The organism is Herbiconiux gentiana, from assembly GCF_024978135.1.
Classification (GTDB): domain Bacteria; phylum Actinomycetota; class Actinomycetes; order Actinomycetales; family Microbacteriaceae; genus Herbiconiux; species Herbiconiux gentiana.
The window spans coordinates 168,712-282,015 of the sequence record NZ_JANTEZ010000004.1 but is presented as its reverse complement, the minus strand read 5'-3'; the positions used below and the strand labels follow the sequence as shown (position 1 = coordinate 282,015).

The following is a 113,304-nucleotide window of genomic DNA, read 5'->3' as shown; positions in this document are numbered from 1 at the left end:
TGCAGCACCATCTCCTCCAGCTCTGGCTCGGCGACCGCCGTGACCTCTGCGTGGTGGGCGACGCGAGTCAGACGATCTACTCGTTCGCGGGGGCGAGCGCGGAGTTCCTGCTCGACTTCCCGCGCCGGCACGACAGCGCCACGGTGGTGACGCTCGAGCAGAACTATCGGTCGACCCCGCCGATCGTGGCTTCGGCGAACCGCCTCATGCGCGGCCGCCCCGGCGCGCTCACCCTGCACTCCGCCGCGAGAGATATCGAAAGTGACGGGAAGCCGACTCCCGAACCGGAAGCGCCCGACCCCACCGTCACCGCCTACCGCCACGACCTCGACGAGGCCGCCGGCGTCGCCGCGGAGATCGCCCGCCTGATCGAGACCGGCACCGCCCCGCAGGACATCGCGGTGCTCTACCGCATCAATGCCCAGTCGGCCCCGCTCGAGCAGGCCCTCACGGCGGCCGGGGTCAGCTACCAGCTGCGCGGCGCCACCCGCTTCTTCGACCAGCCCGACGTGAAGCGGGCGGTGATGGAGCTGCGCGCCGCCTCGGTGTCGATCTCGGAGGAGCCGCTCTTCAAGTCGGTCAGCGACGTGCTGCGCTCCCGCGGCTGGACGCAGGTGCCGCCCGAGGGCGTCGGCGCCGTGCGCGACCGCTGGGAGTCGCTGAACGCCCTGATGGGCCTCGCCGAGAGCATGCCCGCCGGCACGACCTTCCGGCAGTTCACCGACGAGCTGAAGGAGCGCCAGTCGTCGCAGCACGAACCCACCGTGCGCGCCGTCACGCTCGCCACCTTGCACTCCGCCAAGGGCCTGGAGTGGCCCGCGGTGTTCATCGTCGGCGTCGCCGAGGGGCTGCTGCCGATCGCCTACGCCTCGGGACTCGAGGGCGTCGACGAGGAACGGCGGCTGCTCTACGTCGGCATCACCCGGGCCCGGGAACGGCTGCGGCTGTCGTGGGCGGCGGCCGGCATCCGCCGGGGGGCGCCGAGGGCGGCGTCGCGCTTCCTGGCAGAGACCGGCATGCGCAGCGTGGATGCGGACTGATCGTCTCGACTGTGGCGCCCTGAGGGCCGAGCAACGAGGTGGGCTGCACCCGGAGAGCCCGGCCCAGCCATGGACTAGGTGAGCCCCGCGCGGTGAGGGTGCGGTGCTCGAGCAGTGCCGAGACCGCCAGCCCGGCGGCGATCGACGCGCCCACCGCGTCGGCCGTCGGCGCCTGACGGCTCGCGAGCTGCGAGGCGAGCGCCGGCCAGCAGGGGTCGGCCTCGGCGCGGGCGAACTCGATGTAGGCGGCGCACGCCGAAATGCCGCCGACCACCAGCGGACCGATGCGCACCGAGCGGTCGCCGAACTCGACGAGCAGATGCGGCACGTCGTCGCGCAGCCACGCGGAGGCCCGCCGTGGTGCCGTGGCGTAGTGCGAGACCACCACCCCCAGTGCGGTCGGAGCCCCCGGGCCGGCAGCGACGGCCCCGCACCGCGCCAGCACCGCCTCGAGCGCCGGCACCGGAGCACCGTGCCCCAGCACCTGCACGGCCACCCCGTCGAGCGACCCGGCACCGGGGGGCGGCGACGGTCGTTCGAGCGCCGGGGTCACCGACGCCAGCAGCGCGTCGACCACCGGGGGTGCGAGGCCCTTCGACGCCGCCAGCGCGCCGAGTACCGGTCGCGACACGCCCTTCTGCAGCAACCCGAGCACGAAGTGCTGCCGCTCGTCGAGACCGCGCAGCCTCAGGAGCGGCTGCTCGACACCGAACTGGAGCTCGTCGGGGGTGCGCCAGACGAGCGGGTGGGAGGGGGAGAGACGCAGTGCCATGCGGGCATCCTGTCGCCCCCGAGCCCCGCCGAGGCGGTTATCAACAGCCCGGTCGACGAAGCCGCCCGGCAACCGGTGAGGTGGAGGAGAAGTCTTAGACCACCGGAGGCTGCTCGTCCCCGCGCGGCGAATCCCCGCGAGGCGAATCCCCCCGCGACTCCTCCTCGCGCAGCAGATCCGCCAGCGCCTGGTCCATCTCGTCGGGCTCCGGCTCCCCGGCCTGCAGTCGCGCGATCAGCGCCGCCGGGTCGTCGAGGTCGGCCGTGGTGGGCACCAGGTCGGGGTGCGACCAGAGGGCGTCGCGCTGCTCCTGGCCCACCGCATCCGTCACCTGCTGCCACATGGCCGCCGCCTCGCGGAGGCGACGGGGCCGCAGCTCGAGGCCGATCAGGGCGCCGAACGCCGACTCGGCGGGGCCACCGGAGGCTCGGCGGCGACGCACCGTCTCGGCCACCGAGTTCCAGCGCGGCAGGCGCACCGAGGCCTGGGCGGTGACCGTGTCGACCCAGCCCTCGATCAGGGCGAGGGTCGTCTCGAGACGCGCCAGCGCGTGCTGCTGCTGCTCGGTCTTCGGCGGGATGAGCGCTCCGCTCGCCATCGCCTGCTTGAGCTCCTCGGGGTTCGAGGGGTCGAAGCTGCCGGCGAGCTCCTCGAGGCGCTCGGTGTCGATCGAGATGCCCTTCGCGAACTCGGTGATCGAGGAGATGACGTGCAGCCGCAGCCAGCGCGCGTGCCGGAAGAGGCGGGCGTGGGCGAGCTCGCGGATGGCGAGGTAGAGCTGCACCTCCTCGTCGGGGATGTCGAGGCCCTCGCCGAACTCTGCGATGTTCTGCGGCACCAGTGCGGCCTGGCCCTCCTCGAGGAGCGGGATGCCCACGTCGCCGCCCGAGACGACCTCCTTCGAGAGCTGGCCGACGATCTGGCCGAGCTGCATCGCGAACAGCGTGCCGCCGAGGTTGCGCATCAGCTGGCTGGCGCCCGCGATCATGCCCGCCATCTCTTCGGGCGCCTGGTTCTGCAGCACATCGGTGAGGGCGTCGGCGATCGACTCGGCGACGGGCTCGGCCAGCTCCGTCCAGACCGGAACGGTCGTGGTCGCCCACTCCTGGCGGGTCATCAGGCGGGGGGCGACCGCGGAGTCGGACAGGCCCGTGACCTCGTCGAGCCAGAGGGTGGCGATGTGCAGCGCCTGGTCGAGCTGCGTCTTCGTCTGGTCGGTGACGGCGAGGCTGCCCGCGGCGGAGATCTCCTGCGCCTGCTTGGTCGCGACGCTCCAGTCGACCCCGTCGCCCGACGCCTGCATGGCGTTCTGCAGCTGCGCCATGAGCTGCGACACGGCGGCCGGGTCGGACGGCAGACCGGCCGCGCTGGCCAGCTTCGACGGGTCGATGTCGGAGTTGCCCGAGAGGAACTGCCGAAGCATGTCGCGGAACTCGTCTTCCGGCTGGTCGCGGTTCTCGTCGCTCACGGTGTCCTCCATGCGGGCTGTCAGATAGTGCTCCTACGCTAACCGGTGGCCCACCGCCCAGGCTGGGTTTTCCCATAAGCTTGAGCGCTGCTGCGTGCGCCCGTGGCGAACAGCCACCGAGTGCCGACAGCGAGAGGATGCCGTGAGTCTGTTCGAACCCGACGACGCGCGGCCGCGCCCGTCGCGCCGCGTGCGCACCGGCTGGACCGTGCTGCTGATCGCCCTCGTGCTGGGCCTCGTGATGAGCTTCCTCCCGGCCCCGTACGTGATCGAGCAGCCGGGCCCCGTCTTCGACACGCTCGGCAGCCAGGAACAGGACGGCGAGGACGTGCCGCTGATCTCCATCGAGGGCGCCGACACCTACCCCACGGCCGGAACGCTCGACATGCTCACCGTCTCGGTGCGCGGCACCCCCGAGCAGCGGCCGTCCTGGGCCGAGATCATCTCGGCCTGGTTCGACAGCTCGCGGGCCGTGCTCCCGATCGAGGCCGTCTACCCGCCCACCGTCACCACCGAGCAGCGCGACGAGCAGAACGCGGCCCAGATGGTCGACAGCCAGAAGGAGGCCGTCGCGGCCGCCCTGTCGAACCTCGACATCTCCTACACTACCGAGGTCACGGTGGCCGGCCTCGACCCCGACGGCCCCGCCGCCGGGCAGCTCGACGCGGGCGACGCGATCGTGGCGGTCAACGGCGAGGCGGTCTCCGACGTCGACGCGCTGCGGGCCGCGCTCGCCGCGAACGGCACCTCGACGCCCGCGCAGCTCACCGTGAAGCCCTCCGACGGCGGCGCCGAGAAGACCGTCGCCATCACCCCCGTCATCTCCGAGCAGACGGATGCCCCGGCCCTCGGCATCAGCGCCGGCTACGACTTCGAGTTCCCCTTCACCGTCGACATCCAGCTGAACGACGTCGGCGGTCCTAGTGCGGGCATGATGTTCGCGCTCGGCATCATCGACAAGCTCACCCCCGGGGAGCTGAACGGCGGCAAGGACGTCGCCGGCACCGGCACGATCGACCAGGCCGGCGAGGTCGGGGCGATCGGCGGCATCCGCCAGAAGATGGTGGGGGCGAAGGATGCGGGCGCCCGGTACTTCCTGGCCCCCTCCTCGAACTGCGACGAGGTGGTCGGGCACGTACCCGACGGTCTGCAGGTGTTCGCGGTCACGACCCTCGACGACTCGCTCGCCGCACTGAAGGCCATCTCGACCGGCGGCGACACCTCTGCCCTGCCGACCTGCAGCTGACCCGCGCCCGCGCGCCCGGGGCGCCGTCGCATCGGGCATACCCTCAGCCAGCCCTGCCTAGGATTCCATTGTCTAGAATCGATGGACACCGCACAGCGAGCCAGAGGCATACGTGACTTCCCAAACAGCAGAGAAGCCCGCACGACGTTCGAGAGTCACTCTCGCGATCGCCATAGCGATCGTGGTCGTGCTCGCCATACTCTTCTTCGTCTTCTCCACCCTCTACACCGAGATCCTCTGGTACGACCAGCTGGGCTACCTGAGCGTGCTCACGACGCAGTGGCTCGCCGGCGGTGTGATGTTCCTGGTGGGCTTCGTGGCCATGGCCGTGCCGGTGTGGGCCTCGATCGAGATCGCCTTCCGCTGGCGCCCCGTCTACGCCAAGCTCAACTCCCAGCTCGACCGCTACCAGCAGGTCATCGAGCCGCTGCGCCGCCTCGCCACCTTCGGCGTGCCGGCCGTGCTCGGCCTCTTCGCCGGCGTCGCCACCGCGTCGCGCTGGCAGCTGACACTGCAGTACCTGAACCGCACGGCGTTCGGTCAGACCGACCCGCAGTTCGGCCTCGACATCTCCTTCTACATCTACGACCTCCCGTTCTGGCGCGGGGCCGTGGGCTTCGCCTCGGCCGTCGTCATCGTCGCCGGCCTCGCCGCCATCGCGACGAGCTACCTCTACGGGGCCATCCGCTTCTCGCAGCGGGAGGTGCGCATCTCGAAGATCGCGCGCATCCAGATGGCCGTCACCGCCACCGTCTACCTGCTGCTGCAGGCCGTCAGCATCTGGCTCGACCAGTTCGCGACCCTCGCCGACAGCTCGGGGCTGATCACCGGCGCGTCGTACGCCGACGTCAACGCGACCATCCCGGGTCTGCAGATCCTCGCCGGCATCGCCGTGCTCGTCGCCGTGCTGTTCATCGTGGCCGCGGTGATCGGCCGCTGGCGCCTGCCGATCATCGGCACCGCGCTGCTCATCGTGAGCGCCCTCATCCTCGGCTCGCTCGCACCGTGGGTGGTGCAGCGCTTCCAGGTCGACCCGAGCGAGCGAACGCTGGAGCAGGAGTTCATCCAGCGCAACATCGACATGACGCGAGACGCCTACGGGGTCGCCGACGTCGAGGAGACGCCCTACGAGGCGACCACCACCGCCGAGCCGGGGGCGCTCCGCAACGACGCGGCGACGACCGCGAACATCCGCATCCTCGACCCCGCCCTCGTCACCAAGTCGTTCCAGCAGCTGCAGCAGTTCCGGCAGTACTACCAGTTCCCCGACCACCTCGACGTCGACCGCTACGACATCGACGGCGAGGTCCAGGATGCGGTGGTCACCGTGCGCGACATCGACATCGACGCCCTGGGTTCCTCGGCCACCTGGTACAACCAGACGGTCGTCTACACCCACGGCTACGGCGTGGTGGCGGCCTACGGCAACCAGCGCTCCGGAGACGGCCAGCCGGTGTTCATCGAGTCGGGCATCCCCTCGGTGGGCCAGCTCGGCGACTTCGAGCCGCGCATCTACTTCGGCGAGAACTCGCCCGCCTACTCGATCGTCGGCGGGCCGGAGGGCTCCGACCAGATCGAGCTCGACTACCCGTCGGGCGAAGACGGCGCCTCGCAGACGTACACGACCTTCGAGGGCGACGGCGGGCCGAAGCTCGACAACATCTTCAAGCGCCTGGTCTACGCGCTGAAGTTCCAGTCCGAGCAGATCTTCCTTTCCGACGCCGTGAACGACGACTCGCAGATCCTCTACGACCGCGACCCGGCCGAGCGAGTCTCGAAGGTGGCGCCGTACCTCACGATCGACTCCGACCCCTACCCGTCGGTCGTCGACGGCAAGGTCGTCTGGGTGGTCGACGGCTACACGACGTCGGCGAACTACCCGTACTCGCGGGTGCAGTCGCTCAGCTCGTCGATCGCCGACACCTACACGCCGACGCCCGCCTACCCGGTCGACGACATCAACTACATCCGCAACTCGGTGAAGGCCACGGTCGACGCCTATGACGGCTCGGTCACGCTCTACGCGTGGGACGAGAACGACCCGCTGCTGCAGACCTGGCAGAAGATCTACCCGTCGACGGTGAAGCCGATCAGCGAGATGAGCGGCGAGCTGATGAGCCACGTGCGCTACCCGGCCGACCTGTTCAAGGTGCAGCGCTCCATCCTCGGGCAGTACCACGTGACGGATGCGGGTTCCTTCTACTCGCAGGAGGACGCCTGGACCACGCCGAACGATCCGACCTCGTCCTCGACCAGCCCCACGCTGCAGCCGCCGTACTACCTGACGCTGCAGATGCCGACGCAGGACGATCCGTCGTACTCGCTCTACTCGACGTTCATCCCGGCGACCCAGCAGTCGGCCGAGAGCTCCCGGAACGTGCTCACCGGCTATCTCGCGGTCGACGCGAACGCCGGCAGCACCGACGGGCAGAAGTCGGGCGACTACGGCAAGCTCAGGCTCCTGACGCTGCCGAAGGACGACACGATCCCCGGCCCGGGTCAGGTGCAGAACAGCTTCTCCTCCGATCCGGCGGTGAGCTCGGCGCTGAACCTGCTGCGCCAGGGCGAGAGCCAGGTGATCAGCGGAAACCTGCTGACGCTGCCGGTGGGTGGCGGTCTGCTCTACGTGCAGCCGGTCTACGTGCAGTCGCGCGGTGAGACGAGCTTCCCGCTGCTGCAGAAGGTGCTGGTCTCGTTCGGCAACAAGATCGCCTTCGAGAACACCCTCGACGGAGCGCTCGACTCGCTGTTCGGCGGCGATTCGGGGGCGAACGCGGGTGACGAGAACGTGATCCCCACCGACGACACGGGTGGCGGCGGCACGTCCACCATCCCGACCGACGGCACCGACCCCGGCACGGGCACCACCGACCCCGGCACGGGCACCACCGACCCGAGCACGGCGACCCCGGCACCGACCCTCACCGGCGACGCCGCCCTCACCCAGGCCCTCGCCGACGCGCAGCAGGCCCTGGCCGACCGCGACGCCGCCCTCAAGGCTGCCGACTGGACCGCCTACGGCGAGGCCGACGCCCGTCTGAAGGAGGCGGTGGACCGCGCCATCGCTGCATCCCAGTAGCCGTGGCGAACACCACTCCGATCGTGTGCTAGAGTTTCTTCTTGTGCCGCGGGGTGGAGCAGTTCGGTAGCTCGCTGGGCTCATAACCCAGAGGTCGCAGGTTCAAATCCTGTCCCCGCAACAAGACGAAGAGGCCCGGTCATCCGACCGGGCCTCTTCTGCGTAGTGGCTGGGCGTCGAGCGGCGATGGAATGAAGCACCCGGCGACGCGCTTGCACCCTGTGAACGACAGACGGATCCCGAGCACCCCGAGGCACCTGTGACGATCGACGTGAGCACCCCGACCACCGACAGCACTGCGACCACCGACAGCACCGACGCGGCTGCGACCAGCGCGACCACCCCCGGCCTGAGCGACGCGGAGGTCGACCTGCTGCGCGCCGACTTCCCCATCCTGGGCCGCTCCGTGAACGGGCATCCGCTGGTCTACCTCGACTCGGGTGCCACCTCGCAGAAGCCCCGCTCGGTGATCGACGCCGAGCGCCGCTACTACGAGGAGTCGAACGCCGCCGTGCACCGGGGGGCCCACACCCTCGCAGGCGAGGCCACCGAGCTGTTCGAGGAGGCGCGGGCGACCGTCGCGCGCTTCGTGAACGTCGCCGACGACGAGATCGTCTGGACGTCGAACGCCACCGAGGGCATCAACCTCATCGCCTACGGCATCTCGAACGCATCGCTCGGGCGCGGGGGAGCCGAGGCGGCCCGCTTCCGCATCGGCCCGGGTGACGAGATCGTCACCACCGAGCTGGAGCACCACGCGAACCTCGTGCCCTGGCAGGAGCTCGCCTTCCGCACCGGAGCGACCCTGAAGGTCATCGGCGTCGACGACGACGGCGCGCTGCGACTCGACGAGGCCGCCGCCCTGATCGGCCCGCAGACGAAGCTCGTGGCCTTCAGCCACGTCTCGAACGTGCTGGGTGGGGTGAACCCGGTCGCCGAGCTCGTGGCCCTCGCCAAACAGGCCGGCGCTCTGACCGTGCTCGACGCCTGCCAGTCGGCGCCGCACCTGCCGCTCGACCTCGCGGCCCTCGACGTCGACTTCGCCGTGTTCTCCGGGCACAAGATGCTCGCTCCGACGGGAGTGGGCGTGCTCTACGGCCGCTCCGAGCTGCTGAACGCGCTGCCGCCGTTCCTCACGGGCGGGTCGATGATCACCACGGTCGGCCTCACCGAGTCGTCGTTCCTGCCGGCTCCGATGCGCTTCGAGGCGGGCACGCAGCGCGTCTCGCAGGTCATCGCGCTCGCGCGGGCCGTCGAGTACCTGCGCGGGGTGGGGATGCACCGCATCGCCGCCCACGAGGCCGAGCTCGGCCGCCGTCTCGCCGAGGGGCTCCGCGCCGTTCCCGGCGTGCGGGTGCTGGGGCCGGGCGCCGGCGCCGAACGGGTGGGGCTCGCGAGCTTCGTGGTCGAGGGCATCCACTCGCACGACGTCGGGCAGTTCCTCGACGACCGGGGCATCGCCGTGCGGGTGGGGCACCACTGCGCACAGCCGATCCACCGGCGCTTCGGCGTCACCGCCACCACCCGGGCGAGCAGCTACCTCTACACCACCACCGGCGACGTCGACGCGGCGGTCGCGGCCGTCGCCGACTCGCGCGACTTCTTCCGGGTCGCCTGATGGCGTCGCGCGAGCTCGAGGGGCTCTACCAGCAGGTCATCCTCGACCACTCCAAAGAGAAGCACGGCTATGGCCTCCGCGAGGGCGCCTCGGGCTCCTCGCACCAGATCAACCCGACCTGCGGCGACGAGGTGACGCTCAACGTGCACCGCGGTGCCGACGGCGCGGTCGACTCGCTCAGCTGGGAGGGGCAGGGCTGCTCCATCTCCACCGCCTCGGCCTCGCTGCTGAGCGACCTCGTGCACGAGCTGCCGGCCGACGAGCTCACCCGGCGCATCGACGCCTTCCGGGAGCTGATGCAGTCCAAGGGCGCCGTCGAGGGCGACGAGGAGCTGCTCGGCGACGCCGTCGCCCTCGGCGGGGTCTCGCGCTACGTGACTCGCATCAAGTGCGCGATGCTGCCGTGGGTGGCGCTCGAGCACGCGCTCGTGCAGGGCTGAGCGACAGCGACCGCGACGGCCCCTGCAACCGCGCCCGGGCAGGGCTGAGCGAGCGGATGCCCGGGCGACCCTAGGATCGCAGCATGACCGTCGAGCCCGCCGAACGCCGCCGCCTCGCCGAGGCCGACACCGCGGGCTGGCGCGACTGGGGCCCCTACCTCGCCGAGCGCGCCTGGGGCACCGTACGCGAGGACTACAGCGCCGACGGCGACGCCTGGCGCTCCTTCCCGCACGACCACGCCCGCTCCCGCGTGTACCGCTGGAACGAGGACGGCATGGCCGGCTTCTCCGACGCCCAGCAGAGCTGGTGCCTCGCCCTGGCGCTCTGGAACGGCACCGACCCGATCCTGAAGGAGCGGATGTTCGGCCTCTCCGGCCCCGAAGGCAACCACGGCGAGGACGCCAAGGAGTACTGGTGGTACCTCGACGGCACCCCCACGCACTCCTTCCAGCGCTGGCGCTACCACTACCCCCAGCGGGCCTTCCCCTACGGGGAGCTGGTCGAGCGGAACGCCGCCCGCTCGAAGGACGAGGACGAGTTCGAGCTCGCCGACACCGGGGTCTTCGACGACGACCGCTTCTGGGTGGTCACGGTCGACTACGCCAAGGCCGGCGCGCACGATCTCGTGCTGAGCGTGACGGTCGAGAACGCGGGGCCCGAGGAGTCGCGCATCGACCTGCTGCCGACCCTGTGGTTCCGCAACACCTGGGGGTGGGAGGCCGAGCGGCCCGCCGAGCTGCCCGTGCTGAGGGCGACGGGGCCGGGGGAGATCCGCGGCGAGCGGCCCGGGCATCCGCCCCTCACCCTGCGCATCGACGACGACCGGGCCGAGGCGCTGTTCTGCGACAACGAGACCGACGCCGAGCTGCTCTTCGGCGAACCGGGCCGCTCGGCCTACCCGAAGAACGGCATCGGCGAGCACGTCGTCTCCGGCCGCGCCACGGTGAACCCCGCCGGTGTGGGCACGAAGAGCGCCTTCCGGGTGACCCTCGACGTGCCGGCCGGCGGGTCGCGCACCGTGCGGCTGCGGCTCACCGAGGGGGCGGATGCTCCCGCCGTCGGCGTGGGCGACGCCGACGCCGTGCTCGCCGCCCGGCGCGCTGAGGCCGACGAGTTCTACGAGGGCGTCCTCCCGGCCGGCGCGAGCACCCAGGAGGCGGCCATCGCCCGGCAGGCCTTCGCGGGGCTGACCTGGTCGAAGCAGTTCTACCACTTCGACGTGCGCCGCTGGCTGAGCGGCGACCCGAGTTCGCCGCCGCCCCCGGCGGAGCGGTCGCGCATCCGGAACGCCGACTGGCGGCACCTCTCGAGCCGTGACGTGCTGCTCATGCCCGACCCCTGGGAGTACCCGTGGTTCGCCGCCTGGGACCTGGCCTTCCATTGCGTGACGTACGCCCATCTCGACCCCGAGTTCGCCAAGGCGCAGCTCGTGCTGCTCGTGCGCGAGTGGTACATGCACCCGAACGGCCAGCTGCCCGCCTACGAATGGGACTTCGGCGACGTGAACCCGCCCATCCAGGCCTGGGCCGCGCTGCGAGTGTTCGAGATCGACGGGCACCGCGACCACCGCTTCCTCGGGCGGGTGTTCCACAAGCTGCTGATGAACTTCACCTGGTGGACGAACAACAAGGACCACGGCGACAACAACCTGTTCGAGGGCGGTTTCCTCGGGCTCGACAACATCGCGCCGCTCGACCGCTCCACGCTGCCGCCCGAGGTCGGCACCCTCGAGCAGGCCGACGCGACCGCCTGGATGGCCACCTACGCGCTGCAGCTGCTCGACATGGCGCTGCTGCTCACCGCCCACGACCCCGCCTACGAGGACGTGGCGACGAAGTTCTTCGAGCACTTCCTGGTGATCGCCGCGTCGGCGAACGACGCCGGGCTGTGGAGCGAGCAGGACGCCTTCTACTACGACCTCCTGCACCTGGCCGACGGGCGGGACGTGCCCCTCGCGGTGCGCTCGCTGGTCGGACTGGTTCCCGTGACGGCGGCGCTGGTGTTCGAGCGGCACCGCATGGGCGACCTCGACGAGTTCGTCGAACGGGGTGTCGCCTTCCTCACCCGGAACCCGGGCTTCACGCCGTTCGTGCACGTGCGCGAGCACACCGACGGGGTGCGGAGCCTGCTCGCCCTGGTCTCGCCCGAACGGCTCGAGCGCATCCTGGGCGGTGTGCTCGACGACGAGCGGATGCTCTCACCGCACGGCATCCGGAGCATCTCCGCCGAGCACCGCACGCACCCCTTCGCGGTCGAGGTGGCCGGGGCCCAGGCGGTCGTGGACTACGAGCCGGGGGAGTCCACGTCGGGACTGTTCGGCGGCAACTCGAACTGGCGCGGGCCGGTGTGGTTCCCGTTGAACGTGCTGATCATCGAGTCGCTGCGGAGCTACGACACCAGTCTCGGTGAACCGCACCTCGTGGAGTACCCGGCCGGGTCGGGGGAGCACGCCACCTTCGGCGAGATCGCCGACGACCTCTCGCGCCGGCTCGTCTCGCTGTTCGAGGCCGCCGACGGGCATCCGCGCCCCTCGGACGCGCGCTACCCCCTGCTCTCGCAGCCGCGCTGGCGCGACAACATCGCGTTCTACGAGTACTTCCACGGCGACACGGGCCAGGGGCTCGGCGCCTCGCACCAGACCGGCTGGACGGCGCTCGTGGCACACCTCATCGTGACGCGGCGGCGGCCCCGGCCGTCGGCCTGACGGCGCGGCCGGCCGGCAGCGTCAGCAGCAGGATGCCCGCGGCGAGCACCGCCAGCCCGACGGCCGCCACGGGGGCGAGCACCTCGCCGAGCAGCAGGGTGCCGAGCAGCGCCGCGGTGAGCGGCTCGGCGAGGGTCAGCGTCGCCACCGTCGCGGCGGGCAGGCGCGCGAGCCCCCAGCCGAAGAGCACGTAGGCCACGGCGGTGGTGACGACCCCGAGCCAGAGTGCCGCCGCGAGCCCGGCGGGCGTGAGCAGCCAGCTCCAGTCCGTTGCGAGCAGCAGCGGCAGGCTGGCGGCCGCGGCCACGCCGAACACGGCGCCCATCGTGCCGCTCGCCGTCATGCCGCGGTCGAGCAGCGCCTTGCTCGCGAGGGTGTAGACGGCGTACGAGACACCGGCGCCGAGCGAGGCGGCGAGGCCGGGCAGTGAGATGACGGATGCTCCGCCCTCCGCCCCGGGTGCTCCGCCCTGCGCTCCGGGCGCCAGGACGCCGCTGATCAGCACCACCCCGGCCAGCGCGACGAGGGTGGCGAGGCCCCAGCGCAGGCCGGGGGCGCGGCGGGTGAGCGGCCAGGCGAGCAGTCCGGTGACGACGGGGGCCGAGCCGAGGGCCACCACGGTGCCGACGGCGACCCCGTTGCCGCTCGTGCCGGCGAAGAAGGCGGGCTGGTAGGCCAGGACGCCGGCGGCGCCGATGAGCACGAGGGCCCAGCGGGGGAGGGCGTGCCGCGGGGTGGGGTGCCGGGGGGTGGGGTGCTGCGGGGTGGGGTGCTGGGCGACGGTCGTCTGCCGGGCAGCTCGGGTGCTGCCGCGCATCCGGGAGCCTGCGGCGATCAGTGCCAGCAGGGCGCCCCCGACGAGGATGCGTGCCGCACCGATCGAGAGCGGATCGGCACCCGTGGGGGCGAACGCCTGGGCCGTGCCGGTGGTGCCGAAGCAGACGGCGGCCAGCAGGACGGCCAGGGCGGGGAGCATGCCCCAGTTTGGCACGTCAGTCGACGGCCGAGATGCCGATCAGCACGACGAACACGAGGGCCAGCACGGCGATGATGCCGAAGAACACGGCCAGCACGATCAGTCGCCGTCGGAGGTCGCGCATGAGCAGCCGCGCCTCGACCATGACGAGGTACGACAGCACGATCAGCACGACCCCCAGCAGCGCGACCCCGCTCGAGTCGACCTGCTGCAGGGCGAGCAGCAGCACCACCGAGATGGCCGCCATGATGCCACCGACCACGAGCCAGACGGTGCCGGTCGAGGTCGTGAGGGAGGGCTGATTGCCCATCTTCGTCGGATCGTCGCTCATGGCCGGCTTCCTCTGGATGTTTCCATCAGGTTACCCCTTGCTCGATGCCCCCTCCACGGGGGTAGCCTTCCGGAAACACTTCACGCCACTCAAGGGGAGAACCACGTGATCAGACGTCGACGGAGACTCGCAGCGATCGGGATCGGAACGGGGGTGATGGTCGCGGGGGTCGCCGGCTTCGGAGCCTCGGCCGCGTACGCCGTCGACCCGTCGGATCTCGAGGAGCGGGTCACGGTGGAGGCCGTGATGGGCCACCTCCAGGCCCTGCAGGACATCGCGGACGCCAACGACGGCACCCGCGCCATCGGCACCGAGGGCTATGAGCTGAGCGGCCAGTACGTCGAGAGCGTGCTGCGCGCGGCCGGCTACGACCCGGTGCGGCAGGACTTCCAGGCGTCGACGCAGTCGGTGCAGGCCTTCTCGATCGACCTGCTGGGCACCTCGAGCACCTACGACCCCGCGACGGGCGAGCTCGACCCGGCCACACCCGAGCGCGTGGTGATGGAGTTCACGCCCAGCACGCCGGCCGGCGGCATCGTCGACGCCGAGCTGGTGGCGCCCGCCACGCCGCTCGGCTGCGACGCCGCTGCCTGGGACGGGGTCGACGCCACGGGCAAGGTCGCCGTCGTCAGCCGGGGCGAGTGCGCCTTCTCGCAGAAGTCGCTCGCCGCCGGCGCCGCCGGCGCGGTCGCGATCCTCGTCTACAACAACGAGGCCGGTGCGCTGAACGGCACCTACGGCGACCCGGTCGACGGTCTCGTCCCGGGTGTCGGGCTGACCCCCGAGGAGGGCGCCGACGCGCTCGCCGCCATCGCCGAGGGGCCGGCGCTCGTCGACCTCACCATCGAGCAGACGACCAGCACCGTCGACACCTTCAACATCGTCGCCGAGACGCCGAACGCCGACGACCACGAGAACGTCGTGATGCTCGGTGCGCACCTCGACTCGGTGCCCGCGGGCCCCGGCATCAACGACAACGGCAGCGGCTCGGCCTCGATCCTCGAGACCGCCGTGCAGCTCGCCGACTCGGGCCAGCTCGACCACGCCGTGCGCTTCGGCTGGTGGGGCGCCGAGGAGGTCGGCCTGATCGGCTCGACCGAGTACGTCTACAGCCTGTCGGAGGAGGAGCTCGGGAAGATCGCGACCTACCTCAACTTCGACATGGTCGGTTCCCCGAACTACATCATCGGTGTCTACGACGCCGACGGCTCGGACACCGAGGTCGACCCGACGGTCAACATCCCCGAGGGCTCGATCGCGACCGAGAAGGCGCTGACCGACTACTTCGACGGCATCGGGCAGGCGCACCAGGGCACGAACTTCGACGGCCGCAGCGACTACCAGGCGTTCATCGACAACGGGGTGCCGGCCTCCGGCCTGTTCACCGGCGCCGAGGACATCAAGACCGCGGGGGAGGCCGAGCTGTTCGGCGGCACCGCCGGTGAGGCGTACGACCCGAACTACCACGGTGCGGGCGACGACATCGCGAACATCAGCACGGAGGCGCTCGGCATCAACCTCGGGGCGATCGCCTCGGTGACGGCGTCGCTGTCGGACGACCTGTCGGCCATCCGGCCCGGGGTCGACCCGACGCCCACGCCGACGCCGACGGCGACGCCTGCGCCGACCGGTTCGCCCGCTCCTCCGACCGCCGCTCCGGCGCCGGGATCGGGCGGGGACGGGTCGCTCGCCGCGACCGGTGCCGACGTGTCCGGGGCGCTCGCCGTCATCCCGTTCGCCGTGCTGGCGCTCGGTGCCGGCATCGTGCTCGTGGTGGTGCGGATGCGCCGCCAGGCGGTCTCCCGACCGGGGGCGACGAACGACCAGGAGTAGGTGGAAAGTACTCAGGTAGGGCGGTGGCTCCACGTCCCTAGCGTGGGGGGATGGCAACTCGCATCCTCCCCCGCGTGGGCTTCGCACTCGCGGCCACCGCCCTCCTCACCGCCGGTCTCACCTCCACGGCCCCGGTCCCGCCGGCCTCCGCCGCACCGGGTGCCGCCGCCACCGTCAACGTCATGGCGCCGCTGTTCGTCGAGGACTGGGCGAGCGACGGCCCCGACTGGCGGGCCTTCACCGCCTCACTCGCGGTGGCCGACGCCCAGGGGGTCGACGCGCTGGCGGTCGACGTCTGGTGGGGGAAGGCCGAGCCCACGCGGGGCGGCTTCGACTGGGCGTACTACGACAAGCTGTTCGCGGCGGCCACCTCGGCCGGGCTCGACCTGGTGCCGATGATGTCGTTCCACCAGTGCGGCGGCAACGTCGACGACGCGTGCACCACCATCCCCATCCCGTCGTGGGTGTGGGAGCCCGACCGCATCTGCGGCATCTACGGCCCGTGCACCGCGGCGCCCATCGACGCCTATTACCGCAGCGAGTACGGCAACGAGAACCGCGAGGCGGTGGCGCCGTGGGGCGTCGGCGTCGACCGGGCCCTCGACGACATGCGCGACTTCATGAACGCGTTCGAAGACCACTACAGCAGCGGCACCACCGACTACCGGGGGCGCATCCAGGAGATCACGATCGGCACCGGCCCGGCCGGCGAGCTGCGCTACCCCTCCTACGCCCATCACGACGACACGGCCCCCGGCCGCCCGGCGGCCTACCCGAACCGCGGCACCTTCCAGAGCTACACCGACTCGGCCGTGCGCGACTTCGCCGACTGGGCGGTCGCGAAGTACGGGTCGGTGGCGGCGGTCGGCACGGCCTGGAAGATCCCGGGCCTCAGCTACGCCGCGATCACCCCGCCCACCGACCACGACCGCTTCATCACCTCGGGCTCGTACGCCTCCATCCAGTACGGGCGCGACTTCACCCGCTGGTACAGCGAGAGCCTGCTCTCGCACGGGCACGACGTGATGGTGCAGGCCATCCGCGCCTTCGACGGGCCGTTCGCGGCGGTGCCGCTCGGCCTCAAGGTGCCCGGGGTGCACTGGCAGACCATGGCCACGAGCCCGATGCGGCGCGTGCCCGAGATCGCGGCGGGGCTCGTGCACACCGATCAGGCGTTCAACGACGCCTCGACCGGGCACGGCTACGACGGCCTGATGGGGCTCGTGCACGACCTCGAGACCACGGGCGACGGCGTCTCCACGCCCACGCACCCGATCACCCTGCACTTCACGGCGCTCGAGATGCCCGACGGCCGGGAATGGGACGGCTCCGACCACGCCTACTCCGACGCGGCCTCGCTCGTGTCCTGGGTCGGCACGGCCGCCCAGAAGGCGCACGTCACACTGAAGGGCGAGAACGCCCTGGCGTCGAACCTCGGCAGCGCGGGGTCGCCCAGCACGGTCGGCTGGTCGCACATCCGCGACGCCTTCGGCGGGTCACCATCGCTGTACCGCGGGCTCACGGTGCTGCGCATCTCCGACGTGTCGAGGGCCGGTGCGCCGGGGCGGAGCGAGTTCGAGCGGTTCCTCCGCGACTTCCACTAGAGGTAGGGCCGGGTGATCAGCTCGAGATAGTGGCCTGAGGGGTCGAGAAGATTGACGCCTCGTCCGCCGTGCTCGTGGTTGATCTCTCCCGGCTTCGATCGCTGGGGGTCTGCCCAGTGATCGAAGCCGCGATCGGTGATCGTGGCGTAGGAGCGGTCGAAGTGGGCGTCGTCGAGGAGATACGCGTAGTGCTGCGATGGGAATTCCATCGGTGGGGCTGCGAATTGCGGCAGTACCCCCGTTCCTGGAGCGGCCGACAGGGGCCTGACTGGTCATCATCCCCGTCAGGCTCGCGTCGCCGCGAGTTGATCGCCCAACAGATACCCGAAGGCGCTCGGCGACGCGCCCTAGGAGCCGGGGGTGCGGCCCGTGTCGTCGAGCAGGATCAGACCGTCGCGGATGGCCTGGTTGCGCAGCGCCACCTTCGAGCCGACGTCGATGCCGGCCAGCCGGTACTTCGCCCGCAGGCGCTTGAGGTGCGACTTGGCGGTCTGCTCGGTGATCTGCAGCACGGTGGCGATGCGTTTGGCCGACTCGCCCGAACCGTACAGGGCCATCACCCGGCGCTCCTGGGCGCTCAGCTTCGTCAGCGCCGGTGCGGCGTCGAGCTGCAGCCCGACGAGCGGCGAGACGAAACGGCTGCCGGCGAGGGCCAGGCGGATGGCGACGACGATCGTCTCCGCACCCTCGCTCTTCACGATGTAGCCGTGGGCGCCGGCGGCCAGGGCCTCCCGCACCACGGCGGGCTCGGAGTAGGTGCTCATCATCACGGTCTTCACCCCGGCCGTGTCGAGAGCGCGCAGCTTGATCGAGACCGGCAGATCGTCCTTCAGGTCGAGGTCGAGGAGCACGACGTCGACGGGGAACTCGGGGTGGGCGAGCAGCTCGGGCCATGTGGTGACCGCGGCGACGCAGACGATGTCGTCGCCGACGCTCTTGATCCACTCGGTCAGGGCGGTGAGGAGCATCCGGTGGTCGTCGACGATCGCGATGCGCACTACGTCCCGGGCCATGCCGTCAAGCCTGTCATGCCCCGAGTGCCCGACCGTCCCCCCTTCCGGGGCAATCGCCGACGGGACCGATCCGTCGCGCTATCGTCGACAGATGGCGATCGACAGCCCGGCCCAGGAGGCGCCCTCGGTGCCGGGGGCGCCGGGTTCGAGCGAGCACCTGCGACTTGGTGTGCTCTGCGCCCGACGGTTCGGGGTCATCGGCACGGTGTGCGCCGCCGTGAACCTGGCGGTGCCCGAGTACGCGCGGCTCGGCGCCTTCGTGCCGACGCTCGTCGGCATGCTCCTGATGACCGCCGGCTTCCTCGCGCTCCGCCCCCGGAACGTGCGGGTGGTCGCCCTGCTGACCTACGGCGCCGCGCTGGGCACCCTCGCGACCTTCCTGCTGCCGGGGGCCGCGGTCGACGACAGCCCGAGCCTCGCCACGGTCACGGCCCTGGCGTCGATGGCAGTGCCCTCCGTCTTCGTCGCGGTGGCCGAACTACGGTCGCTTCGCGCCATCGTGGCGGTGACGGTGCTGCCCGTGAGCGTGCTCGGCTGGGTGGTGACCGCCGAAACGGGTCGGGCTCCGTTCGTCGTGCTGGCGATCGCCGGAGGCTGGACCGCCCTGATCGGAGCGGGCCTCTGGCTCGCCCGCAGCGCCCGCCAGGCCGAGACGGGGCAGGAGCGCCTGCTCGAGAGCTACGCCGCCGAGCGCCGCTCCACCGAGGCCGAGGCCGAGCTGCGCTACGGGGCGCGGATGATGCACGACACCGTGCTGGCGACGCTCACCCTTATCGCGCACTCCGGGCAGGGCGTGCCGCCCGAGACCCTGCGCGATCAGGCGGCGAACGACAGCGCGCTGCTGCGACAGCTGCGCACCACGGGCACCCTCGTGCCGCAGCGCGGTCCGGAAGCGGATGCTTCGGGCGGGGATGGCGGGCCGAACGCCCTCGAGTCGGCAGATTCGTCCGCCGATGACGCCGAACCGAGCGACCCCTGGACAGCCGTGCGCGACTGGTGTCGGCTGAAGGGCCTCGACGTCACCTGGCACGGCGAGGACTCCGGGTCTGGGCGGTCGGTCACCCGTGCCGCGCTCGCCGCCGCCGTCACGGACTGCCTGGAGGCGGTGCAGCACCACTCGGGGGTGCGCTCCGCCGACGTGACGGTGAGCGGCGGCGACTCCGTGCTGCGTGCCGTCGTCACCGACACCGGGCACGGCTTCGCGACGGCAGCCCCACCGACCCCGCCCTCGCCCGCCCAGGCGGCCATCGAGGCGGTGCAGACCCGGCTCAGGTCGGTCGGCGGGTCGCTGCGCGTCTTCTCCTCTCCGGGGCGCGGCACGACGGTGCTGATCGAGGTGCCCCGGTGACCCCGGCGCGCACCACGGTGTCGCCGTCGCCGTCGACCACGGGGCGGGCCGGCTCACTGGCGCAACTCGTGGCCGCGATGCGCGGGGGGCCGGAGGCCCGGGGCAGGCTGCGGGCGCGCATCCGTCGTGACCGTAACCTCAGCGCCGGGTATCTCGGCCTCGGCTTCACGGTGTTCGCGGTGCTGCTGCTGATTCGCGGCCTGGCGTCGCTCGCCTGGTCGTGGGGCGACGTGTCGTCCGACTCGGGATCGGGGGCGGGGGCCGGGGCCGAGGGGTCGTGGCGGTGGTTGTCGCTGGTGGCGTGGGGGCTCCTGGTCGTCACGTTCGTCGCGGCGTTCCTCGCGGCGCGGTTGCGGGGAGGCATTCTGCCGGCGCGGCTGTCGCTCCTCGTCACCGCCTCGGGGTTCGTCGCCATGCTGCTCGACCTCGGTGCGTTCGCCCTCGACGGGGCGGTGCGGATGTACCCGACCGCGACCATCGGCTTCGGCGCCTGCATCTTCGCCTGCCTGCCCCGGCAGCCGCTGCGTTGGAGCGTGCTCGGCACCGCCCTGCTCGCCGGGGTCGGCACGGTCTCGGTTGTGGTGGGGGTCGTGGGCGACCCACGCACTCTCTCCACCAGTGTCACCGGGTTGCTGCTCGGGCTCGCGCCTCTGCTGGCCGGGGTGTCGATGATCCAGGCGGCTGATCGCTACCTCGGTCGGACGATCGACCGGGCGGTCACCGGCAGTCTCGTCACGGCCCCCGCCATCGGTCACGGGGTGCTCGCGGCATCGGAGCTGCGGCGGCTCGACGGGGATGCCGAACGACTGCTCGCCGGGGTCGCCGCCCTGGCTCCCGGGCAGCTGATCGACGGCGAGACGGCCGCCTCCGCCGCCCAGCTCGGCGACGGGCTGCGTCTCGCCCTGCTGGCCGACCACGAGCAGACCTGGCTGCAGCTCGCCGTGTCGGAGTCGGAGCACCTCGGCGACGTCGTGCGTATCGTTGACCCGTCGCTGCTCGCCGCGCGGCTCACCACCGAGCAGCGCCGGCTGGTGCTCGCGCTGGTGTGGTTGCTGGTCGCGGATGCGCCGCCCTCCGCTCCCGCCCTGGATCTGACCCTCGTGCCGTCGCGGCCGGGGGCCGGGGCGCCTCCGGCCATCGCGTTCGCGCTCGCGGGTACGCACCGTCGGCCGATCGACCCGGCCGTCTGGCCGCTGTTCACCCGTCTCGGCCAGCACACGATCGACCTCGGCACGGGACGGGCGCTGGTGGTCGTCGAGCTGGGCTGACGTCTGGCCGGAGAACGGGTTCAGAAGCGGGTGAGCCCGCTGCCGATGATGACGGTGCCGAGCACGAGGAGCACCACGGTGGTCACGGTCGAGCTGTTCCGGGCGATCCAGTCGCGGAGCTCGCGCAGCGGCCCGAGCATCCGGGCCGGGTCGACCAGCGCGAACAGGATCGGCACCGCCAGGGTCGAGATGCCGAGCGCGACGAAGACGGCGATCGCCACGACCTGGTCGCCGAGCGGAGCCGAGCCGGCGGTGATCGCCACGCCGGCCGCGATGGTGAGCAGGAGGTTCTTCGGCCGCAGCATCAGCACCACACCGACGCCGAGCGAGGGCACGGGGCCGAGCGAGGTCAAGCGGGTCATCCACGCGGGGGGAGCGGCCGGGTCGGCCAGATCGGCCGGATTGGCCAAACCGGCCGGGTCGGTCAGAGCATCCACCTGCCGACCCTCGCTCGAGCTGAGCCGCGCTCGCACCCGGGCCCGCGCCCTGGCGAAGCGCACGACGGCCAGCACGAGCAGCGCCGCCCCGATCGCGAGCTCGATCGTCGCGATCACCGGGTTCGGCTCGGCCGGCGGCACGGGGGGCAGCAGCGAGGCGATCGCGGTGAACAGGGCGGTCAGCCCGGCGAGCCCGACGATCGCCCCGATCAGATAGGCGAGAGCCGACCAGCGGCTGCGCGGCGACAGCAGGATCAGCACCATCACCACGATCGGCACCGAGCTGAGCGCCACCCCGAGCGCGAGCGGGAGGAGGTGCCCGATGATCGCCGCCATGCGGTCAGTCTAGGGTCGCCCCGCTCGCCCGGGGCCCCGGCCTGCGTATCCTGTCGGGATGGGTGGCCCGCTGACCGACCGCGCTCTGCGAGCCGTGCTCGTCGCACGCTTCGTGCGGGCGCGCTGGGGCTACCGCTTCGCCAGCCGGCGCCGGTTCGAGGCCTGGCAGCGGCGACGGATGCGCGGATTCCTCCGTCACGCCCGGCGCGCCCCGCACTGGGCCGGCCTCGCGGCCCGCGACTTCCCCGTGACGGACAAGGCCGCCCTGCTCGAGCACTTCGACAGCATGAACACCCGCGGCGTGCGACTGACCGAGGCGCTCGCCGCGGCCCAGGCGGCCGAGCGGTCGCGCGATTTCACGCCGACGGTGGCGGGCGACCTCACCGTCGGGCTGTCCAGCGGCACCTCGGGGCGACGGGGTGTCTTCCTCGTCAGTCCTCGAGAACGGATGCTCTGGGCCGGGACGGTGCTCGCCCGGGTTCTCGATCGGGCCGCCGTGGCGCAGCTGCTGCAGCCGTGGCGGCCGCCGGTCACGATCGCGTTCTTCCTGCGGGCGGGCGGCCGGCTCTACGAATCCGTCGCGAGCTCGCGGGTGCGGTTCGAGTACTACGACCTCACCGAGCCGTTCGACGGGCTCGTGCGGCGGCTCGCCGCGGCCGGGCGGGTGACGGTGCTGGTGGGTCCCGCATCCGTTCTCGACGCGCTCGCCCGGGCCGCCGGGCCCGCCGGGGTCGAGGCGCCGCGGATCGAGGCGCCGCGGATCGTGGCGCCGCGGATCGTGGTGTCGGTGGCCGAGGTGCTCGACCCCGACACCACCGACCGCATCGAGCGGGCGTGGGGCGTGCGGCCGCGTCAGGTCTACCAGGCGACCGAGGGGCTGCTCGCGCTGCCGTGCAACGCGGGGGCGCTGCACCTCGCCGAAGAGACCGTGCGCGTCGACCGCGAGTGGCTGGACGCGGAGCGCACCCGGTTCGTGCCCGTGGTCAGCGACCTCGAGCGGCGCACGCAGATCATCGCGCGGTACCGGCTCGACGACGTGCTGCGGGTCGACCCGGCGGCTCCGGAGCGGTGTGCGTGCGGGCGAGTCACCGCCGTGCTGGCGGGTGTCGACGGCCGGGCCGATGCGGTGCTGCGGCTGCCGGCGCGGGACGGGTCTCGGCTCGTGGACGTGTTCCCCGACGTGGTGCGGCGGGCGTTCGCCCTCGAGTCGGCGGCCTTCGCCGACTGGCGGGTGGTGCAGCGGGGGACGACGCTGCACGTCTCCCTCGACCTGCCGGCCGGGCCGGTGGGTCACGCCGGACTCGACCTGCCGGTCGGGCCGGTTGGTCACCCCGGCGGCGGTTCGCCCGGCGGCGCCGGCCCCGACGTGGGCGCGGCGGCGTGGCAGGGGGTCGACCGCGCGCTCGCGCGGGTGCTCGAGTCGGCCGGATGCTCGGCGAGCGTCGTGCACGACCCGTGGACGCCGCGCGACCCCACCGCGAAGCTCCGCCGCATCGTGCGGGAGTCGCCGTGAGCGGCGGCGCCCCCGAAGGCAGGGGGCCGGTGCGGGTGCTCGTGACCGGGGCGTCGGGGTTCGTGGGCGGGGCGTTGCTGGCGCGGTTGGGGGGCGATGCGGGGTTCGAGGCGATCGGGGTGGGGCGGCGGCCGTCGGGCGGGGTGGCCGGGTACCGGGTGCTCGACCTCGCCGATGCCGGAGCAGCGCCCGCTCTCGACGCGCTGCCGGCGCCCGACGTGATCGTGCACGCCGCCGCGCGCAGCTCGCCGTGGGGCTCGCGCGCCGAGTTCGAGCGCGAGAACGTCGACCTCACCCGCACGGTGCTCGCGTACGCCGCGCGGCTGCCGGTGCCGCCGCGGGTGGTGTTGGTCTCGAGCGCCTCGGTGCTGACGCGCGCCGCCGATCAGCTCGACGTGCCCTCGGATGCAGCCGCGCATCCGCCGTTCGTCAGCCGCTACGCCGCCACGAAGGCCGCCGCCGAACGCCTCGTGCACGACTACCGCGGCGAGTGGGTCGTGCTGCGGCCGCGCGCGGTGTTCGGACCGGGCGACGGCACGCTGCTGCCGCGGGTGCTCGGTGCCGCGGCGGCGGGGCGCCTGCCCGAGTTCGCGGCTCCGGAGCCCGTGCGGTCGGACCTCGTGCACATCGACACCCTCGTCGAGTACCTCGTGCGCGCGGCGACCCGGCCGGCCGCGGTGGGTCGCACGCTCGTCGTCACCGGGGGAGAGGCGGTCGAGCTGCAGGCGGTGGTGCGCCGGATGATCGCCGCCGCAGGGCTGCCCGCACCTAGACGCCGGGTCTCGCGTCGGGTGGCGCTCGCCGTGGCCGGCGCCGTCGAACTCGCCTGGCGGGTCACGAGGCGGGGCTGGGAGCCGCCGATCACGCGGTACTCGGTGTCGGTGTACGCCTTCTCGACCACCTTCGACGACTCGGCGACGCGCGCGGTGCTGGGGGAGCCGATCGTGTCCACGGCCGAGGGCCTCGAGCGGCTGATCGCCGACCTGGCCGCCGACGCGGCCTCCGGGTCGCGTTCGCAGGCCGCCGCGACGCCAGAGCTGCCGCCGCCACCCCCAACGCCCGAACCGCCCGTACGGCCCCCACCGCCGCCCGCCGACCGGGCCTCGAGACCACCGAGCGCGCCCCGCGTCGTACCGGGGGCCGAGCGGCGGTGGGAGGAACGGGTGCAGCGCACCGCGCATCCGCTCGCCTACCCGCTGCTGGCGCGCATCAGGCGTGCCACGCTGCGGGTGCCGCGGGTCGGCGTGATCGTGTCGGACGCAGCGCTGCTGCGCGCGGTGCTCCTCGACACCGAGAGCTTCACGAAGACGGGGCCGGGGTCGTCGGCCGAGCTCTGGACGCCCGTGCTCGGCCCGTCGGTGCTGCTCAACATGGAGGGCGCCGATCACGCCGCCCTGCGCCGCCGGCTGGCGCCCCTCTTCGCGCCGGGCTTCGTGGGCGCTCTGACCGAGGACACCATCGGCGACGGCGCCGACCGGCTGACCGCCCGACTCGTCGCCGGGGAAGCGGTCGACCTCGTGGCCGAGGTGCGGGAGTACGCGGGGCAGGTGATCAGCCGGCTCATGGGCCTGGACCGCGGGGTGATGGGGGAGGAGCTGTTCGCCCGGGTGTCCGCGGTCACCGGGTTCGTCTCGCTGGCCCGGCCGCGCTTCACGCCCGCGCAGGTCGGCGAGGCCCGCGAGGTGCTCGACGAGCTGACCCGGCACGCCCGCCGCGCCTACCGCGAGGCCCCGGCCCCGGCCGCCGCCGCGGGGTCCCGACCCGGTTGCGCACCCGACGCCGAAGCCGGCGTCGCACCAGCGGCCGCGACCCACGCCGGCGCCGAGGCCGCCACCGGCGCGGGGGCCGGTGCCGCACACGCCACCGCCGCCGCGGGCGCCCGACCTGGTGCCGCACAAGGCGCCGTCCACGAGACCCTCCCCGGCCGGATGCGCGGCCTCGGCCTCTCGGAGGAGGAGGCCATGGGCGCGGTCGGCGCCTTCGTGCTCACCGGCACCGAGACGCTCGTCTCCTACCTCCCGCGGCTCGTCGCGATCCTCGCCGACACCGGCTGGCTCGACGTGCTCGCCCACGACCGGCGCCTGCTCGACGCCGCGATCGGCGAGGGCCTGCGCGTCACGACCCCCTCGCCCGTGATGCTCCGCAGCGTCGCGCGGGCGGCCCGGGTGGGGGAGCGGGACGTGCATCCGGGCGACCGCCTCGTGCTGGCCACCTTTCTCGCGAACCGCGGCGCCGGACGCTTCGACCCGGTCGCCAACCCGGCCGCGTCGCTCAAGCAGCTCTGGTTCGGGGCCGGAGCGCACTTCTGCCTCGGCGCCCCACTCGCGATGACCCAGATCCAGCGCACAATCGGAGCCGTGCTCGACGCCCACGCCGAGGCGCCCCTGACGATCACCGGCCGTCGGGCGCAGCGCGGGGCGCTCATCCCGGCCTATCGCTCGCTGACCCTGGAGCGCGCCCGGCGGTAGCATCGAGGCATGCGCAGAGCCCCGCTCCCCGGCCCCGCCCGCCCCGTCGAGGGGGCAGGCGCATGACCGTGCCCGGCTTCGGTGTGGCCGTCGCGCAGTTCGCCCCCGGCGACGACACCGACGCCAACCTGGCCGCCGTCGACCGGCTCACCCGCCTCGCGGTCGGCCGCGGCGCCTCGCTGGTCGTCTTCCCCGAATACTCCTCGTTCTTCGTCGACCCCCTCGGCGAGCGGATGCTCGAGCACGCCCAGCCCGTCGACGGACCCTTCGTGGCGGCCCTCGCCGACCTCGCCCGCGAGCTCGACGTGCACGTCGTGGCCGGCCTCGTCGCGACCTCGGAGCAGCCGGGACGTTTCGCCAACCGCCTCGTGGCGCTCGACCCGGTCGAGGGACTCGTGGCGACCTACAGCAAGCTGCACCTCTACGACGCCTTCGGGGCCACCGAGAGCGACTGGGTGGAGCTCGGGGCGATCGCCGAGCCCGAGACCTTCTCGATCCAGGGTGTGACGATCGGGCTGCAGACCTGCTATGACATCCGGTTCCCGGAGGTGACGCGCCGGCTCGTCGACGCCGGGGCCGATCTCGTGGCGGTGCCGGCCGAGTGGGTGCGCGGGCCGCTGAAGGAGCACCACTGGCGCTCGCTCGTCACGGCGCGGGCGCTCGAGAACACGATCTACGTCGCGGCCGCTGACCAGACGCCGCCGATCGGGGTGGGCGCGAGCCTCGTCGTCGACCCGATGGGGGTGACGATCGCCTCGCTCGGCGAGCGGGAGGACGTGGCGGTGGCATGGGTCGATCCGGCCCGCATCGACGAGGTGCGGCGGGTGAACCCGGCGCTCGCGCTGCGCCGCTTCGACGTGGTGCCGCGGGCTTAGTAGCGCCGCGCGCCTAGCGGCCGAGCCGGGCGAGCTGCGCCGCGGCGCGCTCGAGCACCTCGGTCTTCTTGCAGAACGCGAACCGCACGAGAGACGCGTACTCGCCCGCGAGCTCCTCGTGGCAGAACGCGCTGATCGGCACCCCCACGACCCCGGCGAGTGACGGCAGCTCGCGGCAGAGCACCCGCGCGTCGGCGTAGCCGAGCGGAGCGGCGTCGGCGACGACGAAGTACGTGCCGCGCGGCGACGAGACGTCGAACCCGGCCTTGACCAGCCCCTGCGACAGCAGGTCGCGCTTCGCCCGCAGGGTCGAGGCGATCCCGTCGAAGAATGAGTCGGGGAGGCCGAGCCCCACGGCGACGGCGGGCTGGAACGGCGCACCGTTGACGAAGGTGAGGAACTGCTTGACCGCGAGGATCGCCGTGACGATCTCGCGCGGGGCGACGATCCAGCCGATCTTCCACCCGGTGACGCTGAAGGTCTTGCCGGCCGACGAGATGGTGACCGTGCGCTCGCGGGCGCCGGGCAGCGACGCGACCGGGATGTGCGGGGCGTCGAACACGAGGTGCTCGTAGACCTCGTCGGTGACGATGACGGCGTCGTGCTCGTGGGCCAACTCGACGATCAGCTCGAGGGTCTCGAGGGGCAGCACCGTGCCGGTGGGGTTGTGCGGGTTGTTGATCAGGATGACCTTGGTGCGGTCGGTGACCGCCGCCCGCAGCTCGTCGTGATCGGGCAGGAAGTCGTGGCCGCGCAGCGGCACGGTGACGTGACGGCCTCGCGCCAGGGCGATCAGTCCGCCGTAGGCGTCGTAGAACGGCTCGAGCGTCACGACCTCGTCGCCGTCGTCGACCAGCGCCAGGACGGTCGCGGCCAGGGCCTCCGTGGCTCCCGCGGTGACGAGCACCTCGGCGGGGTCGACGCTCAGGCCGTAGAAGCGCTCCTGGTGGGCGGCGACGGCCTCGCGCAGCACCGGCATGCCGGGGCCCGGCGGGTACTGGTTGACCCCCTCGGAGATCGCGCGGCGGGCCGCGTCGAGCACCTCGTCCGGGCCGGCCTCGTCGGGGAAGCCCTGACCGAGGTTGATCGCGCCGGTCGAGGCCGCGAGGGCGCTCATCTCGGCGAAGATGGTCGAGGCGATCCGGCCGTCGGGGGCCAGCAGTCCGGCGCCGCGGGCGGTGCGCTGCCAGGATCCGGAGAGGGTCATCCTTAGAACCTACCGTCACGCGGGTGCCGTCCCGGCCCGGGAGGGGGAGGCTCGAGTACCGGCCGGGAGTCGTTCCTAGGGTCGTCATAAGCACACGGCAGTCCGCATACAGCCTGGTCATAGAGAACGCCCAGTTTGGGTGGGGATGCTGGCCTGAGCTTGGAAGGAGCACCCCACATGTCAGAGAGCACCGAGAACCCCGAGGGCATTCCGGCCGACGTCGAGCAGCCGAAGCACGACGCTCCGGTCTCGGAGACGGCAGCCGACCACCGCGACGACACCACCGCCGTCGTTCCTCCCATCGTCCCGGCCCCGGCGCCGACCGCGGCTGCGGACACGGCCCGGCCCGAGGCCCCGGCACAGTCGCCCGCCGCCACGCAGGCCACCACCCCGCTTCCGCCGTACCAGGCGCCGCAGCCGTACACCCAGGCCGCCCCGGCCGCCCCGGCAGCCCCCGCCGCGGCCGCCCCCGCCGCTCAGGCAACCCCCGGGGCCCCGGCCGCCCCGGCCTACCCCGCCCCGCAGGGCCAGCCCGTGCAGCCCGCCCACTACGGCAACGGCGCCTTCGGCACCCCGCCCACCGGCACTCATCCCTACGCCACGGCGCCGCACGACCCGAACTTCAACTCCGCGATGTACGCCGCCTCCGGCGCCTACGCCGACCAGGGCAAGGCCCCCACGGCGCCCAAGAAGCGCCGGGGTGGCCCCGTGCTGATCGCCGCGCTGGCCATCGGCGCCCTCATCGGCGGCGCCTCGGGCGCCGGCGTCACGGCGCTCCTGGTGAACCAGGACGGCGGCGGCTCGTCGAACTCGGCCTCGAGCCCCACGAGCATCACCGTGAACAACCCCGACGACGCGAACCTGGTCACCGCGGTGGCCGCCAAGGCCTCACCGTCGGTCGTCACCATCTCGGCCTCGGGCGATTCCGCCGCCGGCACCGGCTCGGGCGTCGTGCTCACCGCCGACGGCTACGTGGTGACCAACACCCACGTCGTCACCCTCGACGGAGCCACCGGCAACGCCGAGATCAAGGCGCAGGCGAACGACGGCACGATCTACAACGCCACCGTCGTCGGCACCGACCCGGTCGCCGACCTCGCCGTGATCAAGCTCACCGACGCGAAGAACCTGACCCCGATCGAGTTCGCCGACTCCTCCAAGCTCGAGGTCGGCGACCAGACGGTGGCCATCGGCTCGCCGCTCGGGTTGAACGGCACCGTCACGAACGGCATCGTCAGCGCCCTGAACCGCAGCATCACGGTCGCCTCCTCCGCGGCTCCGAAGGACACCGAGACGAACCCCAGCCCCGACCAGGGCGAGCAGGGCCCGTACGACTTCTGGAACTTCGACCTCCCGGGCCAGGGCGGCGACCAGCAGCAGGAGCAGCAGGCCCCCACCCAGCAGCAGTCCATCTCGCTCTCGGTCATCCAGACCGACGCGGCGATCAACCCCGGCAACTCCGGCGGTGCGCTGCTGAACGACAAGGGCGAGCTGATCGGCATCAACGTGGCGATCGCGAGTGCCGGCTCGAGCAGCGAGAGCGGGGGCCAGTCCGGCAACATCGGCGTGGGCTTCTCCATCCCGGCCAACCTCGTCAAGCGGGTCACCGGCGAGATCATCGACGACGGCAAGGCCACCCACGGCCTGCTCGGCGCCTCGGTGGCCGACGCGGCCTCGCAGCCGAACAGCACCCAGGGCGGGGCCTACATCGACTCCGTCTCCTCGGGGGGAGCCGCCGAGGCGGCGGGCCTGAAGGCGGGCGACATCGTCACGGCGCTGAACGGTCAGCCGGTCACCGACTCGATCGACCTCACCGCACTCGTGCGCACGCAGCCCGCGGGCGGCAAGGCCGAGCTGACGTTCGTGCGCGACGGCAAGTCGCAGACGGTCGCCGTCACCCTCGGGGAGCTCGCCGGCTAGGGCATCCGCCCACCCGGATCGGGGAACACCCGGCTGATAGGCTCGTCGTCGCTGCAGAGCGGCGGCGGGCCTTCCGTCGTCGTGGCGGCACCACCGGCACCACCGGCACTATGGGTTCCACCGGCGCCGACGGTTCCACCGGCACCACGATCGACGAGCGGATGCGATGACCGACCCCTCTGGCCAGGCGGCACCCGACCAGGCGGCACCCGACCAGGCCGACCCCGGGCTGCCGGGTGTGTCGTACGTGATGCCCGTGCTGAACGAGGTCACCCACGTCGAGGCCGCGATCGCCAGCCTGCTCGACCAGGACTACACCGGCCCCTTCGACGTCATCGTCGCCCTCGGCCCGTCGATCGACGGCACCACCGAGCTGGTGGGGCGGCTCTCGAGCGTCGACCCGCGCATCCGGGTGATCGAGAACCCCACCGGTTCGACGCCGAGCGGGCTGAACGTCGCCATCGCCGCCTCGCGCTACCCCGTCGTGGTGCGGGTCGACGCGCACTCGCTGCTGCCGCGCGACTACACCCGGGTGGCGGTCGAGGCGCTGCTGCGCACCGATGCCGCGAACGTGGGCGGCATCATGAAGGCGGAGGGCACCACGGCGTTCGAGCGGGCGGTCGCCCACGCCTACGGCTCCAAGGCCGGCCTGGGCGGCGGCGCGCACCACGTCGGAGGGGTCGAAGGCCCGGCCGAGACGGTCTACCTCGGGGTGTTCCAGCGCAGCTGGCTGACGCGGGTGGGCTTGTTCAACAAGGACATCCGCCGCGGCCAGGACTGGGAGCTCAACCGGCGCCTGCGCGAGGCGGGTGGCACCGTCTGGTTCACGCCCCGCCTCGTGGTGACCTACCGGCCGCGCCCCTCGCTCGAGCGTCTCGCACGGCAGTTCTTCTCGACCGGGCTCTGGCGCGGCGAGCTCGCCCGGCGCTTCTTCACCGCCAACGCCCTGAAGTACTTCGTGCCGCCCGTCATGGTCGCGGCCGTCGTGCTCGGCCTCGCGGTGGGTGCCGTCGGGCTCGCCACGGGCACCTGGCTGACCCTCGGCTTCGTCGTGCCGCTCGTCTACCTCGTCTTCGTCGCGGTCGCGGCCGTCGGCGCCGCGCGCAGCCAGGGTCGACGCGCGGGGGCGTGGTTTCTCGTAGTCTTGCCGTGCATCCATTTCAGCTGGGGCCTGGGTTTCATCCTCGGATTCCTCAAGCTGACGAAGAACATCACCGCGCACACGGGAAGGTGACCGTGCCCCACGCCCCCTCCGCCCGGCCGACCTCGATCGCCGAGCTCAAGGCCGTCGCGCAGCCCCCCGAGGTGCGCGGCCGCCGCAACGCCGAGCACTGGACCGCGTCGCTGTACCTGCGGCGCCTCTCCCCGTACGTCACGTGGATGCTCCTCAAGACGTCCATCTCGGCCAACGGCGTCACCGGGCTGATGATCCTCACGGGGTGGGCCACGGCGGCCGCCCTGCTGATCCCGGGCATCGGCGGAGCCGCCCTCGCCCTCGTGCTCGGCCAGCTGCAGATGCTCGTCGACTGCTGCGACGGCGAGGTCGCCCGCTGGCGTCGCACCTCCTCGCCCGCCGGGGTGTTCCTCGACAAAGTCGGCCACTACACGACCGAGTCGCTCATCCCGATCGCGCTCGGCCTCCGGGCCGCCGGCTACCCGTTCGAGGCCCCGGAGGACTTCCTCTGGACGACCCTCGGCCTTCTGCTCGCCCTCGTGATCGTGCTGAACAAGGCGCTGAACGACATGGTGCACGTCGCCCGCGCGAACGCCGGGCTCGACAAGCTGGCCGACAAGAAGGGCGAGTCGGAGCCCTCCCAGGCCCTCGTCGCGCGTCTGCGCCGGGCGGCGCGCTTCGTGCCGTTCCACCGGCTCTACCACTCGGTCGAGCTGACGATGCTGATCTTCGCGTTCGCCGTCGTGGGGCTGTTCATCGGCGGGGTCCTCGCCGACCGCATCCTGCTCATCGCCCTCGTGCCGCTGTCGCTGCTGGCGCTCGTGGGGCACTTCGTGGCGATCATGGCCTCCAAGCGGGTGCGCTCCTGAGCGAGGCGGCCTCGGCCGGGCGGGCGGGCGAACCCTCCGGCGGGTCGGTGCCCACCATCGGCGTGGTGCTGCTCACCCAGGGCACCCGCCCGGCCGAGCTGCGGCGGGGCGCCGAATCGCTGCTCGCCCAGCGGGGTGTCGCGCTCGACATCGTCTGCGTGGGCAACGGGTGGGTTCCCACGGGGTTCCCGGATGCGCTGCGGACCCTGGCCCTGCCCGAGAACGTCGGCATCCCGGCCGGTCGGAACGCCGGGGCCGCGGTCGTCTCCGGCGAGTACGTCTTCTTCCTCGACGACGACGCGAGCCTGCCGTCGCCGACGTTCCTCGCCGACGCCGTCGCGCGGCTGCGCGCCGACCCCTCGATCGGGCTGCTGCAGCCGCGGGTCGTCGATCCCGAGGGGCGCGAGAACCCGCGCCGGTGGGTGCCGCGCATCCGCAAGGGCTCGCCCGAGCAGTCGGGCCCGGTGTTCTCGGTCTGGGAGGGCGCGACGCTCCTGCCGCGCGCCGTCTTCGACCGAACGGGCGGCTGGGCGGCGCCCTTCTTCTACGCGCACGAGGGCATCGAGCTCGCCTGGCGGGTCTGGGACCAGGGGCTCCGCACCTGGTACGAGGGGACACTGGTCGCGAACCACCCGGCGATCGAGCCGAGCCGGCACGCGTACTACTACCGGCTGAACGCCCGGAACCGGGTGTGGCTCGCCAAGCGCAACCTGCCGGCGGTGCTCGTGCCGCTGTACGTGGGGAGTTGGACGGGCATCCAGCTGCTGCGCTGGGCGCGGCGCCCGGCGGCCCTGAAGGCGTGGTTCGGCGGGTGGGCCGAGGGGTGGCGGAGCGACGCGGGGGAGCGGCGGCCGATGTCGTGGCGCACCGTGCTGCGCATGGCAGCGGCCGGGCGGCCACCGATCGTCTGAGCGCCGAGCGGGCCGCGGGGCGGGCGCCGACCGGTCGGCTGAGCGCCGTTCGGCCCGCCGGGGTCGGGCGGCCGCCCACCGGTCATCTGAGCGCAGAGCGGGCGGGACGCGCATCCGCTCGCTCGACAGGTGACGAAGGTCACGATTGCCTAAAGAACCCCTTAGGAGACCCCGATTCGGGGGGTGGCCCCGACGGCCCTCGTTAGCCTTGACGAGTGGGACTGCTGAACGATGCGAAGCTCGGATGGACCGTCGTCCGCGACCTCGTGAAGGCGCGTTCGGTGCGCCGCACCCTCGCCGGTCAGCTCGCCTCGCGGGCCCCGCTGCCCACCCGCCGCTTCGAGATCGGCGTCTACTTCGCCGACGGGCCGGTGAACCTCTACCAGCTGCGGCAGTGGTACGAGCCGCTGGCCGAGCTGGCGAAGACGCATCCCGTCGTGATCCTCAGCCGCAACCCGGCGGGCACCAGCGCCCTGCTCGAGGAGTCGCCGGTGCCGGTGGCGTACGTGCGCACGGTGCGCGACCTCGAGGACTTCCTCGGCGAGCACGACCTCAAGATCGTGCTGTACGTCAATCAGAACGCTCGCAACTTCCAGATGATGCGCTACGGCCGCCGGTGGCACGTGTTCATCAATCACGGTGAGAGCGACAAGATGTACATGACCACGAACCAGTTCAAGGCCTACGACTACAGCTTCGTGGCCGGCGACGCCGCGATCGCCCGACTGCAGCGGGTGCTCTGGGACTTCGACTTCGACAAGCGCGCGCTGCCGATCGGGCGGCCGCAGGCCGACCACTACTCGGGTCGCACGCCGTTCACGCCCGACGAGCGCACGGTCGTGCTCTACGCCCCCACCTGGGAGGGCGACCGCTCGGCCGCCGCCTATGGGTCGATCGCCTCGCACGGCGTGGCTCTGGTGCGCGACGTGCTCGCCTCTCCGGCGCACCGGTTGATCTACCGGCCGCACCCGCGGAGCGGGGTGCTCGACCCGGCCTACGCGGCGGCGAACCGGTCGATCGTGCAGGCGATCGCGGCGGCGAACCGGGCCGATCCCTCGGCGCAGCACGTGCACGACACGGGCGCGGAGCTCGGCTGGCAGCTCGCGGCCGCCGACATCGCGATCGTCGACGTCTCGGCGATGGTCTACGACCGGCTCGCGACGGGGAAGCCGCTGCTCATCACGCGCCCCGTGTCGCCCGAGGCGCAGATCGACATGGGCGGGTACCTGTCGGACTGCGAGTGGCTGACCGCCGAGGAGGCACCGCGGGTGCGGGCGCGGCTCGACGAGCTCTCGCACGACTCGGCGGCGGGGGTGCGGCTCGGCCGCTGGGTGCGGCACTACTTCGGCGACACGACGCCCGGGGCGGCGACGGCCCGTTTCCACGGGGCCGTCGAGCATCTGCTGGCCGAGTGGGACCGCAACGCCGCGCTGCACGCGCGCGACGAGCCGGTCGCGCTGGGCGACACCGAGGCCGAGCCCGACGAACGCGACTGAGGCGCGGCGCGGGGCGCGCTAGCGGGTGCCGGCGCGGGGCGGGGCGGCGCTAGAGGCTTCCGGCACGGGGCTGCGCGGCGCTAGCGGGTGCCGGCGCGTGCGACGAAGTACTTCGCCACGATGACCGCGACACCGGCGATCAGCAGGAACACCGCGGCCGTGACGAGCATCGGCGTGAAGTCGTAGCCCGTCTCGGCGAGCACGGGGCGCGCCTCGTCGTCGGACGCGAACGCGGCCGACGAGCCGAAGCCGACGAGGGCCAGGGTGGCGAGCACGGCGGCGGCGACACGGTACTTCATGACGACCCCCCTCTGCTGACGAACCACTCGACCGATGATCGATCGACGAGCTTATATACCCTCGATCGCCTCCAGGCTACCACTGCCAGCTAGGGCACAGGAGTCTAGATGCGGATGTCGGGCACAGCGCTTTCGTTCTGCGGCCCGTCGCCGCGCGGTCCGGGTGCCTCGATCGCGGCCTGGCGGCGGCGGGGCAGGATGCGCTTCACGCCCTTCCTCGTCGAGCCGTCGTCGATGGCCTTCTCGGTCCGGTCCGGCTTCCCGGCCTTCGCCGCCTTCGGTGCCTTGACCGTGATGGCGAGCGCCTCCGGGAACGTGATCGGTGGCGCCCCGAACGCCGACCGCGCCGACTGGATGACCGTGCGGCCGAGCATCAGGTTGCCCACGCCGCCGATCGCGGCCCCCACGCCGAACGGGATGGCGCGACCGACGGCGTTCGTGCCCTGCCCGATCGCGAAGCGCTTGAGGAACACCTTCTTCACCTGGTCGGCGACGGGCCCCACGACGAACTGCGGGAGGCTCGAGGTGACGACCTGGCCCCAGTAGGCGTTCCGGCCGACCCCACCGGTGGCCTGCCCCGCGATCTGCTTGAGCAGGTCACTGCCTGCCTTGCCCATGATCAGGGTCATCACGAGCGCGCGGGCGCGGTCGGGGTCGTCGACCGCGATGCCGTGCACCTCGGTGACCGACTGCGCGAACAGCGCGGTGGTCTCCAGGAAGCCCGCGGTCTCGACCGCCGAGAGGCCGAGCGACACGCCCGTGCCGACGAACGGGAACATCGCGCTCGCCCCGACGGCGGCGCCGCCGCTGGTCACCGCGGTGACGTAGCGCCGCTCGAGGATGGCGAGCAGCTGCTCGGGCGTGGCGTTCGGGTGCAGCCGGCGGATGCCGCGCAGATGCGCGAGCACGGCCGGACGATGGACGCTCAGCAGGAGGTCGATGTTGCGCTCGAGACGTGTGGGCATATCTCTACTCTGGTGCGTTCCGCTGGGATGTGCGCGAGAATGCCCCTCATGCGCCGATTCCGGGCCGAGAAGGCCGTGCAGCAGTACTCCGTCGTCGACGCGCTGGTCGCGGGCCTGTTCGACGGGGAGTTCACCGTCGCCGAGGTCGCCCGCGGTGGCGACTTCGGCCTGGGTTGCGGCGACCACATGGACGGCGAGCTGGTAGTGCTCGACGGCGTGTTCCGCCTGTTCCACGGCGACGGCACGGTCACGGTGCTGCCGCCCGACGAGACCCTCGCGTTCGCCGAGGTGGTGTCGTTCCAGGCCGACTCCTCCGAGCCCCTCGAGGCCGTCGCCGACCTCGCCGCGCTGATCGCGGAGATGCAGGCCCGCACCGTCAGCGAGAACGTCTTCCACGCCGTGCGCTTCGAGGGCCGCTTCGCCTCGGTGGCGCTGCGCGAGGCCAGACGGCAGACCGAACCCTACCTCCCGCTGGCCGAGGCCGTGCACGACCAGCGCGAGGTGACGGTGACGGATGCGGTGGGCACCCTCGTGGGGTTCGTCGCCCCGTCCTTCTTCCAGGGCGTGAGCGTCGCGGGCACGCACCTGCACTTCGTGAGCGCCTCGGGCGAGGTCGGGGGACACGTGCTGGGGCTGGAGGGCGCCACGGGCGAGCTCGCGATCGAGACGTACTTCGGCGTGAGCATCCGCCTACCGCAGTCGGCGGCGTACCTCGGCGCCGACCTCGAGGGGGGTGCCGAGGCCGACGCGGCCATCCGGCACGCCGAGAGCGACCACCAGCGGTGACCCGGTACGACGTCGAGATCGTGCACCTGCTGGCGTCGCCGCTGCACCGGTACGAGGGGCGGCCGGCCGACGGGCCGCTGCCCGCCGCGGCGGGGGTCGACGAGAGCCGCGAGGCGATCGAGGTGCGCGCGGGCCTCGGCATCGTCGGCGACCGGTTCTTCGGGCGGAGCGCGGCGCACCGCACCTCGGCCGTGACGGTGATGGCCGTCGAGTCGCTGGAATGGGTGCAGCAGGCGCTCGGGGTGGCGACGCCGTTCGACCTGGCAACACCGCGGCGCAACATCCTGCTGCGCGGGGTCGACGTCGACGCGCTGCGCGGCGAGGAGTTCGGCCTCGACTCGGGCGAGGGGGAGGTGCTCTTCCAGGGGCACCGTGCGGCGAGCCCGTGCGGGTGGATGAACGTGGTGCTGGCCGAGGGCGCGCACAAGGCCCTGCGCGGCCGGGGTGGGGTGCGCTGCGAGCCGCTGTCGAGCGGAACTCTGAGGGTGGGGCCGGCGGTGCTGCGCAGCCGCGCATCCGTCGCCTGGCAGCCGACGCTCGTCTAGCACCCGGCTGGTGCGTGTTCTGCCCGGTGGTGCCAGCGTGGAGGGCACCATCGTGCAGAAAGACGTGCAGAACAGGAGAACCCCATGGTGCGCTTCGGCTACACCCTGATGACCGAGCAGAGCGGTCCGAAAGACCTCGTGCGCTACGCCGTCGCCGCCGAGGAGGTGGGCTTCGACTTCGAGGTGTCGAGCGACCACTACTCGCCGTGGCTGACGGAGCAGGGGCACGCCTCGTACGCGTGGACCGTGCTGGGCGCCGTCGCCCAGGCCACCTCGCGGGTGGAGCTCGCGACCTACGTCACCTGCCCCACCGTGCGCTACCACCCGGCCGTCGTGGCGCAGAAGGCCGCGACGCTGCAGCTGCTGTCCGACGGTCGCTTCATCCTGGGCCTCGGCTCGGGCGAGAACCTCAACGAGCACGTCGTGGGCGAGGGGTGGCCCGCTGTGTCGGCGCGGCAGGACATGCTCGAGGAGGCCATCCACATCATCCGCGAGTTGCACACCGGCGAGCTGACGACCTGGGAGGGCGAGTACTTCCGCGTCGACTCGGCGCGCATCTGGGACCTCCCCGACGAGGGCGTGCCGATCGCGCTCGCCGTGTCGGGGGAGAAGTCGGTGGCGCGCTTCGCACCGCTCGGCGACCACCTCGTGGCGGTCGAACCCGACGCCTCGCTCGTCGAGGGCTGGACGAAGGCCGCGGGCAAGCCCTCGCGCTCGATCGGGCAGATCCCGATCTGCTGGGGCACCGACAAGGAGGCGGCGATCGAGAAGGCGCACGCCCAGTTCCGCTGGTTCGGGGGCGGATGGTCGGTGAACGCCGATCTGCCGACCCCCGCGGGGTTCGCGGCGGCCAGCCAGTTCGTGCGACCCGACGACGTGGCCGGCTCGATCGCGTGCGGACCGGATCTCGACGAGATCGCCGAGAGCTTCCGCCCCTACCTCGAGGCCGGCTTCACCGACATCGCGCTGGTGCAGGTGGGCGACGAGGGCCAGGACGAGTTCCTCGCGACGGCCGCCGCCCCGCTCCTGGAGAAGCTCCGCGCGCTCTGACGGCGATCGAGTTGCCCCTTTCCGCCCTATTTCGGCGGTTTTGGGGCGGAAAGGGGCAACTCGATCGGGCGGGGTCTCAGTTGGTGGCGGCGAGGGCCGTGAGGTAGGACCCGAGGGGCTGGGTCGGGTGGCCGATCAAGCGGGCGAGGTCGCCCGAGGTCTCGCCGAGCAGGCCGTCGCGGATGTTGCCGTCGAGGGCGACCACGAAGCCCGCCGTGCCCTCGTCGAGGCCGGCGCCCTTCAGCACCTCGAGGTGCTCCTCGGGCGAGACCGAGCGGTAGACGACCTCGCGCCCGCTCGCGGCGGAGGCGGCCGCGGCGAAGTCGTCGCCCGACCAGGCCGTGTCGCCCGCGAGCTCGTAGACCGCTCCGACGTGGCCGTCGCTCGTCAGCACCGCGGCGATCGCCTCGGCGTAGTCGGTGCGCGGGGCGCTCGCGACGCGGCCCTCGCCCGTACTCGCGAGGTAGACGCCCGACTGCACGGCCTGCGCGTAGGAGCCGTCGTAGTTCTCGTGGTACCAGCCGTTGCGGAGCACGGTGGCGGGCACGCCGGAGGCGACGATGGCCTCCTCGGTCGCCTTGTGCTCGGGGGCCAGGATGAGCGCGCTGTCGCTCGCCTTCGGCGCGCTCGTGTAGACGAGCTGCGTCACGCCGGCCCGGGCGGCCGCGTCGATCGCGTTCTGGTGCTGGGCGGCACGCTGGCCGACCTCGCTGCCCGAGACGAGCACGAACTTCTCGGCGCCCGCGAGAGCGGCGTCGAGCGTCGCGGGGTCGGTGAAGTCGATCACGGCGGTGCGCACGCCGGTGGCCTCGGCGAGGGCGGCGAGCTTCTCGGGCGTGCGGCCGGCGGCCACGATGTCGGAGGCGGCGACACCCCGCGCGAGCAGGTGCTCGACGGCGAGGCGGCCGAGGTGGCCGGTGGCTCCGGAGACGACGATGGTCATGATGATCCTTTCGGGGCCCCGCTCGGGGCCGGTGTCCTGAGGAGAACTGCTGGACCCCGACCATACTTCCCGATCGGCAGTACCCACTTTCCGGTAAGTACCTTAGGGTGGGGTCATGGCCGAGCGCATCTGGGACGAGATCCACTCCGACACCCCGTCGGTCGAGGGCAACCCCTTCGCCTCGGGGTGCCTCAGCCGCGTGGTGCTCGACCACGTGACGAGCAAGTGGGGCGTGCTCGTGCTGGCCGCGCTGGCGGCCGAGCCGATGCGCTGGGGGCAGCTGCACCGCTACGTCGAGGGCATCAGCGAGAAGATGCTCGCCCAGACGCTCCGTCAGCTCGAGGGCGACGGCTTCGTGCTGCGCCAGTCGGCCGGCACCGTGCCGCCGCGGGTCGACTACAGCCTCACGCCGCTCGGTGCCGAGCTGGCCGAGCTGCTCATCCCGCTCGTGCGCTGGGTGGGCGACAACGTGCAGCGCACGACGCTCGCGCAGGGCAGCGAGCTGGCCGAGACGGCTTAGTCGCCCCCGCCTCAGTGCTCGCCGAGGTACTCGTTCAGCCGCGCGGTGAGCTCCCGGTCGACGCATTTGGCCACACCGTCGAGCTCGACCACCGGCACGGCGCGACGGATGCTCGAGACCAGCCACAGCGCATCCGCCCGCCCCAGCTCGCTGCTGCGCAACCGCTTCGCCCCGGTTTCGTAGCCGAGCTCCTCGAGCAGGGCGAACGCCCGACGCTGGGTGGTTCCGGGCAAGATGCCGAGCTCCGCCGACGGCGTCACGAACCGGTCGCCCTCCCGCAGCAGCACGCTCGCGGTGGGGGCCTCGAGCACGAAGCCGTCGGAGCTGGTGAAGATCACGTCATCGGCACCTCGCCGCTTCGCCTCGCGGATGGCCGCCGTGTTCACCGCGTACGACAGCGTCTTCGCGCCCTGCAGCAGCCAGGGCGAGGTGGTGGCCACGTCGTGCCGGTAGCCGCGGTCGAGGGTGACCACGCGCACGCCCTCCACGCGTTCGCGGCTGAAGTCGCGGCCGGGCTGGGCGACGATCCAGCCGGTCGGGGTGTCTTTCCCCTCGATGCCGCGGGTGAGCACGAGCTTCACGGCGAGCAGTTCGACGGGCGGATGCGCGGCCACCGCCGCGTCGAAGGCCGCCCGCCACACCGCCCGATCCGGTTCGGGCAGGTCGAGCAGCCGCGCCGAGGCCGCGAAGCGGTCGAGGTGCGCGTCGATCGCCGGCGCCGCGCCTTGGGAGACCATCACGGTCTCGAACTCGCCGTCGCCGCGGGTAACCCCGAGATCGAGCACGCTGAGGTGGGGGAGGGTCGGGTCGGCCTGCACGAAGGGGGCCGGCCGCGCATCCGTCGACTCGGAGGGCCTGCCGGGCGAGCCGCTCGAGCCCGCGGGCTCGCCGACGACCGGCCGGGTGACCAGAATGAGTACGGGGACGGACACGCCTTCAGTGTGCTCCGCATTCCCGCCCGCGAAAGCGGAACTCGCCGTGAAGGGACAGACCTGGGCAATGGCTCACACCAGTCAGATCGAGATCGAACGCAAGTACGCGGTGGAGGGCGATCGCGCGCTCCCCGCGCTGCAGGGGGTCGGCGCGGGCGCCGGGGTCGTGCGGGTGACGAGCCTCGAGCCCTTCACGCTGGAGGCGGTCTACTTCGACACCGCCGATGCCGCGCTGGCACGGGCGAGGATCGCGCTGCGGCGCCGGCGGGGCGGCCACGACGAGGGCTGGCACGTGAAGCTGCCGGCGGCCGAGGGGCGCACGGAGCTGCAGTTCCCGCTGGGGTCGGGCGACTCCACGGCGGTACCGGCCGAGGTGGCCGAGGTCGTGCGCGTGCACGTGCGCGACCACGAGCTGACGCCGTTGGCGCAGGTCGTCACCACCCGGCGCGTGACCGAGCTGCTCGACGCCGAGGGCGGGCTGGTGGCCGAGATCGCCGACGACGCGGTGCAGGCGACGGATGCCCGCCAGGGCACCGCCCGCGTCTGGCACGAGTGGGAGGCCGAGCTCGGCCCCGCCGGGCCGGCGACCGTCGAGGGTCGCACCGCGCTGCTCGACGAGCTGGAGGAGCACCTGCTCGCGGCCGGAGCCACCGTCTCACCGAGCGTCTCGAAGCTGGCCCAGGCGCTCGGTCGCACCGGGCTCGGTGCGGACGCGCCCGCCTCGTCGCCGACCGGTGCGCCGACGGCTGCGGACACCGTGCGGGCCGGAGTCGCCGAGCTCGTCGCGCGGCTGATCGAGCTCGACCCCGCCGTGCGGCGGGACGACGAGGATGCGGTGCACCGGTTCCGGACGACGGTGCGGCGGCTGCGGAACGTGCTCGCGATCCACCGTGGCGTCGTCGACCAGGCGGCGGTGGCGGGCATCCGGGACCGGCTCTCGCGGCTCGGCTCGGTGCTCGGCGAGGTGCGCGACCTCGAGGTGCGGGCCGAGTGGGCTGCGCGGGAGCTCGAGGCGATCGCCCGCGAGCGCGGGGTGGACGATGCGGCCGCGACGCGCCGGCTGGTCGAGGACACGCGGGCGGAGCATGGCGAGGCACATGAGCGGCTCGTGCGGGTGCTGGGGCAGGGGCCGTACTTCCGGCTGCTCGAGGAGCTCGAGGGGCTGACGGCGGGCGGGGGTACGGGGTCGGCCGGGGTCGCGGGGGGCGCGGCGGGCGCGGGGGGCGCGGCGGGCGCGGGGGGCGCGGCGGGCGCGAGTGCGGTCTCGGCGGATGCCGCGGCCCGGCCGGCGCAGGTCGCGGCGCCGTCGCCGAAGAAGGAGGCGAAGGAGGCCCTGCACCGCACCGGCCGCCGGGCGCTCGCCCGGGCCGCCCGCCTGCGGGACGCGCTGCCCGAGTCGCCGGGCGTGGAGGCATCCGAGCTGGTCGCCGAGGCCGAGGCGCTCGGAGCGCTGCACGACTCGCGCAAGGCGGCCCGGCGGCTGCGGCACGCCGCCGAGTTCTCGACGGAGGGTGCCGCCGCCGTGCTCGGCCGGGCGGCCGTGTCGGTCGGTGAGACCGCCGAGGAGCTGCAGGACGCGCTCGGCCGCCACCGCGACGCGTCGCTGTTCGCCGAGTTCGTGCTGCTCACCTCGCGTCGGGCCGAGGCGGCCGGCGAGGCCTCGTTCACCTACGGCGCGCTCTACCAGCGCTCGCTCGACGAGGCACGGCGCGCGCTCGAGCAGGCCGAGGCGGCGCGCAAGGCCCTCCGCCGCCGCCTCTGACGTGCTCGCCGGGGCGCGACACAGAGAGCGCTCTCCAGGCCGCTAGGATTCTCACGCCATGAACTCGCGCCGCCGTGACATCCAGGGGCTGCGGGCCCTCGCCGTGATCGCCGTGATCCTCGACCACGTCATCGGCTGGCCCCTCGGCGGCTTCGCCGGCGTCGACGTGTTCTTCGTCATCTCGGGCTTCCTCATCACGGGGCTGCTCGTGCGCGACGCCGCCGCCGGCACCCTGTCGCTCGGCCGCTTCTACGCCAAGCGCCTGCGCCGCATCGCCCCGGCCGCCGTGACGGTGCTCGTCGTCACCACCGCCCTCGCGTGGCTGCTGTTCAATCAGCCGCGCTTCTGGTCCACCGCCTGGGACACCGTCTCCGCCCTCCTGTTCGTCTCGAACTGGCGGTTCGCCGCCGAGGGCACCGACTACTTTCACCAGGGTGACGCGGTGTCGCCGCTGCAGCACTTCTGGTCGCTCTCGGTGGAGGAGCAGTTCTACCTCGTCTGGCCGGTGCTCGTGGTGCTGCTCATCGCCCTGGTCGGCCGGCGCGTGGTCACGATCGGGGCGGCGGAGGACGGGGCATCCGCTCGCCCGGTGGACGAACAGCGGACGATGCGGCGGCAGCGGGTGGTGCTCGGGCTGGTGCTCGCGGCGCTGGCCGCGGGGTCGTTCGCGGTGGCGCTGTGGCAGAGCACCGAGAACCCCACGGTCGCCTACTTCTCGACCCTGACCCGGGTGTGGGAGCTCGCGTTCGGCGGGCTGCTCGCCGTCGCCGCGCCCCTGTTCGCCCGGCTGCCCACGGCGGTGCGGTTCATGCTCGGCTGGCTGGGGCTCGGGGGCATCGTCGCGTCGCTGCTGCTGGTCGACTCGAGCCTGGCGTTCCCGGGGCCGTGGGCGGCTCCGGCGGTGGTCGCCACCGCCGCGGTCATCGTGGCGGGCATCGGCGGGCGGCAGCCGTGGCTGTTCCCGCTCGAGAACCCCGTCAGCGGATTCCTCGGCGACATCTCCTACTCCCTCTACCTCTGGCACTTCCCGGTGCTCGTGTTCGTGCTGCTGCTCGTGCCCGAGCAGTCGCTCACCGTGACGATCGCCGTGCTGGCGCTGACGCTCGCCGTGTCGCTCGTGGCGTACTTCCTGATCGAGCAGCCGCTGCACCGCTCGCCGTGGCTGCGGGGCCGCGAGCTGCTCGAGAGTCCGGCGACACCCGCTGTCGAGGGGCCGGGTGCGCCCGCGTCCGAGAAGCCGGTGGCTTCCGCGCCCACGGGGTCGGCAAAGCCCGCGTCCGAGCCGGTCGAGAGCCAGGATGCTCGGGAGACCGACACCGACGACGCCCCCGTCGTCGCCTCCCGGCCCGCGGTCGCCGTCGCCTCCGAACCGCCGCGTGCGGTTGTGGCCGCGCGGGCGGGGTCGCCGGTGTCCGACCGGGTGCGTGCCCGCGCGCTGGCCGCGGAGGCGGAGCGGGCGCGGCTCCGCGCCGAGCTGGCCGCCTCCGCCTCCGCCTCGGCGACCGTGCCGGCGTCTGCGAGTCCCTCTTCGCGGCCCGTTGCGTCGACGCCCGCCGGCTCGCCGACCGGGCGGCAGAACGTCGAACCCGAGGCAGGCGACCGCGGCGACCGCGACGACCGCGGGCGCCTCCGCGACGCCCGCCGCGGTGCGTGGCAGGCCTGGCGCGAGCGCTTCGGCGCGCAGTTCCTCGGCGCCGGCCTCGGGTTGGTCGTGATCGTCGTGGTCGTCGCCGTGACCGTGCAGCTCTCGGTCAAGGGCGAGGGTCCGCTGCCGCTCGCGGTGCCGAGCGGGGTTCCCGCGGCGGGGCTGGGTGGGGACGGGCATCCGGAACCCGCAGCGACCGGCGACGACCAGCCGGGCGACGCCGCCCCCGTGAACCCCGAGGACGAGCTGCAGGCCGAGCTCTGGAACGCCGCCTCGGCCACCGAGTGGCCCTCGAACCTCTCGCCCTCGATGGACGCCGCCATCTCGGAGACATCCAGCCGCAACCCCGCGAAGGGCTGCTTCGACCTCGGCGGCACCCCCGACTTCGGGCGCTGCACCTGGGGCAGCGGCGACGCCCCGAACCATCTGTACCTCGTGGGAGACTCGACGGCGCTGGCCTACGCGCCGGCGTTCCGGGAGATCGCCGACCGCAGCGGCGGGCAGTGGAAGGTGACGACCGTCGGCCTGTACGGCTGCCGCTTCACCGACGTGCTCGTGCAGAACGACGGCGACGGCGTGATGGACGCCTGCCCGCAGCGGAAGGCCGACGTCGCCGCCCAGATCGCCGCCGACGCGCCGCAGCTCGTCGTGGTGTCGAACGCCTACGCGCTCGGCAACGCGGCCGACCGGCAGCCGCTGACCGTCGCCCAGCTGGTGGGATCCACGCTCTCGCTGGCGTCGCGTTTCGACACGCCGGGCCACGTCGTCTACCTCGCCCCGCCGCCGCTGGGTGCGAACCTCGGCGCCTGCTACTCGCCCGTGAAGAGCCCGCAGGACTGCACGGCCGGGGTCGACGGCGCGTGGAACGATTTCCAGAACTCGTTCACCGCCGCGGTCGCCGCGCAGGGCACGGGCGACCACGTCGTCAGCTCGCTCGGCTTCACCTGCGTCGAGGGCTTCTGCCCGGCCTTCGCGGGCACGATCCCGACGCGCTACGACCAGGTGCACATGACGCCCGAGTACGCGGTTCGGGTGGCCGAGTCGATCCGCTGGGAGCTCGGGGCGCAGGGCCTCATGTAGGGCGCCGGATGCCCGGCCGGCGTCAGGCGGCGGCGATACGGCGCTCGGCCTCGAGTCGCAGGCGGCGCAGCCGTCGGTGCGTGCCCGCGAGCGTCGACACGAGCACGGCCGCGACCACGATGGAGATGCTGGACCCGAGCAGCACGGCGAGCGTGCCCTCGTCGGCGACCTCGGGCTGCCCCGCGAACGCCAGCTCGTTCATCAGCAGCGACACCGTGAACCCCACCCCGCCGAGCGCGCCCGCGGCGAGCAGCCCGTGCAGTGACAGCTGGGGCCGCCTCTCGCGCGGCCCGACGAAGCTCGACAGCCACCCGCCGAAGCCGATGCCGATCAGCTTGCCCACCGGCAGCGCGATCAGGATGCCCCAGAACGGCGCCGCCAGCTCGCTCGGCGCCACCTGAGGGATCGCGACGAGCGCGGCCGAGAACGCGAACAGCGGCAGGATGGCCCCGTTCGTGATCGGCTCCAGGTGGTGGCGGAGGTGCAGGGCGTGCTTCCGCGCCATGGCGAGCCCGAGGGCGACACCGGCGATCGTGGCGTGCACGCCCGAGAGGTAGACGAGCGACCACGTCAGGGCGGCGGTGACGACCAGGGCGGCGGCCACGAGCATCCGGAACCTGGTGCCCAGCAGCCGGCTCAGCAGACCGAACACGGCGACACCCACTGCGCCCGCGGCGATCAGCAGCAGGTTCGGGTCGGCGGTGAAGAACACGGCGATGATGAGGATCGCGACGATGTCGTCGAGGGTCGCGAGCGCCAGGATGAAGATGCGCAGCCGCGACGGGATGCCCTTCCCGAACACCGCGAGCACCCCGAGCGCGAACGCGATGTCGGTGGCCGTCGGGATCGGCCAGCCGCCCTCGTAGCCCGATCCGGCGGTGACGAGCAGGAAGATCAGCGCGGGCACGATCACCCCGCCGAGCGCCGCGATGGCCGGGCGCACCGCCTTCGAGACGGAGTTCAGCTGCCCGACCGCGAACTCGTTCTTCAGCTCGACGGCGACCACGAAGAAGAACACCGCGAGGAGGCCGTCGCTGATCCAGTGGCCGACCGACAGGTCGAGGGGCGTGCCGGGGACGCCCAGGCGAGTGTCTTGCAGGGCCATCAACCCGGGGCCGACGGGGGTGTTCGCCGCGATCAGGCCGAGCGCTGCGGCGGCGAGGAGGAGGAACGCGGCGACGCGCTCGGAGCGGATGACGGCCATGCGGTGTCCTTGCTGCCACGGGTGGTGGCTCGGTGGGGCATCGAGAGCGGTCACCCGACCGCCCGCCGACCAGACTTCCCGGCACACCGGAGGTCAGTCTACCGGGGAGGGGTGTTCACCAGCCGCGTCTAGGATGTCGCTGACCGACCCCGAGGAGCCCGTCGTGACCGATGCCCGACCCGCCGTGCTGTTCGTCTGTGTGCACAACGCCGGCCGCTCCCAGATGGCCGCCGGGTATCTGCGTGCCCTCGCCGGTGACCGCATCGAGGTGTTCTCGGCCGGCAGCGAGCCGGGCGACGCCATCAACCCCGCGGCTGTCGCCGTGATGGCCGAGGAGGGTATCGACCTCACGGGCGCGGTGCCGCAGATCCTCACGACCGATGCCGTGCGGCAGGCCGACGTCGTCATCACGATGGGCTGCGGTGACGCCTGCCCGATCTTCCCCGGCAAGCGGTACGAGGACTGGGAGCTCACCGATCCGGCGGGGCAGCCGATCTCGGTCGTGAGGGACGTGCGCGACGACATCCGCGGGCGGGTCGAGGGGCTCATCGCGAGCCTCGTCTGAGGCCCGCCGCCCCGACACGGCTCTCCCAGGATCGTGCGACGGGGCTGCCCTACGCTGTGTCATTGTGACGAGCGACGTGCTGCCGCCCCGCACCCGGGCACCCGGATCGCGGGCACCCCGGTCCCGGGCCGCGCTGCGCGGTCTCGTCGTCGGCGCCGTTCTCGCGGTCGCGTTGCTCGTGCTCCGGGCCGTCTCGGCGACGTGGGGGGCGGATGCGCTTCCCGACCGCATCCGGGACTTCGTCACCCTCTCGGTGAGCGTCGTGATCGAGTCGCTGCCGTTCGTGTTCCTCGGCATCCTGATCTCGGTGGTCGTGCGGTTCTGGGTGCCCGACCACGTGATCCACCGCATCATGCCCCGGAACCCGGCGCTCCGGCGCGTGGTGATCTCGCTCGTCGGCGTGCTGCTGCCCGTCTGCGAGTGCGGAAACGTGCCGCTCGCCCGCGGCTTCATGATGAAGGGGTTCAGCGTCCCCGAGGCGATGACCTTCCTGCTCGCGGCGCCCATCCTGAACCCCGTGACCATCGTCACGACCTACCAGGCCTTCGGCTGGAACGACGGCATCCTGATCGGGCGCATCGCCGGCGGCTTCGTGATCGCGAACCTCGTCGGCTGGCTGTTCAGCCGGCACCCGCGACCGGAGCTGCTGCTGACACCCGCCTTCGAGGAGGCCTGCCGCGTCGGCGACGACGACGGCCACGGGCACGGGCGGGCCGGTCAGCTGACGAAGCTGCGCCGCGGCGTGGTGGCCTTCGCCGACGAGACCTCGACGATGCTGCCGGCACTGATCGTCGGCTCGGCGATCGCGGGGGCCATCCAGGTCGGGCTCTCGCGCGACGTGCTCACCGCGCTGGGCGGCAACCCGATCTGGTCGGTGCTGGCGCTGATGATTCTGGCCTTCGTGATCGCCATCTGCTCGAACGTCGACGCCTTCTTCATCCTCGCGTTCGGGTCCACCTTCCTTCCGGGCGGTGTCGTCGCGTTCCTGGTCTTCGGGGCCATGGTCGACGTGAAGATGATCACCCTGCTGCGCACCACCTTCACGACCGGCGCCCTCGTGCGGCTCGTCGCGGTGGTGGCCCTCGCCTCCCTCGCCCTCGGATTCGGAGTGAACCTTCTTGCGTGACCGACTGCTGACCCGCTGGCGCGGCATCCTGCTCTCCCTCGTGGGGATCGTCGCCATCATCTGGCTCGCCGTGACCGGGCAGCTGGGGCTGTACATCCACCCGCGGTACTACGAGTTCACGGTGGTGATGGCGGTGCTCGCGGGGGTCGTGGTGCTGGCGGCGTTCTCGGTGGTGCCGGGGGCGGGGGAGGGCGAGGGCGAGCACGACGGGCACGCCGACCACGAGCATCCGCCCGCCGCCCCCGGCCCCCGCCGACGTCGCGACACCGTGTGGGCCGTCGCCGCCGGTGTCGTGATCGCCGCCACCGTCGGAGCCCTGCTGATCGTGCCGCCGTCGACGCTCACCACCGCCACCGTCGACCAGCGCGACCTGAACGCCTCGGCCGCCGTCACCGACACCGGCGCGACCGAGACGCTCGTCGGCAGCGACACCTCGGGCTTCACGATCAAGGACTGGGCGTCGCTGCTGCGCCAGGGCGCGGGCGAGGACTACTTCGCCGGGAAGACCGCCACCCTCACCGGCTTCGTGACCCCCGACCCCGACGCGCCCGAGGACGTCTTCTACGTAGCCCGCTTCGTCGTCACCTGCTGCGCCGTCGACGCGCAGCCGGTCGGCGTGCCCGTCTACCTGCCGGGATGGAAGGACAGCTACGCGGTCGACTCGTGGGTCGAGGCATCCGGCACCTTCGGAACGAACCCCGGCACCGCGAGCGCGCAGGCCATCGTCTTCGAGCCGGCCGAGATCACGCCGGTCGACCAGCCGGCCGAGCCGTACGTCTACTGATGGCCGATCGCACGCCGCCGCCCGACCGACCGCGGCCCGACCGCGTGCGGGCCGATCGACTCCCGCTGACCGGCGCCCCGCGCGCGCGGGCCGAGCGCTCGCAGTTCCGCCGCTTCCGTCGCACCAGCGCCGCCACCCTGCTCGTGCTGGCCGTGGCGGCCGCCGGTCTCGGCACCGCCGCCGTGCTTCGCGGCCCGACGCTCCAGGCCGGCTCCGTCAACCCGGCCGCCACGATCGCGCGCCCCGACCAGCGCCTCGTGCTGCACGCCGACCAGTCGCTGCAACCGGTCGACGCCGCCCAGGTGAGCGTCATCCCCGAGACCCCCTTCTCGGTCGAGTCGTCGGGTGCCGACGTGACGCTGACCTTCGGCGGCATCCTCGACTACGCCACCGACTACGAGGTGCGGGTCGACGGCGTCACGGGCGAGGGCACGGGCCTCACGGGCTCGATCGACTACTCGTTCCGCACGCCCGACATCGACGTCTACAGCCTCCTCCGACGCGGAGGTGCAGCGGCCGGCGCCGACAAGCCCGACGACCAAATCCTGCGTTCGGGCCTGTCCTCGGGCGCCGACTCGTCGACCGACGTGGTGCTCGAAGCCCCGCGCATCCAGCAGTACGCGGTCGCGGGCGATGCGCTGGCCGTGATCCTGCTCGATGCCGAAGGCGGCAGCACGCTCGCGGTCTCCCAGGCCGGTGCGACGCCGGCGACGGTCTTCACGCCGACGGGATCGCGCATCCAGAACCTGCACGCCTCGACGACGGCCGGCCTCTTCGGCTACACGGTGAACGGCGGCACGGATGCGCAGGGCCGCGACTATCAGAACGCCCTGTTCACCTTCGACCCGCTCGACGCGTCGGGGCGTCCGAAGGAGGTGACCGGCTTCGACGGGGCGCCGCTCCGGGTCGTGGACTGGCAGTTCGTGCCGGGCAGTTCGTCGCTCGTCGCGCAGAGCACCGACCAGCAGCTCTACCTCATCGACCCGCTCGGCAGCGGCGGGCCCACCCCGCTCGGGCGCCACGTCGAGATGCGCGATTTCCTCGCCGGAGGGCTGAAGCTCGTGGTCGCCGATCCGGCGGGCACCTCGACCATCGACCTGGCCGACGGCGTCGTCGAGCCTCTCGACCAGGCGGTTCCGGATGCGGATCCCGCCCTCTACCCGGCCGCCATCGCCACCCTGCCGAACGGGGCCACGGTGCGGCAGTACGACGCGGTCGACTACTCGTCGGGGTCGGCGGCGCAGTCGTCGGTGATCCTCTACGCGGATGCGGACGGCACCCGCGAGCTCTACCGGCCCGCGGCGGCCGGGTCGCGCATCCGGAGCTTCTGCCTGTCGCCGAACGGGCAGTATCTGGCGGTCGAGACCATCGCGGCCGGGGCCGTGGGGGACGGGTACGCGCTGCCGGGGTACTCGGAGATGACGACGTACTTCGTGGCGGTCGCCGACGGGTCGGTCGAGCGGGGGGTGCCGGGGTTCCAGGCGGATTGGTGCGGGTAGGGGGCGTCGCCCCTCTGCGTGCGACGATCCTGTTCACCCACCGGACACCCGGGTCAGGGACGATGGTGGCGTGCAGAGGCTGCTTCTCGGGGTGATCGCCTGGCCGGTGGTGGGCGTGGTCGTGCTGCTCGTGAGCGTCGGCGTGGGCGGCGGCGGATGGGACATGTCGATCGGCGCAGCGCTCGGGGTGCTCGGGGGGACCGCGGGTGCCTACGCGGTGTGCGGGCTCGTCGTCTGGGTGCCGGTGGCGGCGTGGCTGGTGCGGCGCGGTGCGCGGCACGTCGCGGCGGCGCTGCTGCTCGCCGGCCTGGGGGTGGTGGTCGGGGGAGGGATCACGGCGGTGCTGGTGCTGCTGTCGGGGAACGCGAGCTGGCCGGGGTCGCTCGGGATCGTCGTGCGGGAGGCCGGTGGGGCGGGGGTGGCGTCGGTGGTGGGGTGGCTACTGGTCGTCGCGGTCGTGGTCGTGGCGGATCGACGGCGTGCGGGTCGCAGCGTCACCAGCCGTCGCGCAGGCGACGAGCCCTGAGGGCACGGCGTCGTTCGCGCCACGGCAGGGCGGCGAGCTCGGCGTCCTCCCGCTCGCGGGCCTCCCGCGCCAGGCGTCCGCGCTCCTCGCGCCGGTGCCTCCACGCGTCGACCTCCTCGTCGGCGTCGCGTGTCGCCGTGACCACGGGTGGCCCGCCCTGCAGCTGGCGCCGGGCCTCGACGATCCGCCGGTTGAAGTCGGCGATCACCTCGCGCACCCCGTGCTCGCTGTGGATGGCGTCGAGCCGACCTTCGAGCTCCGCGTCCTCGGTGCGCAGCGTCAGTGCCGGGGGCCCCAGGCCGGTCAGGCGCTCGCGTTCGATCTTCTGGCGTATCCACCAGTCCGGGTCGTAGGTGCCGCCGAGCCCGGTCAGCGGCTTGCCGGCCCCCGGCAGATCGTCGAAGTCGCCGCGGCGCATGGCCTGAGCGATCTGGATCTCGACGTACTGCGACCGCTGCTCCATCGTCGGTCGCCCGGCGTCGTCGGATTCGCCGTCGATGTCGGTGCCGGTGTCGCTGCCCGTGCGGTAGCGGGCGGCCCTCAGCCGCGGATCGGCCGTCCGCCCGTCGTCTCGCTTCTTGTCCTGCACCACCTCATCCAGCGTAAGACGTTTCCACCGTTCTCGGTCCAGCCCCTCGTTCCCGGGCGGCTCTGCGGGAGCATTCCTCCGAGCTCCGGTGTTCCGCCCCGTGCCCGTGCCCGTGCCCGTCCCCGTGCCCGTGCCCGTCACGAATCGACACATGACGACGCGACCGCGTCACATCGGATGCTCGCCCCACCCCCTTCGCCTACGGTGACCTGCACGGGCCGCCGGGGGCGACCCACCCACCGCGAGGAGACCTCTCATGACGACCAGCATCTGGACGGCACCGCTCATCACCCACCGCCGCCACCTCCATTCCCGCATCGACGCGATCGCCGGCCCCTCCCCGGCAGCGGCCGCCCGCCTGCGCCTCGAGCTCTACACGCTCACCCACCAGGCCGACACGGGCGCGCTCGACGCCGACCTCCTGGCCCTCGGCCTCGCCGAACTCGACGCGGCCCTCACCCGCGCCTCCCCACCCCGCGCCGCCTGAGCGGCTTATTACTGCCGGCGCGTCCACCGTCTGCGGCGTGTTCCCGCCGACACTGCGGCCCGGCGGCACGGTGCTACCGGCCAGTCGCATCCAGGTCGTCGTTCGGACGCTCGGGGAAGTCGGCCGAGCTCGGCGGGGTGTCGTCGAGGAGGTAGACCCGGTCCGCTGCGTCCGGGCGCAGGCTGCTGCCGCGCGCCGACGGAGATCGCTGCGACCTGGGGCCTCCGGTGCGATTTCGCTTCGGGCCAGAGGAAAACTCGCCCCGTCGGGCGGCTGCGGCTATCCGGATGAGTCGCCAGCCGATCACTGCGCCGACCACGAGCACCACCGCGACCACGACGACCCAGAAGGTCAGCCCGACCCGGTCCACCCACTCCATGCGTTCAGGCTAGTCGCCGCTGCTTCCGAGCCCGGCGACCGTCATCACGGCGGGCAGGCCGGCACCAGCCAGATCTTCAGATTCCCAGATCCGACCGCCAGATCCGAAGTCCGGCGGTGGGCCTGCGGGCACAGGTCAGACCCCACTTCGCCAGTTCGCCAGTCTGGTGGGCGGGTGAGCACAGGTCAGACCCCACTTCGCCAGTTCACCAGTCCACCAATCTGCCGGCGGGTGGGCACAGGGCAGACCGCATGGCCGCTCGCCCTATCCGGGGGCTGAGCAGGTGGGCAGGGGAGCGCGCGGGGTCAGCGGAGGTAGGCGTTGACGAAGAGGTCGCCGCGGATGGCGCGGAGGACCTCGACGAGGTCGTCGACGACGCGGTTCGTGACGCCCGACGCGACGATGTCGTGGGGGCCGATCGGCTGCAGCTTGCCGCAGCGCACGCGGATCACCTCCCAGTCGACGGCGCGGAGCATCCGGTCCTTTCGGCGGTCGGTGTCCTCACGGGGGCCGACGTGTTCGAGACCGAAGCGGCCGACCGTGTCGTACTCGATCGCGACGCGCAGCTCGGGGATGACGATGTCGGGCCAGACCTCCGTGCGCCCGAAGAACGGCCGGGTGACCGCGACGGCGTTCGCCCGCTCGGGCGACAGGTCGAGGTCGAAGCGCTCGCTCAGACGTGCGCGCAGATCGGCCTCGGCGGCGGACGCCGTGCGCGGCGCCCGCGTGCTGTGGAACGGGTCGCCGGCGCGATGCCGCGGGTCGGTGCGAACGTCCTCGCTCCGGAGCTCCATCCCGCTGCCGGTCTCGGTCTCCGGCAGCCCCATCGAGGGCGGTGGCGGATGCTCGACCCCGGCGCTCACCGGAGGCACCTCCGGAAGCGGCGGCACGATGAACGGGACGCCGGCCAGCCGCACGATTCCCTGCCGAGCCCGCCGCCCCGCCGCCGACACCCCGGGCGGCACCGGCGGCGCCGGATCAGCTGCCCGCCCCGACCTCGGCGCCCCCCGATACACGGTGGACCCCGCGGCCCGCGCCCGCCCCGAGCGCCGCCCACCCCCGGCCGGGTGTGGGCCGACGGATGGGTCTCCGGTGGAGGCGGCCGGGGGGAAAGAATCGTGTGGGTTTGCGCGGAGTGGGCCTCCGGAAGAGCCGGGGGAGCGGTGGCGCGGACTGCCGGGCGAGGAAGGTGAGGGGGAGGGGCGGTGCGAGCTGTGCGCAGTCGGGCCGTCGGGTGGGACCGAGGGGGAGGAGTGGTGGGAGTGGGTGGCGGTCGGGCCGTCGGGTGGGACCGAGGGGCCCGGGAAGGGCTTGGGCGGGCGGCGGGGGGCCGCGAGGTCGGAGCAGGTGGGGCACCAGACGGAGCGGCGGCGCTGGCCGCCTCCGGGGCGGGAGCGCTGCTCGGCAGGAGTAGCGATGAAGATGTGGCCCGACTCGCACTGCCAGGTGAGGTACACGTCGGCCGCGGGCGGGACCTGGGTGAGGGTTATCATCCGATTCAAATCGGGGTGGTACTGCCGAACCAGCACGGGGTAGCGGGCCCAGTCGTCGCGGTAGGTGCCCACGGCGTAGGGCACGTCGCTGCCCTTCGAGCGCTGGCGTCGCGACCACCAGGCGTCGATGCTCTCGGGCACGCCCGCGCTCCTCTCCGACCGCACCGCCACGGCCGCTCCGACCCTACGGTCGACCACCGACATCCAGCGCTTCCTGCTCGGGCGGGGTGTTGCACAGTGTCCGGGCCGGCGCGCCCCGGTACCCCCACCCGGGTGCGCGATCACAGCACCGGCCGCAGCAATGACCACAGCAACAGCCGCGGCGGCAGCGGCGGCGGCAGCCGCCGTGGCAGGATCGGGGCATGCCCCGACGCCCCCTCGACGCCCCCGACGCGCCCCGCGCGGTCGGCCCCTACTCGCACGCCGCCTCGGGTGGGGGCCGCGAGCTGCTCTACCTCTCGGGCCAGACCCCCATCGACCCCGCCACCGGACGCCTCGTCGACGGCGGCATCGCCGCCCAGACCGAGCGGGTCTTCGCCAATCTCGGCCTCGTGCTCGCCGCCGCCGGGCGCACCCTAGCCGACGCCGTCAAGGTGAACGTCTACCTCATCTCGATGGAGGACTTCGCGGCCATGAACGAGGTCTACGAGCGGATGTTCGACACGCCCTATCCCGCCCGCACCACCGTCGCCGTCGCCGGCCTCCCGCTCGGCGCCCGGGTCGAGATCGAGCTCGTCGCGGCCTGAACCGACCCGCGCGCCGGCGCCGACGCGCGCCGGTGTCGGCGGCCCGGGGTACCGTGACGCCATGGCAGATCAGCGCGACCCCGCGGCGGTCGACGGGTGCGGGGCGCTCGCCCCGGGCGCCGGTCTCGGCGCGGGTACGGGCGCGGGTACGGGAACGGCCCAAGGCCGATGCGGCGCGACCGTCGTCGTCGAAGCGGGGCTGGGGCTCTGCGAGGAGCACCTGCTCCGCGCATCCGAGTGGGTGGCCGGCGAGGTGGGGGTGACCGACGTTCTGCCGTCGCCGTGTCCGGCGTGCGGGTCACGGCTCGGTGTGCGGTGGCCGTCGGGGTGGCTCTGCGCGGTGTGCGAGTGGCGGCTGCACGATCATCCCGACCCGGATGCGCGGCCGGTGCGCGTCGACGTCGTGTACTACATCCGCTCTCGAGGGCGCATCAAGATCGGCACGTCGGCCAACCCGCGCTCGCGGCTGGGGCAGCTGCGCTACGAGGAGCTGCTGGCGTTCGAGCGCGGCGACCGGCGTCTGGAGCAGCAGCGACATCAGCAGTTCGCCGCCCACCGCGCGGGGCGTGAGTGGTTCGACGAGCACGACGCGCTGCTGGCGCACATCGACGTGCTGCGCGCCGGCGCCACCGACCCGTGGGATCAGCACCGCCGCTGGCTCAGCGAAGCAGCCGCCCTGGCCGGCCACTGAAGAGAGACCAAAAAGCCCTAAGCCCGCCGCCGCATCACCACCGTCGCCACCGTCGTCGCCACCAGCACCAGCCCCACGAACACCACCAGCGCCACGATCGCCGGCACGAACGTCAGCGCCGCGCCCACCCCGAGCGCCGGCACCGCGAGCCCGGCGTACGCGATCAGGAACACCAGCGCCAGCGTCTCGCCCCGCCGCTTCGGGTCGGCCAATCCGATCGCCGTGCCGAGCGCCCCCTTGAACAGCAGCCCCACCCCGAGCCCGGCCACGACCCCGCCCACGAGGAACAGCGCGAGCACGGGCAGCAGCGCCCCCGCGGCGACGAGCACCAGGCCGGTCGTGCAGCCGAGCAGGGCGATGGTGAGCTGCGCGCGCATCCGGAGCTTGACCAGGGCGAGCTGCCCGAGGGCTGCTGCGGCGAACACCGAGAACGACACGGCGCCCGCCAGCAGGTGGTCGGGGGAGTCGAAGGTCACGACGAGGAAGGTCGGTGCGAGCGAGGAGAACAGGCCGAACACGGCGAAGGCCGAGAACGCGCCGAACGCCGCCACGGCGAAGGCGCGGCCCGAGCCGGCGGGCACCGAGAGCCGCTGCGGGCGGTACCGCGGGCGGTCGTCGCCCGTGGGCACGTCGACCGTCTCGGGCACGAGCAGCAGCACGACGGCGGCGACGATGAGCACCACGAGGAACACGAGGTGCGGCAGCATCAGCGGGTCGGGCAGGAACTCGGCGAAGAGCCCGCCGATCAGCGGCCCGAGAGCGAGGCCGCCGAGGTTCGCGGCGCCCGACACCGACGCCGCGACGATGTTGTTCTCGTCGGGCTTCGCGCGGGCCCGAAGCTCGCCGAGATGCGCCGTGGCCGTAGCGGTGAGGATGCCGATGCTCGCGCCGTTGACGAAGCGCGCCACGAGCAGCCCGGGCACCTCGGTGAAGAAGAGGAACAGCACGGCCGACAGCGCCGACACGAGCACGGCCACGAGCAGCACCCGGCGCCGGCCGAGCCAGTCGCTGACGTGCCCCGCCAGATAGAGGCTCACCATCACGCCGACGGCGTAGGCGGCGAAGATCATCGTCACGACGAAGGGCGGGAAGCCGTCGCGCTGCTCGTAGAGCGGGTAGAGCGGCGTCGGCACGGTCGAGTAGGCCATGACGAGCAGGAAGGTGACGGCCACGATCCAGAAGGCGGGCCCGTGGGCGACCGCGAAGCGACGTGCGGCGGCATCGGGAGCGGCCGGCGACGGGCGGACGCCGCTCATCCGAACGTCTCCGCGAGGTACCGATGCGCGAAGGTGACGGCCATCGCCCCTTCGCCCACCGCCGACGCCACGCGTTTCACCGAGTTCTGCCGCACGTCGCCGGCCGCGAACGACCCCGGCACGCTGGTCTCGAGGAAGAACGGCGGCCGCTCCAACGGCCAGACGCCGAGGTCGTCGGCCGTGAGGTCGGGTCCGGTCACGAGGTAGCCGAGCCGGTCGCGCACGATCGGGGTGGTCTTCGCCCACTCCGTGTCGGGCGCCCCGCCGATGCACACGAACACCCGCGACGCCGCGACCTCCTCGCGCCACCCCGTGCGGCTGTTCTCGAGCGTCAGCCCGGTCAGCGCGTCGTCTCCGTGCAGCGCGGTGATGCGGGTGTCGAGGCGGATGTCGACGTTCGCCTGCGCCGTCACCCGCGTCGCGAGGTAGCTGGAGAGCGTGGCGCTGAGATCCGCACCGCGCACGAGCATCGTGACCCGGGCGGCATGGGCGGCCAGGTTCATCACGGCTTGACCGGCCGAGTTGCCGCCGCCGACGACGAAGACGTGCTCGCCCGCGCACTCGGGCGCCTCGCTCGTGCCGGCGCCGTAGTAGACGCCGAGGCCGAGCAGCTCGTCCTCGCGGTCGAGGCCGAGGCGGCGCCACTCGACGCCGGTGGCGCAGATGTTTGAGCGGGCGACGAGGGTGCTGCCGTCGGCGAGCCGGGCGTGGATGCGGCCGTCATGGAACTCACCCTGCACCCCGGCCCGCATCATGAGCAGCTCGGCGCCGAACTCCACGGCCTGCTGCCTGGCTCGTTCGGCGAGATCGGCGCCCGCGATGCCGTGGGGGAAGCCGAGGTAGTTCTCGATCAGGCTGCTGCAGCCGGCCTGGCCGCCGACGGCCTCGCGCTCGACGACCACGACCCGCAGGCCCTCGGACGCGGCGTACACGGCGGCCGACAGCCCGGCGGGGCCGGCGCCGTAGATCGACAGGTCGTACTCGGCGAGCTTCGGCGCCTCCACCCAGCCGAGGCGGGTGGCGATCTCGGCGAGGCCGGGGTCGCTCAGCCGGGTGCCGTCGGGCAGGTCGACGACCGGCAGCCGGGCGGCGGCGAGCGGCACGCCGAGGATGCTCCGGCACTGCTCGTCGGAGGCGAGCGTCGTCCAGGTGAAGTCGACGACGCTGCGGGTGAGGAAGTCGCGGATGGCGTAGGCGTCGCGGCTGCGTCGTTCGCCGTACAGGTGCACGGTGCGCGGATGCTCGCTGGCAGGGGCGCGGCCGGGGCTACCGGGGGCCCGGCCGGCGCTGGCGGCGACGCTGTCGATCTCGCCCATCTACGCCCGCCCGGTCGCTTCCCAGAACCGGATCAGCTTCAGGCACAGGTGCAGCGTGCTCCGCTGCATCCCGTCGTCGAGCGCCGCCTTCACGACCTCCGGCATGTTCTCGAGGCGGTAGTAGAGCGTCGTGCGGTGGATGTGCAGCAGCTCGCAGGCGTCCCGCACCTGCCCGCAGACGTCGAGGTAGGTCTCGACGGTGGTGCGCTGCAGCGGGTCGCCCTCGACGCAGAGCCGGTGCGCCGCGGGGGAGAAGGTCGCGAGCTGACGCCGGTCGCCCACGATCGCCGACAGCATCGCCCACGCGCCCAGCTCACTGATGTCGGCGCCGGGGCCGAGCTGCGGCAGCGCCGAGATGATCGCGGCGGCGGTGCAGGCCTGGTCGACGGCGGTCTGCAGGTCGTCGTCGGCACGGTCGTGGTGGGCCGAGCCGATCGCGGCGACGGGCATGCCGTAGCGCGCCGCCTCGCGGCGCACCGTGGCGTCGAGCGCCTCGCGATCACCCGCCCGGCCCACGACGATCAGCGCGTCGCCGCACTCGCCGAGGAAGGCGAAACCGGGGGAGCGGAGGGCGCCGAGGTGACGCCCGAACGCCACGCGCTCCACGTGCGAGCGGTCGAGGCCCACCATGACGGCCCGCACCACGGTGCCGGGGCCGCGCTCGAGGAACCGCTTCGCGACGGCGTCGGAGAACGCGCGACGCCTGGTCGACGGGTCGGCCGAGAGCAGGCGGCGCAGCACGGCCGGCCGGCTCGTGCCCTCCCCGGCGTCCTCCCCCTCGGCCGCGAGCAGTCCGCGCAGCAGCGATCCGGCCGCCTCGATCGCGGCGTAGTCCGCCGAGGTGAGCGGCGGCAGGTCGCCCGTGAGCAGCCACAGGATGGCCACGGTGCCCGACTCGTCGCGGATCGGCACGGCCAGCCGCTCCCGCTGCTCGTCGCCCTGCTCGCTGGCGGCCAGGGGGCGATAGGCGAGATCGTTGACCACCACGGAGCGACCCAGCGATTCGGCGAGTTCGTCGACGACGTCTTGGATTCTCATGCCCTCAGGGTAGGAAGCCCGTCCGGCGAGGCGCGTGGCCCTTCCGCTACCACTCAGCCGAGCAGCGCCACTCAGCCGAGCAGCGCCTCCCAATCGGCCGGCACGCGCTCGGCGGGCCCCGGCACGCTCTGCGACCGCGGGTGGCTCTGCGGGTCGGCGAGCCGCGGCCCGTCGGTGTAGTCCTCGGTGGCGTAGTCCCAGAACCAGTCCTCGCCCGGCTCGAAGCTCTGCATCACCGGATGCCCGGTCTGCCGGTAATGGGCGGTCGCATGCTTGTTCAGCGAGTCGTCGCAGCAGCCCACGTGCCCGCAGGCGGCGCACCGGCGCAGGTGCAGCCACCAGCTGCCCGTCTCATCGCACTCCACGCACCCGGCACCGCTCGGCGGCACCGAGGGATCGATCGCCTGCACCGCTCCGGCCATCACGGCTCCCTTCGACGCCACGACGCTACGCCACCGGAGGGCCGATCGGGAAGAGCCTCGGTCGAGCAGCACTGCGACGATCGTCGGATGGTCGGTCGAACCCGCCCGCCGACGCCCGCCATCTGCTTCAATTGGAGCAGCCCATCCAGAATCGCGAGGCGAGGAGCTCAGATGCAGGCCGTGGAGCACGGGACCGGCGGCGGTGCCGCACGTCGGCGCTCGCCGCGCCGACGGCGGATCGGCGTGCTCGTGTTCGACCACGTCAAGACGCTCGACTTCGTGGGCCCCGCCGAGGTGTTCCTCGAGGCCAATCAGCGCATCGACAGCTACGAGATCGTGCTGATCTCACCCGACGGCGGCGACATCGTCACCTCCCTCGGCATGCGGGTGGGCGTCTCCAGCTCGGCCGCCGACGCCGGAGAGCTCGACACCTTGATCGTGCCAGGCAGCGAGGTGGCGCCCCAGGTGTTCGCCGATCCCGAGCTGCTCGACGCCGTGCGGATGCTCGCCGAGCGCTCCCGCCGGGTCGCCTCCATCTGCAGCGGCGCCTTCGCGCTGGCCGCCCTCGGTCTGCTCGACGGCCGCCGCGCGGCCACCCACTGGAAGTTCACCGCACTGCTGGCGGCCCGCTACCCGGCCGTCGAGGTCGAGCCCGACTCCATCTTCGTCAAGGACGGACCGGTCGCCACCTCGGCCGGCGTCGCTGCCGGGATCGATCTCGCCCTCGCGCTGGTCGAGGACGACCTCGGTCCCGACCACGCCCGGGCGGTGGCACAGCTGCTGCTCGTGTACCTGCGCCGCTCGGGCGGCCAGTCCCAGTTCTCGGTGTCGCTCCGCGGATCGGCCGCGCGCACGCCGGTGGCGCAGTCGATCGCCGACTACGTGGCGGCCGATCCGACCCGGCCCTGCACGGTCGCCGACCTCGCGGCGCACGCGAACGTCAGCCCGCGCCACGTCACGCGCGTGATGCGGGAGGAGTTCGGCACGACGCCGATCGGCTTCGTGAACGCGATGCGGCTCGACCTCGCGACGCGGAGCCTGGAGTCGGGGGCGACGGTGGGTCGCGCCGCCGCCGACGCCGGCTACCGCTCGGCCGAGGCGCTCCGTCGCGCGTTCGTCGCGCGCTCCGGGGTCACGCCGTCGGAATACCAGCGACGGTTCCGCTCGGCGCACCGCGAGACGGCGTGAGCCGCGCGGCGGCGCGGTGGCGCAGCAGTTCGTTCGCCAGGGCGGCCGGGCTGCCCGGGTCGGCGTAGAACGCCGTCAGGTAGTACCCGGCGTCGCCGGGGATCTCCAGGGTCTGCCAGCGGAACTCGACCCAGCCGATCGGGTCGATGAAGGTGGGCGAGACCCCCGAGTTCTGCGGATGCGCGTCGTGCCTGCTCCAGAGCCGGCGGAACTCGCGGTCGCCGACCGACAGCGCCCCCACGATCTCCTGCAGTCGCGCACTCGACGGCTCGGCCTGGAAGCGGAGCGCGGAGATCAGCGTCGTGGCCGCGCCCTCCCAGACCTCGACCGGCTCCCGCGGCGCCGATTCGAACAGGGCCAGCAGCAGGTTGACGCCGGGCTCGAAGTACCCGGGTGCCATCTCGCGGGCGAGGTCGTTGGCGGCGTGCACGTCGTGATGCCGGTCGCTGACGTAGGCGGCGGTGTGCGGCCACTGCTCGAGCAGCAGTTCCAGGAAGGGCCCGGGAGCGTGGTCGGCGGGCGGCGGAGCCGGCCGGGCGAGGCGCACGAGGTAGCTCAGGCCGTCATGGTCGAGCCGGAGGGCCCGCGCCAGGGCCTGCAGCACCTGCAGGGAGGGCTGATGGTCGCGACCCTGCTCCAGTCGCAGGTAATACTCCTGACTGATGCCCGCGAGACGGGCCACCTCCTCGCGGCGGAGGCCACGTACCCGGCGCCCGTCCTCGCGCACGAGGCCGACGTCCTCGGGCTGCACGAGGTCTCGGCGGGCCCGGAGGTAGGCGGCCAGGAGCGGTCGATCGCCCACCCGCCACCTCCTCGCCGCTCGTCGTGCTGGCCCGGGGAGTCCGGTTCCGGCGCGGTGGCCGGGCAGCCACGTCGCGCCAGGCTTCGATGGTCCCGCATCCCGACTCCCGGCGCGAGCCGACGCCGGAGCGTTTCGCGCCCACTTTGCCGCGTTTCCGGACATCGGGCGCCGATAGGCTGGAGCGGATGTCTCCCCGCCTGCTGTACCGCGCCGTGTCCATCGCCGAGGCCGTCACCTGGACCGCCCTGATCGCTGCCATGGTTGCCCGGTACGCGGCCGGCGCCGAGGTGCCGTTCTTCTTCGCGATCGGGCTCGCCCACGGCACGGTGTTCATCGCCTTCGTGGTCACCACCGTCGTGGTGGGGCTGAATCAGCGCTGGACCTGGTGGCTGATCGTCGTGGCCGCGCTCACCGCGGTGCCGCCCTACGGCACCCTCGTGATGGACGCGGTGCTCGAGCGCCGTCGGCTGCTCGAGGGCTGCTGGCGCACCGAGGCGGGCGACGACCCCCGCGACCGCGGGCCGATCGACCGGCTGCTGCGCTGGTTCCTCCGGCATCCGTGGATGTTCGCGGTCGTGCTGGTGCTGGTCGTCGCCGTGCTGACGACGGTGGCACTGGTCGCCGGCCCGCCCGTGGGGTGACTTCGGAAATACCACCCTTTTAGGTCAATCGCTGTTGACCTGAACGTGGTAGGCAGGAACGAGCGGACACCCCGCGGGAAGGATCGGTGATGCGCGAACTCGTGACCGACGACGTCCCTCGCACCGGCGAGATCCTCGATGGCCGCTACCGACTCGAGGCCACGGCCGGCGAGGGCGGCATGGCCACCGTCTACCGGGCGAACGACGAGCTGCTCGGGCGCACCGTCGCCATCAAGGTCTTCCGACCCGGCACCGCCGAGCCCTCCGAGTCGGGCCGCACGGTCTCCGAGACCCGGGTGCTCGCCTCGCTGAACCACCACGCCCTCGTGACCCTGTTCGACGCCCGGGTCGAGGAGGGTGGGTTGAGCTACCTCGCGATGGAGTACGTCGACGGCCCCACGCTGCGCGCGCGCATCGCCGAGGGCCCGCTGTCGCCCGTCGATGTCGCCGCGATGGCCTTCGACCTCGCGGAAGCACTCCACGTCGTGCACGAGCGCGGGGTGGTGCACCGAGACATCAAGCCGTCGAACGTTCTGCTGCGGCCGAGCACGGTTCCAGGAACCGCGTTCCGGGCGAAGCTCGCCGATTTCGGCATCGCCTACCTCGTCGACAGCACCCGCGTGACGCTGCCGGGCACCATCGTGGGCACCGCCGCCTACCTCAGCCCCGAACAGGTGCGCGGTGCGGCGCCCGCGCCCTCGGCCGACATCTACTCGCTCGGTCTGCTGCTCATCGAGGCGCTGACCGGCCGGCGGGCCTTCCCGCAGAGCGGCACGCACGCCTCCCTGATGGCCAGGGTGTCGCAGAGCCCCGAGATCCCGGGCGGCCTCGGCTACGGCTGGAAGTCGCTGCTCACGGCCATGACGGCGCCCGGGCCGGATGATCGTCCCACCGCACTCGACGTCGCGGTCGCCGCCCAGCAGCTGCAGCTGGCGCTGCTCGTCCCGAGCGGCGCCGACGAGCTCGAGGCGACCGGCGTGATCACGCTGCCCGAGGCGTCGCCGTTCCGCGAACTCGGGTTGGAGCCCGAGCCCGATTCCGAGCCCGATTCCCAGCCGGAGCTCGAGCCGACTGTTGCGCTTCCCATACTCACCCGCCGCACGCAGCGCAGAGCCGAGCGTCGGCGTCCGAAGATCGTGGCACTCGCGATCGCTGTGCCGGGCGCCCTCGCCGTCGGGGTACTCGCAGTGCTGCTCGGGATCGGAACGGCAGGTGGAGCCGTCACGCCGGTGACTCCTCCGGTGGTCGAGTCGACGACCCCGGCCACCGTGGAGGAGACCCCGGCGGCCGTGACCCCGGCCGAGACCGTCACCGAACCGGACACCACCCAGGACACCGCCCCCGTCGAGGACACCGCCCCCGTCGTGGAGGACACCACCCCCGTGGTGGAGGACCCGGCCCCCGTGGTGGAAGAGCCGGCCCCGGTCGTCGAAGAGCCGGCGCCAGGAAACGACAACAAAGGGCCCGGCAACAGCAACGGCAACGGCAATGGCAACGGGAACGGCAACGGCAAGGGCGGCGGCAAGGGAAAGAACAATGGCTGACAGCACCATCCCCCGCCCCGCACGCCCCCTCCGCAAGGCCACGCGCTCGATCGTCGTGAAGGCGCCCCTCTCGGCGGCCTACAAGCAGTGGGTCGACCTCGAGAGCTTCCCCGACTTCCTCGAGCCCGTGTCCTCCGTCGAGGTCACCTCCGAGACCTACAGTCACTGGCGCCTCTCGGTCGGCCGCATCACGCGGGAGTTCGACGCCGAGATCCTCGAGCAGATCCCCGACGACCACCTCTCCTGGCGCACGATCGGCGGCGAGCTGGCCTTCACGGGCCGGGCCGACTTCGCGGCGGTCGACGACGCCTCCACACGCGTCACGCTCTCGGTGTCGTGGGAGCCGCACACGGCCGCCGAACGCGCCGCCGCGACCGTCGGCATCGACGCCCGTGTCATCGCCTCGGCGCTCCGCTCCTACGCGAAGCACCTCGCGGTGACGGGTGGGCCGAAAGGCCGGTCGCACGTCACGATCAAGTCGGTCGACAGCGACGACCCGCCGCCCGCGAACGCCGTGCGCTCCTAGCCCTCGGGCCGCCGGGCGGCAACCCCGTGCCGCGCCTTCCGGCCGCGCGTACGGTCTGGGGTGCGCCGATCTGCGCCGCCCGGAAGGACCACCCGTTGACCACTGCACCCGACCTCACCCTCCTCGCCCAGCGCCTCGGCTACGACAGCTTGCGGGAGGGCCAGGAGCCCGCCGTGCAGGCCGTGCTCGAGGGCCGTGACCTGCTCGTCGTGATGCCCACGGGCCATGGCAAGTCGGCCATCCACCAGCTGGCGACGCTGGCACTCGACGGCCTCACGGTCGTGGTCACGCCCCTGATCGCCTTGCAGTGGGATCAGGTGCGGCACGTCGAGGACGGCGACGGGCCGCTCCGGGCCGCCGCCGTGAACTCGGCGCAGTCCGCGGCCGAGAACGACGCCGCGTGGGAGCTCGCCGAGCACGGCACCGGCGCTCGCATCCTGCACCTCGCACCCGAGCAGCTCGCGAACGACGAGACGGTCGACCGGCTGCGCGCTGTGGGCGTCGTGCAGTTCGTCGTCGACGAGGCCCACTGCGTCTCGGCGTGGGGGCACGACTTCCGGCCGGACTACCTCCGGCTGGGTGAGATCGCGGATCGGCTCGGGCATCCGCCGGTCGTCGCGCTCACCGCCACCGGCTCGGCCCCCGTGCGCGAGGACATCGTGGAGAAGCTGCACCTGACGGACCCGCGGGTGCAGGTCAGCGGCTTCGACCGCCCGAACCTGCACCTCCGGGTGGTGCGGCACGAGAGCGCCGACGACAAGCGCCGCGCCGTGATCGAGCAGGTGGCGGCCCTCGAGGTGCCCGGGCTGCTCTACGTCGCCACCCGGCGGGCCACCGAGGAGTACGCCGAGGCCCTCCGCGAGCGCGGCCGTCGGGCCGCCGCCTTCCACGGCGGACTGCGCGCCTCGGCGAAGGAGGAGGTCTACGCCGCCTTCCACTCCGGCGAGCACGAGATCGTGGTCGCCACCTCGGCCTTCGGCATGGGCATCGACAAGGCCGACATCCGCTTCGTCGTGCACGCCGACGTGGCCGACTCGGTCGACAGCCACTACCAGGAGATCGGCCGGGCGGGCCGTGACGGCGACGCGGCCGAGACGACCTTGCACTACCGTCCGGAGGACCTCGGGCTCCGCAGTTTCTTCGCCTCCTCCTCGCCCGACGAGAAGCGACTGCGGGCGATCGTGTCGGCGCTGGCCGCGGCGGATCGCCCGATGTCCCGTGCCGCCCTCTCGAAGGCGTCGGGGGTGCCGGCCCGCTCGCTGACCCAGCAGGTCAACCTGCTCGCCGAAGCGGGGGCGGTTGTCGATCGTCGTGCCGGGCTCCGGCTCGCCCGCGGCACGGACCTCAAGCAGGCCGTCGCCGGTGCGGTCGAGGCGCACGAGCGCCGCACCCGCATCGAGCACTCCCGCATCGACATGATGCGCGGCTACGCCGAGACGCTCGAGTGCCGTCGGCGCTTCCTGCTGAACTACTTCGGCGACGTCACCGACGCCGAGTGCGGCCGTTGCGACCTGTGCGAGGCGCGGGCGGCGGCTCCGGATGCGCGACCCGCACGCGGCACCGTCACCGACCTCGAGGCGGCGGAGGGGCCCGGCGACTTCGCCGTCGAGCAGCGCATCCACCATGAGAGCCTCGGCGAGGGCACCGTCGTGAGCGTCGACCCCGACCGCATCACGGTGTTCTTCGACGGGGAGGGCTACACGGTGCTCTCCCGCTCGGTCATCGCCGAGCAGCACCTGATCGCCTGATGCGAGCGGGCCGCTTCGGCCCGGGGTACGTTGACGATGACACACCATCGGGCCGGCCACGTGGCCGGATACAGAGGAGCAGCATGAGCAAGGGAGTCGCCGTCGTGACCGGAGGGACGGCCGGACTCGGCCGGGCCACGGTGCGCGCACTGGCCGGCCGGGGCTGGGACGTGGCCGTGCTCGCGCGCGGCACCGACGGCCTGGACGCCGCCGTCGAGGAGATCGAGGCGTACCGCCGGCGGGGCCTCGGCATCGTGACCGACGTCGCCGACCGCGAGGCGGTCGAGCGGGCCGCCGACCAGGTCGAGCGGGAGCTCGGCCCGATCGACCTCTGGGTCAACGACGCGATGGTGGGATCGTTCGCCGAGTTCATCGAGACCGATCCCGACGACTTCGAGCGGGCGACCGCCGTGAACTACCTCGGTTTCGTCAACGGCACCCGGGCGGCGCTGAAGCGGATGATCCCGCGCGAGCGCGGCCACGTCATCCAGGTCGGCTCGGCACTGGCCCACCGTGGAATCCCGCTGCAGGCGGCCTACTGCGGGGCGAAGCACGCGGTGCAGGGCTTCACCGAGTCGGTCACCACCGAGCTGATCCACCGCGAGAGCCCGGTGCGCATCTCCACCGTCGACATGCCGGCCATGAACACCATCCAGTTCAACTGGGTGAAGTCGGCGCTGCCGCACCACCCGCAGCCGATGGACGTCATCTTCGAGCCCGAAGTGGGGGCGAGCGTCATCGCCCACGTCGCCGACCACCCGCGTCGACGCACCTGGGTGGGCGGCCCGACGGCCAAGACCGTCATCGGCAACCGCTTCGTGGCCGGCTTCCTCGACTGGTACCTCGCCAAGACGGGTTACGACGGCCAGCAGGCTCCCGAGAAGACCGAGCCCATGCTGCCGACGAACCTCTACGAGCCCACGCCGGGCGATCAGGGTGCCCGCGGCATCTTCAGCGACCAGGCCAGAACCCGGTCGCTCGAGGTCTGGTACATCCTGCACCGGCCGCTCGCCCTGTCGATCGCCGGCGCGGGAGCCGCCGCCGGTGCCGGTGCCCTCGGCATCGCCGTCCGCTCCGCCCTGCGCGGCCGACGATGAGCTCGACGCCCGACGCGATCGTCGTGGGGGCGGGCCCGAACGGTCTCGCCGCCGCCGTGACGCTCGCCCGGGCGGGCCTGTCCGTGCAGGTGCACGAGCGGAACGGCACCATCGGGGGAGGCGCCCGCACGGCGGAGGTCACCCTGCCCGGGTTCCTGCACGACCTGTGCTCCGCCGTGCATCCGATGGCCCTCGCGTCGGGCTTCTTCCGCAGCTTCGGGCTGGAGCGGAGGATCGACCTCGTGGTGCCCGAGGTCTCCTACGGGCATCCGCTCGACGGGGGAGAGGCGGGCATCGCGTACCGGGACATCCGGCGCACGGCCGCGCAGCTCGGCGCCGACGGCCCGGCCTGGATGCGGCTGATGGGCCCGCTGGCCGAGAACGCCGACCGGGTCGCCCAGTTCGCCGGTTCCCCGCTGCTGCGCATCCCCGCGCATCCGCTCGTCGCCGCCCGCTTCGGCCTCAGAGCGCTCGAGCAGGGCTCGCCGCTCTGGAACGCGCGCTTCCGGGGCGAAGTCGCCCCGGCGATGCTGACCGGAGTCGCCGCGCACTCGATCCTGCCGATGCCGGGGCTCGCCACCGCCGGCGCGGCGCTCTCGCTCGGGGCCTACGCGCACGGGCGCGGCTGGCCCGTCCCGATCGGCGGCAGCCAGGCCATCGTCGACGCGATGGCCGCCGACCTGCTCGCCCACGGCGGCGAGATCCACACCGACTCGGAGGTGACGTCGCTCGACGCCCTGCCGCCGGCCCGCGCGGTGCTGCTCGACGTCACGCCGCGGGCGCTGGCGCGGATCGCGGGGGATCGCCTGCCCGATCGCTTCCGCGCGAAGCTCCGCCGCTTCCGCTACGGAAACGCGGCCGCGAAGGTCGACTTCGCCCTCGACGGCCCGGTGCCGTGGACGAACGAGGCGCTCCGGCAGGCCGGCACGGTGCACGTCGGCGGCAGGCGTGAGGAGATCGCCGCGGCGGAGCGGGAGGTCGCCGCCGGGCGGCACTCCGACTCGCCCTACGTGCTCGTCGCCCAGCCCTCGATCGCCGACCCCACCCGCGCCCCGGAGGGCAAGCACGTGCTGTGGAGCTACACGCACGTGCCGCGCGGCTCCACCGTCGACCCCACCGAGGCGATCACGCGGCAGATCGAGCGCTTCGCGCCCGGGTTCCGGGAGCTGATCCTCGCCTCCTCCAGCCGCTCGGCGGAGGAGCTCGCCGCCTACGACCCGAACTACATCGGGGGCGACATCGCGGCGGGTGCCGCCGACTTCGCGCAGCTCGCCGCCCGGCCGCGGCTGTCGCTGAACCCCTGGGCGACGCCGGCGAAAGGCGTCTACCTCTGCTCCTCCTCGACCCCTCCGGGGCCGGGGGTGCACGGACTGGCCGGCTGGTACGCAGCCCGCCGTGCGCTCGCCACCGACTTCGGGATCGACTCCCCGCCCTCGCTCGGGTGAACCGCACCTCTGACCGGGCCCCCGCCCCCTCGACCGGAAAGGCGACACCATGTCGACCAACGTCCGCTACATCAACGCCAGCCCGGAGCAGGTCTTCGACGTGCTCGCCGACGGCTGGCTGTTCCCGGTCTGGGTGGTCGGTGCGTCGCGGATGCGCGAAGTCGCCGACGACTGGCCGCGCGTCGGCAGCAAGCTGCACCACTCCTTCGGTGTCTGGCCGGCCGTCATCGACGACGAGACGACCGTGCTCGAGTGGGACCCTCCGCGGCACATGGTCATCCAGCCGGCGGGCTGGCCGATCGGTGAGGCGCGGGTCACGATCGACGTGAAGCCCCGCGGCGACGGCGCCCTCGTGCGCATCCGCGAACGCGCGGTGAAGGGGCCGGGCGCCTTCGTGCCGTCGCTCGTGCTCGACGTGCCGCTCTACGTCCGCAACGTCGAGACGCTGCGCCGGCTGGCGTGGATCGCCGAGAACCGGCCGCAGAACGATTCCACCGAGAGTCGCACCCGCACGCCCGGCGCGGTGGACGAGGGCGCTGCCGGCCCGGTCGGCGGCTAGAAGATCAGCGTGCGCCCCACCAGCCGCTGGGCCACCTCGTGCAGGCCCAGTCGGTTCGACCGGGCGTAGCCGCGCAGCAGCTCGAACGCCCGCTCGGTCGACACACCGTGGGTGTGCGCCAGCACGCCCTTCGCCTGCTCGATCACCACCCGGGTGTTCAGGGCGCGCTGCAGCTGGTTGCGCACCGCGTCGGGCTCCCGGGCGACGCGTTCGTGCAGGATGCCGATGGTCGCCACGTCGGCGAGGGCTTGAGCTGCCCGCAGGTCGGCCGCGGACAGTGCCTCGGCCTCGAATCGGTAGAGGCTCAGCACGCCGATCCGCTTCTCCCTCAGCCGCATCGGCACGGCGGCGACCGAACCGTATCCGAGCTGCTCGGCGGCCCGGCGGAAGGCGAACCATCCGGCCGGAGCGTCGTCGAGAGCGGACAGGCCCACGAGCGCCTCCTGCTCGCCGGTCTCGAACGAGAGGCGGCACGGCCCCGCTTCGGCGTCGAGCTGCATGGCGTTCACGAGGCGGGGGTCTTCGCTGGTCGATGCCACCAGGTCGAGCTCGCCGCCCTCGTCGGCGAGCAGCAGGCCCACGGCCTCGACCGACAGCACGTCCTGGCAGATCTCCACCAGGTTCTGCAGCAGGTCGACGACGTCGTACCCCTCGACCAGCGTGTCGGCGAGGGTGGCGAACCCCTCGACCAGCCGCGCCTCCCTGAGCTCGCCCCTCACTGAACGTCCTCGATGCCCTCGGCCTCGATCGAGAAGCGCAGTCGGCCGTCGAGGATGTCGGCAGCCACCTCGGCCATGCTGCGGTTCTCGGCGTAGGCGTGGCCGCGCAGGAGCATCTCCGCGTCGTCGACCGACACCCCGAGCTGGGCGATGACCATGCCGGTGGCCTGGTGGATGGCCCGGCGGGAGAAGCGGTCGACCGGGGGGTGCATCGGCTCGTCGTCCCGGGCCGCCTCGAGGGCGCGGCGCAGGACGAGGCGGCTCACCACGGCGGCGAGGGTCGAGGCCTGCCGGATCTGCAGCGGCGACAGGGTCATCGGCTCGATGCAGTAGAGGTCGACGGCACCGAGTCTGAGGTGGCCCACCACGAGCGGGAAGGCGAAGACCGCACCGATCGCCTCGTGCGCGACGGCGGGAAGGAACATCGGCCACGCCCCACGCGGGCTGTGCTGGATATCGGGCTCGAAAACGGGCGAGATCGAGCGCAGGGCGTCCCAGCACGGGCCCTCGCCCAGGTCGAGCTGCAGTTCGTCGAGGCGGGCGGCCACCGGATCGCTCGCCGAGACGGTCTCCGCGCTCAGGATCTCGCCCAGCGTGCAGATGGAGGCCCCGGAGACGGGGAAGCTGCGGGCGATCGGCTCGGCCAGGCGCGAGGGGTCGTCGCCGCTGAACTCCCGCAGCTCCCGCAGAGCGTCGGTGTATGCGTCGGCCATGCAGAAAACCGTACCAAGGTCGACGGATAGGACGCTGAGCATTGTGCCACCCGCTCTCAAAAGCTCATGCTGGAGGGTTCGACGGGCGCTCGAGATGACGGCAGCAGCGGCCGCGGCAGCTCGTGCCCGGCGTGCACCGTCAGGCTGTGCACTCCGCGGCGCACCCGCAGCAGGAAGGCGCGCGGGTCGCTGAACGGCCGCATCGAGATGCCCATGCCGATGCGGCGGTCCAGACGGATGCCCGGCCTGAGCCATCGCCCCCGAGCACCGTGCGCGGCCTCCGGGAGGGCGCCGAGGTGCACCGACAGGTCGAGGTCGTCGTGCACGAGCACGTCGTGGCGGTGCACCTCGTCGCGCACCGCGAGCCAGGCCTCCCGTCGCACGGCGCAGTTCGAGCCGAACAGGGGCGGATGGCCGAGAGCGGGAAGGGCGAACAGCGCGTAGGCGGCCAGGTACACGACGGCGAGCGGCCGTCGCAGCACGCGCGGCCCGTCGGAGAAGCGCGCGTCGCCGGTGACGGCGATGAGCCAGGGCCGCTCCTGGAAGGCGCGGGCGATGCCGGCCAGCCAGTCGGGCGGGGGGACGCAGTCGGCGTCCAGGCGGGCGATGATGTCGCCGCGGGCCTCGTCGAAGGCGCGGGCGGCCGCGGCCGGGATGCCCTCCTCGTCCTCGGGCTCGACCCGGGCGCCCGCCGCGAGGGCCACCGCGGCGCTGTCGTCGCTGGAGGCGTTGTCGACCACCACGATCTCGAGCGGCGCGAGCGTCTGGGCGGCGAGGGCGCGCAGGCACCGCCGGAGTCCCTCCGCGTCGTCCCGCACCGGGATCACGACCGAGATCGTGGGCGGTGAGGCAGGGCGGACAGGGGCTCCGGCGGTGTCTCGTCGATGATTCGTCACTTGGTGCTGAGTTTGTCCTTCACGACCCCGGCGGCCTTCTCGACGATGTTGGGCTTCGGCGTGGTGCCGTAGTAGCGCTCGTCGGGCTGGGTGGCCGGCGGCATCGGGGCCGAGGTGCCCGGTGCGTCGAGGTAGCTGAACTCGCCCTTGCCGTCGGGCGTCGGCCCGCTCGCCCAGCTGCCTTCGGCCGCCGCGGCGCCGTCGGAGAAGTTGATGTACTGGTACGAGACGTCGCGGTGCTCCTGGGAGAGCGGGAAATTGCTCGGCACGGGCAGGTCCTCCCGGCCCTCGGCACGCAGCTCGGCCGCCGCGGCGATCCACTGGTTCTGGTGCATGGTGTCGCGGGCGAGCAGGAACGACAGCAGCTCCCGCACCCCGTGGTCGTCGGTCATGTTGTACAGGCGGGCGACCTGCACCCGCCCCTGCATCTCGGCGTTCGCGTTGGCGGTGAAGTCGGCCAGCAGGTTGCCGCTGGCGGTGATGTACGAGCCCTGCCAGGGGTTGCCGTTGGAGTCGACGGCGCGGGCGCCGGCTCCGGCGACGATGGCGTGCTGCACGTCCATCCCGCCCAGCACGGCCCCGAGCACGGGGTCGGACGCGGCGGCGGCCTCGGACTGCTCGATCGGCGCCTTCTCCAGCAGCTGGGCGATCATGATCGCCAGCATCTCGACGTGGCCGAACTCCTCGGCGCCGATGCCGAACAGGAGGTCGCGGTACTTGCCGGGCTCGTGCGAGTTCCAGGCCTGGAAGCCGTACTGCATGGCCACGGTGATCTCGCCGTACTGACCACCGAGCACCTCCTGCATGCGCCGCGCGAACAGGGCGTCGGGCTTGGCTGGCTTCGCCTTGAACTGCAGTTCCTGCTTGTGGAAGAACATCTGGTCTCCGATCCGATCCGATGCGCCGATCGCAGACCGACGCCGTTGGGGCCCACGCTACGGTCGCTCCCGGATGCCACGAGGGGCTTGACACCCCGAGGCCGCCGGGCCACTCGCGCGCCAGGGGCCGAACCGGTTTGCGGGCGCACCGTACTCCCGGCAGGCGGGGCGTCAAGCCCGGTGGCGCGGATGCCCGGACGAGGGAGTCTGGCCGAATGACCTCGTCCACCCGCCCGGCCCTCTGGTCCCTCCGCCCGCGATCCCGGCCCCGGCTCACCCGAAACGTCGCCCCCGGGGTGCACCGGCTGGAGCACGCCCATGTGAACCTCTACCTCATCGACGACGGGGCTGCCGGGGTCACGGTGGTCGACGCGGCCTTCCCCGACACCTGGCTGCCGCTCCGGCTCGCCCTCGAGGCGATCGGGAGACAGCCGCGCGACGTGCGGGCCCTGGTGCTCACCCACGCCCACTTCGACCACGTCGGGGTGGCGGCGCGGGTGCGCGCGGAGTGGGGGGTGCCGGTGTGGGTGCACGAGGGCGACCGGCGGCTGGCCGCGCATCCGTACCGCTACCGGCACGAACGATCGCGGCTGCTCTACCCGGTGACCCACCCGAGGGCCGTGCCGGTGCTCGGGGCGATGACCCGGGCCGGGGCGCTGCGGGTGAAAGGGGTGCCTCTCACGCAGCCGGTGCCCGACGGCGGTGCACTGGACGTGCCGGGCCGGCCGCTCGTCGTGCGCACGCCCGGCCACACCGACGGGCACACCGGTCTGCACCTGCCCGAGCGTGACGCGCTCCTCACGGGGGACGCCTTGGTGACCCTCGACCCGTACACCGGCCGCACCGGTCCCCAGATCGTGTCGGGCGCGGCCACCGCCGACTCCGCGACCGCCCTGCGCTCGCTCGACGCGCTCGCCGCGACCGGTGCCCGGATCGTGCTGCCCGGCCACGGGGAGCCCCTGCGCACCGGCATCCGCACGGCGGCCGCGGCGGCCCGCGCCGCCGGTGCGCACTGAGCGCCGGCGCCCGCGTCGCACCCGCTGACCGTGCCGCGTCAGCGTCGCACCCCCTGCGGAAGCGGCGAGCCCCGAGTAGGTTCACGGCCATGAGCATGAGAACCGGTGGAATCGCCCGCGTGCTGATCCTCGGCGGCGGCTACGGCGGCCTGATGGCGGCCCGGCAGCTGCAGCGGCACGTCGGCCGCGACCTTCAGATCACGGTCGTCGACCCGAACACGTACATGACCTACCAGCCCCTGCTGCCGGAGGTCGCGGGCGGTCACGTCGCCCCGCATGACGTCACCGTGCCGCTCGGCCGCACGCTCCGCCGCTGCCGGGTGCTGCAGGGCTCGGTCACCGGTGTCGACTCCGCGGCCAAGAGCGTGTCGGTGCGCACCGCCGACGGAACCGACACGACGCTCGAGTACGACGAGCTGATCGTGGCCCTCGGAGCGATCTCCCGCGTCTTCCCGACGCCCGGCCTCGAGGAGCACGGGATCGGGTTCAAGACGGTGGAGGAGGCGGCGTTCCTGCACGACCACGTGATCGAGCAGGTGGAGCGCGCCGCCGGCATCGACGACCCCGCCGAGCGGGCGAAGGCGCTCACCTTCCTCGTGGTCGGTGGCGGGTACACCGGGGTCGAGGGGCTGTCCGAACTCGCCGGCCTGAGCATCAGAGCCGTCGAGCAGCACGCGAACCTCTCCCGCCGCGAGCTGCGCTGGGTGCTCGTGGAGGCGCTCGACCGGGTGGCGCCCGAGGTCGGGCCCGAGCTGTCCCGCTGGACCCTCGGTCACCTGCGCGACAAGGGCATCGACGTGCGGCTGGAGACCACGGTGAAGAGCGTCGAGGACGCCGTCGTGGAGCTGAGCACGGGGGAGAGCTTCGCCGCCGGTACCGTGATCTGGACCGCCGGCGTGCAGCCCAACCCCGTGCTCGACGCCACCGATCTGCCGCGCGGGTCCAAGGGACACCTGATGGCCGACGCCTCGCAGCGCGTCGTGCGGGACGACGGCACCCCGGTGGACGGAGTCTGGGCGGTCGGAGACGTCGCGCAGATCCCCGACCTCACGGCGTCGTCCCAACCGGCGTACTACCCGCCGAACGCCCAGAACGCCATGCGGCAGGGCCCGGTGGCCGCCCGCAACGTGATCGCCGACCTCGCCGGGCAGGAACCCGAGCAGTACCGCCACGTCTCGCTCGGCACCGTCGCGAGCTACGGCATCGGCGACGGTGCCGCGAACATCAAGGGAGTGCGCCTGAAGGGGCTGCCGGCGTGGCTCGCCCACCGCGGCTACCACCTGCTGGCGCTGCCGACCACCGGGCGCAAGGCCCGCGTGCTGCTCGGCTGGATCGCCGAGGCCGTCGCCGGGCGCGAGCTCGTCGCCCTCCCGTCGGTCCGCCACCCGAAGCGGGCCTTCCACGGTTCGTTCGTGGCGCTCGCCGCGGCGAAGAAACGGAAGTCCTCGTGAATCCGGTGCGCGCGGCCTACCCGATCGCCGCCGCCTGACGTGGCAGCATCGGCCGCCGTCATCCTGCACGGCCTCGGTGTCTCGCACCGCTACAGCGACCGGCTGCAGGAGGAGCTCTCCGAGAGCCGGCTCACGCTCTCGTTCGACCTGCCCGGGTTCGCGGGCACCCCGCGCCCGCCCCGGCCGTTCTCGGTCGCCGACCACGCCGACGTCGTGGCCGCCGCGCTCGACGCCCGGGGTCTGACCGCGTGCACGGTCGTCGGTCACTCGATGGGATCGCAGTTCGCCCTGGAGCTCGCGCTGCGCCGGCCCGACCTCGTGGGCGCCCTGGTGCTGATCGGCCCGGTGACCGACCCCGCCCGGCCCACGGGCTGGCAGCAAGCCCTCGACCTCGCCGCCGACACCTTCGCCGAGCCCTTCGTCACGAACCTGATCGTCACGACCGACTATCTGCGCACCGGACCGCGGTGGTTCTTCACCGAGCTCGGACCGATGCTGGAGTACCCCACGACCGAGGCCGTCGCGTCCGTGCAGGCGCCGGTGCTCGTCGTGCGCGGCAGCCGCGACCCGATCGCCCGCCGCCGCTGGTGCCAGGTGCTCGCGGCCCGCGCGGTCGACGGGCGGCTGCTTGAGGTGCAGGGCCACGGTCACGTGGTGCAGCGCTCGGCCGCGCGCACGGTGGCCGCCTCGATCGAGCAGTTCGAGGCCGCGCTCCGACCCGGCGCTCCGCGATGACCGGCCTCGCCGCCCGCGCCCGCTGGTTCGTCGAGGACTACGCCACCGCCGCCGGCCTCCAGCTCGCCGGCATGGCCTCCCGCTCCGACCCGGCCGACTACCAGACCGGCACCGAGCGCCCCTGCGTCGTCATCCCGGGCGTCTATGAGACCTGGCACTTCATGGCACCGGTCATCGAGGCGCTGCACTCGCGCGGGCATCCGGTGTTCGTCATCGAGGCGCTGCGGCACAACCGCCGTCCCGTCATCGACAGCGCCGGGGTCGTGGCCGACTTCGTGCGCGACGCCGGGCTCGACGACGTGTTCATCGCCGCCCACAGCAAAGGCGGCCTGATCGGCAAGTACGCCATGCTCGAGCTCGACCCCGACCGCCGGCTCGTGCGCATGGTCGCCATCGCGACGCCCTTCTCGGGCTCCCGCTACGCCGCGTTCGCCCCGAACCGCACCCTCCGGGCCTTCCGCGCCGACGACCCGCTCACGGTGCTGCTGAACAAGGAGGACCGGGTCAACGACCGCATCACCTCCGTCTTCGGCGAGTACGATCCGATCATCCCCGAGTCGAGCGTGCTGCCCGGGGCCGAGAACGTGAAGGTGCGGGTGGGTGGGCACTTCCGGGTGCTCCGGCACCCCACGACCCTGGCGGTCACCGTTCAGGCTGCTGCCCGCCCGTGATCTGGTGGGCCGGGCGTCCGGGGGTGGCCACGGGGCTGCTGGTCGCGGGGTTCGCGATCACGACGGTCGGATGCGCGGCGGTGCTCCTCGGGCCGGCCGGCCACGCGCATCCGCTCGCTCTGCCGGCGGCCCTGATGCTGCTCGTCGGGGGCGACCTGCTGAGCGTCGTGTACCTCCGCCAGGTCGCGCGGAGCGCTCACTACGCGCATTGACCGGCTTTGTCGACCCGCCTGGCGGGCCCGGGGGCGCCGGGGTTCACTGGAAGGACCGATCGCCCTGGAAGGACGAACCATGACCACGCTCCGCCGCCGCATCCTCACCCTGTCCGCCGCAGCCCTGCTCGCGGGCGGGGCCGTCACCGGGCTCGCCGGCTGCGACGCCGATGCGCAGACGCCCTACCCCGAGCGCACCTCGTCGGGAACGCCGGTCGCCCCCGACGACGACATCACGCCCTCCCCGTTCCAGACGGCGACGCCCACGCCCGCCGAGTCGGACTTCCCGACGCCGGTGCCCAGCTCGAGCGACGACTCGGGCACGCTCGACGGCTGAACCCGGGTGCGCATGGCGCGCTCGACGGCTGAGTCGCGGTGGCCCCGCGGCCCCGGCGCGCGCGGCTGCTGAGGCCCGGTGCCAGCGGCGGGAACGCCGCCCGGGTCAGGCGGCTCCGATGCCCCTCCGGTAGCATCGTGCCCTCGACCACGGAAGGGGCCCGATGCCCGAGGACCGCGCCCCCCGCGACCCCCAGCTGCCCGGCCGGGAGCCCACGGCTGCCTCGGCCCTCGACGGCTTCCGGCTGCTGCCGCGCCGGAAGCTCCCGGTCATCCCGCCGAAAGGCGAGCCGTGGGGCGGGCTGCTCCGGCCCGCCACCCTCGTCTGGCTCGCCATCGGGATCGTGCTGGTGGTGGCGGTCGTCGTCGGATTGACGACCTCCCGGTCATCCGCCCCCACCACCCTCGAGGGGGCCACCGCCGAGGTGACGGGGCAGGCCGACGAGCTCACGGCCACCCTGCCCGAACCGCCGGTCGCGGTGCAGGACGACTCGGCCGTCGAGCCCTGCGTCGACGGCGGCGATCGCCGGCAGTACGCCCTGCAGCGGGTGCTCACGCTCGCGCCGGGATTCGACGCGGCGGCCTGGGCCGCGGAGCTCGAGGACGCCTACCGGGCGAAGGACTGGAACGTCGTGACCGACACCGCCGGGGACGACGGGGTGACGAGCATCCGCCTGATCGGCCTGAACCTCGTGCCGCTCACCGCCCGGATCGCCCCGACCGCCGACGGCAGCACGGTGACCCTGAGCAGCATCTCGCGCTGCGCCGCGGCCGACGGGCCCGCCGACCCGGCCTGATCAGGCCCCCGCGAAGAACGCCCCGATCGCGGCCGACAGCGCCACCAGGTCGTCGACGTGGGCCAGCTCACGCGCCGAGTGCATCGAGAGCAGCGGAACCCCCACGTCGACCGTGCGGATGCCGAGCCGCGTCGCGGTGAGCGGCCCGATCGTCGAGCCGCAGGGCACGGTGTTGTTCGACACGAACTCCTGGTAGGCGACACCGGCCTGCTCGCAGGCCCGCCGCCAGAGCGCCGCGCCGTGCGCGTCGGTGGCGTAGCGCTGGTTGGCGTTGATCTTCAGCAGGGGCCCGCCGCCCGCGATCGGCCGGTTCACCGGGTCGTGCTTCTCGGGGTAGTTCGGATGCACGGAGTGACCGGCATCGGACGACAGACACCACGAGGCGGCGAACGCCCGTGCCTGCTCGTCGGCCTCGGCGCCGAGGCCGTTCTGCACCCGCCCCAGCACGTCGGACAGGAGCGGCCCGCTCGCGCCCGAGCGCGACTCGGAGCCGAGCTCCTCGTGGTCGAAGGCCGCGAGCACCGAGACGGTGTCGCCGGTGGACCCCACCGTGAGGAGCGCCGCGAGGCCGGCGTGCACGGAGCTGAGGTTGTCCATCCGCCCGGCGGCGAAGAGCGCGTCGTCGAGGCCAAAACGGGCGGGCGCGGCGGTGTCGGCGGTAAGCACGTCGTAGCCGGCCACCTCGTCGACGTCGACGTCGGCCGCGCGAGCGAGCACCGCCAGCAGGTCGGCCTGGGCCAGCTCGCCGACGCCGAAGACGGGCGCGGTGTGCCGCTGCCGGTCGAGGGTGAGGCCGGTGTTGGCGTCGCGGTCGAGGTGGATCGCGAGCTGCGGGATGCGCAGGAACGGGCCCGTGCGGGTGAGGTGCTCGCTGCCGTCGCGGAGGACGAGCCGGCCGGCCAGCTCGAGCTCGCGGTCGAGCCAGGAGTTCAGCAGCGGGCCGCCGTAGATTTCGACGCCCGCCTGCAGCCAGCCGTTCGACCCGGTGGTCGGCTTCGGCTTGAGCTTGAAGCCGGGGGAGTCGGTGTGGGCGCCGAGCGCCCGGAACGGGGTCAGCGGTGTGGCGCCCTCGGGCACGACCCACGCCACGACCGCGCCGTCGCGCACGATCACGAACCGGCCGGGGCCGCTCGGCCACTCCTCGCGCTCGTCGAGGGCGGTGAAGCCGGCCTCCACCAGACGCCGCCTGGTCTCGGCGGCCGCGTGGTACGACGACGGCGAGGCCTGGATGAAGGCGGCGAAGTCATCGACGTGCGCGGCGGTGTCGGGGTGGGGGGCGGTGGGGGTCATGCGTCCATCCAACCACCCGGGCACGAGGCGGCCGGCGCGCGGCGGCGCGGGTCAGCGGCGCAGGCGGTCCAGCACGCGCCGCTCCTTCTCGGGGGAGAGCCCGAGCGCCGGCCGGTCGGCGCGCTGCGGCGCGACGCCGCCCTGCTCGCCGAGCCACGCCCAGGTGTCGGCGACCGTCGCTGCGAGCGGCCGCAACACCAGCCCCGTCCCGAGCGCCTTCGACACGTCCGAACCGTGCAGCGCATCGTGGTCGCGACCGGCCGGCAGCCACACGGGCAGCTCGATCCACGGCTCGACGCCCTCCTCGAGCAGTACGTCCTCCGGCACCCAGGTCAGCTGCACCGGCGGCGACCCGGGAGCACCGGCCACGGCGGCGCAGGTCTCGAGCAGCTCACCCATCGTGTGCCGACCGGCCGGCGTCACCGCGTCGATCGCGACGCTCCGCCCCGGGTCGGGCGGCACAGCCTCGGGCAGAGCGAGCACCCACCAGGCGAGATCCCGCGCATCGATGTACTGGATGCCCGCCCCCGCCTCACCCGGCGCGACCACCTCGCCGCCCCGGGCCATCCGCGTGAGCCACCAGGGCAGCCGCCCGACGTCCTCCCACGGCCCGAGGATCAGCCCCGGCCGCACCAGGAGCCCCCGCCCGCCGAACGCCTCCTCCACCGCCCGTTCGCCGCCGGCCTTCCGCGCGGCGTAGTCGCCGACGTCCGGCCCGTCGGCCGCCACCACGGCCGCGGTCTCGTCGGCCCCCGCCCCGGGATCGGCGTACACCGACCGGCTCGAGATGACGCAGTACCGCTCGGCCAGCGGCTCGAGGAGGCGGGCGCTCTCTTCCACGGCCTCGGGCTCCCACGACCAGGTGTCGACGACGAGGTCGTACCGGTAGCCGTCGCCGGCCGACGCGGCATTCTCCTGGCGCAGAGCGTGGGCGAGAGCATCCGGACGCCGCCGATCGGCCACCAGCGACCTCGCACCCACCGGAGCCGGCCGGTGCCCCCGGTTCAGCACGGTCACCTCGGCGCCCTGGGCCAGCGCCGCCTCGACGACCGCCCGCCCGACGAAGCCCGTTCCACCCAGCACCAGCACGCGATCGACCATGGTCTGAGTGAACCAGCTCGGGTCGGTGGGTTCCACCGTGTCTGCCGAGGGCAGAGCGCCGCGGCGGCGATGGCCCCGCGTCGTCTCCCGGCCCGCCCGGAGGTGACGGTCGGGTTCGTGGGCTACGGTCGTGGGTCGGAGCGGTGCGCCGGATGGCGCGCCGGAGAGGGAGCGGATGCACAGGCGAGGGGCGGGCGCATCGATCGCCCTGGGGCTGTCGGTCGTCGCGCTGGTGCCGCTGCTGCTGAGCGGATGCGCGTCGAGCCCGACCGGGGCCCTGTCGCGCATGGCGCACCTCGATCAGGGCACCCCCGTCGCCGACCACATCGTTCCGCCCGTCGTGCCGAACGTCGACGCCGACCTCGTGGACTCGAGCGTGCGCCTGCTCGCCGAGCACGACGGCACCGCCTTCTGGGTCGGAGCGAGCACTGCCGACGACGTCTGCTTCATCGCCGCGCCGGCGCCGGCCGACCTGCTCGCGACCCCGTCGCCCACCACCACCGGCGCGACCGGCGCGGTCGGCACGCCGACTCCGAGCCCCACGGCGTCGGCGTCGGTCTCGCAGGGCTTCGGTCCGCCGACGACCGCGGCGCCCAGCCTGCCGGTTCCGTCGCTCGCACTCGATCAGCCCGAGGCGGTCTGCCTCTCGCCCGACTCCTTCGGCTCCCACGGCGCGACTCTCCGCCTAGGCGCCGAAGGCACCCGCGTCTGGCTGCACACCGAGTACATGACGGTCGGCACCGGCTGGGTGCCGATCGCGCAGAACATCGCCGTCCGCGCCTGACCGGCCCTGGCCGGCCGTGGCCGGCTCTGACCGGCCCTGACCGGCCCTGACCGGCCCTGACCGGCCCTGACCGGCCCTGACCGGCCCTGACCGGCCCTGACCGGCCCTGACCGGCCCTGACCGGCCCTGACCGGCCTTGACCGGTCCACGCGCTGCCGGGTGGCACGCTCCGAACCGCGCGCCTTCGGCCAGAATCGACGGATGAGCTCTCCTGACGCCGACCCTGCCGCTCACCCTGACGCTGCCGCTCACCCTAACGCTGACGCAGACGCGTCACCCGTCGCCGGCGCTGCCGATGATGCTGGCCGCGCTGCCGCTGCTCCTGGTGCTGATGCCGACGGCGCTGCCACTGATGCCGGCGGTGACCGGGTCAGTGTCACCACGGATGCCGGGCAAGTCGGCACCATCGCGGTCGAGGTCGTCACCGTGTTCACCGACGACGCAGGCCACCACGGGAACCCCCTCGGCATCGTCGTGTCGAGCGAACGCACCCGGGGTGCCGAGCAGTCGATCGCGACGGCACTCGGCTTCAGCGAGACCGTCTTCTTCGACGGGCTCACGCACCACGACAGCACCGAACCCGGCGGGCCGTCGGGCGACGAGCCTGCGGGCGTCGAATTTGCGGGCGTCGAACCAGCCCGCGTCGAACCAGTAGGCGGCGGGGCAGCGGGTGGCGGGGCGGGTGGCCGCCGGGCGAGCATCCGCATCTTCACACCCGCCCGGGAGCTGCCGTTCGCCGGGCACCCCTGTGTGGGCACCGCCTGGTGGCTCGCACGGCGCGGCACCCCGGTGGCCGCCCTCGACACCCCGGCCGGCCGGGTGACGGTGCGCGAGGCGGGCGAGCTCGTCTGGATCACCGGGCGCGCGGACTGGTCGCCCGACTTCGCCTTCGCGGAGCTGGGCTCGCCGGCCGAGGTGGACGCGCTCGACCCGGCGGACTTCCCCGAGGGCCGGCACTACCCGTGGGCGTGGGTCGACGAGGCGGCCGGTCACCTGCGGTCGCGGATGTTCGCCCCCGCCCTCGGCGTGCCGGAGGACCAGGCGACCGGCTCGGCCGCGGTCGCCCTGACCACCCGCCTGGGCCGCGACCTCACCATCGACCAGGGTGTCGGCGCTCGCCTGCGCACCCGCCTCCTGCCCGACGGTACGGTCGAGGTCGGCGGCCGCACGGCGCCGGCCGAACCGCGCACGCTCTCGCTGCGTCGACGGGCGCCCAGCGACCAGTAGCGCCGACTACGCGCGGCAGAGCCCCTACCGTCGGGGCCCGCCACCGAACCCGATGCCGGGCCCCCGATGCCCGGCCCCCACCGGACGCCGACACCGGCCCGACACTGCCCCCGCCCACCGCGCCGACCCGACGCGTGCCCAGACCACCGGCCCGACCCGACGCGTGCGCAGACCACCGGCCCAACCCGACGCATGCGCAGACCACCGGCCCGACCCGACGCGTGCCCAGACCACCGGCCCGACCCGACGCGTGCCCAGACCACCGGCCCAACGCGAGCCGGGCCCGGCCACCGGCCCGACCCGACGCGTGCCAAGACCACCGCGCCGACCCGATGCGGGCCCAGACCACAGGCCCGGCCCGGCCCGACACGTGCCGGGGCCGGGCCGGCCGCGCCCCTAGTGCCCCAGCGCCGGCTCCGGCGCCGTGGCCGCCGCCTCGCCCGAGCGCTCGTCGGGCACGACGTCGCCGACGGTCAGCCCCTGACCCTTGCGCCGGAACAGCAGCGCCGCGATCACCGCCCCCACCGCGAAGAACCCGGCCCCCCACCAGTACGCGGTGGCGTAGCTGTGCACGGCGGCCTGCGCCGCCACCTCGGCGGTCGCCGGCAGGTTGTCGGCGACGTAGTTCGCGGCGGCGGTCGCGGCGAGCGTGTTCAGCAGGGCCGTGCCGATCGACCCGCCCACCTGCTGCGAGGTGTTCACCATGGCGGAGGCGACGCCGGCGAAGCGCCGGTCGACCCCCAGCGTCGCCGTCTGGATCGACGCCGGCATGATCGTGCCCATCGCGAGCCCGAGCACCATCAGCGGCGGCATCACGTCGAGCGCGTAGACGGCCGTGACGTCGAGGTGCGTGAGGTAGACCATCCCGAGAGCGGCCAGCGTCATGCCGATCGGCACCATCACCTTGGGCCCGAAGCGCGGCACGAAGATGTTCGTCGACAGCTGCGCCGCCGTGATCAGCAGCAGGATCATCGGCAGGAACGACAGCCCCGTCTGGATCGGCGTGTACCCGAGCGTCGTCTGCAGGTAGTAGGTGACGAACAGGAAGATGCCGAACATGCCCGCACCCGCGATCAGCACCGAGCTGTAGGCGGCCCCGCGGTTGCGGTCGAGCACGATGGCGAGAGGCAGCAGCGGATGCGCGGCCCGCCGCTGCCAGAGCACGAACGCCACCAGCAGAACGACACTCGCGGCGAGCATGCCCCAGGTCAGCGGCGAGTCCCAGTCGTTGGTCTCGGCGCTGGAGAACCCGTAGACGAGGGCGAACAGGGCGCTGGAGACCAGCACGGTGCCCGGCAGGTCGAGCTTGGGGCGGGCGCCCTCCCGCGTGGGGGTCGTCACGAAGATCAGCGCGCCGATGATCGCCACGACCGCGATCACGACGTTGATGTAGAGGTTCCACCGCCAGCTGAAGTTCTCGGTGAGCAGCCCGCCGAGCAGCAGGCCCACGGCGCCGCCCGCACCGGCGATCGCGCCGAAGATGCCGAACGCGCGCGCCCGCTCCTTCGGGATGGTGAAGGTCGTGGTGAGCACGGCGAGAGCGGTCGGGGCGAGCAGGGCGCCGAACGCACCCTGCAGCGCGCGGGCCGCCACGAGCAGGCCGAAGCTGTCGGCGGCACCGCCCAGGGCGCTGGCCGCGGCGAAGCCGACCAGGCCGATGATGAAGGCGCGCTTGCGCCCGATGAGGTCGGACAGGCGGCCGCCGAGCAGCAGCAGGCTGCCGAAGGCGAGGGAGTAGGCGGTGACGATCCACTGGCGGTCGCCGTCGGAGAAGCCGAGGTCGGCCTGGGCGGAGGGCAGCGCGATGTTGACGACTGTCGCGTCGAGCACGACCATCAGCTGGGCGAGTGCGACCGTGGTGAGGGTGAGCCAGCGGCGCGAAGAATTTTCAGGCATGGAGGGACTATATACGGAACTGATCAGTTTCGGATACCATTGGTTCTGTAAATGATCCGAACACCCGAAGGAGGAGCCGCGACGATGCCGCTCGACCTCATCGACTCCGACCCCGCGTCCGCCCCCGACCGGCCCGAGAGACCCGGCCGCCCCGGCCGCCGTCGCGATCACTCCCGCGACCCCGAGATCCTCGACGCGGCCATCGAGGTGCTCGCCGAGGAGGGCTACGACGGCATGACCATGGAGATGGTCGCCGCCCGGGCGAAGGCCGGAAAGGCCACGCTCTACCGCCGCTGGCCGTCCAAGGGCGAGCTCGTCGTCGACGCGGTGGCGTGCATGAAGTCCCGCGACCTCGACCTCGACAACCTTCCCGACACGGGCACGCTGCGCGGCGACCTCGTGGCGATGATCAAGCCCCGCACGCTCGAGGAGGCCGACCGCAAGATGCAGGTCATGGCGGGCCTGATGTCGGTGCTCTCGCGCTCTCCCGAACTGGTCGAGGCCATCAACGCGGCCATCGTCGCCCCCCGCGCCGAGGTCAACCGGCGCCTGATCGAGCGGGCCATCGCCCGGGGTGAGATCTCGGCCGACATCGACGTCAACGTCCTCGCCCTGGTGGCCCCGTCGATGACGGCCTACCGGCTGCTCGTCACCCAGCGGCCGGTCGACCGCGAGTACCTGCTGTCGATCATCGACGGTATCGTGCTGCCGGCGGTCGGCCTCCGGGCACCGCGCGCCTAGCCGCTCGTCGTCCCGATCGGTGCGGGGGGCGGATGCGCGAGCAGGGTCGCCCGGGCGGCCGCCGCCGCGCATCCGCTCGCCCGGCTACCCCGCCAGCAGCGCCTCGGTGCGCTGCCACAGTTCACGCGCGAGCGCCGGGTCGTCGGCACCCCTCCGGATGGCGGCCGGCGCCCGCTTGACGTAGTAGCCGCCGCTCTGCCAGTCGACGCCCGGGGTGCCCGCGGCGAGCCAGACGAGCGTCTCGGCGCCCTGCTCGGGGGTGCGCAGGAACCGCTTCAGCACCGAGGTGTAGAGCAGGCGCAGAGCGCTGTCGGTCTCGCCGGCGAAGCTCGTCGAGACCACCCCCGGGTGGAACGCGGCCGCCGACACGCCCTGCCCGTGGAACCGCCGGTGCAGTTCCCGCACGAAGAGCAGGTTGGCGAGCTTCGCGGTTCCGTAGGCGCGCTCGGGGCTGTAGCCCTGCCGGGCCTCGAGGTCGCTGAAGTCGAACGAACCGTAGCGGTGGGCGATGCTCGAGGTGGCGATGACGCTGGCGCGGCTCTCGATCAGCCGCGGCAGCAGCAGTTCGGTGAGGAGGAACGGGGCGAGGTGGTTCACCTGCAGCGTCAGCTCGTGCCCGTCGACCGTCTCGGTGCGCGGGCCCATGATGCCGCCGGCGTTGTTCGCCAGCACGTCGATGCGCTCGTACCGCTCGAGCAGCGTCGCACCGAGCTCGCGCACCTCGTCGAGCCTCGAGAAGTCGCTGAGCAGCCACTCGGCGCCCATCGATTCGGCGACCGACCGCGTCTTCTCGGCCGACCGCCCCACGACGACGACGGTGTGCCGTTCGCTGAGGGCGCGGGTGGCCGCCGCTCCGATGCCGTCGCTCGCTCCCGTGATCACGATGACCTTGCCCGCCATGCGCCTGCTCCTCGTCGTCGGTGCCCGTGCGGGCGGCCCGTGCGTCGCCTGTCGGGCGAGCTGCCGGTCGCCTCGATCGGGCGACCCTTCCGCACCCTATCCCGGCCCGCTGTCGGCGGCCCGCACTACCCTGAACCCGACCCCAGGGAGGCCCCATGATCGTCGCCGGCGACCACGTGCTCTACAGCGCCACCGACCTCACGGCCGCGGCGGTCTGCGAGTTCGCCCTGGTGCGCCGCCTCGACGCCAAGCTCGGCCGCATCGAGCCCGTGCCCGAGCTCGTCGACGAGATGCTCGAGCGCACCGCCCGCCTCGGCGACGCACACGAGCTGCGCACCCTCGAGGCGTTCCGCGAGCTCTACGGCGCCTTCGACGGAGTGCAGCCGCGCGGGGTCGCCGAGATCCCGCGGCCCGACCGTCCGACCCCCGAGGCGCTCCTCGAGCACCAGCGGCTCACGCTCGACGCCCTCCGCGGCGGGGCCGACGTCGTCTTCCAGGCGACCTTCTTCGACGGGCGGTTCCTGGGGTTCGCCGACTTCCTCGTGAAGGTCCCGGTCGGCGCCTCGGGGCAGCCTGCCGCCGGGGTGGGCCCGGGCGCGCCCGGAACATCCGCCCCCCACCGCTACGAGGTCTACGACACCAAGCTCGCCCGGCACACCAAGATCACGGCGCTGCTGCAGCTCGCCGCCTACGCCGACCAGCTCGACCGCCTCGCCGTGCCGCTCGGCGACCAGGTGCACCTGCTGCTCGGAGACGGCAGCCGCTCCACCCACGAGCTCCGCGACATCCTCCCGGTCTACCTAGATCGCCGGCGGCGGCTCGAGGCCCTGCTCGACGAGCGGATGCACGAGCCCGCCGTGCGCTGGGGAGACCCCCGCTACGCCATCTGCGGCCGCTGCGAGGTGTGCGCGCCCGAGGTCGAGGCGCACGACGACCTGCTGCTGGTGGCGGGCATCCGCGTGGCCCAGCGTGCCAAGCTGCGGGCGGCCGGCATCGCGACGCTCGACGAGCTGGCGCTGTCGGCCGGGCCGGTCGACGGTCTGCCCGCCGGCACCCTCGAGAACCTGCGCGACCAGGCCCGCATGCAGCGCGACGGCCGCAGCGGGCTGGCCGCCCGCGTCTACGACACCACCGCGCTCGACGGGCTGCCCGAGCCCGACCCGGGAGACATCTTCTTCGACTTCGAGGGCGACCCCCTCTACTCCGAGGGCGATGGAGCCGACTGGGGCCTCGACTACCTCTTCGGCCTGATCGAGCACGACCCCTCGCGCCCTGGCGAGACCGTCTTCCGACCGTACTGGGCGCACTCCTACGCCGAGGAGAAGGAGGCGCTGCGCGGGTTCCTCGACCACGTCACCGAGCGCCTGCGCACCCACCCCGGCCTGCACGTCTACCACTACGCCAACTACGAGCGCGCCCATCTGCAGATGCTCTGCGCCCGGCACGGCGTGGGGGAGGAGCAACTCGACGAGCTGCTGCGCGGCAACGTGCTCGTCGACCTGTATCCGGTGGTGAAGAAGAGCGTGCGCGTGAGCTCGCGCTCGTACAGCCTGAAGAAGCTTGAGCCGCTGTACATGGGCGACCAGCTGCGGCAGAGCGATGTCACCAACGGAGCCGACTCGATCACGGCGTACGTGCACTACACGTCGCTCCGCGAGGCGGGTCGTACCGACCCGGCCGCTGCGCGCGAGGCCGACCGGCAGCTGGCCGACATCGCGGACTACAACGAGTACGACTGCCTCTCGACGCTGCGGTTGCGCGACTGGCTGCTGGCGCGGGCGGCCGAGCTCGACGCGGGGCCGTTGGCGGCGTCGCGGGCGGGCACGGCAGGCGCTGCGGGCGGTGCGTTCGCTGCGGTCTCCGGCGGTCTCGTCGATGCGGATGCTCGTGGGGGCGGTGAGCCCGACCCCGACGACCCGTCCTCCTTCGAGTTCGAGGAGAGCCCGCTGCACCGCGACCTGCTGGCGCACGCCGCCGCCATCGCGGCCGCTGCCGACCGCGGCCCCACGCAGCCGGGCCCTGCCGCCCACGGCGACCCCGCGCATCCGGACCCTGCTGCCCACGGCGACTCCGCGCATCCGGACCCTGCTGCCCACGGTGACTCCGCGCATCCGGACCCTGCTGCCCACCACGACCCCCAGCATCCCGGCGCTGCCGCCCACGGCGACCCCGAACATCCCGGCGCTGCCGCCCACGGCGACCCCGAACATCCGGGCGCTGCCGACCACGGCGACCCCGAGCATCCTGACCCCGCCCCCCGCCACGACGCAGTGCCCCGCCGCGACCCCGCCCACCCGGCCGCCGCGGGCCGCAGCGCCGACGAACTGGCGGTCGCGGTGGCAGCCGCCGCCATCGACTACCACCGCCGCGAAGACAAGTCCTTCTGGTGGGACCACTTCAACCGCCTCGAGCAGCCCCTCGACGAGTGGTCGGACACCCGCGACGTCCTCACCGTCGAGGCCGTCGTCGTCGACCGCCCCTGGTACCGCAACCCGGGCCAGCGTGCCGACCGCCGCGAGCTCCGCCTCCGCGGCACGCTCGCTCCCGGCAGCCGCCTCGACCCCGGAGCCGGCGGACGCTTCTTCGTCTACGACCCGCCGCATCCGTGGCCGGCCCCGCGCACCCGCCCGGCCGACCGGGTGGCGCACGCCCGCACGGTGCTGCGCGAGGTGCTCGAACTGCCCAACGGGGTGACCCAGTACGTCTTCGAGGAGGCCCTAACCGTCGGCGCCGACCCGTACGAGACCCTGCCGATCGCGGTGGCCCCCGCCGCCCCGCCGAAGACCACGTCCCTCCAGGTCGCGATCGCCGAATGGGGCCGCGCCCTCGCCGACTCCCTGGACGGCTTTGTCGGCCACACGCTGGCCGGCCCTGTCGCCGACACCCTCGCCGGCCCGCGCATCCCACCGTCGTTCCCGAACGACGCCGCCGTCGACATCCTCCGTCGCCGCGCCCCCCGTCGCCGCGACGGCCGCCCCCTCGAACCGGTCGCCGATCACCCCCGAGGCGCCATCGACGCCATCCGTGACTCGCTGCTCGCCCTCGATGACTCCTACCTCGCCGTGCAGGGCCCACCCGGAACCGGGAAGACCTACACCGGAGCCCGCGTCGTCGCCGACCTCGTCCGCGACCACGGCTGGCGCGTCGGCGTCGTCGCCCAGTCGCACGCGGTCGTCGAGAACATGCTCTCGGCCGTGGTCGGCGCCGGCGTCGACCCGTCCCTGGTGGGCAAGGTCAGCGAGAATCCGGATGCCCGCTTCACCGCCCTGCCGAAGAACGGTCACCGCCGCTTCATGGACGCCGCATCCGCGAACGGCACCGGCGCGGTCATCGGCGGCACGGCCTGGGACTTCACCAACCCCACTCGCGTCGACCGCCGCGAACTCGACCTCCTCGTCGTCGACGAAGCCGGACAGTACTCCCTCGCCAACACCATCGCCGTGAGTGTCGCGGCCAGGAACCTCCTCCTCCTGGGCGACCCGCAGCAGCTGCCGCAGGTCACCCAGGGAACGCACCCCGAACCGGTCGACTCCTCGGCCCTCGGCTGGCTCACCGAGGGCCACGACGTCCTGCCGCCCACGCTCGGCTACTTCCTGGCGGTCAGCTGGCGCATGCACCCGGCCGTCTGCGCCCCGGTCAGCGCGCTCTCTTACGAGGGCGAACTCCACGCGGAGCCCACGGCCACTACGTCCCGCTCCCTCGAGGGTGTCCGCCCCGGCCTGCACCTGCACCCGCTGCTCCACCACGGCAACTCCACCGACTCACCCGAGGAGGCCGAACGCGTCGTCACCCTCGTCCGCGCCACCGTCGGCCGCCCCTGGCACGACCCGTCCGACCCCCCGCCCGCCGCCCCGAATCCCGCGCCCTCGCCCGCCGCGTCGGATTCCGCCGCCTCGCGTACTGCCGCGGAGCCTGCCCCCTCGCGCGCCGCCGTGGAGTCTGCACCCTCGCGCGCCGCCGCGGAGTCCGCCCCCTCGAGCACCGGCGCAGACTCCGCCCCCTCGCCCGCCGCGTCGGATTCCGCCTCCTCGCCCGCCGCGGCCACGAACCCACGGGTGACCGCCGGGCGCCCCCTGCTCCCCGACGACATCATCGTCGTCGCGCCCTACAACGCCCAGGTCGAGCGGCTCCGCGCCCACCTCACCGCCGCCGGATTCCCCGGCGTCCGGGTCGGCACGGTCGACAAGTTCCAGGGCCAGGAGGCCCCCGTCGCGATCATCTCGCTCGCCGCCTCCTCGGCGGCCGACGTCCCGCGCGGAATCGCATTCCTCCTCATGAAGAACCGCCTCAACGTGGCCATCTCGCGAGCCAAATGGGCGGCGCACCTCGTCTACTCCCCGGCTCTCACCGACCACCTGCCCCTGAACCCGTCCGAACTGGCGACCCTCTCGGCCTTCCTCCGCCTAACCCACCCGCCAAGCGAGCGAACAGACCCACCCGCCGACTGACCCACCCGCGGCTGACCCACGTCGGCGGCGTCTGGCCAACCACGACGTCAGCGGCCGATTGGGCGAGGCGGCTGGCGGGCGCGCAGCGTCCTACTCGAGCAGCTCCCACGAGCCGCCGACCCGCCGCGTGATCTGCCAGGCGATCGGCTCCACCGACACCCGCGACCCGTCGACGCCCTGCTCGGCGATGAGGTAGGCGGCCTCGTCGGTGTCGGCCGTGAACCGCACCACGACGCGCGGCGACCCCTTCACGACTGCCACGTCGGACGCCTCGACCGTGGTGAAGTCCGCGATGGCCTGCGTCAGCGTCGGCAGCACCTCCTCCGGGCGCACGCCGAGTTCGAGCGATCCGAGGATCATGGTCACGCGGTACGAAGGCATGCCCACAGCGTAGGGGAGGCACAGGTCCGATCCCACCTCCGAAACAGGTCGGCTCCGACCATCCCAACCGACGACGACCAGCCCGAACCGGTGGCGGACGGCGGCCAGGTTCAGGGCCGTGTCGCGGCTGCCCGCGCTACGGTGAGCACATGCAGCAGCTCGTCCTGTTCGAGGCCGTCGGCGAGACGGCGGTGCCGGCGGCGGTCGCCTTCGCACGGGTCGTCCCGCGGGACGACAGCACGCTCTTCCACCGCTTCCTCGTGCTGCCGGGGGTGACGGGCGTCACCGACGCGACCGGCCCGTGGGACACCCCGGGCCGCACCCGAACGGTGCACCTGTCCGACGGCAGCCGCTTCCGCGAGCACCTCGACGTCTACGAGCCGCCCACGCATCCGGATGCTCCGGGCCGCTTCGACTACACCGTGACCGATTACACGAAGACCCTCGCGCATCTCGTGTCCGACGCCGAGGCGCACTGGCGCTTCGAGCCGGCCGGGCCGTCTGGCGAGGGCTCGCGCATCCGCTGGACCTACGGCTTTCGCCCGCTGCCCGGCCGCCGCTTCGTGGTCGCGCACTTGATCGGCCCCATCTGGCGCGCCTACATGCGCCGCAGCATGGCCGTCTGCGTCGCCGCGGCGCACGGCACCGACGGTTACCAGCCGCCCGCCCGCAGGCCCCGCGCCGACGCGCCGGACTCGAGCGGTCCGCGCCCCACCGCATGACAGCGGTTCTGCTGACCGGGGCGCGGGCGCCCGCCACGCTCGATCTCGCGCGGCGCTTCGCCGACGACGGGGTCACCGTGGTCGTGGCCGACAGTCAGCCGACGATCACCGCGGCATCGAAGGCGGTCTCGGCGGCGTACCGGGTTCCGTCGCCTCGATTCCGCTCGGACGAGTTCGCGGCGGCCGTCGAGGGCATCGCCCGTCGGCACGACGTCGATCTCATCGTGCCCACCTGCGAGGAGACGTTCTGGCTCGCCGCGGCGGCCGATCCGTCGGCAGGGGTGCCGGCCCGGGGGCGGCTCCGCGAGCTGCTGTTCGCGCCGCCGCCCGACGTCCTGCGCCGGCTGCACGACAAGGCGGAGTTCGCCGGTCTCCTGGCGGAGCTGGACCTCCCGCATCCCCTCACCGAGGTCATCGACTCGGCGACCGCCTGGCGCCACCGCACCCGAGCTCGCGAGCGCACCCGAGAAGCCATAGCCGGATCGCACGGCGAGAACCTGAACGAACGCACCCGCGGAGCCGCGACTGGATCAGAAGGTGGAAACCTGAACGCCACGCCGCCGTCGCTGCCCCCGCGACTCGTGCTCAAGCCCGCGTTCTCGCGATTCGGCACCCGCACCCGCGTGATCGAGCCACACGAGCCCCTCCCGCACCTGCCTCGGGTCACCCGCCTCGAACGGTGGGTGCTGCAGGAGCACGTGGCGGGCCAGGAGTTCTGCACCTACGCGGTCGCGCTAGACGGTCGGCTCACCGCCTTCGTGGCCTACCGCCCGGTCTGGCGGGCCGGTCGGGGCGGTGACACAGGCGCCGGCGTCGCGTTCGAGCGGCTCGACCCGGCGGCCCCGGCCATGCGCGAGGCGCGACGCATCGCAGACCGGCTCGCCGAGGCCCTCACCCTCACCGGACAATTCGGCCTCGACCTGATCCACCGCCCCGACCACCCCGAGTCACCCGTCGTGGTGCTCGAATGCAACCCGCGGGCGACGAGCGGTATCCACCTCTTCGCCCCCGGCGACCACCTCGCCCGCGCGTTCCTGAACACCCCCGCCGCCCCACCACCTCTTTCGACGCCGTCACCCCCCGCGAACGGCCGAGCCGCGGCCCGCCTGATGGGCTCTGGAGGAGATCTGCCGACGGACTCACGACGAGCAGACGGTGCGCAGACCCCGCCGCCGCCCATCGAGGCCTCCCATGCCACCCGCCGGCTGGGTCTCCCACACGCGATATATCCGCCGCTCGCCGCCCGCGGTGCGCAGTTGTCTACCTACGTGAAGCAGCTGCGTTATCCAAATGCGCTGCGACCCTCCGAGGACCGTATCCCGCTCGCGTCCCTGCTCCGCTCGCTCGCGGAGCAACTGCGACAAGCCCGCCGAGCCCACGCGGGCCTCCTCGCGGCCTCGACCTTCGACCTCGAGTGGAACGGCGAGCCTTTTCCCTCCGAGTCCCCACTGGCGCCGGATGCTCAGACCGGCGCCCACTCCGAACGAACCGGCTGGGCGCGGGCGCTCGTCGACGCGATCGCTGCCGAAGGGGGCGTCTCCGCCGCGGTGACGAACGCGACGTCGGAACTCGGCACCGTGCAGGTGGGCCCCCACGAGCTTCCGCTGACGGTCTCGACACACCGCCGAAGATCGGGCCGAAGGGGCAGCAGCTCGAGGCCGCGACAGGACGGACACGACGCCCCTACGGCCAACGCGACCGCGGTCGCGAGGTCCCAGGCGACCGGGGCCTCCGGGCCAACCCGGACCTCCCGGCCGGCCGGGACCCCCGAATCGGCCGAGACCTTCGGGTCAGCCGGGACCTCCGAGCTGGCCGCGACCGCGCACCCGACCGCGAACTCGCACCCGACCGCGACCGCGAACTCGCACCCGACCGCGAACTCGCACCCGACCGCGAACTCTCAGCCGACCGCGACCTCCCGGCCGGCCGCGACCGCCCACCCCACCCCGAGCTACGTCGTCTCACCCTTCACCCACTACGTCGACTACGCCCGTGAGGAGCTCGGCGAGCTGCGATCGCCTGGGGTGCGCCGGGCGGCGGGCCTGCTGCTGCGCGGGCTCGGGGTGATCCTCGATGCGGCGCGGGTCGATGACGTGGTGCTGGTGGGCAACGGGCTCGTGTCGACCAATTTGCTGCCCAATGTGAGGGAGCGGGAGGTGCAGGAGGTGACGGCGCGGCTGCGGCACGAGCATCCGGGTCGTGCCATCGGCTGGCGGAGCGTGCACGGGCGCGGACAGCTGCTGCCGGACACGCTGCGGCGCAGCGGATACCGGCTGCTCCCGTCGCGGAGCGTCTTCTTCGTGCCCTCCCGCGACGGCGGGTGGCAGGGGCTCCGCGACGTGCGGCGCGACCGCGCGCTCTTCGAGCGGTCGGGGTACGTCGCGGTCCCGGCGCCGATCGACCCGCGCACCGGCGCCTCCGACCTGGCGACGCGCGAACGCATCGTGGAGCTCTACCGCCTGCTCTACCTCGACAAGTACTCGCGCCTGAACCCCGCCTACACGCCGGCGTTCGTCGCGGCGGCGCAGCGGAGCGGGTTCCTCGACTTCACGCTGCTCGTGCGGGGGAGCGGGCCGGCAGCCGGGCGCATCGACGGCGTGATGGGCACGCGCACCGCGCACGGTTTCCTCGCCGCACCCGTCTTCGGCTACGACACCGGCCTCCCGCCCGAGACGGGGCTGTACCGGATGCTCAGCTGGCTCGTCGCCCGCAAGGCCCACGACGAGGGCGCCGAGCTGCACGCCTCGAGCGGGGTCGCCGACTTCAAGCGCCACCGCGGAGGCGAGGCCGAACTCGAGTACACCGCGGTCTACGTGCGGCATCTGCCGTGGCGTCGACGAGCCGCGTGGGGTGTTCTCGAAACCGTGCTGACCCGGGTGGCCGTGCCGCTCCTCGAACGCTACGGCTTGTGATGCGCGGCCTCGACCCACGCTAACCGGTTCGGCGTAGACGCGTGAGGTCGGAACACATGCGTTGGGGGTGCTCTGGTTGCCTGAGCATGGGGCAGGTAGGCATGGGGTGTGACTTCGAACTCCGATGCGGCCCGGCTGCTGGGCACCCGCATTCGGGAGGAGCGCCAGCGCTTCGCGATCAACCAGATGGAACTGGCCGAGCTCGCGGGGCTGCACTTCACAAATCTGGGCAAGATCGAGCGCGGCCAGGCGAATCCGTCGCTGCACACCATTCTGCGCATCGCGGGAGCCCTGAACCTGAACCCCGCCGTGCTGATCGACGGGATGACGCCCGACATGCTGCCTGATCGGCCGCACAAGGTGACGGTGGCCGACTTGATCCGCGCCCGCGAGAACGGCGGCACGGCGTAGGCCCAGCCGCCGCCTGCAGCCGCGCGGACCAAGCCCGCCGAGCGCGCCTGGCGCGCCGCGCCACCCGCCAGCCCCCTCAAAAGCTCACCCGCCACAGGTACTCGTCGCCGTTCGGCCGGAACCACCGCACCACCAGCACCGCCGTGAGCGGCAGCGTGGCGCCGCGGATGGACAGCCGCACCTCCTGGCCAGGTGCGAGCAGCAGCGGGGGGCTCGCCTTCATGAGGCCGGCGCCGAGGAGGCTGAACGAGAGGCCGCGGAGCGGTTCGTCGCCGACGTTCTTCAGGAGGTAGCGCGACGGGGCGCCGCGGCGGTCGAGCCGGAGCGGGACCCGGTAGGCGAGCGGACTGGATCGGGGACGCGCGATGGGGGTGGTGGCCATGAGGCAATATCACCGGGTGCCACTGACGGTAGGGGCCGTCGGGGGCCGGTCGGAGCCCGGCTGTGGATGGAATCGGGATATGCACAGCCCGGTGCGGGAGTGGTCGACGCGCCTCAGGCGGTGTCGGCCGCGTATCTCGCCAGGGCGTCGTCGATCGGGCCGTCGAACACGAGGCGGCCCTTGTCGAGGTACAGGCCCCTGGTGCAGAACCGGCGCAGGTCGCGCTCGTTGTGCGAGACGAAGAACAGGGTGCGGCCGCCGGCCAGCAGCTCCTCGATGCGCCGGTAGCACTTCTCGCGGAAACCCTTGTCGCCCACCGCCAACACCTCGTCGACCAGGATGATCGGCTCCTCGAGCTGTGCGATGACCGAGAAGGCGATGCGCACGCGCATCCCGCTCGACAGATGCTTGTACGGGGTGTCGAGGAAGTCACCGATCTCGGCGAAGTCGATGATCGACTCGAAGCGGGCGTCGACCTCCTTGCGGGTCATGCCGTGCAGGCCCGCCGTGAGATAGACGTTGTCGCGCACCGAGAGGTCGTCGACGAAGCCGCCGGTGATCTCGATCAGCGGCGCCACGCCCTCGAACACGCCGACACGCCCCTCGTCGGGCAGCACGACCTCGGCGACGAGCTTCAGCAGGGTCGACTTGCCCTGGCCGTTGCGGCCGATCACGCCGATGGCCTCGCCCTGCTTCACCGTGAAACTCACGTCGCGCAGCGCCCAGAACTCGTCGGGGCGCGAGCGACGGGTGCGCCCGGCGAACAGGTCCTTGAAGCTGCGGCGGGCCCGGCGGTTGCGTTTGAAGCGGATGCCCACCTTCTCCACGGCGATGACGTCGTGACCCGCCGCCACCTGCCGCGCCGCCCCCGAACCGACGTCGCCCATCAGATCTCCTTCAGCACGGAGCGCTCCGAGCGCTGGAAGACGAGGACGCCGATCGCGAGCAGCACCAGGGACATCAGGCCGCCGACGCCCACCTGGTACCAGTCGAGCTGGTCGGGGAAAAAGCCCGCCCGGTAGAGCGAGAAGACGCCGCTCAGCGGGTTGAAGGCCGCCCAGCCCTGCAGCTCGGCCGGCAGGTCGTGGGTGCCGTAGATGATGGGCGAGGCGTAGAACAGGAAGCGCAGCGCGAGCTTCACGGCCCGCTCGAGGTCGCGGAAGAACACCACGAGCGGCGCGACGATGAGGGTGACCCCGACGGTGAGCACCGCCTGCAGCAGGATGCCGAGCGGGAACCAGACGAGGTCGACGTTCACGGCCGCACCCGAGAAGACGGCGAAGAAGGCGAGCACCGGGATGCTCGCGACGAACTCGATGCCCTTGGAGAGCACGAGGCGGTTCACCCAGATGGTGCGCGGGATCTTCGTCGAGCGGATGAGCTTCGCCTCACGAAGGAACGCCCGCGTCGAGTCGGAGACGGAGCCGTTGAACCACATCCACGGCAGCAGGGCCGAGAGCAGGAAGACGATGTAGGGCTCGGCTCCGACGGGGCGCTGGAACACCTGCGTGAACACGAACCAGTAGATGCCCGCCATGACAAGCGGGTCGAGGATCGACCAGACGTAGCCGAGCGCGGACGTCGAGTAGCGCACCCGGAGATCTCGGCGGGTCAGCAGCCAGAGCGAATGACGGTAGCGCGACCATCCGCCGCCCTTGCGCGCCGGCGGCAGCTGTGTCGCTGCGCTCACGGATGGTGCCCTTTCGTCGACTGACGCCTCAGCCTAACGCGGAGCCCAGCCGGATGCCCGGCTCACACGGATGCCCGGCCACGCGGGCGCCCGGCTCACACGAAGAGGTTCGCGCGCTCCAGGTCTTCGGCGAAGTCGACCTCGACCGCGTACAGGTCGCTGATGTCGATCGGCTCGACGAGCACGCCGTCTTTCTCGATGGCGAGCTCGAGGCCGCGCTCGAAGTAGTCCTGGTCGTTCACGCGCTGCAGGTGGCGGATGAACGCCGCCTTGTCGCGCGAGGAGATGTAGTTGATGCCCACGGCCTCGCCGAGCCCGCCCACGACGGTCTTCGACAGCTCGTCGATGTAGCCCTCGGCGGTGGTGGTGTACTTGACCTCTTCGTCGGAGACCTTCGCGGTGTTCACCGTGACGAACGACTGGTCGCGGGCGATCAGGGCGACGGTGCGGTCGAGCACGCTGGGGGAGAAGACGACGTCGCCGTTCATCCACAGCACCCCGCCCGACGTCGACGCCTGGAGGGCGCGGAGCAGGCTCTTCGAGGTGTTCGTCTGGTCGTACTCCTCGTTGTAGACGAACGACGCGTCGGGGAAGGCCTCGATGATGTGCTCGAGCTTGTAGCCGACGACGACGGTGACCTTGGCTGCGCTGCCGAAGGTGTGCCGGATGTTGTCGAACTGCTGCCCCATGATGGTGCGCCCGTCGCTCAGCTCGGTGAGCGGTTTCGGGAGCGAGCGGCCCAAGCGGCTGCCCATGCCGGCGGCGAGAATGACGACCTGCGTGGTCATAGTTTCTCCTCTGGTCGATGGGTTCGGCCAGTTCTCAGGCCTGGTTAACCTCATGGTCATGTTCCAGACACGTCTTCATGCCTCCTGACAGCGTACTATGCCCCCTTTTCGGGGCAAGGGGAAAGGCGTGTATCGTTTCTGTTTCGTGATGCGCCGGTGGGGGGCCGAGGGTGTCAGACTGGGGGCTTCGTGAACGTGCATCTGGGGCCGGTGCGGCGTCTCGACGGGATTGATAGGTTGGTGCGGTGAGCTCAGAGTCAGACACTCCAGACACTGGAGGAGCGCGCTCGGGCGAACAGCGCGCACCACGCACGTCGCCGACCACCTCGGCGGCGACCACGAGCTCCGCCGCGCCCCGCAAGCCGGTGAAACGCACGCCCGCGGCGGCGAAGACGCCGGCGGCGAAGACTGCGGCGGCGAAGACCGCCGCTCCCCGCACGGCTGCCGCGACGACGGCCGCAGCCAAGCGGGCTGCCGCGGCGAAGGCCGCTGCCGCCGCCGCCGACGCGGAAGGCAGCGCGGACGTCACCGGCGCAGCTGCACCCGAACCCGCCGAGAAGGCCCCGGTGAAGAAGCCGGCCAGCCCCCGCAAGCCCGTCCAGCGCAAGCCCGCCGCCGCAGCCGCAGCTGGTGCAACAGCAGCAGCCGCGACAGCCGCAGCCGCACCCGCCACCGCCACCCCCGCGAAGCCCACCCCCCGCACCCCCTCCAAGCCCCGCACCCCCGCCCGCCGCCCGGCCCAGCGCCCCACCCCGGCCTCCGTCGTCCGCGACCTCGACCCCACCCGCATCAGCCTCTCCATCTCGGGCCTGACGAAGAAGTTCGGCAGCACCACGGCCGTCGCGGGCATCGACATCGACGTGCCGCAGGGCTCGTTCTACGGCATCGTCGGCCCGAACGGCGCCGGCAAGACCACCACGCTCTCCATGGCGACGGGTCTCCTGCGCCCGGGCGGCGGCTCCATCACGGTCTTCGGCCACGACGTCTGGCGCGACCCGGCGGCGGCGAAGCGCCTGATCGGCGTGCTGCCCGACCGGCTGCGCCTGTTCGACCGCCTCACCGGCCGGCAGCTGCTGCACTACTCGGGTACCCTCCGCGGTCTCGATTCGGCCACCGTGCGTCAGCGCGCCGACGACCTCACCGTGGCCTTCGGGCTGGAGGACGCGATCAACCGCCTCGTCTCCGACTACTCGGTCGGCATGACGAAGAAGATCGCCCTGGCGAGCTCGATGATCCATTCGCCGCGCATCCTGGTGCTCGACGAGCCGTTCGAGTCGGTCGACCCGGTCTCGGCGGCCAATGTCGTCGAGATCCTCGAGCGCTACGTGGCGGGCGGCGGCACGGTCGTGCTCTCCAGCCACAGCATGGACATGATCCAGCGCGTCTGCGACCGCGTCGCCATCATCGTCGAGGGCCGGGTGCTCGCCAAGGGCACGGTCGACGAGGTGCGCGAGGGCGGCACGCTCGAGGAGCGTTTCATCGAGCTGGCCGGCGGCCGCAAGAGCGCGGAAGGCATGGAATGGTTGCTGAGTTCCTCCGACTGAGACTGCGGCTGCTCGGCAACGCGGGGCGTCGTCCGACGTCGCAGCTCGTGGGGGTGCTGATCGGCCTCGCCTACGCGGCGGTCATGACCATCGCGCTCGTGGCCGGGCTCGTCACCCTGCGTGACGCCGACCCTGATCTCGCCCGCACGATCGTCGTCATCTCCGGCAGCGTCGTCGTCGCCGCCTTCTGGCTGGTGCCGGTGGTGTTCGGCCTCACCGACCGCCTCGATCCGCGCTCGTTCGCCCTGTTCGGCGTCACCGACGGCCGCCTCGCGATCGGGCTGCTGGCGGCGTCGTTCCTCGGAGTGCCCGCGCTCGTGGTCACGATCGTCGGGCTCGCCACCGCCGTCACCTGGTCGCAGTCGCCCGGGTCGACCCTGCTGGCGATCGTCTCCGGCCTCATCGGCGCGGTCACCTGCGTGCTCGGTGCCCGAATCTCGGTCTCGCTGGCCTCCTTCGCCTTCACCAGCCGCCGCGCCCGCGAGGTCGGCGCCGTGGTGGGTGTGCTCGCCGTCGTGGTGCTCGTTCCCGGGCTCCTGCTGCTCATGATCACGAGCTGGGGCGGCAACGCGTCAGCGGGTGACGGCGTGCTGCCGGCCCTCGCCGGCGCCCTGGGCTGGACGCCGCTCGGCGCCGCCTGGGCGGTGCCCGCCGAGGCCGTGAACGGCCAGTGGGTCTACGCGGTGCTGAAGCTGCTGATCGCCCTGGCGACCGTGGGGCTGCTCTGGCTGGCCTGGCGGGGTCTCGTGGGCCTGATGCTGGTCTCGCCCGGCACGCGCGACGACGAGCTGCGCGACGAGGCCGGCCTCGGCTGGTTCGGCCGCACCCCGTCCACCCCCACGGGTGCCATCGCCGCCCGCGTGCTCACCTACTGGGCGCGCGACCCCCGCTACTTCGCCCAGCTCGTCATCGTGCCCGCACCGGCGGTGCTCGCGGTGCTGGTGTTCGCCTTCGTCGGCGTGCCGATCGGGTACACGGCGCTCCTGCCGCTGCCGATGATGTGCGTCTTCCTCGGCTGGGTGATGCACAACGACACCGCTTTCGACAACACCGCGGTGTGGCTCCACCTCGTGGCCGGCCGGGTGGGGCTCGCCGACCGGATCGGGCGCATGATCCCGATCGTGCTGATCGCGGTTCCGCTGATCGGCATCGGCTCGTTCCTCAGCGTGCTCTTCGCCGACGACCTGGATGCGCTGCCCGCCGTCCTGGGCGTGTGCACCTGCCTCGTGCTCACCGGCCTCGGCCTCGGCAGCGTCTTCTCGGCGCGCTTCCCCTACGCGGCCACCCGCCCGGGCGACAGCGCGTTCACGCAGCCGCAGTCCACCGGACCCACCTCGGTGCTGGCGCAGCTGTTCTCGCTCTTCGGCACGATCGCGCTCTCCACCCCGGCCATCGTCTACGGCGTGCTCGGCGTCTTCGGCGACCCGGCGTACCTCTGGGTCTCGCTCTGGACGGGCCTCGGTGTCGGCGTCGTGGTGCTCGTGGCGGGCGTCATCGCCGGCGCCCGCATCTTCGACCGCCGCGGCCCCGAGATCCTGGCCGCCGCCCAACGCAACTGACGGCACCGGCCGAGCATCCCGCCGAGCGTTCTAGAATCGTCTCCATGTCCGACCCACTCGCGCGCAGCTCAGAACCCGGCGACCTCCCCGACGGCGGAGGCGGAACCACCACCCTCGATCGCGAGCTCGAGGAGCTGCTGAACACCGAGAACATCGACCCGGGCGATCACGAGCGCTTCTCGCACTACGTCGAGAAGGACAAGATCATGGAGTCGGCCATGACCGGCAAGCCCGTCAAGGCGCTCTGCGGCAAGAAGTGGACCCCGGGGCGCGATCCCGAGAAGTTCCCGATCTGCCCCACCTGCAAGGAGATCTACGAGCGCCTGCTCGACGAGTAGCAGCAGCGCCCGCTAGACGGTCTCGTACACGGTCGGGATGACCGGCTCGCCGGCCGCCAGCCGGAACGCCTGGGCCGGCAGCTCCGCCACCGCGGCCGCGTGGTGCTTCCGCGCGGCCCGCACTCCTGCGGCTCCGGTCGCCCCGCCCAGCACGGCCCCGTCGACGACGAGCGGCACGTGCAGTGCCCGGCCCGAGGCGAGGGCCGAGGCCGGTGCCTCGTCCCCGACGTAGATCGTCTCCGAGACGGCGGTTCCGGATGCTCCGAGCACCCGCACCGGATGCTTCCGCCCCCCGTGCGTGGCCTTGTCGGCCGACTTCTTGGCCACCGACACCCAGGCCCCGTCCGCCCCCTGCCTGGCCACCAGCTTGTAGACCATCCCGGCCGCCGGATGCCCGGAGCCCGTCACCAGCGAGGTGCCCACCCCGTAGGAGTCGACCGGTGTGGACGCGAGGGCCGCGATCGCGTACTCGTCGAGGTCGTTCGTGACGGTGATCCTCGTCGAGGTCGCGCCGAGGGAGTCGAGCTGCTCCCGCACGTCGTGCACGAGCGTGAGCAGGTCGCCGGAGTCCAGGCGCACCGCCCCGAGCGAGGTGCCGGCGACGCGCACCGCGGTCGCGACCCCCTCCGCCACGTCGTAGGTGTCGACGAGCAGCGTCGTCGACGGCCCCAGGGCGTCGACCTGCGCGCGGAACGCCTCCTCCTCGGAGTCGTGCAGCATCGTGAAGGCGTGCGCGGCGGTGCCCATGGTGGGCACGCCCCAGCTGCGGCCGGCCTCGAGGTTGGAGCTCGCGCCGAAGCCGGCGATGTAGGCGGCGCGGGCGGCGGCGACGGCCGAGCGCTCCCCGGTGCGTCGCGACCCCATCTCGGCTAGCGGCCGTCCGCGGGCCGCGGAGACCATGCGGGCGGCCGCCCCGGCCACCGACGAGTCGTAGTTCAGCACGCTCAGGATGAGCGTCTCGAGCACGACGCCCTCCGCGAAGCTCGACTCCACCACGAGCAGCGGCGAGCCGGGGAAGTAGACCTCGCCCTCCCGGTACCCGGTGATGGTGCCGGTGAAACGGTAGTCGGCGAGCCAGTCGAGGGTGGGTGCTCCGACCACGTCGTTCGCGCGCAGCCACTCCAGCTCGGCGTCGGTGAACCGGAAGCGCTCGATCAGTTCGAGCAGCCGCCCGGTGCCGGCGACGACCCCGTAGCGGCGGCCTCGCGGGAGGGAGCGGCCGAAGGCCTCGAAGACGCTCGGCCGGTCGTGGGTGCCGGCGCGCAGGGCCGCGTCCACCATCGTCAGTTCGTAGCGGTCGGTCAGCAGCGCAGTCGAGGTCACGGCTCGAGCTTAGAACGGGCGGGGTTAGGCTGGTCTATCGTGAGTGACGCGCCGATCGGGATCTTCGACTCCGGAGTCGGCGGGCTGACGGTCGCCCGGTCCGTGCGCGACCAGCTCCCGCGCGAGTCGATCCTCTACGTGGGCGACACCGCCCACTCGCCCTACGGCCCCAAGCCGCTCGCCGATGTGCGTCGCTATGCCCTCGACGTGCTCGACGACCTGGTCGCCCAAGACGTGAAGCTGCTCGTGATCGCCTGCAACACCGCCTCGGCGGCGATGCTCCGCGACGCCCGGGAGCGCTACGACGTCCCCGTGATCGAGGTGATCCAACCGGCCGTCCGCACCGCGGTGACCACGACCCGCAACAACCGCGTCGGCGTGATCGGCACCGAGGCGACGATCACCTCCCGCGCCTACAACGACGCCTTCGCCGCGGCCCCGCACCTCGAGCTGTTCACCCAGGCGTGTCCCGAGTTCGTCGAGCACGTCGAGGCCGGCGACACCACGAGCCGCGAGCTCGTCGCCCTCGCCGAGCGCTACCTCGCGCCCCTGGTCGAGCAGGGCATCGACACCCTCGTGCTCGGTTGCACCCACTACCCGTTCCTGAAGGGCGCCATCTCCTACGTCGTGGGGGAGGGCGTGCGACTCGTCTCGAGCGACACCGAGACCGCCAACGACGTCTACCGCACCCTCGTGCGCACCGGAATGGAGCGGACGAGCTCCGAGCCGCCCGAGTACCGCTACGAGGCCACCGGCGGCAGCGCCCAGGAGTTCCTGCGGCTGGCCGAGATGTTCCTCGGCCCCGAGGTCTCCCGGGTCGAACTCGTCGAGACCGGCGTCATCCCCATCCCCCATCCCGCAAGGAGAGCACCGTGACCGATTCCCCGACCACCGGCCCCCGCAAGGACGGCCGCACGGCAGACCAGCTGCGTCGCGTCACGATCGAGCGCGGCTGGAGCGAGCAGGCCGAGGGGTCGGCCCTCGTGTCGTTCGGCAAGACCAAGGTGCTCTGCACCGCATCCTTCACCAACGGCGTGCCGCGCTGGAAGTCGGGCTCGGGCAAGGGCTGGGTGACGGCGGAGTACTCGATGCTGCCCCGCGCCACGAACTCGCGCACCGACCGCGAGTCGGTCAAGGGCCGCATCGGCGGCCGCACCCACGAGATCTCGCGGCTGATCGGCCGGTCGCTCCGCGCGGTGGTCGACCTGAAGGCGCTCGGAGAGAACACCATCGTGATCGACTGCGACGTGCTGCAGGCCGACGGCGGCACCCGCACGGCCGCGATCACCGGCGCGTACGTGGCCATGGCCGACGCCATCGAGTGGGCCCGCCAGAAGAAGTTCATCGGCCAGAAGTCGCAGCCGCTGATCGACTCCGTCTCGGCCGTCTCGGTGGGCATCATCGACGGCGAGCCGATGCTCGACCTGGCCTACGTCGAGGACGTGCGCGCCGAGACCGACATGAACGTCGTCGTCACGGGCCGCGGCCTGTTCGTCGAGGTGCAGGGCACCGCCGAGGGCGCCCCGTTCGACCGCACCGAGCTGAACGCGCTGCTCGACCTCGCGCTGCACGGCACCGCCGAGCTGGCGACGCTGCAGACCGCCGTGCTCACCGCCGACGCGGCGGGGGAGTCGGCCTGATGCGGGTCGTGCTCGCGACCCACAACGCCCACAAGGTGCAGGAGTTCCAGAACATCCTCGGTCAGGCCCTGCCCGAGCTCGAGATCGTCGCCTACGACGGCCCCGAGCCCGTGGAGGACGGCGTGACCTTCGCCGAGAACGCGCTGATCAAGGCGCGCACGGCGGCCGAGCACACCGGGCTGCCGGCCCTCGCCGACGACTCCGGCATCTGCGTCGACGTGCTGCAGGGTGCGCCCGGCATCTTCTCGGCCCGCTGGGCCGGCCACGGCAAGGGCGACCGCGCCAACCTCGAGCTGCTCCTCGACCAGCTCTCCGACGTGCGCGACGAGCACCGCGCGGCGAGCTTCGCCTGCCACATCGCCGTCGTGGTTCCCGAGACGGGCTTCGAGCAGGTCGTATCCGGCCGTTGGCCCGGCCGGTTGGCGCGCGAGGCGGCCGGCGTCGGCGGCTTCGGCTACGACCCGATCTTCCTCCCCGAGGGTCTCGAGGTCTCGGCGGCCGAACTGACGGCCGACGAGAAGAACGCGGTCAGCCACCGCGCCCGGGCCTTCGAGGCGGCCATCCCCGTGTTGAGAATGAACGTCATTCCCGACTAGCCCGAACACGCCCGCGGGCCGCTCCCGGGCGGTTACGGTGGTCGGTATGACGGATGCACGCAGCACTGCCGAGGGCCACTCCCACGGTCACTCGCACGGCGCCGGCGCGAACCGTCGCCGCCTGACCGTCGCCATCGCAATCGTCACGACGGTGCTCGTGCTCGAGACCGTCGGTGCGCTGCTGTCCGGGTCGCTGTCGCTGTTCGCCGACGCCGGGCACATGCTGTCCGACCTGATCGGCCTGATCGTGGCGCTGATCGCCACGGTGGTGGCGGCCCGTCCGGCGAACGAGCGCCTGAGCTACGGCTACCACCGGGCCGAGGTGTTCGGCGCGCTGATCAACAGCCTCATCCTCATCGTCGTGGCGGTGTTCGTCACGGTCGAAGCGGTGGGCCGGCTGCTCTCGAGCGAGACCGGGGAGGTGCAGGGCGGGCTGATGCTCGCGGTCGCGGCCGTCGGGCTCGTGGCGAATTTCGCCTCCCTGATGGTGCTGCGCGGCGGAGCGAAGACCTCGATCAACATGCGCGGGGCGTACCTCGAGGTGCTCGGCGACCTGCTCGGCTCGATCGCCGTCATCGTCGCGGCCGTCGTCATCCTGACGACGGGCTTCGACAAGGCCGACGCCATCGCGTCGCTCGCGATCGCCGCGATGATCGTTCCGCGTGCGGTGACGCTGCTGCGCGACGTGGTGCAGGTGCTGGCTCAGGCGACTCCGCCGAGCATGGACGTGGCGGGCATCCGCTCGCACATCAAGGCGGAGCCCGGGGTGGTCGAGGTGCACGACGTGCACGTCTGGGCCATCACCTCGGGTCGCTACGTGTTCTCGGCGCACGTGGTGGTCGAGCCGGCCGTCTTCGAGCGCGGCGAGACCGGGCTGCTGCTCGACTCGCTGGGGGAGTGCCTCGAGGGGCACTTCGACGTCGAGCACTCGACGTTCCAGCTCGAGCCGGTCGAGCACGCCCGGCACGAGGAGCACCCGCACCGCTAGGCCTGGTCGCCCCGGGGGAGGCGACAGGTCAGCTCTTCGGTGCCGTGTCGACGTCGCCGCCGAAGACCTCGGGCTCGAGGGTGAGCTTCTCGGCGGCCCCGGTGATCTCGACCTCCTCGGCCTCGGCCTCGAGCACGTCGCGCTTGGCCTTGCGGGACTCGCGGATGTAGTGGAACACGGTCGGGATGACCGTGAGCACCACCACGGCGATCAGCACGACGTCGAGGTACTTCTCGGTGAACTCGCGCACCGGCTCGATCTGGCCGAGCGCGAAGCCGAGCAGCACGATGCCGGAACCCCAGATGAGGGCGCCGATGGCGTTGTAGAGCGAGTACTTCTTGTAGTTCATGTGCCCGACGCCGGCGGCGATGGGGGCGAAGGTGCGCACGATCGGCACGAAGCGGGCCATGATCACGGCGAGGGCACCGAAGCGCTCGAAGAACGCGTTGGTGCGCTCGACGTTGCGCACGCTGAACAGACCCGACTCCTTGCGCTCGAAGACCTTCGGGCCGAGCTTGTGACCGATCAGGTAGCCCACCTCGCCGCCGAGGAACGCGGCGAGCGAGATGGCGAGGCAGACCCACCAGATGTCGATGCCGAACTTGCCGCCCACCGCGAGCACGCCGGTGAAGAACAGGAGGGTGTCGCCCGGCAGCAGGAAGCCGACGAGCAGGCCGGTCTCGGCGAACACGATCGCGCAGACGACGAGCAGGGCCACCGGCCCGAAGACGCCGCTGAGCAGGGTGTTGGGGTCGAGCCAGGGGATGAGGGCGGCGGGTGCGGCGGCGATCACGGTCGGTTCTCCAGTCGTCGGGGCGGCTCTCCGCCCGGCGGCAAATCGATGAGAGTGCGGGAGAAGGGACTTGAACCCTCACGCTCGAAAGCACAGGAACCTAAATCCTGCGTGTCTGCCAATTCCACCACTCCCGCAGACGCAAATCCAGTGTAGGGGGTGGGTCGTCGGCGGCTTGTCAGCGTGCGGCGGGCGGTGCGTCCTCGAGCGCCGCGGCGCGGCCGGCGGCGGGCAGGTAGCGGGGGATGGCGCGGATGAGCAGCCCCGCGCCGAGGATGCCGACCACGCCGACGAGCCCGGTGGCGAGCGGCAGCGACGCGACGGCCACCACGGCCGAGACCCCGAGCGGGGCGAGCGCCGCCCCGGCGTCGGCGGTGAATCGGAAGGCGCCGAGGAAGGGCGCCGGGTTCTCGCGCGGCGCGAGATCGGCGCTGAGCGTCATGATGATACCGCTGCCGACGCCGTTCGCGACACCCATCACGATGGCGATGACGACGAACCACTGCGCGGCACTGCCGAGATCGTGCGTGAACGAGAGGGTGATGAGTGCCAGAGCCATGCCGAGTATCGACGGCACCACGCTCCACAGCCGGCCGAAGCGGTCCATGATCCAGCCGCTGGTGTAGAACAGCGCGAAGTCGGCGGCGCCGCCGATGCCGATCACGAGCGCGGTGGTGGAGGGGGAGAGGCCGATGCTCACGGCCCAGAGCGGCAGGATGGCCATGCGGCTGGCCCGGAGGGCGCCCACGACGCCGGCTCCCGATCCCACCCGCAGCAGCACGCCGCGGTTGTCGGCGATGGTGCGGAACAGGCCCGTCGTCTCGGCGCCGACGAGCACTCGGCCGGCGTCGGGCTGCGTGAGGTGAGCGGTCGGGTCGGGCATCCGGAGCAGGATGACCACGACGGCCACGAGGCACGAGATGTGCACCGCGAAGGCCCACCAGACGCTGCCGGTGAGCGCGATCACGGCCCCGCCGATGAACGGCCCGACGAACCAGCCCGCGCGGAAGGCGCCGCCGAGGGTCGACAGGGCACGGGCCCGGATGCGCACCGGGACGAAGCTCGTCATGAACGCCTGCCTGGCGAGCGCGAACACCGCGGCCGAGAGCCCGAGCAGGAAGATGGCGATGCCGAACAGCACGGTGCCCGGTGCGAGCAGCGCCAGCACCGTCGAGACGAGCGAGAGCCCGGCCGCGGCGATCATCGAGCGTCGCTCGCCGATCCTCGACACCAGCCAGCCGCTCGGGATGTCGCCGACCAGCTGGCCGACGACGATCATGGCCGCGATCAGGCCGGCGCCCGCGAGGCCGGCGCCGAGGGAGTGGGCGATGCCGGGGATGATCGGGATGACGGCCCCCTCGCCGATCGCGAACAGCAGGGAAGGGAGCAGGGCCGGGAGCGCGATCGAGCGGAAACGGAAGGTGTCGTCACCGCGTGCCTGGGTCATCCTCGTTAGTTTACCCCGGCTAACGATCGGGCCGCCCGGTAGACTGGCGGCATAATGCTCGACTTAGACCTCAGTGACCAGATCAACCAGCTGCGAAGCACCTTCGCCGACATCCGGACGGTTGTCGACGTCGACGGCCTCCGCACCGAGATCGCCCGCCTCAGTGAGGAGGCCGGGGCGCCCGATCTCTGGGACGACACGGAGAAGGCGCAGAAGGTCACCAGCGCCCTCAGCCACCGCCAGGGCGAGCTGGCGAAGATCGAGTCGATCGACTCGCGGCTCGACGACCTCGAGGTGCTGATCGAGCTGGCGAACGAGGCCGGCGACGAGGAGTCGGCCGAGGAGGCCCGGGTCGAGCTCGTCTCGCTGCAGAAAGTGCTCGGCGACCTCGAGGTGCAGACCCTGCTGAACGGCGAGTTCGACCCGCGGCCCGCGGTCATCACCATCCGCGCCGGGGCGGGTGGCGTCGACGCCTCTGACTTCGCCGAGATGCTGATGCGCATGTACCTCCGCTGGGCCGAGAAGCACGGCTACTCGAGCACCGTGATGGAGACGAGCTACGCCGAGGAGGCGGGCATCAAGTCGGCCACCTTCGAGATCGACGCCCCCTACGCCTTCGGCACGCTGAGCGTCGAGGCCGGAACGCACCGCCTGGTGCGGATGAGCCCGTTCGGTGCCGCCGGCAAGCGCCAGACCAGCTTCGCCGCGGTCGAGGTCATCCCGCTGATGGAGGAGGCGGCGGTGATCGAGATCCCCGAGAACGACATCCGCGTCGACGTCTTCCGTTCCAGCGGCCCCGGCGGCCAGTCGGTGAACACCACCGACTCCGCCGTGCGCATCACCCACCTCCCCACGGGCACCGTGGTGTCGATGCAGAACGAGAAGAGCCAGATCCAGAACCGCGCCGCCGCGATGCGCGTGCTGCAGTCGCGCCTGATGCTCATCCAGCGCGAGCAGGAGGCGGCCCAGAAGAAGGAGCTCGCCGGCACCATCACGGCGAGCTGGGGCGACCAGATGCGCAGCTACGTGCTCGCGCCCTACCAGATGGTCAAAGACCTGCGCACCGACCACGAGGTCAACAACCCCTCGGCGGTGTTCGACGGCGACCTCGACGGGTTCATCAATGCGGGCATCCGCTGGCGCAAGCGCAAGCAGGACTAGGCCGCCGAGGGCCGGGCGGAGCGGGTCCGCCCGCCCGCTTCGTGTGGATTCTATGAATCGGCGCGTCCAGCGCGTCGCGGCGACCGATCACCGGGGGCTCTGCTTAGAGTCATCACGTCATGATTCGGTTTGATCACGTATCCAAAACCTACCGGGGCACCAAGCGACCGGCACTCGACTCGATCGACCTCGAAATCCTTCGGGGCGAGTTCGTGTTCCTGGTCGGCGCCTCGGGCTCGGGCAAGTCCAGCTTCCTGCGCCTCGTGCTGAAGGAGGACCGGCCGACGGGTGGCAACATCCACGTGCTCGGGCAGGACCTGAACGCCATCTCGAACCGTAAGGTGCCCTACTTCCGTCGCAACCTCGGCGTCGTCTTCCAGGACTTCCGCCTGCTGCCCGGCAAGAACGTGTTCGACAACGTGGCCTTCACGCTGCAGGTCATCGGCAAGTCCCGCGGGTTCATCCAGGAGGCCGTGCCCGACGTGCTGCAGATGGTCGGTCTCGCCGAGAAGGCGAACCGCCTCCCGCACGAGCTCTCGGGCGGTGAGCAGCAGCGTGTGGCCATCGCCCGCGCGGTGGTGAACAAGCCCGCCATCCTGCTGGCCGACGAGCCCACCGGAAACCTCGACCCCTCGACCAGCGCCGGCATCATGACCGTGCTCGAGCGAATCAACGCCGGTGGCACCACGGTGGTCATGGCCACCCACGACAACGCGATCGTCGACCACATGAAGCGCCGCGTCGTCGAGCTCGTCACCGGGCAGATCGTGCGCGACGAAGATCAGGGCGGCTACGGCATGACCGCCGAGATCGCCCTCCAGGACTCCGGGCTCACCGCCGAGATCGCCCTCTCGGAGGGGCTCGTGCGCCCGACCGGTCCGGCCCAGCCGCACACGGCGCCGGTGCGTCAGGTTCCGCCCATGCCCTCGACCGCGGCCACCCACGTGGTGCGTCCCGACGAGGCCGAGCCGGTGCGCGAGCGCGTCACGGTTCCGCCCGCACCCGAGCAGGCGACGGATGCGCGGGACCAGGCCGCCCGTCAGCAGCGCGCCACCGCCCAGCAGCAGGCGGCCGCCCAGCAGGCCGCGGCCCTCCAGCAGGTGCGGCAGAACCGTGCCGCCGCCGCGGCCGGCCCGGCGGCCCCGGCCGCGCCGTCGGCTCAGACCCCGGCGGCCCAGGCCGCGCCGCCCATGCCTCCGCAGTCGCTGGCCGCGCAACCGGCCCAGCCCGACCCCCGCGACCCGGCCACCGAGTCGCTCACCCTCGCCGAGAAGCTCGGCCTCCGGGCGCCCGGCGCCGCAGCCGACCCGGCCAACGACCAGAACGTGGGGCCGACGACGTGAGATTCGCACTCATCCTCGGAGAGGTCGGCACCGGCCTCCGACGCAACGTCTCGATGGTCGTCTCGGTCATCCTGGTGACCTTCATCTCGCTCACCTTCGTGGGCGTGGCCATCCTGCTGCACATGCAGATCGGCCAGATGAAGAACTTCTGGTACGACAAGGCGCAGGTCGCCGTCTACATGTGCACGGCCACCTCCGGCGGCGACAACTGCGCCGGCGGCGAGGCGACCCCCGATCAGATCGCCGCGGTGCAGGGCCAGCTCGAGTCGCCCACGCTCGCGCCCTTCATCGACCGCTTCTACTTCGAGGACCACGAGCAGGCCTTCGAGAACTTCCAGAAGCAGTTCGCGGGCAACCCGGTCACCGAATACGTCACGGCCGACCTCCTGAACCAGACCTACTGGGTGAACCTGGTCGACCCGACGCAGTCCGACGTGCTGGTCGAGAGCCTGTCGGGGCTGCCGGGTGTCGAGAGCGTGACCGATCAGCGCAGCTACCTCGAGCAGATCTTCTCTATCCTGAGTGCGGCGAGCTACACCGCGATCGGCATCGCGGCGCTGATGCTCGTGGCGGCGGTGCTCCTGATCGCCACGACGATCCGGCTGTCGGCCTTCTCGCGGCGCCGGGAGCTCGGCATCATGCGTTTGGTGGGTGCGTCGAACAGGTTCATCCAGACGCCGTTCATCCTCGAGGGGGTGATCGCCGCGCTCATCGGATCGGTTCTCGCGGCCGGCGCGATCGTGGCGATCGTGCAGTTCTTCGTGCGCGACTTCCTGGTTCCGGCGCTGCCGTTCACCTCGTTCGTCGGCCTCGGCGACGCCCTCCTGGTCGCCCCGATCCTGCTGCTGCTCGGCGCGATCCTGGCCGCCTTCTCGGCCAAGTTCGCGATCACGCGCTACCTCAAGGTCTGACCGCGTAGACTGGTGGGCTGCCGCGTGCGGCACACCCCCACGTCCCTCGATCCCCAGGAGATCCCGTGCCCCGCGAACGCGGAGAGAAGGTCGTCGCGACCAACCGCAAGGCGCGCCACGACTACACCGTCGAAGACACCTATGAGGCCGGCCTCGTGCTCACCGGCACCGAGGTCAAGTCGCTGCGGGCCGGGCGCGCCTCGCTCGTCGACGGCTACGCCTTCATCGACGGTGGGGAAGCCTGGCTCGACGCGGTGCACATCCCCGAGTACAACGAGGGCACCTGGAACAACCACCCGCCCCGGCGCAAGCGCAAGCTGCTCCTGCACAAGGAGCAGATCATCAAGATCTCGCACAAGACCAAAGAGGGCGGGTACACTCTCGTGCCCCTGCGCCTCTACTTCCTCGACGGGCGCGCGAAGGTCGAGATCGCGGTCGCCAAGGGAAAGCGCGAGTACGACAAGCGCCAGGCCCTGCGCGAGCGCCAGGACAAGCGCGAGGCCGACCGCGCCATCTCCGGCCGCCGCAACCTCGGCGACTGACCCCTCGCGGCGCCCTCCGGGTGCGGGGTGCCCGCGGCGCCCTCGGGTGCGGCGCCACGCGGCTCACACCGGGTAGCGGATGCCCGTGAGCTCCTCCGTGGCGGCCCACAGCCGTTCGGCGACGGCACGGTCGCGCGCGTACGGCTTCGCGGCCACGATCGCGGGGCGGCCCTTCAGCTGGCGCCACCCGTCGGGCCCCCAGTACTGGCCACCGGCCGCCCACGGATCGACGGCCGCCGCCACGAGTGGCAGGGACCCGGCGTCCTTGCCCTGTGCGCCCAAGCGGTAAGCCGCGCGCAGCGGAGCTGCGGCGGTCTTCGGCGTCGGGAGGATGTCGCGGCGCGGGCTGAGCTCGTCGAGCGCGAAGCCCGGATGCGCGACCAGGCTCACCACGTCGGCCCCCGCCGCGCGCAGCCGCCGGTCGAGCTCGAAGGCGAACGTCATCACGGCGAGCTTCGACCGCCCGTAGGTGCGGAACTGCCGGAACCGGCCGCGCTCGCTCTGCAGGTCGTCGAGGTCGAGCCGGAAGAACTCGTGGCTGATCGATCCGAGGCTCACGATGCGGGGCGCACCGTGCTCGGGCGAACGGGGCTGCTCGAGCATCCGGGGCAGCAGCCGACCGATGAGGGCGGCGTGCCCGAGCAGGTTGGTGCCGAGCATCGACTCGAAGCCGTCGGCAGTGAGCTGCCGGCCGTCGCTCGAGAGCACCCCCGCATTGGCGATCAGGGCGTCGATCGGGGCGAGGTCGGCCAGCTCGGCCGCGGCCGCCTCCACCGAGGCGAGGTCGGCGAGGTCGAGGCGCACGAAGCGCGCGTCGGCTCCGGGAACGTGCCGGGCGAGCGACGCCAGGGCGGCCTGCCCCTTCTCGGGCGAGCGGGCCGCGATGACGACGCTCGCGCCCCGCGCGGCGAGCTGCTCGCTCGCCCAGTAGCCCAGCCCGCCGGTGCCGCCGGTGACGACGACGTGGCGGCCGCGGAGGTCATCGGTCATCGGGCGACCGGGGAAGCGGCGCTGAACCGCGCGTGCACCGAGGCCTCGATCACGATGGCGCTCGGCCGAAGCTCGATGCCGCCGCCGCCGGCGGACTTCGCCATGGCGAGCATGCGCGGCTGGCCGCCGCCCGAGGGGCCGGCTCCCGGGTCGTCCAGCAGGCCCGGGTCGCTCAGCGAGAGCGCGGTGACCGTGCCGAGGCCCAGGGCGTCGGCGTACTCGCGGGCCTTGGTCAGCGCATCCTGGATCGCCGCCTGGCGCACCTCGCGCTGCAGCACCGCCTCGGTCTCGGGAGCGAGCCGCCACTCGATGCCGTCGACCGCGATGCCGTCGCCGGCCGAGACGACGTCGATCCACTCCGACAGCGCCTCGAAGTCGCCGAACTCGGCGTCGACGAACACGGCGCTGTGGAACTCCACGGGCAGCCGCGAGCCGTCGGGGCTGTAGGGGCGCTGGCCCCAGACCCGGATGTCCTCCGACGTCCAGTCGATCACGGGGCCGCCGTCGGGGTGCAGCAGGGTCACGAGCGACCCGGTCACCGACTCGTGGGCGGCGCGGGTGGCGGCGAGCACGCTGTCGCGCTTGGAGCCCTCGAAGCCGATGCCGATGCGCACCTTCGCGCGCTCGGGGGTGCGGCGCAGCCGGCCGGTGCCGGCGACGGTGATGATGGTCTCTGGCATGACCTCACGCTAGCCCATCACCCTGGTGGCGCACCGTGCCGAGGGCGACGTATACTAGAGGGCTGCAGCGGATGAGCATCCGGTGCATTTGGAAACTCAACAGCGTACGACAACGGCCCATCGCGGGGATGATCGGTTTCGACACTGCCTGCGAAACTGCGAGAAGCGGGCCGAGGATGCGGGGTTATCTCGTTAACGCCCTCCGCAAAACATAAGTGCCAATTCAAACAGCACTGTTGCGGCCAAGAAGGCCACCTTCGCCCTCGCGGCCTAGGTCTTCCTTCCTAGCTAAATAGCAACTGTCGGTCCGGGAATGCTCTCTACCCGGGTTCCGGCATTATCTAGAGAGATTGCTGCGTGACTGTGTCTCAGGGTCACGTGGGACTTCAACTGTGACTGGGCCCGTCGACCTAGGTGCCAGTAGCAAAGGTCGGGGCCGAGCAGAACGCCTGTACTGGCTACACCCGTAGAAGGCGCGGAATCACAGTAGTGGACGGGGGTTCAATTCCCCCCATCTCCACCAGCGCCGTTGTCGTACGTTGTTGACCATTGAGATCCTCTAAATCACGCGGAACAATGGTTGTCTGCAGTTGTAGCAATATGAGTCGTATTGCCTTCGCTGCGGACTGTCTGCGGACCGAGCAAAGTTCCACTTTCGTTGCCTCCCGGCAGTGCCCTACCCTGACTGACACAGAGCAACGATGCTCGATACAAGGGGGAGATCACGGGCATGCGATTTGTAGTAGGCGAGAACCAAGCTGGGAGCAATTCTTGGTGGCTCCACGGGGGTAATGGCGAGATGGTCGCATGGTCTGGCGAGACCTTCGCCTCTAAAAGTAACGCGGAGCGAGCCGCCTCGGCCTTCAAGGCAGGAGCATCTACTGCGCGATATGAGATCTATCAAGACTCGGGTCAGAACTGGCGATGGGTCGCTTGGCGATCAAGCGACAAAGTAGCCAGTTCGGGGGAAGATTTCAGCAGTCAATATTCGGCCCAACGGGCAGCCGACAACGTCCGCGACAATGCCAGGTACGCCACGGGCGCGTAGGTGCTGTTCTTAGCCCGAGGAATCGAGGACGGATACTTTTGGGTGGTGGGAGAGATCCGGGGTGAGTTGGCTGAGACGCCCTAAAGGCGTCCGTCGGGCGAAGAGTGATCCCGGCGGCCGAACCGACTTGCACGAAGGTCACGACCGAGCAGGGGACCC

105 protein-coding genes, 2 tRNA genes and 1 other RNA gene (1 of these 108 only partly in view) are annotated in these 113,304 nt (G+C 72.5%); 68 read left to right on the top strand and 40 right to left on the bottom strand.

The window, feature by feature from the left end; all coding sequences use genetic code 11:
• A protein-coding gene (locus NVV95_RS11760) for an ATP-dependent helicase (protein ID WP_259486731.1) crosses the window boundary here: on the top strand, window positions 1-1,040 show its 3' portion. The gene continues 700 nt to the left of window position 1, outside the view; 1,040 of the gene's 1,740 nt are visible here — the last part of the coding sequence; its start codon lies beyond the left edge, outside the window; the stop codon is at window positions 1,038-1,040.
• Between the two features lie 866 nt (window positions 1,041-1,906).
• Here the strand turns inward: NVV95_RS11760 and NVV95_RS11755 are convergent.
• Window positions 1,907-3,292, bottom strand: coding sequence for a zinc-dependent metalloprotease (locus NVV95_RS11755; protein ID WP_375163816.1), 1,386 nt, complete (start codon window positions 3,290-3,292; stop codon window positions 1,907-1,909).
• Window positions 3,293-3,422: 130 nt separating this feature from the next.
• Here NVV95_RS11755 and NVV95_RS11750 point away from each other — a divergent pair, with 130 nt between their 5' ends.
• From NVV95_RS11750 to NVV95_RS11725, 6 genes are all read left to right on the top strand, one after another.
• A complete protein-coding gene (locus tag NVV95_RS11750; RefSeq protein ID WP_259486729.1) occupies window positions 3,423-4,526 on the top strand; it encodes a YlbL family protein in 1,104 nt (367 codons plus the stop codon).
• Between the two features lie 112 nt (window positions 4,527-4,638).
• Window positions 4,639-7,605 carry a UPF0182 family membrane protein gene (locus NVV95_RS11745; protein ID WP_375163815.1) on the top strand — a complete coding sequence of 989 codons (2,967 nt, stop codon included), beginning with the start codon at window positions 4,639-4,641 and terminating at the stop codon, window positions 7,603-7,605.
• A gap of 47 nt (window positions 7,606-7,652) precedes the next feature.
• A tRNA-Met gene (locus NVV95_RS11740) sits at window positions 7,653-7,726 on the top strand.
• Window positions 7,727-7,954: 228 nt separating this feature from the next.
• Complete coding sequence (locus tag NVV95_RS11735) at window positions 7,955-9,223, top strand: SufS family cysteine desulfurase (RefSeq protein WP_259486947.1); 1,269 nt, start codon at window positions 7,955-7,957, stop codon at window positions 9,221-9,223.
• Window positions 9,223-9,663, top strand: coding sequence for a Fe-S cluster assembly sulfur transfer protein SufU (gene sufU, locus NVV95_RS11730; protein WP_259486728.1), 441 nt, complete (start codon window positions 9,223-9,225; stop codon window positions 9,661-9,663). Before NVV95_RS11735 ends, sufU begins: the two co-directional genes overlap by 1 nt.
• Before the next feature lie 83 nt (window positions 9,664-9,746).
• On the top strand, window positions 9,747-12,368 hold the full coding sequence (locus tag NVV95_RS11725) for an MGH1-like glycoside hydrolase domain-containing protein (protein ID WP_259486727.1): 2,622 nt from the start codon (window positions 9,747-9,749) through the stop codon (window positions 12,366-12,368).
• On the opposite strand, the gene NVV95_RS11720 is transcribed toward NVV95_RS11725, so the two are convergent.
• Entirely contained in the window at window positions 12,331-13,344 is a 1,014-nt protein-coding gene (locus NVV95_RS11720; RefSeq protein WP_259486726.1) for a DMT family transporter, read from the bottom strand. The genes NVV95_RS11725 and NVV95_RS11720 overlap by 38 nt on opposite strands.
• Window positions 13,345-13,360: 16 nt before the next feature.
• On the bottom strand, window positions 13,361-13,675 hold the full coding sequence (locus NVV95_RS11715; RefSeq protein WP_259486725.1) for a hypothetical protein: 315 nt from the start codon (window positions 13,673-13,675) through the stop codon (window positions 13,361-13,363).
• A gap of 105 nt (window positions 13,676-13,780) precedes the next feature.
• On the opposite strand from NVV95_RS11715, the gene NVV95_RS11710 reads away from it, so the two are divergent.
• Window positions 13,781-15,508, top strand: a complete 1,728-nt coding sequence (locus NVV95_RS11710) for a M28 family peptidase (protein ID WP_259486724.1) — start codon at window positions 13,781-13,783, stop codon at window positions 15,506-15,508.
• A 50-nt stretch (window positions 15,509-15,558) separates the two neighbouring features.
• On the top strand, window positions 15,559-17,112 hold the full coding sequence (locus NVV95_RS11705; protein WP_259486723.1) for a family 14 glycosylhydrolase: 1,554 nt from the start codon (window positions 15,559-15,561) through the stop codon (window positions 17,110-17,112).
• On the opposite strand, the gene NVV95_RS11700 is transcribed toward NVV95_RS11705, so the two are convergent.
• Window positions 17,109-17,321, bottom strand: coding sequence for a VOC family protein (locus NVV95_RS11700; RefSeq protein WP_259486722.1), 213 nt, complete (start codon window positions 17,319-17,321; stop codon window positions 17,109-17,111). The two genes, NVV95_RS11705 and NVV95_RS11700, sit on opposite strands and share 4 nt — an antisense overlap.
• A gap of 138 nt (window positions 17,322-17,459) precedes the next feature.
• Entirely contained in the window at window positions 17,460-18,125 is a 666-nt protein-coding gene (locus NVV95_RS11695; RefSeq protein WP_259486721.1) for a response regulator transcription factor, read from the bottom strand.
• 91 nt (window positions 18,126-18,216) lie between these two features.
• Between NVV95_RS11695 and NVV95_RS11690 the strand changes: the two genes are divergently transcribed.
• Both NVV95_RS11690 and NVV95_RS11685 read left to right on the top strand, forming a co-directional pair.
• A complete protein-coding gene (locus tag NVV95_RS11690) occupies window positions 18,217-19,473 on the top strand; it encodes a sensor histidine kinase (protein ID WP_259486720.1) in 1,257 nt (418 codons plus the stop codon).
• On the top strand, window positions 19,470-20,741 hold the full coding sequence (locus NVV95_RS11685) for a hypothetical protein (protein WP_259486719.1): 1,272 nt from the start codon (window positions 19,470-19,472) through the stop codon (window positions 20,739-20,741). The genes NVV95_RS11690 and NVV95_RS11685 overlap by 4 nt, the downstream gene beginning before the upstream one ends.
• A gap of 20 nt (window positions 20,742-20,761) precedes the next feature.
• Here the strand turns inward: NVV95_RS11685 and NVV95_RS11680 are convergent, their stop codons facing one another.
• The gene (locus NVV95_RS11680) at window positions 20,762-21,514 is read right to left on the bottom strand and encodes a GAP family protein (RefSeq protein WP_259486718.1); all 753 of its coding nucleotides are present in this window, start codon (window positions 21,512-21,514) and stop codon (window positions 20,762-20,764) included.
• A 58-nt stretch (window positions 21,515-21,572) separates the two neighbouring features.
• On the opposite strand from NVV95_RS11680, the gene NVV95_RS11675 reads away from it, so the two are divergent.
• The 3 genes from NVV95_RS11675 to NVV95_RS11665 all read left to right on the top strand — a co-directional run bounded on the left by NVV95_RS11675 (window position 21,573) and on the right by NVV95_RS11665 (window position 26,370).
• A complete protein-coding gene (locus tag NVV95_RS11675) occupies window positions 21,573-23,027 on the top strand; it encodes a F390 synthetase-related protein (RefSeq protein ID WP_259486717.1) in 1,455 nt (484 codons plus the stop codon).
• Window positions 23,024-25,495: an NAD-dependent epimerase/dehydratase family protein gene (locus NVV95_RS11670; RefSeq protein ID WP_259486716.1), complete on the top strand. Its 2,472-nt coding sequence runs from the start codon at window positions 23,024-23,026 to the stop codon at window positions 25,493-25,495. The genes NVV95_RS11675 and NVV95_RS11670 overlap by 4 nt, the downstream gene beginning before the upstream one ends.
• A 62-nt stretch (window positions 25,496-25,557) precedes the next feature.
• The gene (locus NVV95_RS11665) at window positions 25,558-26,370 is read left to right on the top strand and encodes a carbon-nitrogen hydrolase family protein (RefSeq protein WP_259486715.1); all 813 of its coding nucleotides are present in this window, start codon (window positions 25,558-25,560) and stop codon (window positions 26,368-26,370) included.
• Window positions 26,371-26,383: 13 nt separating this feature from the next.
• Here the strand turns inward: NVV95_RS11665 and NVV95_RS11660 are convergent, their stop codons facing one another.
• On the bottom strand, window positions 26,384-27,577 hold the full coding sequence (locus tag NVV95_RS11660; RefSeq protein ID WP_259486714.1) for an aminotransferase class I/II-fold pyridoxal phosphate-dependent enzyme: 1,194 nt from the start codon (window positions 27,575-27,577) through the stop codon (window positions 26,384-26,386).
• Between the two features lie 177 nt (window positions 27,578-27,754).
• Here NVV95_RS11660 and NVV95_RS11655 point away from each other — a divergent pair, with 177 nt between their 5' ends.
• From NVV95_RS11655 to NVV95_RS11635, 5 genes are all read left to right on the top strand, one after another.
• Complete coding sequence (locus NVV95_RS11655) at window positions 27,755-29,497, top strand: S1C family serine protease (protein ID WP_259486713.1); 1,743 nt, start codon at window positions 27,755-27,757, stop codon at window positions 29,495-29,497.
• 166 nt (window positions 29,498-29,663) lie between these two features.
• Window positions 29,664-30,731 (top strand): glycosyltransferase family 2 protein, encoded by a 1,068-nt coding sequence (locus tag NVV95_RS11650; RefSeq protein ID WP_259486712.1) that lies wholly within the window; start codon window positions 29,664-29,666, stop codon window positions 30,729-30,731.
• Between the two features lie 2 nt (window positions 30,732-30,733).
• Complete coding sequence (locus NVV95_RS11645; protein ID WP_259486711.1) at window positions 30,734-31,540, top strand: CDP-alcohol phosphatidyltransferase family protein; 807 nt, start codon at window positions 30,734-30,736, stop codon at window positions 31,538-31,540.
• A 47-nt stretch (window positions 31,541-31,587) separates the two neighbouring features.
• Window positions 31,588-32,451, top strand: a complete 864-nt coding sequence (locus NVV95_RS11640; protein ID WP_259486710.1) for a glycosyltransferase family 2 protein — start codon at window positions 31,588-31,590, stop codon at window positions 32,449-32,451.
• A 215-nt stretch (window positions 32,452-32,666) separates the two neighbouring features.
• On the top strand, window positions 32,667-33,947 hold the full coding sequence (locus NVV95_RS11635) for a CDP-glycerol glycerophosphotransferase family protein (protein WP_259486709.1): 1,281 nt from the start codon (window positions 32,667-32,669) through the stop codon (window positions 33,945-33,947).
• A gap of 80 nt (window positions 33,948-34,027) precedes the next feature.
• Here NVV95_RS11635 and NVV95_RS11630 read toward each other — a convergent pair whose 3' ends face one another.
• Both NVV95_RS11630 and NVV95_RS11625 read right to left on the bottom strand, forming a co-directional pair.
• Complete coding sequence (locus NVV95_RS11630; RefSeq protein WP_259486708.1) at window positions 34,028-34,246, bottom strand: hypothetical protein; 219 nt, start codon at window positions 34,244-34,246, stop codon at window positions 34,028-34,030.
• 104 nt (window positions 34,247-34,350) lie between these two features.
• The gene (locus NVV95_RS11625) at window positions 34,351-35,211 is read right to left on the bottom strand and encodes a hypothetical protein (protein WP_259486707.1); all 861 of its coding nucleotides are present in this window, start codon (window positions 35,209-35,211) and stop codon (window positions 34,351-34,353) included.
• 48 nt (window positions 35,212-35,259) lie between these two features.
• On the opposite strand from NVV95_RS11625, the gene budA reads away from it, so the two are divergent.
• The 3 genes from budA to NVV95_RS11610 all read left to right on the top strand — a co-directional run bounded on the left by budA (window position 35,260) and on the right by NVV95_RS11610 (window position 37,592).
• On the top strand, window positions 35,260-35,997 hold the full coding sequence (budA, locus tag NVV95_RS11620) for an acetolactate decarboxylase (RefSeq protein ID WP_259486706.1): 738 nt from the start codon (window positions 35,260-35,262) through the stop codon (window positions 35,995-35,997).
• Entirely contained in the window at window positions 35,994-36,542 is a 549-nt protein-coding gene (locus NVV95_RS11615; RefSeq protein ID WP_259486705.1) for an MOSC domain-containing protein, read from the top strand. The genes budA and NVV95_RS11615 overlap by 4 nt, the downstream gene beginning before the upstream one ends.
• Before the next feature lie 84 nt (window positions 36,543-36,626).
• A complete protein-coding gene (locus tag NVV95_RS11610; protein ID WP_259486704.1) occupies window positions 36,627-37,592 on the top strand; it encodes an LLM class F420-dependent oxidoreductase in 966 nt (321 codons plus the stop codon).
• Between the two features lie 76 nt (window positions 37,593-37,668).
• On the opposite strand, the gene NVV95_RS11605 is transcribed toward NVV95_RS11610, so the two are convergent.
• Window positions 37,669-38,535 (bottom strand): SDR family oxidoreductase, encoded by an 867-nt coding sequence (locus NVV95_RS11605; protein WP_259486703.1) that lies wholly within the window; start codon window positions 38,533-38,535, stop codon window positions 37,669-37,671.
• Window positions 38,536-38,650: 115 nt separating this feature from the next.
• On the opposite strand from NVV95_RS11605, the gene NVV95_RS11600 reads away from it, so the two are divergent.
• A complete protein-coding gene (locus tag NVV95_RS11600) occupies window positions 38,651-39,055 on the top strand; it encodes a winged helix-turn-helix transcriptional regulator (protein WP_259486702.1) in 405 nt (134 codons plus the stop codon).
• Between the two features lie 11 nt (window positions 39,056-39,066).
• On the opposite strand, the gene NVV95_RS11595 is transcribed toward NVV95_RS11600, so the two are convergent.
• Window positions 39,067-39,987 (bottom strand): aminodeoxychorismate lyase, encoded by a 921-nt coding sequence (locus NVV95_RS11595; protein WP_259486701.1) that lies wholly within the window; start codon window positions 39,985-39,987, stop codon window positions 39,067-39,069.
• A 67-nt stretch (window positions 39,988-40,054) separates the two neighbouring features.
• On the opposite strand from NVV95_RS11595, the gene NVV95_RS11590 reads away from it, so the two are divergent.
• Both NVV95_RS11590 and NVV95_RS18405 read left to right on the top strand, forming a co-directional pair.
• Window positions 40,055-41,749, top strand: coding sequence for a CYTH and CHAD domain-containing protein (locus NVV95_RS11590; protein WP_259486700.1), 1,695 nt, complete (start codon window positions 40,055-40,057; stop codon window positions 41,747-41,749).
• A gap of 58 nt (window positions 41,750-41,807) precedes the next feature.
• Window positions 41,808-44,474 carry an acyltransferase family protein gene (locus NVV95_RS18405; RefSeq protein ID WP_269909047.1) on the top strand — a complete coding sequence of 889 codons (2,667 nt, stop codon included), beginning with the start codon at window positions 41,808-41,810 and terminating at the stop codon, window positions 44,472-44,474.
• 22 nt (window positions 44,475-44,496) lie between these two features.
• Here the strand turns inward: NVV95_RS18405 and NVV95_RS11575 are convergent, their stop codons facing one another.
• On the bottom strand, window positions 44,497-45,678 hold the full coding sequence (locus tag NVV95_RS11575; protein WP_259486699.1) for a Na+/H+ antiporter NhaA: 1,182 nt from the start codon (window positions 45,676-45,678) through the stop codon (window positions 44,497-44,499).
• Window positions 45,679-45,811: 133 nt separating this feature from the next.
• On the opposite strand from NVV95_RS11575, the gene NVV95_RS11570 reads away from it, so the two are divergent.
• From NVV95_RS11570 to NVV95_RS11550, 5 genes are all read left to right on the top strand, one after another.
• Entirely contained in the window at window positions 45,812-46,243 is a 432-nt protein-coding gene (locus NVV95_RS11570) for an arsenate reductase ArsC (protein WP_259486698.1), read from the top strand.
• Between the two features lie 64 nt (window positions 46,244-46,307).
• The gene (locus NVV95_RS11565; protein ID WP_259486697.1) at window positions 46,308-47,369 is read left to right on the top strand and encodes a permease; all 1,062 of its coding nucleotides are present in this window, start codon (window positions 46,308-46,310) and stop codon (window positions 47,367-47,369) included.
• Window positions 47,362-48,153 carry a TIGR03943 family putative permease subunit gene (locus NVV95_RS11560; RefSeq protein WP_259486696.1) on the top strand — a complete coding sequence of 264 codons (792 nt, stop codon included), beginning with the start codon at window positions 47,362-47,364 and terminating at the stop codon, window positions 48,151-48,153. The genes NVV95_RS11565 and NVV95_RS11560 overlap by 8 nt, the downstream gene beginning before the upstream one ends.
• On the top strand, window positions 48,153-49,652 hold the full coding sequence (locus NVV95_RS11555; RefSeq protein ID WP_259486695.1) for a hypothetical protein: 1,500 nt from the start codon (window positions 48,153-48,155) through the stop codon (window positions 49,650-49,652). The genes NVV95_RS11560 and NVV95_RS11555 overlap by 1 nt, the downstream gene beginning before the upstream one ends.
• A 70-nt stretch (window positions 49,653-49,722) precedes the next feature.
• Window positions 49,723-50,178, top strand: coding sequence for a hypothetical protein (locus NVV95_RS11550; RefSeq protein ID WP_259486694.1), 456 nt, complete (start codon window positions 49,723-49,725; stop codon window positions 50,176-50,178).
• Here the strand turns inward: NVV95_RS11550 and NVV95_RS11545 are convergent.
• Window positions 50,147-50,767, bottom strand: coding sequence for a DnaJ family domain-containing protein (locus tag NVV95_RS11545; protein ID WP_375163827.1), 621 nt, complete (start codon window positions 50,765-50,767; stop codon window positions 50,147-50,149). The two genes, NVV95_RS11550 and NVV95_RS11545, sit on opposite strands and share 32 nt — an antisense overlap.
• 256 nt (window positions 50,768-51,023) lie before the next feature.
• Here NVV95_RS11545 and NVV95_RS11540 point away from each other — a divergent pair, with 256 nt between their 5' ends.
• The gene (locus tag NVV95_RS11540; protein ID WP_259486692.1) at window positions 51,024-51,254 is read left to right on the top strand and encodes a hypothetical protein; all 231 of its coding nucleotides are present in this window, start codon (window positions 51,024-51,026) and stop codon (window positions 51,252-51,254) included.
• A gap of 73 nt (window positions 51,255-51,327) precedes the next feature.
• On the opposite strand, the gene NVV95_RS11535 is transcribed toward NVV95_RS11540, so the two are convergent.
• A complete protein-coding gene (locus NVV95_RS11535) occupies window positions 51,328-51,633 on the bottom strand; it encodes a hypothetical protein (protein WP_259486691.1) in 306 nt (101 codons plus the stop codon).
• 305 nt (window positions 51,634-51,938) lie between these two features.
• Complete coding sequence (locus NVV95_RS11530; RefSeq protein WP_259486690.1) at window positions 51,939-52,496, bottom strand: putative endonuclease domain-containing protein; 558 nt, start codon at window positions 52,494-52,496, stop codon at window positions 51,939-51,941.
• Window positions 52,497-53,488: 992 nt separating this feature from the next.
• Here NVV95_RS11530 and NVV95_RS11520 point away from each other — a divergent pair.
• Both NVV95_RS11520 and NVV95_RS11515 read left to right on the top strand, forming a co-directional pair.
• Window positions 53,489-53,872 carry a Rid family detoxifying hydrolase gene (locus tag NVV95_RS11520; RefSeq protein WP_259486689.1) on the top strand — a complete coding sequence of 128 codons (384 nt, stop codon included), beginning with the start codon at window positions 53,489-53,491 and terminating at the stop codon, window positions 53,870-53,872.
• 61 nt (window positions 53,873-53,933) lie between these two features.
• Window positions 53,934-54,563, top strand: coding sequence for a GIY-YIG nuclease family protein (locus NVV95_RS11515; RefSeq protein WP_259486688.1), 630 nt, complete (start codon window positions 53,934-53,936; stop codon window positions 54,561-54,563).
• Window positions 54,564-54,580: 17 nt separating this feature from the next.
• Here the strand turns inward: NVV95_RS11515 and NVV95_RS11510 are convergent, their stop codons facing one another.
• The 4 genes from NVV95_RS11510 to NVV95_RS11495 all read right to left on the bottom strand — a co-directional run bounded on the left by NVV95_RS11510 (window position 54,581) and on the right by NVV95_RS11495 (window position 58,595).
• Complete coding sequence (locus NVV95_RS11510; RefSeq protein WP_259486687.1) at window positions 54,581-55,819, bottom strand: MFS transporter; 1,239 nt, start codon at window positions 55,817-55,819, stop codon at window positions 54,581-54,583.
• Entirely contained in the window at window positions 55,816-57,135 is a 1,320-nt protein-coding gene (locus tag NVV95_RS11505; RefSeq protein WP_259486686.1) for an NAD(P)/FAD-dependent oxidoreductase, read from the bottom strand. Before NVV95_RS11505 ends, NVV95_RS11510 begins: the two co-directional genes overlap by 4 nt.
• Window positions 57,136-58,173, bottom strand: a complete 1,038-nt coding sequence (locus tag NVV95_RS11500) for a helix-turn-helix domain-containing protein (protein ID WP_259486685.1) — start codon at window positions 58,171-58,173, stop codon at window positions 57,136-57,138.
• Window positions 58,174-58,244: 71 nt separating this feature from the next.
• On the bottom strand, window positions 58,245-58,595 hold the full coding sequence (locus NVV95_RS11495) for a UBP-type zinc finger domain-containing protein (protein ID WP_259486945.1): 351 nt from the start codon (window positions 58,593-58,595) through the stop codon (window positions 58,245-58,247).
• Between the two features lie 171 nt (window positions 58,596-58,766).
• Between NVV95_RS11495 and NVV95_RS11490 the strand changes: the two genes are divergently transcribed.
• Window positions 58,767-59,783, top strand: a complete 1,017-nt coding sequence (locus tag NVV95_RS11490) for a GlxA family transcriptional regulator (protein ID WP_259486684.1) — start codon at window positions 58,767-58,769, stop codon at window positions 59,781-59,783.
• Here NVV95_RS11490 and NVV95_RS11485 read toward each other — a convergent pair.
• Window positions 59,728-60,585 carry a helix-turn-helix domain-containing protein gene (locus NVV95_RS11485; protein WP_259486683.1) on the bottom strand — a complete coding sequence of 286 codons (858 nt, stop codon included), beginning with the start codon at window positions 60,583-60,585 and terminating at the stop codon, window positions 59,728-59,730. The two genes, NVV95_RS11490 and NVV95_RS11485, sit on opposite strands and share 56 nt — an antisense overlap.
• Window positions 60,586-60,770: 185 nt before the next feature.
• Between NVV95_RS11485 and NVV95_RS11480 the strand changes: the two genes are divergently transcribed.
• The 7 genes from NVV95_RS11480 (at window position 60,771) to NVV95_RS11450 (ending at window position 68,145) form a co-directional block, all read left to right on the top strand.
• Window positions 60,771-61,226, top strand: coding sequence for a DUF3817 domain-containing protein (locus NVV95_RS11480; RefSeq protein WP_259486682.1), 456 nt, complete (start codon window positions 60,771-60,773; stop codon window positions 61,224-61,226).
• 89 nt (window positions 61,227-61,315) lie between these two features.
• On the top strand, window positions 61,316-62,770 hold the full coding sequence (locus tag NVV95_RS11475; protein WP_259486681.1) for a serine/threonine-protein kinase: 1,455 nt from the start codon (window positions 61,316-61,318) through the stop codon (window positions 62,768-62,770).
• A complete protein-coding gene (locus NVV95_RS11470) occupies window positions 62,763-63,296 on the top strand; it encodes an SRPBCC family protein (protein WP_259486680.1) in 534 nt (177 codons plus the stop codon). Before NVV95_RS11475 ends, NVV95_RS11470 begins: the two co-directional genes overlap by 8 nt.
• 95 nt (window positions 63,297-63,391) lie before the next feature.
• Window positions 63,392-65,044 (top strand): RecQ family ATP-dependent DNA helicase, encoded by a 1,653-nt coding sequence (locus NVV95_RS11465; protein ID WP_259486679.1) that lies wholly within the window; start codon window positions 63,392-63,394, stop codon window positions 65,042-65,044.
• 83 nt (window positions 65,045-65,127) lie between these two features.
• A complete protein-coding gene (locus NVV95_RS11460; RefSeq protein ID WP_259486678.1) occupies window positions 65,128-66,141 on the top strand; it encodes an SDR family oxidoreductase in 1,014 nt (337 codons plus the stop codon).
• Entirely contained in the window at window positions 66,138-67,586 is a 1,449-nt protein-coding gene (locus tag NVV95_RS11455; RefSeq protein WP_259486677.1) for a phytoene desaturase family protein, read from the top strand. Before NVV95_RS11460 ends, NVV95_RS11455 begins: the two co-directional genes overlap by 4 nt.
• Window positions 67,587-67,635: 49 nt before the next feature.
• Complete coding sequence (locus NVV95_RS11450) at window positions 67,636-68,145, top strand: SRPBCC family protein (protein ID WP_259486676.1); 510 nt, start codon at window positions 67,636-67,638, stop codon at window positions 68,143-68,145.
• Here NVV95_RS11450 and NVV95_RS11445 read toward each other — a convergent pair.
• From NVV95_RS11445 to NVV95_RS11430, 4 genes are read right to left on the bottom strand one after another with little or no spacing between them, the layout of a single operon-like run.
• Complete coding sequence (locus NVV95_RS11445; RefSeq protein ID WP_259486675.1) at window positions 68,142-68,864, bottom strand: GAF and ANTAR domain-containing protein; 723 nt, start codon at window positions 68,862-68,864, stop codon at window positions 68,142-68,144. The genes NVV95_RS11450 and NVV95_RS11445 overlap by 4 nt on opposite strands.
• A complete protein-coding gene (locus NVV95_RS11440) occupies window positions 68,861-69,577 on the bottom strand; it encodes a GAF and ANTAR domain-containing protein (protein ID WP_259486674.1) in 717 nt (238 codons plus the stop codon). The genes NVV95_RS11445 and NVV95_RS11440 overlap by 4 nt, the downstream gene beginning before the upstream one ends.
• 56 nt (window positions 69,578-69,633) lie before the next feature.
• Window positions 69,634-70,473 carry a glycosyltransferase family 2 protein gene (locus NVV95_RS11435; RefSeq protein ID WP_259486673.1) on the bottom strand — a complete coding sequence of 280 codons (840 nt, stop codon included), beginning with the start codon at window positions 70,471-70,473 and terminating at the stop codon, window positions 69,634-69,636.
• Window positions 70,470-71,351: a manganese catalase gene (locus NVV95_RS11430; RefSeq protein WP_259486672.1), complete on the bottom strand. Its 882-nt coding sequence runs from the start codon at window positions 71,349-71,351 to the stop codon at window positions 70,470-70,472. Before NVV95_RS11430 ends, NVV95_RS11435 begins: the two co-directional genes overlap by 4 nt.
• A gap of 215 nt (window positions 71,352-71,566) precedes the next feature.
• Between NVV95_RS11430 and NVV95_RS11425 the strand changes: the two genes are divergently transcribed.
• The 7 genes from NVV95_RS11425 (at window position 71,567) to NVV95_RS11395 (ending at window position 76,569) form a co-directional block, all read left to right on the top strand.
• A complete protein-coding gene (locus NVV95_RS11425) occupies window positions 71,567-72,367 on the top strand; it encodes an MBL fold metallo-hydrolase (RefSeq protein ID WP_259486671.1) in 801 nt (266 codons plus the stop codon).
• Window positions 72,368-72,456: 89 nt separating this feature from the next.
• Window positions 72,457-73,818, top strand: coding sequence for an NAD(P)/FAD-dependent oxidoreductase (locus NVV95_RS11420; RefSeq protein WP_259486670.1), 1,362 nt, complete (start codon window positions 72,457-72,459; stop codon window positions 73,816-73,818).
• A gap of 39 nt (window positions 73,819-73,857) precedes the next feature.
• On the top strand, window positions 73,858-74,553 hold the full coding sequence (locus NVV95_RS11415; protein WP_259486669.1) for an alpha/beta fold hydrolase: 696 nt from the start codon (window positions 73,858-73,860) through the stop codon (window positions 74,551-74,553).
• On the top strand, window positions 74,550-75,224 hold the full coding sequence (locus NVV95_RS11410) for an esterase/lipase family protein (RefSeq protein ID WP_259486668.1): 675 nt from the start codon (window positions 74,550-74,552) through the stop codon (window positions 75,222-75,224). Before NVV95_RS11415 ends, NVV95_RS11410 begins: the two co-directional genes overlap by 4 nt.
• The gene (locus NVV95_RS11405) at window positions 75,221-75,436 is read left to right on the top strand and encodes a hypothetical protein (protein WP_259486667.1); all 216 of its coding nucleotides are present in this window, start codon (window positions 75,221-75,223) and stop codon (window positions 75,434-75,436) included. Before NVV95_RS11410 ends, NVV95_RS11405 begins: the two co-directional genes overlap by 4 nt.
• 79 nt (window positions 75,437-75,515) lie before the next feature.
• The gene (locus tag NVV95_RS11400) at window positions 75,516-75,773 is read left to right on the top strand and encodes a hypothetical protein (RefSeq protein WP_259486666.1); all 258 of its coding nucleotides are present in this window, start codon (window positions 75,516-75,518) and stop codon (window positions 75,771-75,773) included.
• A 163-nt stretch (window positions 75,774-75,936) separates the two neighbouring features.
• The gene (locus NVV95_RS11395) at window positions 75,937-76,569 is read left to right on the top strand and encodes a hypothetical protein (protein WP_259486665.1); all 633 of its coding nucleotides are present in this window, start codon (window positions 75,937-75,939) and stop codon (window positions 76,567-76,569) included.
• Here NVV95_RS11395 and NVV95_RS11390 read toward each other — a convergent pair whose 3' ends face one another.
• Both NVV95_RS11390 and NVV95_RS11385 read right to left on the bottom strand, forming a co-directional pair.
• Complete coding sequence (locus NVV95_RS11390) at window positions 76,570-77,859, bottom strand: M18 family aminopeptidase (protein ID WP_259486664.1); 1,290 nt, start codon at window positions 77,857-77,859, stop codon at window positions 76,570-76,572.
• Between the two features lie 51 nt (window positions 77,860-77,910).
• A complete protein-coding gene (locus tag NVV95_RS11385; protein WP_259486663.1) occupies window positions 77,911-78,996 on the bottom strand; it encodes an NAD-dependent epimerase/dehydratase family protein in 1,086 nt (361 codons plus the stop codon).
• 139 nt (window positions 78,997-79,135) lie between these two features.
• Here NVV95_RS11385 and NVV95_RS11380 point away from each other — a divergent pair, with 139 nt between their 5' ends.
• Window positions 79,136-79,744, top strand: coding sequence for a hypothetical protein (locus tag NVV95_RS11380; protein WP_259486662.1), 609 nt, complete (start codon window positions 79,136-79,138; stop codon window positions 79,742-79,744).
• Window positions 79,745-80,017: 273 nt separating this feature from the next.
• Here NVV95_RS11380 and NVV95_RS11375 read toward each other — a convergent pair whose 3' ends face one another.
• Entirely contained in the window at window positions 80,018-80,197 is a 180-nt protein-coding gene (locus NVV95_RS11375) for a hypothetical protein (protein WP_259486661.1), read from the bottom strand.
• Here NVV95_RS11375 and NVV95_RS11370 point away from each other — a divergent pair.
• Window positions 80,171-80,971 (top strand): PhzF family protein, encoded by an 801-nt coding sequence (locus NVV95_RS11370; RefSeq protein ID WP_259486660.1) that lies wholly within the window; start codon window positions 80,171-80,173, stop codon window positions 80,969-80,971. The two genes, NVV95_RS11375 and NVV95_RS11370, sit on opposite strands and share 27 nt — an antisense overlap.
• A gap of 396 nt (window positions 80,972-81,367) precedes the next feature.
• Here the strand turns inward: NVV95_RS11370 and NVV95_RS11365 are convergent, their stop codons facing one another.
• The gene (locus NVV95_RS11365; RefSeq protein WP_259486659.1) at window positions 81,368-82,867 is read right to left on the bottom strand and encodes an MFS transporter; all 1,500 of its coding nucleotides are present in this window, start codon (window positions 82,865-82,867) and stop codon (window positions 81,368-81,370) included.
• 51 nt (window positions 82,868-82,918) lie between these two features.
• Here NVV95_RS11365 and NVV95_RS11360 point away from each other — a divergent pair, with 51 nt between their 5' ends.
• Window positions 82,919-83,608, top strand: coding sequence for a TetR/AcrR family transcriptional regulator (locus NVV95_RS11360; RefSeq protein ID WP_259486658.1), 690 nt, complete (start codon window positions 82,919-82,921; stop codon window positions 83,606-83,608).
• An 84-nt stretch (window positions 83,609-83,692) separates the two neighbouring features.
• On the opposite strand, the gene NVV95_RS11355 is transcribed toward NVV95_RS11360, so the two are convergent.
• On the bottom strand, window positions 83,693-84,508 hold the full coding sequence (locus tag NVV95_RS11355; RefSeq protein ID WP_259486657.1) for an SDR family NAD(P)-dependent oxidoreductase: 816 nt from the start codon (window positions 84,506-84,508) through the stop codon (window positions 83,693-83,695).
• A 155-nt stretch (window positions 84,509-84,663) separates the two neighbouring features.
• Between NVV95_RS11355 and NVV95_RS11350 the strand changes: the two genes are divergently transcribed.
• Window positions 84,664-88,956, top strand: a complete 4,293-nt coding sequence (locus NVV95_RS11350) for a TM0106 family RecB-like putative nuclease (protein WP_259486656.1) — start codon at window positions 84,664-84,666, stop codon at window positions 88,954-88,956.
• A gap of 90 nt (window positions 88,957-89,046) precedes the next feature.
• Here NVV95_RS11350 and NVV95_RS11345 read toward each other — a convergent pair whose 3' ends face one another.
• On the bottom strand, window positions 89,047-89,337 hold the full coding sequence (locus tag NVV95_RS11345) for a hypothetical protein (protein ID WP_259486655.1): 291 nt from the start codon (window positions 89,335-89,337) through the stop codon (window positions 89,047-89,049).
• A gap of 149 nt (window positions 89,338-89,486) precedes the next feature.
• Between NVV95_RS11345 and NVV95_RS11340 the strand changes: the two genes are divergently transcribed.
• The 3 genes from NVV95_RS11340 to NVV95_RS11330 all read left to right on the top strand — a co-directional run bounded on the left by NVV95_RS11340 (window position 89,487) and on the right by NVV95_RS11330 (window position 93,382).
• Window positions 89,487-90,059, top strand: coding sequence for an SRPBCC family protein (locus tag NVV95_RS11340; RefSeq protein ID WP_259486654.1), 573 nt, complete (start codon window positions 89,487-89,489; stop codon window positions 90,057-90,059).
• On the top strand, window positions 90,056-92,971 hold the full coding sequence (locus NVV95_RS11335) for a hypothetical protein (RefSeq protein WP_259486653.1): 2,916 nt from the start codon (window positions 90,056-90,058) through the stop codon (window positions 92,969-92,971). The genes NVV95_RS11340 and NVV95_RS11335 overlap by 4 nt, the downstream gene beginning before the upstream one ends.
• A gap of 108 nt (window positions 92,972-93,079) precedes the next feature.
• A complete protein-coding gene (locus NVV95_RS11330) occupies window positions 93,080-93,382 on the top strand; it encodes a helix-turn-helix domain-containing protein (protein ID WP_259486652.1) in 303 nt (100 codons plus the stop codon).
• Between the two features lie 76 nt (window positions 93,383-93,458).
• Here NVV95_RS11330 and NVV95_RS11325 read toward each other — a convergent pair whose 3' ends face one another.
• The 4 genes from NVV95_RS11325 to NVV95_RS11310 form a co-directional block, all read right to left on the bottom strand.
• On the bottom strand, window positions 93,459-93,764 hold the full coding sequence (locus tag NVV95_RS11325) for a hypothetical protein (protein WP_259486651.1): 306 nt from the start codon (window positions 93,762-93,764) through the stop codon (window positions 93,459-93,461).
• A 113-nt stretch (window positions 93,765-93,877) separates the two neighbouring features.
• The gene (locus NVV95_RS11320; RefSeq protein WP_259486650.1) at window positions 93,878-94,651 is read right to left on the bottom strand and encodes an ABC transporter ATP-binding protein; all 774 of its coding nucleotides are present in this window, start codon (window positions 94,649-94,651) and stop codon (window positions 93,878-93,880) included.
• Window positions 94,651-95,436 carry an ABC transporter permease gene (locus tag NVV95_RS11315; RefSeq protein ID WP_259486944.1) on the bottom strand — a complete coding sequence of 262 codons (786 nt, stop codon included), beginning with the start codon at window positions 95,434-95,436 and terminating at the stop codon, window positions 94,651-94,653. The genes NVV95_RS11320 and NVV95_RS11315 overlap by 1 nt, the downstream gene beginning before the upstream one ends.
• 113 nt (window positions 95,437-95,549) lie before the next feature.
• A complete protein-coding gene (locus NVV95_RS11310; RefSeq protein WP_259486649.1) occupies window positions 95,550-96,242 on the bottom strand; it encodes a phosphocholine cytidylyltransferase family protein in 693 nt (230 codons plus the stop codon).
• Between the two features lie 245 nt (window positions 96,243-96,487).
• Here NVV95_RS11310 and NVV95_RS11305 point away from each other — a divergent pair, with 245 nt between their 5' ends.
• The 3 genes from NVV95_RS11305 to NVV95_RS11295 are packed head-to-tail and all read left to right on the top strand — an operon-like array spanning window position 96,488 to window position 99,683.
• Window positions 96,488-97,786 (top strand): ABC transporter ATP-binding protein, encoded by a 1,299-nt coding sequence (locus NVV95_RS11305; RefSeq protein ID WP_259486648.1) that lies wholly within the window; start codon window positions 96,488-96,490, stop codon window positions 97,784-97,786.
• Window positions 97,762-99,345: a hypothetical protein gene (locus NVV95_RS11300; RefSeq protein WP_259486647.1), complete on the top strand. Its 1,584-nt coding sequence runs from the start codon at window positions 97,762-97,764 to the stop codon at window positions 99,343-99,345. The genes NVV95_RS11305 and NVV95_RS11300 overlap by 25 nt, the downstream gene beginning before the upstream one ends.
• Before the next feature lie 44 nt (window positions 99,346-99,389).
• The gene (locus NVV95_RS11295) at window positions 99,390-99,683 is read left to right on the top strand and encodes a DUF3039 domain-containing protein (protein ID WP_259486646.1); all 294 of its coding nucleotides are present in this window, start codon (window positions 99,390-99,392) and stop codon (window positions 99,681-99,683) included.
• A gap of 12 nt (window positions 99,684-99,695) precedes the next feature.
• Here NVV95_RS11295 and NVV95_RS11290 read toward each other — a convergent pair whose 3' ends face one another.
• The gene (locus tag NVV95_RS11290) at window positions 99,696-100,964 is read right to left on the bottom strand and encodes a nicotinate phosphoribosyltransferase (protein WP_375163825.1); all 1,269 of its coding nucleotides are present in this window, start codon (window positions 100,962-100,964) and stop codon (window positions 99,696-99,698) included.
• Between the two features lie 81 nt (window positions 100,965-101,045).
• Between NVV95_RS11290 and murI the strand changes: the two genes are divergently transcribed.
• From murI to NVV95_RS11270, 4 genes are read left to right on the top strand one after another with little or no spacing between them, the layout of a single operon-like run.
• Complete coding sequence (gene murI, locus NVV95_RS11285; protein ID WP_259486644.1) at window positions 101,046-101,882, top strand: glutamate racemase; 837 nt, start codon at window positions 101,046-101,048, stop codon at window positions 101,880-101,882.
• Window positions 101,879-102,646, top strand: coding sequence for a ribonuclease PH (gene rph / locus NVV95_RS11280; protein ID WP_259486643.1), 768 nt, complete (start codon window positions 101,879-101,881; stop codon window positions 102,644-102,646). The genes murI and rph overlap by 4 nt, the downstream gene beginning before the upstream one ends.
• Window positions 102,643-103,242 carry an RdgB/HAM1 family non-canonical purine NTP pyrophosphatase gene (rdgB, locus tag NVV95_RS11275; protein WP_259486943.1) on the top strand — a complete coding sequence of 200 codons (600 nt, stop codon included), beginning with the start codon at window positions 102,643-102,645 and terminating at the stop codon, window positions 103,240-103,242. Before rph ends, rdgB begins: the two co-directional genes overlap by 4 nt.
• 46 nt (window positions 103,243-103,288) lie before the next feature.
• A complete protein-coding gene (locus tag NVV95_RS11270) occupies window positions 103,289-104,230 on the top strand; it encodes a cation diffusion facilitator family transporter (protein WP_259486642.1) in 942 nt (313 codons plus the stop codon).
• A gap of 28 nt (window positions 104,231-104,258) precedes the next feature.
• Here the strand turns inward: NVV95_RS11270 and NVV95_RS11265 are convergent, their stop codons facing one another.
• From NVV95_RS11265 to NVV95_RS11255, 3 genes are all read right to left on the bottom strand, one after another.
• A complete protein-coding gene (locus NVV95_RS11265) occupies window positions 104,259-105,023 on the bottom strand; it encodes a DedA family protein (RefSeq protein WP_259486641.1) in 765 nt (254 codons plus the stop codon).
• Window positions 105,024-105,078: 55 nt separating this feature from the next.
• A tRNA-Leu gene (locus tag NVV95_RS11260) sits at window positions 105,079-105,160 on the bottom strand.
• 41 nt (window positions 105,161-105,201) lie between these two features.
• On the bottom strand, window positions 105,202-106,470 hold the full coding sequence (locus NVV95_RS11255) for an MFS transporter (RefSeq protein ID WP_259486640.1): 1,269 nt from the start codon (window positions 106,468-106,470) through the stop codon (window positions 105,202-105,204).
• Between the two features lie 54 nt (window positions 106,471-106,524).
• On the opposite strand from NVV95_RS11255, the gene prfB reads away from it, so the two are divergent.
• The 4 genes from prfB (at window position 106,525) to smpB (ending at window position 110,427) form a co-directional block, all read left to right on the top strand.
• Entirely contained in the window at window positions 106,525-107,631 is a 1,107-nt protein-coding gene (gene prfB, locus NVV95_RS11250; protein ID WP_259486639.1) for a peptide chain release factor 2, read from the top strand.
• A 119-nt stretch (window positions 107,632-107,750) separates the two neighbouring features.
• Window positions 107,751-108,974, top strand: a complete 1,224-nt coding sequence (gene ftsE / locus NVV95_RS11245; protein ID WP_259486638.1) for a cell division ATP-binding protein FtsE — start codon at window positions 107,751-107,753, stop codon at window positions 108,972-108,974.
• On the top strand, window positions 108,971-109,885 hold the full coding sequence (gene ftsX / locus NVV95_RS11240; protein WP_259486637.1) for a permease-like cell division protein FtsX: 915 nt from the start codon (window positions 108,971-108,973) through the stop codon (window positions 109,883-109,885). Before ftsE ends, ftsX begins: the two co-directional genes overlap by 4 nt.
• A 65-nt stretch (window positions 109,886-109,950) precedes the next feature.
• The gene (gene smpB / locus NVV95_RS11235) at window positions 109,951-110,427 is read left to right on the top strand and encodes an SsrA-binding protein SmpB (protein ID WP_259486636.1); all 477 of its coding nucleotides are present in this window, start codon (window positions 109,951-109,953) and stop codon (window positions 110,425-110,427) included.
• Between the two features lie 63 nt (window positions 110,428-110,490).
• Here smpB and NVV95_RS11230 read toward each other — a convergent pair whose 3' ends face one another.
• Window positions 110,491-111,417 (bottom strand): oxidoreductase, encoded by a 927-nt coding sequence (locus NVV95_RS11230; RefSeq protein ID WP_259486635.1) that lies wholly within the window; start codon window positions 111,415-111,417, stop codon window positions 110,491-110,493.
• Window positions 111,414-112,097: an SIMPL domain-containing protein gene (locus NVV95_RS11225; protein WP_259486634.1), complete on the bottom strand. Its 684-nt coding sequence runs from the start codon at window positions 112,095-112,097 to the stop codon at window positions 111,414-111,416. The genes NVV95_RS11230 and NVV95_RS11225 overlap by 4 nt, the downstream gene beginning before the upstream one ends.
• A 124-nt stretch (window positions 112,098-112,221) precedes the next feature.
• Between NVV95_RS11225 and ssrA the strand changes: the two genes are divergently transcribed.
• Together ssrA and NVV95_RS18515 are read left to right on the top strand one after the other, a co-directional pair.
• Window positions 112,222-112,620, top strand: a transfer-messenger RNA (tmRNA) gene (ssrA, locus tag NVV95_RS11220).
• A gap of 207 nt (window positions 112,621-112,827) precedes the next feature.
• Window positions 112,828-113,145, top strand: a complete 318-nt coding sequence (locus NVV95_RS18515; protein WP_510732601.1) for a DUF1508 domain-containing protein — start codon at window positions 112,828-112,830, stop codon at window positions 113,143-113,145.
• The last annotated feature ends 159 nt before the right edge of the window (window positions 113,146-113,304 follow it).

Coding starts and splice junctions, on each gene's coding strand:
- NVV95_RS11755 (WP_375163816.1), bottom strand. CDS start 3,292: ATGGAGGACACCGTGAGCGACGAGAACCGCGACCAGCCGGAAGACGAG.
- sufU (WP_259486728.1), top strand. CDS start 9,223: ATGGCGTCGCGCGAGCTCGAGGGGCTCTACCAGCAGGTCATCCTCGAC.
- NVV95_RS11725 (WP_259486727.1), top strand. CDS start 9,747: ATGACCGTCGAGCCCGCCGAACGCCGCCGCCTCGCCGAGGCCGACACC.
- NVV95_RS11720 (WP_259486726.1), bottom strand. CDS start 13,344: ATGCTCCCCGCCCTGGCCGTCCTGCTGGCCGCCGTCTGCTTCGGCACC.
- NVV95_RS11715 (WP_259486725.1), bottom strand. CDS start 13,675: ATGAGCGACGATCCGACGAAGATGGGCAATCAGCCCTCCCTCACGACC.
- NVV95_RS11705 (WP_259486723.1), top strand. CDS start 15,559: ATGGCAACTCGCATCCTCCCCCGCGTGGGCTTCGCACTCGCGGCCACC.
- NVV95_RS11700 (WP_259486722.1), bottom strand. CDS start 17,321: ATGGAATTCCCATCGCAGCACTACGCGTATCTCCTCGACGACGCCCAC.
- NVV95_RS11695 (WP_259486721.1), bottom strand. CDS start 18,125: ATGGCCCGGGACGTAGTGCGCATCGCGATCGTCGACGACCACCGGATG.
- NVV95_RS11690 (WP_259486720.1), top strand. CDS start 18,217: ATGGCGATCGACAGCCCGGCCCAGGAGGCGCCCTCGGTGCCGGGGGCG.
- NVV95_RS11680 (WP_259486718.1), bottom strand. CDS start 21,514: ATGGCGGCGATCATCGGGCACCTCCTCCCGCTCGCGCTCGGGGTGGCG.
- NVV95_RS11675 (WP_259486717.1), top strand. CDS start 21,573: ATGGGTGGCCCGCTGACCGACCGCGCTCTGCGAGCCGTGCTCGTCGCA.
- NVV95_RS11665 (WP_259486715.1), top strand. CDS start 25,558: ATGACCGTGCCCGGCTTCGGTGTGGCCGTCGCGCAGTTCGCCCCCGGC.
- NVV95_RS11660 (WP_259486714.1), bottom strand. CDS start 27,577: ATGACCCTCTCCGGATCCTGGCAGCGCACCGCCCGCGGCGCCGGACTG.
- NVV95_RS11655 (WP_259486713.1), top strand. CDS start 27,755: ATGTCAGAGAGCACCGAGAACCCCGAGGGCATTCCGGCCGACGTCGAG.
- NVV95_RS11650 (WP_259486712.1), top strand. CDS start 29,664: ATGACCGACCCCTCTGGCCAGGCGGCACCCGACCAGGCGGCACCCGAC.
- NVV95_RS11630 (WP_259486708.1), bottom strand. CDS start 34,246: ATGAAGTACCGTGTCGCCGCCGCCGTGCTCGCCACCCTGGCCCTCGTC.
- NVV95_RS11625 (WP_259486707.1), bottom strand. CDS start 35,211: ATGCCCACACGTCTCGAGCGCAACATCGACCTCCTGCTGAGCGTCCAT.
- budA (WP_259486706.1), top strand. CDS start 35,260: ATGCGCCGATTCCGGGCCGAGAAGGCCGTGCAGCAGTACTCCGTCGTC.
- NVV95_RS11610 (WP_259486704.1), top strand. CDS start 36,627: ATGGTGCGCTTCGGCTACACCCTGATGACCGAGCAGAGCGGTCCGAAA.
- NVV95_RS11605 (WP_259486703.1), bottom strand. CDS start 38,535: ATGACCATCGTCGTCTCCGGAGCCACCGGCCACCTCGGCCGCCTCGCC.
- NVV95_RS11600 (WP_259486702.1), top strand. CDS start 38,651: ATGGCCGAGCGCATCTGGGACGAGATCCACTCCGACACCCCGTCGGTC.
- NVV95_RS11590 (WP_259486700.1), top strand. CDS start 40,055: ATGGCTCACACCAGTCAGATCGAGATCGAACGCAAGTACGCGGTGGAG.
- NVV95_RS18405 (WP_269909047.1), top strand. CDS start 41,808: ATGAACTCGCGCCGCCGTGACATCCAGGGGCTGCGGGCCCTCGCCGTG.
- NVV95_RS11575 (WP_259486699.1), bottom strand. CDS start 45,678: ATGGCCGTCATCCGCTCCGAGCGCGTCGCCGCGTTCCTCCTCCTCGCC.
- NVV95_RS11570 (WP_259486698.1), top strand. CDS start 45,812: ATGTCGCTGACCGACCCCGAGGAGCCCGTCGTGACCGATGCCCGACCC.
- NVV95_RS11555 (WP_259486695.1), top strand. CDS start 48,153: ATGGCCGATCGCACGCCGCCGCCCGACCGACCGCGGCCCGACCGCGTG.
- NVV95_RS11540 (WP_259486692.1), top strand. CDS start 51,024: ATGACGACCAGCATCTGGACGGCACCGCTCATCACCCACCGCCGCCAC.
- NVV95_RS11535 (WP_259486691.1), bottom strand. CDS start 51,633: ATGGAGTGGGTGGACCGGGTCGGGCTGACCTTCTGGGTCGTCGTGGTC.
- NVV95_RS11520 (WP_259486689.1), top strand. CDS start 53,489: ATGCCCCGACGCCCCCTCGACGCCCCCGACGCGCCCCGCGCGGTCGGC.
- NVV95_RS11515 (WP_259486688.1), top strand. CDS start 53,934: ATGGCAGATCAGCGCGACCCCGCGGCGGTCGACGGGTGCGGGGCGCTC.
- NVV95_RS11510 (WP_259486687.1), bottom strand. CDS start 55,819: ATGAGCGGCGTCCGCCCGTCGCCGGCCGCTCCCGATGCCGCCGCACGT.
- NVV95_RS11505 (WP_259486686.1), bottom strand. CDS start 57,135: ATGGGCGAGATCGACAGCGTCGCCGCCAGCGCCGGCCGGGCCCCCGGT.
- NVV95_RS11500 (WP_259486685.1), bottom strand. CDS start 58,173: ATGAGAATCCAAGACGTCGTCGACGAACTCGCCGAATCGCTGGGTCGC.
- NVV95_RS11495 (WP_259486945.1), bottom strand. CDS start 58,595: ATGGCCGGAGCGGTGCAGGCGATCGATCCCTCGGTGCCGCCGAGCGGT.
- NVV95_RS11490 (WP_259486684.1), top strand. CDS start 58,767: ATGCAGGCCGTGGAGCACGGGACCGGCGGCGGTGCCGCACGTCGGCGC.
- NVV95_RS11480 (WP_259486682.1), top strand. CDS start 60,771: ATGTCTCCCCGCCTGCTGTACCGCGCCGTGTCCATCGCCGAGGCCGTC.
- NVV95_RS11475 (WP_259486681.1), top strand. CDS start 61,316: ATGCGCGAACTCGTGACCGACGACGTCCCTCGCACCGGCGAGATCCTC.
- NVV95_RS11470 (WP_259486680.1), top strand. CDS start 62,763: ATGGCTGACAGCACCATCCCCCGCCCCGCACGCCCCCTCCGCAAGGCC.
- NVV95_RS11460 (WP_259486678.1), top strand. CDS start 65,128: ATGAGCAAGGGAGTCGCCGTCGTGACCGGAGGGACGGCCGGACTCGGC.
- NVV95_RS11455 (WP_259486677.1), top strand. CDS start 66,138: ATGAGCTCGACGCCCGACGCGATCGTCGTGGGGGCGGGCCCGAACGGT.
- NVV95_RS11450 (WP_259486676.1), top strand. CDS start 67,636: ATGTCGACCAACGTCCGCTACATCAACGCCAGCCCGGAGCAGGTCTTC.
- NVV95_RS11440 (WP_259486674.1), bottom strand. CDS start 69,577: ATGGCCGACGCATACACCGACGCTCTGCGGGAGCTGCGGGAGTTCAGC.
- NVV95_RS11430 (WP_259486672.1), bottom strand. CDS start 71,351: ATGTTCTTCCACAAGCAGGAACTGCAGTTCAAGGCGAAGCCAGCCAAG.
- NVV95_RS11425 (WP_259486671.1), top strand. CDS start 71,567: ATGACCTCGTCCACCCGCCCGGCCCTCTGGTCCCTCCGCCCGCGATCC.
- NVV95_RS11420 (WP_259486670.1), top strand. CDS start 72,457: ATGAGCATGAGAACCGGTGGAATCGCCCGCGTGCTGATCCTCGGCGGC.
- NVV95_RS11410 (WP_259486668.1), top strand. CDS start 74,550: ATGACCGGCCTCGCCGCCCGCGCCCGCTGGTTCGTCGAGGACTACGCC.
- NVV95_RS11400 (WP_259486666.1), top strand. CDS start 75,516: ATGACCACGCTCCGCCGCCGCATCCTCACCCTGTCCGCCGCAGCCCTG.
- NVV95_RS11395 (WP_259486665.1), top strand. CDS start 75,937: ATGCCCGAGGACCGCGCCCCCCGCGACCCCCAGCTGCCCGGCCGGGAG.
- NVV95_RS11390 (WP_259486664.1), bottom strand. CDS start 77,859: ATGACCCCCACCGCCCCCCACCCCGACACCGCCGCGCACGTCGATGAC.
- NVV95_RS11380 (WP_259486662.1), top strand. CDS start 79,136: ATGCACAGGCGAGGGGCGGGCGCATCGATCGCCCTGGGGCTGTCGGTC.
- NVV95_RS11365 (WP_259486659.1), bottom strand. CDS start 82,867: ATGCCTGAAAATTCTTCGCGCCGCTGGCTCACCCTCACCACGGTCGCA.
- NVV95_RS11360 (WP_259486658.1), top strand. CDS start 82,919: ATGATCCGAACACCCGAAGGAGGAGCCGCGACGATGCCGCTCGACCTC.
- NVV95_RS11355 (WP_259486657.1), bottom strand. CDS start 84,508: ATGGCGGGCAAGGTCATCGTGATCACGGGAGCGAGCGACGGCATCGGA.
- NVV95_RS11350 (WP_259486656.1), top strand. CDS start 84,664: ATGATCGTCGCCGGCGACCACGTGCTCTACAGCGCCACCGACCTCACG.
- NVV95_RS11345 (WP_259486655.1), bottom strand. CDS start 89,337: ATGCCTTCGTACCGCGTGACCATGATCCTCGGATCGCTCGAACTCGGC.
- NVV95_RS11340 (WP_259486654.1), top strand. CDS start 89,487: ATGCAGCAGCTCGTCCTGTTCGAGGCCGTCGGCGAGACGGCGGTGCCG.
- NVV95_RS11335 (WP_259486653.1), top strand. CDS start 90,056: ATGACAGCGGTTCTGCTGACCGGGGCGCGGGCGCCCGCCACGCTCGAT.
- NVV95_RS11325 (WP_259486651.1), bottom strand. CDS start 93,764: ATGGCCACCACCCCCATCGCGCGTCCCCGATCCAGTCCGCTCGCCTAC.
- NVV95_RS11320 (WP_259486650.1), bottom strand. CDS start 94,651: ATGGGCGACGTCGGTTCGGGGGCGGCGCGGCAGGTGGCGGCGGGTCAC.
- NVV95_RS11310 (WP_259486649.1), bottom strand. CDS start 96,242: ATGACCACGCAGGTCGTCATTCTCGCCGCCGGCATGGGCAGCCGCTTG.
- NVV95_RS11300 (WP_259486647.1), top strand. CDS start 97,762: ATGGTTGCTGAGTTCCTCCGACTGAGACTGCGGCTGCTCGGCAACGCG.
- NVV95_RS11295 (WP_259486646.1), top strand. CDS start 99,390: ATGTCCGACCCACTCGCGCGCAGCTCAGAACCCGGCGACCTCCCCGAC.
- NVV95_RS11290 (WP_375163825.1), bottom strand. CDS start 100,964: ATGGTGGACGCGGCCCTGCGCGCCGGCACCCACGACCGGCCGAGCGTC.
- NVV95_RS11270 (WP_259486642.1), top strand. CDS start 103,289: ATGACGGATGCACGCAGCACTGCCGAGGGCCACTCCCACGGTCACTCG.
- NVV95_RS11255 (WP_259486640.1), bottom strand. CDS start 106,470: ATGACCCAGGCACGCGGTGACGACACCTTCCGTTTCCGCTCGATCGCG.
- prfB (WP_259486639.1), top strand. CDS start 106,525: ATGCTCGACTTAGACCTCAGTGACCAGATCAACCAGCTGCGAAGCACC.
- ftsE (WP_259486638.1), top strand. CDS start 107,751: ATGATTCGGTTTGATCACGTATCCAAAACCTACCGGGGCACCAAGCGA.
- NVV95_RS11230 (WP_259486635.1), bottom strand. CDS start 111,417: ATGACCGATGACCTCCGCGGCCGCCACGTCGTCGTCACCGGCGGCACC.
- NVV95_RS11225 (WP_259486634.1), bottom strand. CDS start 112,097: ATGCCAGAGACCATCATCACCGTCGCCGGCACCGGCCGGCTGCGCCGC.
- NVV95_RS18515 (WP_510732601.1), top strand. CDS start 112,828: ATGCGATTTGTAGTAGGCGAGAACCAAGCTGGGAGCAATTCTTGGTGG.